The organism is Breoghania corrubedonensis (genome assembly GCF_003053845.1).
GTDB lineage: Bacteria > Pseudomonadota > Alphaproteobacteria > Rhizobiales > Stappiaceae > Breoghania > Breoghania corrubedonensis.
In genome coordinates, this window is record NZ_QAYG01000006.1 from 1 (window position 1) to 112,857 (window position 112,857).

General features: G+C 64.5%; 107 protein-coding genes, 1 tRNA gene, 1 other RNA gene and 1 riboswitch. Of the genes, 59 read left to right on the plus strand and 50 right to left on the minus strand.

The genetic code is table 11. The features are described 5' to 3' along the window. Nucleotides 1–146: 146 nt before the first annotated feature. Complete coding sequence (locus tag C8N35_RS15260; protein ID WP_107990585.1) at nt 147–1,058, minus strand: heme-dependent oxidative N-demethylase family protein; 912 nt, start codon at nt 1,056–1,058, stop codon at nt 147–149. A gap of 203 nt (nt 1,059–1,261) precedes the next feature. Next, nucleotides 1,262–3,088 (minus strand): M3 family oligoendopeptidase, encoded by a 1,827-nt coding sequence (locus C8N35_RS15265; RefSeq protein WP_107990819.1) that lies wholly within the window; start codon nt 3,086–3,088, stop codon nt 1,262–1,264. Nucleotides 3,089–3,353: 265 nt separating this feature from the next. On the opposite strand from C8N35_RS15265, the gene C8N35_RS15270 reads away from it, so the two are divergent. The 7 genes from C8N35_RS15270 to C8N35_RS15300 all read left to right on the plus strand — a co-directional run bounded on the left by C8N35_RS15270 (nt 3,354) and on the right by C8N35_RS15300 (nt 12,272). Next, the gene (locus tag C8N35_RS15270; protein WP_107990586.1) at nt 3,354–4,928 is read left to right on the plus strand and encodes a sigma-54-dependent transcriptional regulator; all 1,575 of its coding nucleotides are present in this window, start codon (nt 3,354–3,356) and stop codon (nt 4,926–4,928) included. 257 nt (nt 4,929–5,185) lie between these two features. Then, nucleotides 5,186–7,051, plus strand: a complete 1,866-nt coding sequence (gene mepK, locus C8N35_RS15275; RefSeq protein ID WP_107990587.1) for a peptidoglycan L,D-endopeptidase MepK — start codon at nt 5,186–5,188, stop codon at nt 7,049–7,051. Nucleotides 7,052–7,202: 151 nt separating this feature from the next. After that, a complete protein-coding gene (locus tag C8N35_RS15280; RefSeq protein ID WP_107990588.1) occupies nt 7,203–8,585 on the plus strand; it encodes an ABC1 kinase family protein in 1,383 nt (460 codons plus the stop codon). A 122-nt stretch (nt 8,586–8,707) separates the two neighbouring features. Next, nucleotides 8,708–8,992 (plus strand): aa3-type cytochrome c oxidase subunit IV, encoded by a 285-nt coding sequence (locus C8N35_RS15285; protein ID WP_107990589.1) that lies wholly within the window; start codon nt 8,708–8,710, stop codon nt 8,990–8,992. Nucleotides 8,993–9,247: 255 nt separating this feature from the next. Beyond that, complete coding sequence (locus C8N35_RS15290) at nt 9,248–10,390, plus strand: Re/Si-specific NAD(P)(+) transhydrogenase subunit alpha (RefSeq protein WP_210203549.1); 1,143 nt, start codon at nt 9,248–9,250, stop codon at nt 10,388–10,390. After that, complete coding sequence (locus C8N35_RS15295; protein ID WP_107990591.1) at nt 10,391–10,864, plus strand: proton-translocating transhydrogenase family protein; 474 nt, start codon at nt 10,391–10,393, stop codon at nt 10,862–10,864. It abuts the gene before it with no gap. A 13-nt stretch (nt 10,865–10,877) separates the two neighbouring features. Then, the gene (locus C8N35_RS15300; protein ID WP_107990592.1) at nt 10,878–12,272 is read left to right on the plus strand and encodes an NAD(P)(+) transhydrogenase (Re/Si-specific) subunit beta; all 1,395 of its coding nucleotides are present in this window, start codon (nt 10,878–10,880) and stop codon (nt 12,270–12,272) included. 101 nt (nt 12,273–12,373) lie between these two features. Here C8N35_RS15300 and C8N35_RS15305 read toward each other — a convergent pair whose 3' ends face one another. Both C8N35_RS15305 and rpsU read right to left on the minus strand, forming a co-directional pair. Further along, a complete protein-coding gene (locus C8N35_RS15305) occupies nt 12,374–12,961 on the minus strand; it encodes an NAD(P)H-dependent oxidoreductase (RefSeq protein WP_107990820.1) in 588 nt (195 codons plus the stop codon). A 200-nt stretch (nt 12,962–13,161) separates the two neighbouring features. Then, nucleotides 13,162–13,392 carry a 30S ribosomal protein S21 gene (gene rpsU / locus C8N35_RS15310; protein WP_107990593.1) on the minus strand — a complete coding sequence of 77 codons (231 nt, stop codon included), beginning with the start codon at nt 13,390–13,392 and terminating at the stop codon, nt 13,162–13,164. Between the two features lie 359 nt (nt 13,393–13,751). On the opposite strand from rpsU, the gene C8N35_RS15315 reads away from it, so the two are divergent. Further along, on the plus strand, nt 13,752–15,140 hold the full coding sequence (locus C8N35_RS15315) for an MATE family efflux transporter (protein WP_107990594.1): 1,389 nt from the start codon (nt 13,752–13,754) through the stop codon (nt 15,138–15,140). A gap of 25 nt (nt 15,141–15,165) precedes the next feature. On the opposite strand, the gene C8N35_RS15320 is transcribed toward C8N35_RS15315, so the two are convergent. From C8N35_RS15320 to purE, 3 genes are all read right to left on the minus strand, one after another. Beyond that, nucleotides 15,166–15,990, minus strand: coding sequence for a phytanoyl-CoA dioxygenase family protein (locus C8N35_RS15320; protein ID WP_107990595.1), 825 nt, complete (start codon nt 15,988–15,990; stop codon nt 15,166–15,168). Nucleotides 15,991–16,205: 215 nt separating this feature from the next. Next, nucleotides 16,206–17,309, minus strand: a complete 1,104-nt coding sequence (locus C8N35_RS15325) for a 5-(carboxyamino)imidazole ribonucleotide synthase (RefSeq protein WP_107990596.1) — start codon at nt 17,307–17,309, stop codon at nt 16,206–16,208. Between the two features lie 3 nt (nt 17,310–17,312). Then, the gene (purE, locus tag C8N35_RS15330) at nt 17,313–17,810 is read right to left on the minus strand and encodes a 5-(carboxyamino)imidazole ribonucleotide mutase (RefSeq protein ID WP_107990597.1); all 498 of its coding nucleotides are present in this window, start codon (nt 17,808–17,810) and stop codon (nt 17,313–17,315) included. A gap of 197 nt (nt 17,811–18,007) precedes the next feature. Here purE and C8N35_RS15335 point away from each other — a divergent pair, with 197 nt between their 5' ends. Further along, complete coding sequence (locus C8N35_RS15335) at nt 18,008–18,658, plus strand: GGDEF domain-containing protein (RefSeq protein ID WP_170122120.1); 651 nt, start codon at nt 18,008–18,010, stop codon at nt 18,656–18,658. A gap of 145 nt (nt 18,659–18,803) precedes the next feature. Here C8N35_RS15335 and C8N35_RS15340 read toward each other — a convergent pair whose 3' ends face one another. Continuing rightward, on the minus strand, nt 18,804–19,010 hold the full coding sequence (locus tag C8N35_RS15340; RefSeq protein ID WP_107990599.1) for a YdcH family protein: 207 nt from the start codon (nt 19,008–19,010) through the stop codon (nt 18,804–18,806). 545 nt (nt 19,011–19,555) lie between these two features. Here C8N35_RS15340 and C8N35_RS15345 point away from each other — a divergent pair. Next, complete coding sequence (locus tag C8N35_RS15345; protein ID WP_107990600.1) at nt 19,556–19,732, plus strand: YdcH family protein; 177 nt, start codon at nt 19,556–19,558, stop codon at nt 19,730–19,732. Between the two features lie 160 nt (nt 19,733–19,892). After that, nucleotides 19,893–20,522 carry a MarC family protein gene (locus C8N35_RS15350; RefSeq protein ID WP_107990601.1) on the plus strand — a complete coding sequence of 210 codons (630 nt, stop codon included), beginning with the start codon at nt 19,893–19,895 and terminating at the stop codon, nt 20,520–20,522. 23 nt (nt 20,523–20,545) lie between these two features. On the opposite strand, the gene C8N35_RS15355 is transcribed toward C8N35_RS15350, so the two are convergent. Both C8N35_RS15355 and C8N35_RS15360 read right to left on the minus strand, forming a co-directional pair. After that, a complete protein-coding gene (locus tag C8N35_RS15355; RefSeq protein WP_107990602.1) occupies nt 20,546–22,171 on the minus strand; it encodes an acyl-CoA synthetase in 1,626 nt (541 codons plus the stop codon). A gap of 236 nt (nt 22,172–22,407) precedes the next feature. Next, nucleotides 22,408–23,166, minus strand: coding sequence for a sulfite exporter TauE/SafE family protein (locus C8N35_RS15360; protein ID WP_107990603.1), 759 nt, complete (start codon nt 23,164–23,166; stop codon nt 22,408–22,410). 278 nt (nt 23,167–23,444) lie between these two features. Between C8N35_RS15360 and C8N35_RS15365 the strand changes: the two genes are divergently transcribed. Continuing rightward, on the plus strand, nt 23,445–25,358 hold the full coding sequence (locus C8N35_RS15365) for a propionyl-CoA synthetase (protein WP_107990604.1): 1,914 nt from the start codon (nt 23,445–23,447) through the stop codon (nt 25,356–25,358). A gap of 138 nt (nt 25,359–25,496) precedes the next feature. Continuing rightward, a complete protein-coding gene (locus C8N35_RS15370; RefSeq protein WP_107990605.1) occupies nt 25,497–26,285 on the plus strand; it encodes an SDR family NAD(P)-dependent oxidoreductase in 789 nt (262 codons plus the stop codon). A gap of 110 nt (nt 26,286–26,395) precedes the next feature. On the opposite strand, the gene C8N35_RS15375 is transcribed toward C8N35_RS15370, so the two are convergent. Next, nucleotides 26,396–28,216 (minus strand): ABC transporter transmembrane domain-containing protein, encoded by a 1,821-nt coding sequence (locus C8N35_RS15375; protein WP_281261779.1) that lies wholly within the window; start codon nt 28,214–28,216, stop codon nt 26,396–26,398. Nucleotides 28,217–28,547: 331 nt separating this feature from the next. Between C8N35_RS15375 and rpmE the strand changes: the two genes are divergently transcribed. After that, the gene (gene rpmE, locus C8N35_RS15380; RefSeq protein ID WP_107990607.1) at nt 28,548–28,772 is read left to right on the plus strand and encodes a 50S ribosomal protein L31; all 225 of its coding nucleotides are present in this window, start codon (nt 28,548–28,550) and stop codon (nt 28,770–28,772) included. Between the two features lie 164 nt (nt 28,773–28,936). Here the strand turns inward: rpmE and rcdA are convergent, their stop codons facing one another. Together rcdA and C8N35_RS15390 are read right to left on the minus strand one after the other, a co-directional pair. Beyond that, nucleotides 28,937–29,458, minus strand: coding sequence for a protease adaptor protein RcdA (gene rcdA, locus C8N35_RS15385; protein WP_107990608.1), 522 nt, complete (start codon nt 29,456–29,458; stop codon nt 28,937–28,939). A 614-nt stretch (nt 29,459–30,072) separates the two neighbouring features. Beyond that, the gene (locus tag C8N35_RS15390) at nt 30,073–30,267 is read right to left on the minus strand and encodes a DUF1192 domain-containing protein (protein ID WP_107990609.1); all 195 of its coding nucleotides are present in this window, start codon (nt 30,265–30,267) and stop codon (nt 30,073–30,075) included. Between the two features lie 136 nt (nt 30,268–30,403). On the opposite strand from C8N35_RS15390, the gene C8N35_RS15395 reads away from it, so the two are divergent. Continuing rightward, a complete protein-coding gene (locus C8N35_RS15395; RefSeq protein ID WP_107990610.1) occupies nt 30,404–31,402 on the plus strand; it encodes an NAD(P)H-quinone oxidoreductase in 999 nt (332 codons plus the stop codon). 149 nt (nt 31,403–31,551) lie between these two features. Beyond that, a complete protein-coding gene (locus tag C8N35_RS15400; protein WP_107990611.1) occupies nt 31,552–32,271 on the plus strand; it encodes a DUF1013 domain-containing protein in 720 nt (239 codons plus the stop codon). A gap of 298 nt (nt 32,272–32,569) precedes the next feature. On the opposite strand, the gene C8N35_RS15405 is transcribed toward C8N35_RS15400, so the two are convergent. From C8N35_RS15405 to tkt, 11 genes are all read right to left on the minus strand, one after another. Continuing rightward, the gene (locus tag C8N35_RS15405; protein WP_107990612.1) at nt 32,570–33,601 is read right to left on the minus strand and encodes a peptidoglycan -binding protein; all 1,032 of its coding nucleotides are present in this window, start codon (nt 33,599–33,601) and stop codon (nt 32,570–32,572) included. 1 nt (nt 33,602) lies between these two features. After that, nucleotides 33,603–34,613: a flagellar motor protein MotA gene (locus C8N35_RS15410; RefSeq protein ID WP_107990613.1), complete on the minus strand. Its 1,011-nt coding sequence runs from the start codon at nt 34,611–34,613 to the stop codon at nt 33,603–33,605. A gap of 157 nt (nt 34,614–34,770) precedes the next feature. Continuing rightward, nucleotides 34,771–35,571 carry an inositol monophosphatase family protein gene (locus C8N35_RS15415; RefSeq protein ID WP_107990614.1) on the minus strand — a complete coding sequence of 267 codons (801 nt, stop codon included), beginning with the start codon at nt 35,569–35,571 and terminating at the stop codon, nt 34,771–34,773. Between the two features lie 106 nt (nt 35,572–35,677). Then, complete coding sequence (efp, locus tag C8N35_RS15420) at nt 35,678–36,241, minus strand: elongation factor P (protein WP_107990615.1); 564 nt, start codon at nt 36,239–36,241, stop codon at nt 35,678–35,680. A gap of 125 nt (nt 36,242–36,366) precedes the next feature. Next, nucleotides 36,367–37,629: a tetratricopeptide repeat protein gene (locus tag C8N35_RS15425; RefSeq protein ID WP_107990616.1), complete on the minus strand. Its 1,263-nt coding sequence runs from the start codon at nt 37,627–37,629 to the stop codon at nt 36,367–36,369. Next, entirely contained in the window at nt 37,626–38,285 is a 660-nt protein-coding gene (locus tag C8N35_RS15430; protein WP_210203550.1) for a thiamine phosphate synthase, read from the minus strand. Before C8N35_RS15430 ends, C8N35_RS15425 begins: the two co-directional genes overlap by 4 nt. A gap of 381 nt (nt 38,286–38,666) precedes the next feature. Beyond that, nucleotides 38,667–39,692: a class I fructose-bisphosphate aldolase gene (locus tag C8N35_RS15435; RefSeq protein WP_107990618.1), complete on the minus strand. Its 1,026-nt coding sequence runs from the start codon at nt 39,690–39,692 to the stop codon at nt 38,667–38,669. Between the two features lie 49 nt (nt 39,693–39,741). After that, entirely contained in the window at nt 39,742–40,938 is a 1,197-nt protein-coding gene (locus tag C8N35_RS15440) for a phosphoglycerate kinase (RefSeq protein WP_107990619.1), read from the minus strand. A 41-nt stretch (nt 40,939–40,979) separates the two neighbouring features. After that, a complete protein-coding gene (locus C8N35_RS15445; RefSeq protein WP_107990620.1) occupies nt 40,980–41,573 on the minus strand; it encodes a GNAT family N-acetyltransferase in 594 nt (197 codons plus the stop codon). Between the two features lie 123 nt (nt 41,574–41,696). Further along, entirely contained in the window at nt 41,697–42,707 is a 1,011-nt protein-coding gene (gene gap, locus C8N35_RS15450) for a type I glyceraldehyde-3-phosphate dehydrogenase (RefSeq protein ID WP_107990821.1), read from the minus strand. A gap of 81 nt (nt 42,708–42,788) precedes the next feature. Next, entirely contained in the window at nt 42,789–44,798 is a 2,010-nt protein-coding gene (tkt, locus tag C8N35_RS15455) for a transketolase (RefSeq protein ID WP_107990621.1), read from the minus strand. Nucleotides 44,799–45,379: 581 nt separating this feature from the next. On the opposite strand from tkt, the gene C8N35_RS15460 reads away from it, so the two are divergent. The 8 genes from C8N35_RS15460 (at nt 45,380) to C8N35_RS15495 (ending at nt 49,925) form a co-directional block, all read left to right on the plus strand. Further along, on the plus strand, nt 45,380–45,661 hold the full coding sequence (locus C8N35_RS15460) for a DUF4164 domain-containing protein (RefSeq protein WP_107990622.1): 282 nt from the start codon (nt 45,380–45,382) through the stop codon (nt 45,659–45,661). Between the two features lie 3 nt (nt 45,662–45,664). After that, a complete protein-coding gene (locus C8N35_RS15465; protein WP_107990623.1) occupies nt 45,665–46,042 on the plus strand; it encodes a cell division protein ZapA in 378 nt (125 codons plus the stop codon). Nucleotides 46,043–46,125: 83 nt separating this feature from the next. Continuing rightward, complete coding sequence (locus C8N35_RS15470; protein WP_107990624.1) at nt 46,126–46,812, plus strand: helix-turn-helix transcriptional regulator; 687 nt, start codon at nt 46,126–46,128, stop codon at nt 46,810–46,812. Between the two features lie 73 nt (nt 46,813–46,885). Further along, complete coding sequence (locus tag C8N35_RS15475) at nt 46,886–47,296, plus strand: VOC family protein (protein ID WP_245926813.1); 411 nt, start codon at nt 46,886–46,888, stop codon at nt 47,294–47,296. Nucleotides 47,297–47,442: 146 nt separating this feature from the next. Further along, nucleotides 47,443–47,599, plus strand: a non-coding RNA gene (ssrS, locus tag C8N35_RS15480) — 6S RNA. Nucleotides 47,600–47,749: 150 nt separating this feature from the next. Beyond that, nucleotides 47,750–48,253, plus strand: a complete 504-nt coding sequence (locus C8N35_RS15485; RefSeq protein WP_107990626.1) for a hypothetical protein — start codon at nt 47,750–47,752, stop codon at nt 48,251–48,253. Between the two features lie 246 nt (nt 48,254–48,499). Then, nucleotides 48,500–49,078: a 5-formyltetrahydrofolate cyclo-ligase gene (locus C8N35_RS15490; RefSeq protein WP_107990627.1), complete on the plus strand. Its 579-nt coding sequence runs from the start codon at nt 48,500–48,502 to the stop codon at nt 49,076–49,078. Between the two features lie 28 nt (nt 49,079–49,106). Next, entirely contained in the window at nt 49,107–49,925 is an 819-nt protein-coding gene (locus C8N35_RS15495; protein ID WP_107990628.1) for a TIGR00282 family metallophosphoesterase, read from the plus strand. Nucleotides 49,926–50,084: 159 nt separating this feature from the next. On the opposite strand, the gene C8N35_RS15500 is transcribed toward C8N35_RS15495, so the two are convergent. After that, nucleotides 50,085–51,554, minus strand: coding sequence for an aldehyde dehydrogenase (locus C8N35_RS15500; protein ID WP_107990629.1), 1,470 nt, complete (start codon nt 51,552–51,554; stop codon nt 50,085–50,087). Nucleotides 51,555–51,816: 262 nt separating this feature from the next. Between C8N35_RS15500 and C8N35_RS15505 the strand changes: the two genes are divergently transcribed. After that, nucleotides 51,817–52,566 carry a YebC/PmpR family DNA-binding transcriptional regulator gene (locus tag C8N35_RS15505; RefSeq protein WP_107990630.1) on the plus strand — a complete coding sequence of 250 codons (750 nt, stop codon included), beginning with the start codon at nt 51,817–51,819 and terminating at the stop codon, nt 52,564–52,566. A gap of 75 nt (nt 52,567–52,641) precedes the next feature. On the opposite strand, the gene C8N35_RS15510 is transcribed toward C8N35_RS15505, so the two are convergent. Together C8N35_RS15510 and C8N35_RS15515 are read right to left on the minus strand one after the other, a co-directional pair. Further along, the gene (locus tag C8N35_RS15510; RefSeq protein WP_107990822.1) at nt 52,642–53,145 is read right to left on the minus strand and encodes a GNAT family N-acetyltransferase; all 504 of its coding nucleotides are present in this window, start codon (nt 53,143–53,145) and stop codon (nt 52,642–52,644) included. Between the two features lie 125 nt (nt 53,146–53,270). Next, entirely contained in the window at nt 53,271–53,750 is a 480-nt protein-coding gene (locus C8N35_RS15515) for an Lrp/AsnC family transcriptional regulator (protein WP_428977116.1), read from the minus strand. Between the two features lie 189 nt (nt 53,751–53,939). On the opposite strand from C8N35_RS15515, the gene C8N35_RS15520 reads away from it, so the two are divergent. Beyond that, nucleotides 53,940–54,851 carry a DMT family transporter gene (locus C8N35_RS15520; RefSeq protein ID WP_170122121.1) on the plus strand — a complete coding sequence of 304 codons (912 nt, stop codon included), beginning with the start codon at nt 53,940–53,942 and terminating at the stop codon, nt 54,849–54,851. Here the strand turns inward: C8N35_RS15520 and C8N35_RS15525 are convergent. Continuing rightward, nucleotides 54,844–55,608 (minus strand): sulfite exporter TauE/SafE family protein, encoded by a 765-nt coding sequence (locus C8N35_RS15525; RefSeq protein WP_210203551.1) that lies wholly within the window; start codon nt 55,606–55,608, stop codon nt 54,844–54,846. The genes C8N35_RS15520 and C8N35_RS15525 overlap by 8 nt on opposite strands. A 182-nt stretch (nt 55,609–55,790) precedes the next feature. On the opposite strand from C8N35_RS15525, the gene ruvC reads away from it, so the two are divergent. From ruvC to C8N35_RS15560, 7 genes are all read left to right on the plus strand, one after another. Continuing rightward, complete coding sequence (gene ruvC, locus C8N35_RS15530; protein WP_107990633.1) at nt 55,791–56,312, plus strand: crossover junction endodeoxyribonuclease RuvC; 522 nt, start codon at nt 55,791–55,793, stop codon at nt 56,310–56,312. 13 nt (nt 56,313–56,325) lie between these two features. Continuing rightward, the gene (gene ruvA / locus C8N35_RS15535) at nt 56,326–56,943 is read left to right on the plus strand and encodes a Holliday junction branch migration protein RuvA (RefSeq protein WP_107990634.1); all 618 of its coding nucleotides are present in this window, start codon (nt 56,326–56,328) and stop codon (nt 56,941–56,943) included. 277 nt (nt 56,944–57,220) lie between these two features. Continuing rightward, nucleotides 57,221–58,258 carry a Holliday junction branch migration DNA helicase RuvB gene (gene ruvB, locus C8N35_RS15540; protein ID WP_107990635.1) on the plus strand — a complete coding sequence of 346 codons (1,038 nt, stop codon included), beginning with the start codon at nt 57,221–57,223 and terminating at the stop codon, nt 58,256–58,258. 113 nt (nt 58,259–58,371) lie between these two features. Next, nucleotides 58,372–58,530, plus strand: a complete 159-nt coding sequence (locus C8N35_RS15545) for a DUF3096 domain-containing protein (protein WP_107990636.1) — start codon at nt 58,372–58,374, stop codon at nt 58,528–58,530. A 146-nt stretch (nt 58,531–58,676) separates the two neighbouring features. Continuing rightward, on the plus strand, nt 58,677–59,288 hold the full coding sequence (locus tag C8N35_RS15550) for a TetR/AcrR family transcriptional regulator (RefSeq protein ID WP_107990637.1): 612 nt from the start codon (nt 58,677–58,679) through the stop codon (nt 59,286–59,288). A gap of 112 nt (nt 59,289–59,400) precedes the next feature. Beyond that, nucleotides 59,401–60,498, plus strand: coding sequence for an alkene reductase (locus tag C8N35_RS15555; RefSeq protein WP_107990638.1), 1,098 nt, complete (start codon nt 59,401–59,403; stop codon nt 60,496–60,498). Between the two features lie 277 nt (nt 60,499–60,775). Then, nucleotides 60,776–62,881, plus strand: a complete 2,106-nt coding sequence (locus C8N35_RS15560; RefSeq protein ID WP_107990639.1) for a methyl-accepting chemotaxis protein — start codon at nt 60,776–60,778, stop codon at nt 62,879–62,881. A 6-nt stretch (nt 62,882–62,887) separates the two neighbouring features. Here the strand turns inward: C8N35_RS15560 and C8N35_RS15565 are convergent, their stop codons facing one another. After that, nucleotides 62,888–64,084 carry an L-lactate dehydrogenase gene (locus C8N35_RS15565; RefSeq protein WP_245926814.1) on the minus strand — a complete coding sequence of 399 codons (1,197 nt, stop codon included), beginning with the start codon at nt 64,082–64,084 and terminating at the stop codon, nt 62,888–62,890. Between the two features lie 117 nt (nt 64,085–64,201). Between C8N35_RS15565 and ybgC the strand changes: the two genes are divergently transcribed. The 11 genes from ybgC (at nt 64,202) to C8N35_RS15620 (ending at nt 77,379) form a co-directional block, all read left to right on the plus strand. Continuing rightward, nucleotides 64,202–64,672, plus strand: a complete 471-nt coding sequence (gene ybgC / locus C8N35_RS15570; RefSeq protein WP_107990640.1) for a tol-pal system-associated acyl-CoA thioesterase — start codon at nt 64,202–64,204, stop codon at nt 64,670–64,672. Between the two features lie 332 nt (nt 64,673–65,004). Beyond that, complete coding sequence (gene tolQ, locus C8N35_RS15575; RefSeq protein WP_107990641.1) at nt 65,005–65,727, plus strand: protein TolQ; 723 nt, start codon at nt 65,005–65,007, stop codon at nt 65,725–65,727. A gap of 6 nt (nt 65,728–65,733) precedes the next feature. Then, nucleotides 65,734–66,186 (plus strand): protein TolR, encoded by a 453-nt coding sequence (tolR, locus tag C8N35_RS15580; protein WP_107990642.1) that lies wholly within the window; start codon nt 65,734–65,736, stop codon nt 66,184–66,186. A 3-nt stretch (nt 66,187–66,189) separates the two neighbouring features. Beyond that, the gene (locus C8N35_RS15585) at nt 66,190–67,185 is read left to right on the plus strand and encodes a cell envelope biogenesis protein TolA (RefSeq protein ID WP_107990643.1); all 996 of its coding nucleotides are present in this window, start codon (nt 66,190–66,192) and stop codon (nt 67,183–67,185) included. Between the two features lie 111 nt (nt 67,186–67,296). After that, entirely contained in the window at nt 67,297–68,589 is a 1,293-nt protein-coding gene (tolB, locus tag C8N35_RS15590; RefSeq protein ID WP_245926815.1) for a Tol-Pal system beta propeller repeat protein TolB, read from the plus strand. A 279-nt stretch (nt 68,590–68,868) separates the two neighbouring features. Continuing rightward, nucleotides 68,869–69,357 (plus strand): peptidoglycan-associated lipoprotein Pal, encoded by a 489-nt coding sequence (gene pal / locus C8N35_RS15595; protein ID WP_210203552.1) that lies wholly within the window; start codon nt 68,869–68,871, stop codon nt 69,355–69,357. Nucleotides 69,358–69,555: 198 nt separating this feature from the next. Continuing rightward, nucleotides 69,556–70,656: a tol-pal system protein YbgF gene (ybgF, locus tag C8N35_RS15600; RefSeq protein WP_107990645.1), complete on the plus strand. Its 1,101-nt coding sequence runs from the start codon at nt 69,556–69,558 to the stop codon at nt 70,654–70,656. Then, nucleotides 70,637–71,926 carry a tRNA lysidine(34) synthetase TilS gene (tilS, locus tag C8N35_RS15605; RefSeq protein WP_107990646.1) on the plus strand — a complete coding sequence of 430 codons (1,290 nt, stop codon included), beginning with the start codon at nt 70,637–70,639 and terminating at the stop codon, nt 71,924–71,926. The genes ybgF and tilS overlap by 20 nt, the downstream gene beginning before the upstream one ends. 286 nt (nt 71,927–72,212) lie before the next feature. Further along, complete coding sequence (gene ftsH / locus C8N35_RS15610) at nt 72,213–74,138, plus strand: ATP-dependent zinc metalloprotease FtsH (RefSeq protein ID WP_107990647.1); 1,926 nt, start codon at nt 72,213–72,215, stop codon at nt 74,136–74,138. A gap of 657 nt (nt 74,139–74,795) precedes the next feature. Continuing rightward, complete coding sequence (gene glmM / locus C8N35_RS15615) at nt 74,796–76,145, plus strand: phosphoglucosamine mutase (protein ID WP_107990648.1); 1,350 nt, start codon at nt 74,796–74,798, stop codon at nt 76,143–76,145. Between the two features lie 502 nt (nt 76,146–76,647). Further along, a complete protein-coding gene (locus C8N35_RS15620) occupies nt 76,648–77,379 on the plus strand; it encodes an outer membrane protein (RefSeq protein WP_107990649.1) in 732 nt (243 codons plus the stop codon). A gap of 90 nt (nt 77,380–77,469) precedes the next feature. Here C8N35_RS15620 and C8N35_RS15625 read toward each other — a convergent pair whose 3' ends face one another. The 5 genes from C8N35_RS15625 to C8N35_RS15645 all read right to left on the minus strand — a co-directional run bounded on the left by C8N35_RS15625 (nt 77,470) and on the right by C8N35_RS15645 (nt 82,824). Then, nucleotides 77,470–78,423, minus strand: coding sequence for an ABC transporter permease (locus C8N35_RS15625; protein ID WP_107990650.1), 954 nt, complete (start codon nt 78,421–78,423; stop codon nt 77,470–77,472). Beyond that, nucleotides 78,413–79,375, minus strand: coding sequence for an ABC transporter ATP-binding protein (locus C8N35_RS15630; protein ID WP_245926816.1), 963 nt, complete (start codon nt 79,373–79,375; stop codon nt 78,413–78,415). The genes C8N35_RS15625 and C8N35_RS15630 overlap by 11 nt, the downstream gene beginning before the upstream one ends. A 23-nt stretch (nt 79,376–79,398) precedes the next feature. After that, nucleotides 79,399–80,613: a COG1470 family protein gene (locus C8N35_RS15635; protein WP_107990652.1), complete on the minus strand. Its 1,215-nt coding sequence runs from the start codon at nt 80,611–80,613 to the stop codon at nt 79,399–79,401. Nucleotides 80,614–80,945: 332 nt separating this feature from the next. After that, nucleotides 80,946–81,539: an acetate uptake transporter gene (locus C8N35_RS15640; RefSeq protein WP_107990653.1), complete on the minus strand. Its 594-nt coding sequence runs from the start codon at nt 81,537–81,539 to the stop codon at nt 80,946–80,948. A gap of 349 nt (nt 81,540–81,888) precedes the next feature. Next, nucleotides 81,889–82,824, minus strand: coding sequence for a LysR family transcriptional regulator (locus C8N35_RS15645; RefSeq protein WP_107990654.1), 936 nt, complete (start codon nt 82,822–82,824; stop codon nt 81,889–81,891). Between the two features lie 137 nt (nt 82,825–82,961). Between C8N35_RS15645 and C8N35_RS15650 the strand changes: the two genes are divergently transcribed. Beyond that, nucleotides 82,962–84,356, plus strand: a complete 1,395-nt coding sequence (locus tag C8N35_RS15650) for an MFS transporter (RefSeq protein WP_107990655.1) — start codon at nt 82,962–82,964, stop codon at nt 84,354–84,356. A gap of 507 nt (nt 84,357–84,863) precedes the next feature. Here C8N35_RS15650 and C8N35_RS15655 read toward each other — a convergent pair. Then, nucleotides 84,864–85,913, minus strand: coding sequence for a ParA family protein (locus tag C8N35_RS15655; protein WP_107990656.1), 1,050 nt, complete (start codon nt 85,911–85,913; stop codon nt 84,864–84,866). A 393-nt stretch (nt 85,914–86,306) separates the two neighbouring features. Here C8N35_RS15655 and C8N35_RS15660 point away from each other — a divergent pair, with 393 nt between their 5' ends. The 4 genes from C8N35_RS15660 to serA all read left to right on the plus strand — a co-directional run bounded on the left by C8N35_RS15660 (nt 86,307) and on the right by serA (nt 90,208). Then, nucleotides 86,307–87,482 carry a phosphoserine transaminase gene (locus C8N35_RS15660; protein ID WP_107990657.1) on the plus strand — a complete coding sequence of 392 codons (1,176 nt, stop codon included), beginning with the start codon at nt 86,307–86,309 and terminating at the stop codon, nt 87,480–87,482. 3 nt (nt 87,483–87,485) lie between these two features. After that, the gene (locus tag C8N35_RS15665) at nt 87,486–87,968 is read left to right on the plus strand and encodes a hypothetical protein (RefSeq protein WP_210203553.1); all 483 of its coding nucleotides are present in this window, start codon (nt 87,486–87,488) and stop codon (nt 87,966–87,968) included. Between the two features lie 179 nt (nt 87,969–88,147). Then, complete coding sequence (locus C8N35_RS15670; RefSeq protein WP_146177414.1) at nt 88,148–88,609, plus strand: hypothetical protein; 462 nt, start codon at nt 88,148–88,150, stop codon at nt 88,607–88,609. A 12-nt stretch (nt 88,610–88,621) separates the two neighbouring features. After that, a complete protein-coding gene (gene serA / locus C8N35_RS15675) occupies nt 88,622–90,208 on the plus strand; it encodes a phosphoglycerate dehydrogenase (protein ID WP_107990659.1) in 1,587 nt (528 codons plus the stop codon). Nucleotides 90,209–90,338: 130 nt separating this feature from the next. On the opposite strand, the gene C8N35_RS15680 is transcribed toward serA, so the two are convergent. The 3 genes from C8N35_RS15680 to C8N35_RS15690 all read right to left on the minus strand — a co-directional run bounded on the left by C8N35_RS15680 (nt 90,339) and on the right by C8N35_RS15690 (nt 94,589). Continuing rightward, nucleotides 90,339–91,295 (minus strand): DMT family transporter, encoded by a 957-nt coding sequence (locus C8N35_RS15680; protein WP_342753509.1) that lies wholly within the window; start codon nt 91,293–91,295, stop codon nt 90,339–90,341. Nucleotides 91,296–91,426: 131 nt separating this feature from the next. Next, entirely contained in the window at nt 91,427–93,253 is a 1,827-nt protein-coding gene (locus C8N35_RS15685) for a hypothetical protein (RefSeq protein ID WP_107990660.1), read from the minus strand. Between the two features lie 43 nt (nt 93,254–93,296). Then, nucleotides 93,297–94,589, minus strand: a complete 1,293-nt coding sequence (locus C8N35_RS15690) for an adenylosuccinate synthase (RefSeq protein WP_107990661.1) — start codon at nt 94,587–94,589, stop codon at nt 93,297–93,299. A gap of 490 nt (nt 94,590–95,079) precedes the next feature. Between C8N35_RS15690 and C8N35_RS15695 the strand changes: the two genes are divergently transcribed. The 3 genes from C8N35_RS15695 to C8N35_RS15710 all read left to right on the plus strand — a co-directional run bounded on the left by C8N35_RS15695 (nt 95,080) and on the right by C8N35_RS15710 (nt 98,363). Next, nucleotides 95,080–95,991: a DMT family transporter gene (locus tag C8N35_RS15695; RefSeq protein ID WP_107990662.1), complete on the plus strand. Its 912-nt coding sequence runs from the start codon at nt 95,080–95,082 to the stop codon at nt 95,989–95,991. A 116-nt stretch (nt 95,992–96,107) separates the two neighbouring features. Then, nucleotides 96,108–96,243: riboswitch (TPP riboswitch) on the plus strand. Between the two features lie 362 nt (nt 96,244–96,605). Beyond that, nucleotides 96,606–97,364, plus strand: coding sequence for an ABC transporter permease (locus C8N35_RS15705; RefSeq protein WP_107990664.1), 759 nt, complete (start codon nt 96,606–96,608; stop codon nt 97,362–97,364). 54 nt (nt 97,365–97,418) lie between these two features. Further along, nucleotides 97,419–98,363, plus strand: coding sequence for an ABC transporter substrate-binding protein (locus C8N35_RS15710; protein ID WP_211200041.1), 945 nt, complete (start codon nt 97,419–97,421; stop codon nt 98,361–98,363). 289 nt (nt 98,364–98,652) lie between these two features. Here C8N35_RS15710 and C8N35_RS15715 read toward each other — a convergent pair whose 3' ends face one another. Beyond that, nucleotides 98,653–100,863: a CHASE2 domain-containing protein gene (locus C8N35_RS15715; protein WP_107990666.1), complete on the minus strand. Its 2,211-nt coding sequence runs from the start codon at nt 100,861–100,863 to the stop codon at nt 98,653–98,655. A gap of 295 nt (nt 100,864–101,158) precedes the next feature. Here C8N35_RS15715 and C8N35_RS15720 point away from each other — a divergent pair, with 295 nt between their 5' ends. Both C8N35_RS15720 and C8N35_RS15725 read left to right on the plus strand, forming a co-directional pair. Continuing rightward, a complete protein-coding gene (locus tag C8N35_RS15720) occupies nt 101,159–101,434 on the plus strand; it encodes a YjhX family toxin (RefSeq protein WP_107990667.1) in 276 nt (91 codons plus the stop codon). 1 nt (nt 101,435) lies between these two features. Continuing rightward, complete coding sequence (locus tag C8N35_RS15725) at nt 101,436–101,969, plus strand: GNAT family N-acetyltransferase (RefSeq protein ID WP_245926817.1); 534 nt, start codon at nt 101,436–101,438, stop codon at nt 101,967–101,969. Between the two features lie 18 nt (nt 101,970–101,987). On the opposite strand, the gene C8N35_RS15730 is transcribed toward C8N35_RS15725, so the two are convergent. The 5 genes from C8N35_RS15730 to C8N35_RS15750 form a co-directional block, all read right to left on the minus strand. Next, on the minus strand, nt 101,988–102,527 hold the full coding sequence (locus C8N35_RS15730; RefSeq protein WP_107990669.1) for an isochorismatase family protein: 540 nt from the start codon (nt 102,525–102,527) through the stop codon (nt 101,988–101,990). Nucleotides 102,528–102,680: 153 nt separating this feature from the next. Next, nucleotides 102,681–102,917: a thioredoxin family protein gene (locus C8N35_RS15735; RefSeq protein WP_107990670.1), complete on the minus strand. Its 237-nt coding sequence runs from the start codon at nt 102,915–102,917 to the stop codon at nt 102,681–102,683. Between the two features lie 14 nt (nt 102,918–102,931). After that, entirely contained in the window at nt 102,932–103,993 is a 1,062-nt protein-coding gene (locus C8N35_RS15740; protein ID WP_107990671.1) for a permease, read from the minus strand. Next, the gene (locus C8N35_RS15745) at nt 103,990–104,280 is read right to left on the minus strand and encodes an ArsR/SmtB family transcription factor (RefSeq protein WP_107990672.1); all 291 of its coding nucleotides are present in this window, start codon (nt 104,278–104,280) and stop codon (nt 103,990–103,992) included. Before C8N35_RS15745 ends, C8N35_RS15740 begins: the two co-directional genes overlap by 4 nt. A 412-nt stretch (nt 104,281–104,692) precedes the next feature. Next, nucleotides 104,693–105,289: a YiiX/YebB-like N1pC/P60 family cysteine hydrolase gene (locus C8N35_RS15750; protein WP_107990673.1), complete on the minus strand. Its 597-nt coding sequence runs from the start codon at nt 105,287–105,289 to the stop codon at nt 104,693–104,695. Nucleotides 105,290–105,382: 93 nt separating this feature from the next. On the opposite strand from C8N35_RS15750, the gene C8N35_RS15755 reads away from it, so the two are divergent. Continuing rightward, nucleotides 105,383–106,021, plus strand: coding sequence for a DUF488 domain-containing protein (locus C8N35_RS15755; protein ID WP_210203554.1), 639 nt, complete (start codon nt 105,383–105,385; stop codon nt 106,019–106,021). A 112-nt stretch (nt 106,022–106,133) separates the two neighbouring features. Here the strand turns inward: C8N35_RS15755 and rpoH are convergent, their stop codons facing one another. Continuing rightward, nucleotides 106,134–107,045, minus strand: coding sequence for an RNA polymerase sigma factor RpoH (gene rpoH, locus C8N35_RS15760; protein WP_107990675.1), 912 nt, complete (start codon nt 107,043–107,045; stop codon nt 106,134–106,136). 127 nt (nt 107,046–107,172) lie between these two features. After that, a complete protein-coding gene (locus tag C8N35_RS15765) occupies nt 107,173–108,198 on the minus strand; it encodes an RluA family pseudouridine synthase (protein ID WP_107990676.1) in 1,026 nt (341 codons plus the stop codon). Between C8N35_RS15765 and C8N35_RS15770 the strand changes: the two genes are divergently transcribed. After that, complete coding sequence (locus C8N35_RS15770; protein ID WP_107990677.1) at nt 108,197–108,556, plus strand: hypothetical protein; 360 nt, start codon at nt 108,197–108,199, stop codon at nt 108,554–108,556. The two genes, C8N35_RS15765 and C8N35_RS15770, sit on opposite strands and share 2 nt — an antisense overlap. Nucleotides 108,557–108,858: 302 nt before the next feature. Continuing rightward, nucleotides 108,859–108,934: transfer RNA gene (locus C8N35_RS15775), tRNA-Glu, on the plus strand. 80 nt (nt 108,935–109,014) lie between these two features. On the opposite strand, the gene C8N35_RS15780 is transcribed toward C8N35_RS15775, so the two are convergent. From C8N35_RS15780 to C8N35_RS15790, 3 genes are read right to left on the minus strand one after another with little or no spacing between them, the layout of a single operon-like run. Next, nucleotides 109,015–110,388: a sensor histidine kinase gene (locus tag C8N35_RS15780; protein WP_107990678.1), complete on the minus strand. Its 1,374-nt coding sequence runs from the start codon at nt 110,386–110,388 to the stop codon at nt 109,015–109,017. Beyond that, nucleotides 110,388–111,062 carry a response regulator transcription factor gene (locus C8N35_RS15785; protein WP_107990679.1) on the minus strand — a complete coding sequence of 225 codons (675 nt, stop codon included), beginning with the start codon at nt 111,060–111,062 and terminating at the stop codon, nt 110,388–110,390. Before C8N35_RS15785 ends, C8N35_RS15780 begins: the two co-directional genes overlap by 1 nt. A gap of 2 nt (nt 111,063–111,064) precedes the next feature. Next, complete coding sequence (locus C8N35_RS15790) at nt 111,065–111,451, minus strand: PepSY domain-containing protein (protein WP_170122122.1); 387 nt, start codon at nt 111,449–111,451, stop codon at nt 111,065–111,067. A 154-nt stretch (nt 111,452–111,605) separates the two neighbouring features. On the opposite strand from C8N35_RS15790, the gene C8N35_RS15795 reads away from it, so the two are divergent. Both C8N35_RS15795 and C8N35_RS15800 read left to right on the plus strand, forming a co-directional pair. After that, nucleotides 111,606–111,905, plus strand: a complete 300-nt coding sequence (locus C8N35_RS15795) for a PepSY domain-containing protein (RefSeq protein WP_107990681.1) — start codon at nt 111,606–111,608, stop codon at nt 111,903–111,905. After that, complete coding sequence (locus tag C8N35_RS15800) at nt 111,905–112,465, plus strand: cytochrome b/b6 domain-containing protein (protein WP_107990682.1); 561 nt, start codon at nt 111,905–111,907, stop codon at nt 112,463–112,465. The genes C8N35_RS15795 and C8N35_RS15800 overlap by 1 nt, the downstream gene beginning before the upstream one ends. 83 nt (nt 112,466–112,548) lie before the next feature. Here C8N35_RS15800 and C8N35_RS15805 read toward each other — a convergent pair whose 3' ends face one another. After that, nucleotides 112,549–112,803 carry a hypothetical protein gene (locus tag C8N35_RS15805; protein WP_107990683.1) on the minus strand — a complete coding sequence of 85 codons (255 nt, stop codon included), beginning with the start codon at nt 112,801–112,803 and terminating at the stop codon, nt 112,549–112,551. Nucleotides 112,804–112,857 lie beyond the last annotated feature (54 nt).

A 112,857-nucleotide genomic window follows, 5' to 3' on the forward strand; every position in this document is an offset into this window, starting at 1 on the left:
CTGTTCAATCGTAGCTACTAGGCGCTAACAAAACCACTTCCAGTGGTTCAAGCGCAGCGTTTCAAACCTCCACCTCGGGTGGAGGTCACTGACTTTGCGCAGGTGCTGAGAACGCGGCTTCCCCAAACGCGAAAAAAGCGATCCGGCTATCCGCCAGTCCCTCCCGCCAGATCAACGAGCGTCGCCGCGATCCGGTCGCGTTCTTTCGTCAGACCCTTGTAGTCGAGTTGCGCCGCATCGAGCGCCAGAAGCTGGCGACACAGGCTTGCCGCGAGCCGGGGCCCTTCGGGATGTTTCGCAAAGGCCGTGAACGGATCGACGTGAATGCGGATGGTGAAGAGCACGTCGCCCGATCGCGGCAACCGGCGCAACGTCTGGCGTTCCACGCGGACGAAGAGATCATGCGCGCCCTGGTCGACCTGCGCCTCCAGCGACTTGGCGAAGGGGTGGTGCAGATCGTCGTCGCCGTAGATCGACCAGTTGAGCCGCCACACGGGTGAACCGGGAGAAATGTTGTCGAAGATGCGCGCGACGATGGCGCCCATGCGGCCGTTGTTGAAGCCGGGTACGTTGTCGTGGATCGCCGGCATGCCCTGGCCGAATTTTTCTCTCAGTGACCAGGACGAAGGAAAGCACAGCGCGCCGGCAACCAGCCGGTAGCCGTCGCGCCCCTTGCGCATGATCACCAGATCCTCCTGCACGAGGAGGGCGGCGAGCTTCAGCGGCGCGTCGGCGAAATCAGCCATCCGGTATGTCTCGCCCGTCGCCGCGATATGGATCGCGCCGTTTTCCACCGTGTAGAGATGGGGGAAGTGGCGGGGCAGATGGTCGAGCAGGAGGGCAAGCACTTCCGCCTGCGCGTCCAGCGTTTGGGGTTCGGCGCCAAAGACGGCGGTCTCGTCGGCTGTGAAGAGGCGGGTCTTCTCGGCCAGATAGGCCGGCAGGCGGTCATCGATCTCGATCCAGTCGTCGAGGTCGAGAGGGGCGAGGCCGACGGAGAACGGCTGCTTTGAGCCGTCGTAGGGCATGTGGGGGAAAAGCGTGCGGGCGTGCGTCATGGCCCATTTTAAGGGGGCATTCGCATCGATACGCAAGGACCAGATGACGCCGGGGATGGAGCCAGGGAGGGAGCGGGCAGGCCAGGGAGGGAGCGGGCAGGAGGGAGGCGCCCATCGGGCACCATCCCTCCACCGTCATCACCCGGCAAAGTCCGGGCAATGACGGTGGAGGGATCAGTGCGGTCGGGTGGAGCTGTTCCCGTCTATTCCATGGCGTCCAGTTCGCCGATCATCCGCTCGATCATCGACAGTCCCTTGTTCCAGAAGGCGGGATCGGCGGCGTTGAGGCCGAAGGGGGCGAGAAGTTCGGAGTGGTGCTTGCTGCCACCGGCCTTCAGCAGGTTGAAATACTTTTCCTGGAAGCCCGTCTCCGCCTCCTCGTAGACCGCATAGAGGGAATTCACCAGACAGTCGCCGAAGGCATACGCGTAGACGTAGAAGGGCGAGTGGATGAAGTGCGGGATGTAGGTCCAGAACGTCTCGTAGCCTTGAGCGAAGGTGAAGACCGGTCCCAGGCTCTCGCGCTGGACGTCGAGCCAGATCTCGCCGAGACGGTCGGACGTCAGCTCGCCCTCGCGGCGCTCCAGATGGACGCGGCGCTCGAAGGTGTAGAAGGCGATCTGGCGCACCACGGTGTTGAGCATGTCCTCCACCTTGGAGGCGAGCATGATCTTGCGGTGGTGATCGTCCTTCGCTTTCGCCAGCAGCGAGCGGAAGGTCAGCATCTCGCCGAAGACGGAGGCGGTCTCGGCCAATGTGAGCGGGGTGGGGGCCATGAGCGCGCCGTTCGGACCGGCCAGCACCTGGTGAACGCCATGGCCAAGCTCATGGGCGAGCGTCATCACGTCCCGCGTCTTGCCCTGGTAGTTGACGAGCACGTAGGGGTGGGCGGAGGGAACCGTCGGATGGGCAAAGGCGCCCGGCGCCTTGCCGGGGCGCACGGGGGCGTCGATCCAGCCGTTGTCGAAGAAGCGCTTGGCGATGCCGGCCATGTCGGGCGAGAAACCGGCATAGGCGTCAAGCACCGTCGCCCTGGCCTCGTCCCAGGGGATCTTGCGGTCGTCCGCCCTGGGCAGCGGGGCGTTGCGGTCGTAGTGCATCAGGGTGTCGAGGCCAAGCCACTTCGCTTTCATCGCGTAGTAGCGGTGCGACAGGCGCGGATAGGCCTCGTGCACGGCGGAGACCAGTGCGTCGACCACCTCGCGTTCCACCCGGTTGGCGAGATGGCGGCTGTCTGCGACGTCTTCGAAGCCGCGCCAGCGGTCGGAGATCTCCTTGTCCTTGGCCAGCGTGTTGGTGATCAGCGTGAAGGTGGAGAGGTTTTCGCCGAAGACCTTCGCCAGAGCCTCACCGGCCTCCTTGCGCTTTTCGCGGTCCGGGTCCTGCATGAGGTTGAGCGTGGCCTCTACGCCGAGCGACTGCCCGCCGACCTCGAATTTCAGTGAAGAGATCGTCTCGTCGAAGAGGCGGTTCCAGGCGGCGCGGCCGGTCGCGGACTTCTCGTGGAAGAGCTGCTCGACACGGTCCTCCAGCTGGAAGGGCCGCTCCTTGCGGATGTCGTCGAACCACGGCTTGTAGTGGGCGAGTTCCGCGTTCGCCATGGCGGCGTCGAGAACCGCGTCCTCGATACGGTTCAGCTCCAGTTCGAAGAACAGGAGGCTCGTGCCGGCGGTCGTCAGCTTGTCCTGCACGTCGCCGTAGAATTTCTGCCGTTTGGGATCCGTGGTCTGGCCGGAATAGACAAGGCCGGCAAAGGAGATCAGGCGGCCGAGCAGTTCCTGCAGCGCTTCGTAGTCCTTCACCGCCCTGGCAAGGCCTGCCGCATCCGCGCGCGCCAGCCCCTCCAGCTTGCCCTTGTGCGCCGTCTCGAAGGCGCGTGCATCGTCGATCGCCTTTGAGAGATCAGCCTTGACGCTCGGGTCGTCGATCGCGGGGTAGAGGTCGGTGAGGTTCCATTCCGGCAGAGAGCCGAGACTTGTGCTGTCGGCGCCGGTGGCGGCCGGGGAGAAGGCGGGATCGGTCAGGGACATGATTGCTCCGAAAAGAACGTTGAGCGGAAGCTTCCGCCGGATTTGTGGGAGGCTTCGGAAGGATTGGTCGGCCATGAACATAATGCCATCCGCGCCACTTCCAACAGGGGGAAGCTCCGAATGCCGTTGCGGGCAAGTCTAATGGCCGGTTTGGATATTTGTTAACCGACGACGATCACTATGGTTCGAAATGATACAGCCGAGGGGCGCCGATTCGTGAAACGGCCGGATCGATGCGGACGCGGCACGGGAGATGTCTGATCGCATGAGTGGACGTATTCTGATCGTCGATGACGACCCGGTCCAGCGCCGGCTTCTGGAAGAGGCTGTCACCCGCTTCGGCTATTCCTCCCGGGTGGTGGAAAACGGGGTCGAGGCGCTTCAGGTGCTGCGCGCGCCGGAAGGCGGCGACATCGATCTGGTCATTCTCGATCTCGTGATGCCCGAACTCGACGGCTACGCCGTTTTGGAAAAGATGCGTGGCGACGGCAATTCCACGCCCGTCATCGTGCAGACGGCGCAGGCCGGCATCGACACGGTCGTGGGTGCCATGCGCGCCGGCGCGCAGGACTTCGTGGTCAAGCCGATCGGGCCGGAGCGGCTGGAAGTCTCCATCCGCAACGTGCTGAAGGTCTCCGCGCTGGAGGACGAGATCGTCCGCTTCCGCAAGTCGGCCGCCGGCACGCTCACTTTCTCCGACATCATCACCCGTTCGCCCTCGATGGAACGCGTCATCCGGCTCGGCGAACGCGCGGCCTCATCGCACATCCCGATCCTGATCGAAGGCGAATCCGGTGTCGGCAAGGAACTGATCGCGCGCGCCATCCAGGGCCAGAGCGACCGCGCCGCCAAGCCCTTCGTCACCGTCAATTGCGGGGCGATCCCCGAAAACCTTGTGGAATCGATCCTGTTCGGTCACGAGAAGGGCGCCTTCACGGGCGCCGTCGACAAGCATGTCGGCAAGTTCCAGGAAGCCCATGGCGGCACGCTGTTTCTCGATGAGGTTGGCGAATTGCCGCTCGACGTGCAGGTCAAGCTGCTGCGCGCCCTGCAGGAAGGCGAGATCGATCCCGTCGGCGCGCGCAGGCCGCAGAAGATCGACTTCCGGCTGATCTCGGCCACCAACCGGCGGCTGATGGATCTGGTCAAGGAAGGGCGCTTCCGCGAGGATCTCTATTACAGGCTCAACGTCTTTCCGATCTGGATCCCGCCGCTGCGCGACCGCCTGGAGGACATTCCGGAACTAACGCGTCATTTCCTGGCGCGCTTTGCCGCGGAAGAGCACAAGTCCAAGGTCTCCACCGTGGCGCCGGAAACGGTGGCGCTGCTGCAGTCCTACGACTGGCCGGGAAATATCCGCCAGCTGGAGAACGCGGTTTTCCGTGCCGTCGTGCTTTGCGACGATACCTGCCTGAGGCCGGATGACTTTCCCCAGGTCCAGGCCAATTGCGCCTCGCGCGGAGCGGGAGGGGGGCAGGGGGGAGAACCCCGCATCGACGCGCCACTGATCGCGGGCGAACCGGCCATCAGACCGGACGACGCCGCGGGCGAACGGAGCGGGGAGCACGCGGGCGCGGCCGCCCTGTGGAAGGCGCAAGGGTCCTTTGCCGGTTTCACGGACGGTTCCGTGCCGTTCGGCTTCCTGCGCGCGCTCGACAGGAACGGTCACGTCCAGACGCTTGAATGCGTCGAACGCGACATGATCGTCACCGCGATCGACCACTATGGCGGACGCATGGCGGAAGTCGCGCGCAGACTCGGGATCGGTCGATCGACCCTTTATCGAAAGTTGAAGGATTACGGTCTGGAAGCCTCCAACGGACAGGACGCTGCGGAATAGGCCAGGTGCGACATTGTTGCCCCTGGGTTTCCTGCCGCAAAATCGCCTGTTTGCCATGTTGATTGGGCGCCTGTTGGCTGGGCATGATCGTTTCTGCGTCGTCGGGACCGTTGGTTCGGTCCATTCATCGCATCGGTTTTCTCCGCCTCATCGAATAAGACTCGGCGGGACGAACGCGACCTGCCCGCCTTTCGGCGACGATTTCGTCCAAGTTCCAAATACGGTAAATACTCGTTAACCGAGTCTGTCGTATTTTAATGATACTCGGGGGTGTTGGGGTGCCGGGTCCGAATGGTTGGCGATATGATTTCGCCACCTCGCGGCAGAATGCGAGAAAGACATTGAGCGTGTATCTGCTCCGCTTCCCGCTGAGTGCTGCGGCGCGCGCCATCTTCGTTGGCGTAGTCGTGACTCTCGTCTCCCTTGCCGGGCTCGTCGCCGAGGCGGCAGCCGAGACACGTTCCCTGAAGCTCTACAACAATCACACCGGCGAACGCGCGACGATCGTGTTCAAGCGGAACGGCCGCTTCATTCAGTCCGGCCTGCGCGAACTCAACCAGTTCCTGCGCGACTGGCGGCGCAACGAAGCGACCAAGATGGATCCCCACCTGTTCGATCTGGTGTGGGAGGTCTATCAGAAGTCCGGTTCGAACGATTACATCCATGTCGTTTCCGGTTACCGCTCGCCGGCCACCAACAACATGCTGCGCGGCCGCTCTCGCGGCGTTGCCAAGAAAAGCCAGCACATGCGCGGCAAGGCGATGGATTTCTTCATTCCCGACGCCAATCTCGCAAAGCTGCGCGCCATCGGCTTGCGCATGCAGATCGGCGGCGTGGGCTACTATCCGACGTCGGGCTCGCCTTTCGTCCATATGGATACTGGCAACGTGCGCCACTGGCCGCGCATGACGCGTCAGCAGCTTGCGCGCGTGTTCCCGAACGGCAAGACGATTCACATCCCAACCGATGGCAAGCCGATGCCCGGCTACAGGCAGGCGCTGGCGGACCTCAAGGCGCGCGGCAGCGGCACCCGTCAGGTGGTTCTGGCCTCCAACGACGACGAGGATGATGATACGCCCGAGCGCAGCGCCGGGAACACGCGCGGCCAGTCGCTGACCAACGTCACGGCCAATCCCTCCATCCGGCCCACCCCGGTTGGCGCGAATGTGGGTGGGGGCAATACCAGCGGCAAGTCGCTGATCGCCTCCCTGTTCGGACGCGGCGGTCCCAGGCCGCCGGCGGAGGTGGGGACGACATCGAGCCCCCGGCCTTCGCGCGTTGGCCGACAGGACGACAACGGAAATACGGGACGAGGCGACAGCACGCCTGTCGCCGTCGCTATCGCCGATGTCACGCCGCCGGCCAAGCCGGCCGAGCCGCAGACGCTGACGGCCGTGGCCGATGCAAGTGCCGATATTGGCGCGGATGACCGTGCGGGCACCGCGCCCGCGGAGCGCGCGGCCGAACCGATCGTGGTGGCGGCACTGCCGCATTCCAAGCCGATGATCCAGCGCGCGGCGCCCGTCGATGCGATCGGCGCAATCGATTCCGTGGTCGATCCCGGCCGGTCGACAGGCACGGACAAGGCACCAAACCCCACTCTTGCCGCCTATGCCAGCGGTTCCGAACCCGTGCCGTTGCTGAGGCCACGTCCATCGGTGACGGCCGGCAACAACCAGCTTTCGGCCGCCCCGCGAGAGCGGCCTGCGGGCGAAGGTCGGGCTGAGGCCCGCGCCAAGCTTGCTCGGGCCGCGCCGGGCGACGGCGAAGCCGTTGCCGCCCGGGTGGAAGCCGCGCTAGTCGCCGCGCGCAACAAGGCGGGAAAACCGGCTCCGCGCGCTCCTGTGCTCTCCGGGCGTATTCCCGCCGACGCTGATCCCTTTGCCCATTTCGCATCGCTGCCAACGTCCAACGACGTGCGCATGATTTCCGGCGATCACAGCACCCGTACCGGCGCGTTCGCGGATCTTCGCCATCCCGACCAGCGTAAGCTCGGCGTGTTGTTCGGCCGTCCGACCCGGCTTTTCAATGCCGGGTTCCAACGCCAGATCTACGGCGCGCTGCGCACTGACCGTTTCGACGGCCCGGCGGTGGTCGCCCTTTCGCTTGTGGCGACGGACTGAACCTCCTCGCGCTTGCGGCCGCGATCCGCTCTTCGTGATCGCGCGTTTCGCGCTATCACGCGCATTTCCATTGGTATCGCCTCACCCGTCCCCTATCTAGCAGGCTACCGGCGATGTTCCGGGGCGTTCAAAGAGGCGGGGTCTTCAAACCATGGCATCTGACAAGCGGCTTCCTCCAGACACCGAGGCCAACCGCCTTTCCGCGCGTGTCGGGCGCTATGCGCGTGTCGGTTCGCAGGTCGGTGGCTTCGCCGCGCGCATGGCCGGGGCACGGCTCGTGGGCGGCGGGCGCGATCGTGACCGCAACGCGGCAGAATTGAAGGCGATGCTCGGCGGGTTGAAGGGGCCACTGATGAAGGTGGCGCAGCTTCTCTCCACCATCCCCGATGCCATCCCCCCGGAATACGCGGCCGAACTTGCCACGCTGCAATCGGCGGCGCCGCCCATGGGGCGGGCCTTTGTCAAACGGCGCATGGCTGCGGAACTTGGGCGCGACTGGCGTTCGAAATTCGCCGCGTTCGACGAGACCCCCGCCGCCGCCGCCTCACTCGGCCAGGTTCATGAGGCGCGCTCTCTCGATGGCCGCCGGCTGGCGGTCAAGCTGCAATACCCGGACATGGCCTCGGCCGTGGAGGCGGATCTCAACCAACTCGGCGTGATCCTGTCGATCCATCGGCGGATGCGCCCGGCGATCGACACCCGCGAAATCGCGGTGGAACTGGGCGAGCGCGTCCGGGAGGAACTGGACTACGCGCGCGAGGCCCGCCACATGGCCGCATATCGGCAGATTTTCGCGGACGAGCCCGCCATCCGCGTGCCCGAGGTGATTGATGAGCTCAGCACCGCACGGCTGCTCGCCATGGGCTGGCTCGAAGGCCGGCCGCTTCTGGACTACCGCGACCATCCACTGGAGGCGCGCAATGCCATCGCCGCAGCGATGTTCCGGGCGTGGTGGTATCCCTTTGCCCATGTGGGACTGATCCACGGCGACCCGCATCTCGGCAACTACACGGTTTTTGAGGACGCGGGGGAGCCTTGCGGGATCAACCTGCTCGATTACGGCTGCATTCGCATCTTTCCCAGCAGCTTCGTCGCCGGCGTGGTCGATCTCTATCGCGGGCTTCTGGCGAATGACGAGGCGCGAATCGTTCACGCCTACGAGAGCTGGGGTTTCGTCGGACTGTCACGCGAGCTCATCGATACCCTCAATATCTGGGCGCGCTTCATCTATGGGCCGCTGCTGGAGGATCGTACCCGCGCGATCGCCGACGGGGTGAGCCCGGCGGAGTATGGGCGGCGGGAAGCCTTCCGGGTCCATCAGGCGCTCAAGGAGCATGGGCCTGTCACCGTGCCGCGCGAATTCGTCTTCATGGATCGTGCGGCTATCGGTCTCGGCGGGGTCTTTCTACACCTGCGCGCGGAGATGAATTTTTATCGGCTCTTCAACGAGCAGATAGAACATTTCGATCGCGCCGATGTAGCCGCACGGCAACGCGGGCTGTTGCTCGGCGTCGGATTGCAGCCGGTTGAGTAGTACCAAAAGAGAATTCATATTGACCCTGCGGATGCCTTGCGTTTCTTATCAACGCAGTGTCTATCCTTTACGTTCGATTGATTGGATGCGGTTGCCTCAAGGCATTCGCACTGGGAGGGGAAATGACTGAGAATAACGCGACGTCAATGGACTATGCCGAGCACGAGAAGACTTATGCCGGATTCCTCGCTTTCACCAAGGTCGGCCTGATCGCCTGCATCAATGTGGTGCTGTGTCTATTGATCTTCGGGCTCGGCAGCGGGTATTCCAATCTCGTCGGCACGGTTGTCTTGCTGGCAACGATCATAGCTGCAGTCATCGGTCTGTTCGCCGGAAAAAAGGGGTGGATCGCTTCTGCGGTGGTCTTTGTGATCTCGGGCTTGCTCGCGATCCTGACAGTCGCCTGACCGGCCGCTGCCATCCAACCGGCTGGCTGCCGGGTAATGATCGCTGCAGGTGAATTGCGTGCCGTCTCGCCGTGATCTGGCAGGGCGCGGCGATAGACTCGAAGGCGGGGCCGCCATGTTCTGGACCCGCCTGGACAACGAGCGGCCCGGGTATCGATCTCGATACGGGCCGCTTTCAATATCTGACCGGGCACGGTCGGCGCGCTGCGGTTGCCGTCGCGCGTGGAATACCGTGCTCCCCAAAGGGGGATGCATATGAAAATCGGGGTGCCGCTCGAACGCGACGCCGTTGAAACCCGGGTCGCCGCGACGCCGGATACGGTGAAGAAATACATTGCGCTCGGGTTCGAGGTGCAGGTGGAAAAAGGGGCCGGCAAGGCCTCACGAATTCCGGATGCGGAGTTCAAGGACGCCGGCGCCAAAATCGTGGCCGACGCTGCCGCTGCCTTCAAGGACGCGGACGTGGTGCTGAAAGTGCGCCGCCCGACGTCCGAGGAACTCGCCGCGATGAAACCCGGCGCCCTTGTCGTCGGCACGATGGATCCTTTCGGAAACGAGAAGGACGTGGAGGCGATGGCCAAGGCCAATGTCGCCGCCATCGCCATGGAATTCATGCCGCGCATCACGCGCGCGCAATCGATGGACGTGCTGTCGAGCCAAGCCAATCTCGCCGGCTATCAGGCGGTGATCGACGCGGCCTACGAATATGACCGGGCGCTGCCGATGATGATGACGGCGGCCGGCACAGTCGCCGCCGCGCGCGTCTTCGTGATGGGTGCGGGTGTCGCGGGTCTTCAGGCGATCGCCACGGCGCGCCGGCTGGGTGCCGCCGTCACCGCCACGGACGTGCGTCCCGCCGCCAAGGAACAGGTCGAATCGCTCGGCGCCAAGTTCATCGCGGTCGAGGACGAGGAATTCAAGCAGGCCGAAACCGCCGGCGGCTATGCCAAGCAGATGTCCGAGGAATACCAGAAGAAGCAGGCGGAACTCGTCGCTGCGCACATCGCCAAGCAGGACATCGTCATCACCACGGCGCTGATCCCCGGCCGGCCCGCTCCGCGACTGGTTTCCAAGGACATGGTGCAGTCGATGAAGCCGGGTTCGGTGATCGTCGACCTCGCGGTGGAGCGCGGCGGCAACGTCGAAGGTGCCAAACCGGGCAAGATCGCCACGGTTTCCGACGTGAAGATCGTCGGTCACCTCAACGTGCCCGGCCGCATCGCGGCTTCGGCCTCCGCACTCTATGCCAAGAACCTGCTGACCTTCGTCACGACACTGGTCGACAAGGAAACCTCCACCTTGAAGGTCGACTGGGAAGACGAACTGGTATCGGCGACGGTGCTGACGCGCGACGGTGCGGTGGTACACCCCGCATTCGCGCCGAAAGGGGACGAATAAATGGCGAGCGAAATGGCTCTGGAAAAAGCGCGCGCGGCGGCGGATGCGGCTGAGGCTGCTGCCGAAGCGGCCCGCGCCGCGGCTGATGCCGCGCAGACTTACGCCGATCAGGCGGCATCGGGGGCGGCGGATGCCGCAGGTGCCATCGCCCACGCGGCATCGGGGGGGGCGATCGATCCGTTCGTCTTCCGTCTGGCCGTCTTCGTGCTGGCGATCTTTGTCGGCTACTACGTTGTGTGGTCGGTCACGCCCGCGCTTCACACGCCGCTCATGTCGGTGACCAACGCGATTTCCTCCGTGATCGTGGTCGGCGCGCTGCTCGCCGTCGGCGTCGACGCGGTGGCGGGCCAGGAGGCGAACACCGCCTGGGCTCACGGCTTCGGTTTCGTCGCCCTCATCCTCGCATCGGTGAACATATTCGGCGGTTTCCTCGTAACCAGCCGCATGCTCGCCATGTACAAGAAAAAATCGTGAAGGGACCGCAGACATGACAGCGAATATCGCGGCCTTTCTCTATCTCGTTTCCGGCGTGCTCTTCATTCTGGCGCTGCGCGGTCTCTCCCATCCCACGACCTCGCGTCAGGGCAACTTCTTCGGCATGATCGGCATGGCGATCGCCATCCTGACCACGCTCGGGCTTGCCGTGCCGTCGGGTTCGGGCTGGGTTCTGATCGTGCTCGGGCTGGCCATCGGCGGCGGCATCGGCGCCTATATCGCCCGCTCCATCCCGATGACGGCCATGCCGCAGCTGGTTGCCGCCTTCCACTCGCTCGTGGGTCTGGCGGCCGTGCTGGTGGCCGCCGGCGCGATCTATGCGCCCGAGGCCTTCGGCATCGGCGAGGTGGGCTCGATCCACGCCCAGGCGCTGATAGAGAGCTCGCTTGGTGTCGCCATCGGTGCGATCACCTTCACCGGGTCCGTCATCGCCTTCCTGAAGCTTGACGGGCGCATGTCTGGCAAGCCGATCCTGCTGCCGGGCCGGCACGTCATCAACATCGCGCTTGCCGCGGCGATCGTCATCCTGATCGTCGCGCTCGCGATGACGGAAAGCCACACGGTCTTCTGGCTGATCGTCATCCTGTCGCTGGTCTTCGGCGGTCTGCTGATCGTGCCGATCGGTGGCGCGGACATGCCGGTCGTGATCTCCATGCTCAACTCCTATTCGGGTTGGGCGGCGGCCGGCATCGGCTTCACGCTCGGCAACATGGCGCTGATCATCACCGGCGCGCTGGTCGGCTCCTCGGGTGCGATCCTCTCCTACATCATGTGCAAGGGCATGAACCGCTCGTTCGTCTCCGTCATTCTCGGCGGCTTCGGCGGCGAGACGGCGGCTGCGGCCGGTGGCGGCGTTGAGGAACGTCCGGTCAAGCAGGGCGCGGCGGAAGACGCAGCGTATCTGATGAAGAACGCGTCCAAGGTCATCATCGTGCCGGGCTACGGCATGGCGGTCGCCCAGGCGCAGCATGCGCTTCGCGAAATGGCCGACAAACTGAAGGCCGAGGGCGTGGAGGTGAAGTACGCCATCCACCCCGTCGCCGGCCGCATGCCAGGCCACATGAACGTGCTGCTGGCGGAAGCCAACGTGCCCTATGACGAGGTGTTCGAGCTCGAAGACATCAACTCCGAGTTCGCGCAGGCCGATGTGGCCTATGTCATCGGCGCCAACGACGTCACCAACCCGGCGGCGCGTGACGATCCGACCTCGCCGATCTTCGGCATGCCGATCCTCGACGTCGACAAGGCCAAGACGGTGCTGTTCGTCAAGCGCGGCATGGGTTCGGGCTATGCCGGCATCCAGAACGAGCTGTTCTTCCTCGACCAGACGATGATGCTGTTCGGCGACGCGAAGAAGATGACGGAGCAAATCGTCAAGGCGATGTAAGCCGGGCGATCGATCCTGCTGAAATGATTGAAGGCCGCGTCCGATGGGCGCGGCCTTTTTCGTGTGGGAACGGGCGCGCACAGTCGCCAGCCGCGCCGAGGCTATTTCCCGGCATGGCCCAACTTCCGCATCATCTCCACCCACTTCGCACGGGTCGCCTCGTTCGCGGACATGCTGGGACCCAACAGCGTCTTCCTGACCGGGCGAATGCCGACGAGGTTCAAGGCGTTTTGCTCGAACCATTTCAGGCCGTGCGCGCCGTACCAGTAGCGATACATGAGCGGGGGCGTACTCATCGTCGTCACGAGGCGGGCGGAGCGGCCGGTGAGCAGTCCCGTCGGAAAGCCGGTCCTGCCGCGTGCATCCTCAAAGGCGATCGTGCGGTGGAAGAGCTGCTCGAAGAAGGCCTTCGTCAGGGCCGGCAGGGTGCCGAGCCAGAGGGGGAAGACGATGACGACATGATCGGCAGACAGGACTGCGTCGAACGCGGGCTGAAGGCTTTCGGGAATGGCGGCGGAGTAGTCCGCCTCGTTGCGCAAAATTGGAAAATTGAGAGACGCGATATCGATCTCTTTCACCCGGTGATCCGCTTCGCGGGCTCCATCCGCATAGGCTTTGCCCAGGGCGTGGCAAAGATGGATGCGGGCCGGGTCCGGGTGACCCTGAACGAGAACAATATTGCGCTTCATGATGCGGACCCTTGTCAGGAACCGCATTCATACTAGCACATGGGTGCTCCCGCCGGGGTGGCGCCGGTCACTCGCCGAAGGCGCGAACCCGGAAAAACAGGCAAACGGAAACGGACCGTGCGGCGAACCGTACAGTCCGTTTGAATTCCGGGGCCTGGAAAACGCGCTGGCCGTGGGCCGCCCTGGAGCGGCCGGATGCCTTAGCGACGCGGCGCGGAACGGCCGGTCAGCAGGCCTTCGCGCTGGGCGCGCTTGCGGGCCAGCTTGCGGGCACGGCGGATGGCTTCCGCCTTTTCCCGGGCGCGCTTCTCGGACGGCTTTTCGAAGTGGCCGCGGAGCTTCATCTCCCGGAAGATGCCTTCACGCTGCATCTTTTTCTTGAGCGCCTTGAGCGCCTGATCAACGTTGTTGTCGCGAACGAGAACTTGCACGCGTTATATCCCGTGTTGCCGAACTGGTCAGGTTGTCGGATGTCTGTCCGAAGCGCCGGTCGCAGGTGACCCGAATGGCCGGTTGCGATCGGGCAAATGCCCCGGTTGCGCCGCACGAGGCGTCGCGAAAGTGGGCCGTTCCTTAGCAGATGCGCGGATGCTTGTCCACTGGGAGGCGGCGAAGAAAGCTCGAATCGTACCGCGCGCGGTCGTGTCCGGGTGGACGGAATGGCGCGGGAAGGCTAGTGTCCGCCCGTTGCGCCGGGTTAAAGCGCTTGTGGCCATCCTAACGGCTGCGCGCCCGCATGTCATTCGCCTTCGACCCCGGACCGCGGCGAATCAGATTTCGGAGCAGCCTCATGGCTTCGCTGGCGAGTGATCGCGCCGCGCAGAACGGCGCCGCTGTCTGGATTCGCGAAATACGCGCAACGCTGGTGCTGGGCCTGCCCATCGCAGGAGCCCAGCTCGCCCAGATGGCGATCAACACGACCGATGTCCTGATGATCGGTCACCTGGGAACGGAGCCGCTGGCGGCCTCCGTGCTGGCCTTCAACCTCTATATCCTGATCTGGCTGTTCGGCTCCGGCCTCATCCAGGCGGTGATGCCGATCGCCGCCAGGGCGCGCGGGGAAAAGCGGATGCGCGACGTGCGCCGGTCGGTGCGCATGGGGCTGTGGGTGGTGATCGCCTATTCCGTACCCGCCATGGTCTTGATGTGGCAGACCGAGGCCATCCTGCTTTGGCTCGGCCAGAAACCGGAGATCGCGCACACCGCCGGCTTGTACATGCACTACCTGCAATGGGCGTTGCCGCCGTCGCTGGCGACAATGGGCATCAGGAACTTCGTTTCTGTGATGGAGATGACCCAGGTTCTGTTGTGGACGACGCTTGCCGGGGCGGCGGTCAACGCGTTCTTCGACTACGTGCTGATTTTCGGCGCTTTCGGCGCGCCGCGGCTGGAACTCGCCGGGGCGGGGATCGCGTCAACGGCGACGGCGACGGCGACATTCGCCCTGATACTCGCCTACACGCTCCGGCATCGCCGGCTGCGCCGTTTCGCGATTCTCGGCCGGTTCTGGCGCAGCGACTGGTCGGTGTTCTTCCAGATCGTGAAGCTCGGATGGCCGATCGGGCTGATGATCCTGGCGGAGGTCGGGCTGTTTGCGGGCTCGGCCGCAATGATGGGCTGGATCGGCACCGTGCCGCTCGCGGCCCACGGCATCGCGCTGCAATGCTCCTCGATCACCTTCATGGTGCCGCTCGGCTTCGGCGTCGCGGGAACGATCCGCATCGGACTGGCCCACGGACGCGGCGACCACGACGGCATCGCCCGGGCCGGCTGGACGACGCTGGCATTGTCGGTCGGCTTCATGCTGTGCGCGGCGATCGTCTTCTGGACGATCCCGGAAGTGCTGATCGGTGCCTTTACCAATGACGACAATCCCGACACGCCCGCGGTGATCGCGGCCGGTGTGAGCTTCCTGGCGGTCGCGGCCGTGTTCCAGATCTTCGACGGGGCGCAGGTGGCGGCCGGCAACATTCTGCGCGGGCTTTCGGATACCCGCGTGCCGATGCTCATCGCGGTGGCGGGTTACTGGGGCTGCGGCATGTCGCTCGCCTATATGCTGGCCTTCTGGGCGGGCTGGGGCGGTGTGGGGCTGTGGTGGGGGCTTGCGAGCGGGCTCGCCTTCGTCTCCGTCGCCGCGATCTGGCGCTTTGCCTGGCGGGAGCGGCTGGGGCTGGTGTAGATCAACAGCCCCAGCCGGATCGGGGTCACTTGTAGGCCGAGACAGATGGCTTCAAAGACTCCAGGCCGAGCTTGGCGCTATGCCTATCGGATTCGTCTTCAGGCGGGATGGAGCAGAACCCCATCACCACCTTTTGCGACGGGTTCAGTTGCGTGTAGATTTCTTCTGGAAGATTGCCGGGGATGTTGAAGCCCTGCTTCAACCACCAGCGTATGAATGTGGCGACGAGGAGCCAGCGCGAGCGTCCGCTATCGTTTGGGGCCGATCCGTGCCAGATCCTGCTGTCCAGCACGATCACGTCGCCGGCGTTCGCCGGGACCGGAATTGCCCGCGCGCGGTCTTCCGGCTTCACGTATTGTCCCGATAGGTGGGATCCGGGCACCACAACGGTGCAGCCGTTCTCCAGGTCCTGCCGTTCCAGGCAGACGAGAACGGAAACGGCCGTGGTGAAGGGGCCGATGCAGGGCATCAATGAGTCGATGTGCAACCGTAATGGAGCATGCCCACCGGACCGTGCCATATATGTATGAAGGATATAGTTGGGACCTTCGGCCGGCAGTTCCTTGTACCATTCGTCGTTTAGAAAGGCCTTGAGAACTTCTTCGATCACCGGCGATCCAAACAGGAAATCGCAGAACAGAATATCCTTGTTCTGCAGATTCCAGACGATCTGATCGTTGCCGAGGTCCAGTTGCGAACTTCCGGTATTCGGATTCAGATCTTCCTGCCTGTAGTAACCAGAAAGGTAATCAAGCGCTGGACTGGTCTTTTCGGGCGCGAAGACACCCGGTATCACGCAGTATCCGTTCTTGTCGATTTCGTCGATGTAAAACGCCGCATCCGTTGCCATTCGATAACCGTAACCTCCCGGCGTTGTGTTTTGATATGCCAACTACTAACGTTGGGGTATCGCGGAATCAATCTCGCAACGTCGGCGGTGGTGCGGCGTGCGAGAGGCGCGGCGTGTAGCGTTCGCAGTCACGCGGGTCCGGGGCGAAAAAGGGACGTGAAAGGCCACACGTGTCGGGCCGTTTCCCTGTCATCTGCAGGCATCGCCGGCGCCCGCTACTTCACCCTATTGACGTGTCCCATCTTGCGGCCCGGACGGATATCGCTCTTGCCATAAAGATGCAGGCGGGCCGAAGGCTCGGCGATGATCTCGGCCCAGCTTTCCGCATCCGCGCCGATCAGGTTTTCCATCACCACATCGCAGCGCCGTTCGGTCGTCCCCAGCGGCCAGCCGGCGACCGCGCGGATGTGCTGCTCGAACTGCGAGACAAGGCAGCCGTCCTGCGTCCAGTGGCCCGAATTGTGGACCCGGGGCGCGATCTCGTTTGCGACGAGCCGTTCGGCGCCATCCTCGCGCACGACGAAAAGCTCCACCGCCAGTACGCCGACATAGTCGAGGGCCTCTGCCACCTTCATCCCGAGCGCGCGGGCCTCGGCCTGGGTTTCGCTCGAAAGCGAGGCCGGGACATGAGTCCACTTCAGGATGTGATTGTGGTGTTCGTTCTCGGCGATGTCGTAGGCCGCCGTCATGCCGTTCGCGCCGCGCGCCGCAAGGACGGAGCATTCAAGCGCGAAACCGACGACGCCCTCCAGAACGGCGGGCGCCTTGCCGATGCGCTCCCACGCGGCTGCCGCGTCATCGAGGCTCTCGATGCGGGTCTGGCCCTTGCCGTCATAGCCCATGCGACGGGTCTTGAGGATCGCCGGCAAGCCGGTGACGGCCGCCGCCTTGGGGATGTCCCCGGGCTCGTTCACGGGCGCGAAGGGCGAGAGTGGGATTCCGATGGAACTCAGGAATTCCTTTTCGGACAGCCGGTCCTGGGCGACGGCGAGAGGGCCGGCGCCGGGGCGCAGCAACGTGCGCTCTTCCAGAAAGCGGGCGGTCGCCTCCGGCACGTTCTCGAATTCGTAGGTGACCACGTCGACGGCGTCGGCGAAGGCGGCCAGCGCGGCCTCGTCGTCGTAAGCCGCGAGGGTGAACGCGTCACTCACCTGGAAGGCGGGGCTTGCTTCGTCGGGGCAATAGATGTGGCACTTGAGGCCCAGCGGGGCTGCTGCGAGCGCCAGCATGCGGCCGAGCTGGCCGCCGCCCAGAATGCCGATCGTGGCGCCGGGCGCGAGGGGAGAAGTGGCGCCGGGCGCGAGGGGAGAAACGGTCATCGTTCAGGCCTCGTCGGCGGGGTGTTCGGCGACAGCCTCGCTCTGGCGGGAGCGCCAGTCGTCGAGCCGTTGCGCGAGGGTGTCATCGCCAAGGGCGAGCACGCTTGCCGCCATCAAGGCGGCGTTGACCGCGCCGGAGCGGCCGATGGCGAGCGTTCCGACCGGAACGCCGGCCGGCATCTGGACAATGGAATAGAGGCTGTCGAGGCCCTTCATGGCTTTTGATTCGATCGGCACGCCGAAGACGGGCAGTGGCGTCATGGAGGCGACCATGCCCGGGAGATGGGCCGCGCCGCCCGCTCCCGCGATCACCACCTTGATGCCGGCATCGCGCGCGCCCTTGGCAAAGGCGACCAGCCGATCGGGCGTGCGGTGGGCGGAAACAATGCGCGCTTCATAGGCAATGCCCAGCGCATCAAGTGTGTCTGCCGCATTCTTCATGGTCGGCCAGTCGGATTGACTGCCCATGATGATCGCGACGAGGTGCGTGCTCTTAACCATCTGTCGTCCCTGGGCTGCCGATATGTGCTGCGGATATCGGCTTCTTTTGCGGGAAAGGCGCGGATTATAGAAGTCATGTCCGGGCAGGCAAGCGGTTAACCATGATTGGTGTTGTCCTTGGACAAGGTCAGGTAAAACCCTCACGCCATACCGCCAAATCGAATAGGCTGTAAGCCGCAATGCAGCGGGGTCCAACCATGAGGCTGGCGGGTGCAGAAACGACGGGCGGTGCCCGGAACCAGGATTTCTCCAAGGCTATGTGTCTGGAAGATCCGGGACTATTGTCGGATGCGACGGAACAGGTCGAAGATCTGCGCGACGAGGTCGCCAGACTGACCGATGTGGTGAATGCCCAGCGCATGGAGATCCGCCGACTGAGGCGGGATGCGGTGCGCGATGTTCTGACCGGGCTGTTGAATCGCCGCGGTTTTGAACGGGTCTTGGAGCGTTCCATAGCTTTCGTCTCACGCTATCAATCCGATGTGGCGTTGATTTACGCGGATCTGGACAATTTCAAGTCGATCAACGACACGCTGGGCCATGCGGCGGGCGACGCGGCGCTGAAGCATGTGGCAGAGGTTTTGTTGCAGGCGCTCCGCCGGTCCGATGTCGTGGGCCGGATCGGCGGCGACGAATTCGTCGCGCTTCTGTGGAAATCCGATGAGTGCGCGGCGCGCGCCGTGGCGCGCGAGGTGTCTGACGCGTTGACCCGCGCGCCCTTCGTTCACAAGGGAAGATCGGTGCTGCTGTCGGCTTCGCTCGGCGTGGCCACGCTCGCCTTCGAAGACAGCGCTGCCGGTGTGCTCGACCGGGCCGACAGGGACATGTATCGGGTCAAATCCCGCTAGAGCATATTCCGATCGGATTCACTCAATCTGATCGACAAGAATATGCTCAAGTTATTGATCTTGAGCGGTTTCTTGTCGCTCAGGCGGTTCCGTCTGAGCGGATCGCCCTCTAGCGGGGCCACCCGGCGTTCGTGTGCCCGTATGATCAGGCGATAATGTCGGGAAGAAGCTTGTCCTCGATCGCGGAGATGCGGTCCTTCAGACAGAGCTTCTTCTTTTTCAGCCGCTGCATCTGAATGGCGTCGGCCTTGCCGGTCTCTGTCATCGCGGCGATGGCCGCGTCGAGGTCCCGGTGTTCCTGACGCAATTGCGCGAGTTCGGCGCGCAGCGCCTGTTCCATGTCTTCTGTCATCAATCGGTTCCGCAAGCGCTGCCGTCTTTGCGGCAGGCGCGTCAAGGCCTTGAGCGCCCCGCGATCAGGCCGGACCGGTCTGATCGACAAGAAGAAGTCCCTAAGCCATACCCCACGGCGCAGCATACTGGAAGATGTGTCGTATTCGAAGGGCACATCGCATCTGCTGGAAGCCGATTTACCGGAAAACCGGATCGAAGGTCCGGGAACCGTGGTTTGCCCTACGGAATAGGTTCACGACCTCGTGAATTCATGCAGTCCGGGTTAGTTCGTGCCTCGCGACCTTGCGTCGCGGAAGGTTTTGCCGCGCGCTGGCGTAAAACTGCCGCGCCCGCGCCCGGAATCTTTTGTTTTCAATTGGTTATCACGTCCTTATGCGAATGCGGTAAGCCATGCACGTCACCGAATTATCGAAAATCGGCCCAGAATTGAACCTTTGAAGGTGGTCAATTCGTTCACTCACCGGTCGCGCGGTATTCGACACCGCTGATGGCCTGTGTCACACTTCTGTCGTCCTAGCCGAATTACACAGGAGGCTTTGCCCAATGTCCTTGCAGTCGCATCTCTTGGAGCTCGAACGGCGTCACGCCGACCTCGAACGCGAGATCGAAAAAGCGATGGTAAGTCCGAGCACGGACAACCTCGCAATCGCCAATCTCAAGCGCCGCAAACTGAACATCAAGGACCAGATAACGCGCCTTCGCAAGGAGACCCTTCACTAGTTTTTCGGTTATGGCCTGCGGGAACCGCGGTTCCCTGTGGAGGTTGTACCGCAGCCGCGGTCCCGAACCGGGATCGCGGCATTTTATTGTCGCATTCGCGCGGTAACGTCTTCCCACATCACTCCTTTTGATCCATCCCGCCCGAAGAGGTCCGTCGCGAATGTTCCTGGACGTCTCCCTTGCCCAGGTCCTCCATCAGTTCGCGACTATCTTCGCCGTGGTCGACCCGGTGGGAACGGTGCCGGTCTTCATCGCGGTGACGGCCTTTATCGCCCATGAGCGTCGGCGCGCGGTGGCCTTGCGCGCCGTGCTCTTCGCCGCGCTGGTGCTGATCGGCTTTCTCGTCGCCGGCCAGCCGGTGCTCAATGCCATCGGCGTCAACCTGACCTCTTTCCAGATCGCCGGCGGCATCGTGCTGTTCCTGTTCGCGCTGACGATGATCTTCGGCCCTTCCAAGCCGGACAAGGAGCTGTCGCAGATCTCCATGAACGATGCGGAATGGGCGGTCTATCCGCTGGCCATCCCCTCCATCGCCTCACCGGGCGCGATGCTGGCCGTGGTGGTGCTCACCGACAACGACGTCTATCCGCTCACCGCCCAGCTTGTGACCGCCGCCATCACGATTGGCGTGCTGGCCATCACGCTTGTCCTCATGTTGATGGCGATGCCGGTTCAGCGCCTTATCGGCAAGGCCGGCGCCTCGATCGTTTCCCGGGTGATGGGACTGATCCTGGCCGCCGTCGCGGTCGACAATGTCATCAACGCCATCATCGTCCGCTTCGGACTGTAAGGGGCGTTCCGTCTTGAACGCCCTCAGACCGCCTTTGCCATCTCGCGCAGCTTGAACTTCTGCATCTTGCCGGTCGACGTCTTCGGGATCTCCTCGAAGAGGATGTGGCGCGGGCACTTGAAGTGGGCGAGATGCTCGCGGCACCAGCCGATCAACTCCTCCGCGGTCGCACTTGCACCGGGCTTCAGCTCCACGAAGGCGCAGGGAGTCTCGCCCCATTTCTCGTCCGGCCGCGCAACCACAGCGACGGCGGCCACCGAGGGGTGCTTGTAAAGCGTGTCCTCGACCTCGATCGACGAGATGTTCTCGCCGCCGGAAATGATGATGTCCTTGGAGCGGTCCTTGAGCTGGATGTAGCCGTCGGGATGAAGGACGCCGAGATCGCCGGAATGGAACCATCCGCCGGCGAACGCCTTGTCCGAAGCCTCGCGGTTCTTGAGATACCCCTTCATGACGACGTTGCCGCGGAACATCACCTCGCCGATGGTCTCGCCGTCGGCGGGAACCGGCTCCATCGTGTCGGGATCCCTGACCGAAAGGGCCTCCAGTGCGGCGTAACGCACACCCTGGCGCGCCTTCTTCTCAGCCTGCTCATCCAGTGGCAGCGCGTCCCATTCCGCCTTCCAGTCGTTGACGACAGCGGGACCGTAGCTCTCGGTCAGGCCGTAGAGATGGGTGACGTTAAAGCCCTCCTCCTTCATCGCGGCGAGCACCGTTTCCGGCGGCGGGGCGGCGGCTGTGAAGAACTCCACCTTCTGGTCGAAGGCGCGCTTGTCCTTGTCCGGAGTCGACAGGATCGTCGACATGACGATGGGCGCGCCGCACAGATGGGTCACGCCATGGTCGGCGAGCGCGTCCCAGACCGGCTTCTGGCGTACCCAGCGCAGACACACATGCGTGCCGGCGATAATCGACAGCGTCCAGGGAAAGCACCAGCCGTTGCAGTGGAACATTGGTAGCGTCCACAGATAGACCGCGTGCTTGGCCATGCCGCCGGTGATGACGTTGCCCTGCGCCAGCAGGGCCGCACCGCGATGATGGTAGACGACACCCTTGGGATTGCCGGTCGTGCCGGATGTATAGTTGAGGCTGATCGCGTCCCATTCGTCGGCGGGCAGGGACCATGCAAATTCCGGATCGCCGCTCTGGAGGAAGGACTCGTAGTCGATCGAGCCGAGGCGTTCGCCGTCCTGCGGGAATTCATGGTCGTCATAATCGATGATGATCGGCTTCACGCTGGCGAGCGACAGGGCCTCCTTCATGACCTTGGAGAATTCCCGGTCGGTGATGACGAGTTTCGTCTCCGCATGGTCGAGCTGGAAGGCGATGATGGCGGCATCGAGCCGGGTGTTCATGGAATGCAGCACGGCGCCGATCATCGGCACGCCGTAGTGCGCCTCCAGCATGGCCGGCGCGTTGGGCAGCATCACCGAAACGGTGTCGCCCTTGCCTATACCGGCCTTTTCCAGAGCCGAGGCGAGGCGGCGCGCACGCGCGTAGAAGTCGCGGTAGGTCGTGCGCAGCGTACCGTGGATGATCGCGACGTGGTCTGGAAAGACCGCGGCGGCTCTTTCCAGAAACGAAAGCGGCGAGAGCGGCTGATAGTTGGCGGGGTTCTTGTCGAGATCGACGGAATAGGGACTGGACACGGTTCCTCCCGAGTGTCTGCAAGCCGAATGTCGTTCGGCGACGTCGGGGCATCAAATCCCAAGCCGCGCTCCACGGCAAGCGGACGTAAGGTGAGGTCAGCGCATGTGTGGAACGTTTGCTCCGCGCCTTGAGCATATTCCGATCAGATTTACTCAGTCTGATCGGAATATGCTCAAGGTATTGATCTGGAGCGGTTTCTTGCCGATCAAACGGGTTCGTTTGATCGGCAAGCGCTCTAGAAAAGTCCGGCCAGCCCGTCCCGGATCAGTTTGAGCGAGACCAGGAAAACGCCGACATAGGTGATCTTGTAGAACAAATCCTGCGAGACGACGCGCACAAGGCGGACGCCGACATAGGTCGCGATAGGGGCGAGGGGGAGCAGGCACGCCGAGGTCAGGAGGTTTGCCCGGTCGAACTGGCCGAGCAGCGCGTAAGGCACGAGCTTCACCGCGTTCATCACCGCGAATGTCAGCACCATCGTTCCCGAGAACAGCACCCGATCCATCTTTTGCGGCAGCAGGTACATCTGTGCGGGCGGGCCGCCGGCGTGGGAGACGAAGCTGGTGAAGCCCGCCACCGTGCCCCAGAAGACGCCCTTGGCGGCATTCGGTCTGGTTGCGGGCCGCGCCGCGCCGCCGGTCCAGTAATCGAGCACGAAAAGAAGCGTCACGAGCCCGACGATGAGGCGGACATAGGCTTCATCCACCCAGGCGGCGGTGGCGTAGCCCAGGACGATGCCGACAAGGGCGCCGGGCAGCAGGATCATCAGGCTCCTTCGATGCGCGGTGCCGCGATACGAGACGACAGCCACCACGTCCATCGCGCACAGGATCGGCAGCATGATGCCGGCGGCATGGACGGGCGAGATCACGAGGCTCATCAAGGGCACGCCGAGCATCGCAAGCCCCGCGCCGAACCCGCCCTTGGCAAGCCCGACGATCAGCACTGCGGGCACGGCGACGGCGTAGAACCAGGGATCGGCGATGAGGGGCAAGGGCGGGAAGCTCGTGCTGGGGCGGGGCGGCGGGAATGGCGCAGCCTACAGGCGTTCGTAGCACGAGGAAACCGCTTGGAGCGGAGGAGGGAGCCGTGGTGAGACGAGGGGTACGTGGTCGGGACGAGGTCATTTGCCGCGCCCGAACTTTCATGCCTGCGACAATCTGCGCCCTTTGATCCAGTCCAAAGTCGAAAACGCTCCCGCTTGCTTTACTCTGCTTCTTTGCGACAAAGTCGCCCGCGAGAAATACGCCTGCGATGTGGGAGGAAAACACCATGGCGAGCCGATATCACGATGTCTATCGTGCCTGGCAGGACGATCCGGAGGATTTCTGGGCCAAGGCCGCAGCCGAGATCGATTGGACGAAGCCGTGGGACAAGGTCTTCGATCCTGACCAGGGCGCCTTCGGGTACTGGTTCGTGGGGGCGGAATGCAACACCTGCTACAATTGTCTCGACCGCCACGTTGAGCGCGACAGGCCCGGTCAGCCGGCGATCATCTATGACAGCCCGGTCACCGGCAAGACGCTCTCCTACACCTACGCCCAAACGCTCGACCGGGTGAATGCGCTGGCCGGCGTGCTTGTCGATCAGGGCGTTTCGAAGGGCGACCGGGTCATCATCTACATGCCGATGATCCCGGAAGCGGTGATGGCGATGCTGGCCTGCGCGCGCATCGGCGCGATCCATTCCGTCGTCTTCGGCGGGTTCGCGGCGCACGAACTCGCCACCCGCATTGATGACGCCACGCCCAAGGCGATCATCGCGGCTTCCTGCGGCATCGAGCCCAACCGCACCATCGCCTACATGCCGCTCATCAGTTCGGCCATCGATCAGGCGACCCACAAGCCGGACGCCTGCCTCGTCTTCCAGCGCGAAGAGCTGGCCGCGGATCTGGTGGAGGGCCGCGACATCGATGCGGGTGCCGCGATGCAGAGCGAGATGGAGAAGGGCCGCGAAGTGGCTTGCGTGCCCGTCGCCGCCACGGATCCGCTCTACATCCTCTATACGTCGGGCACGACCGGTCAGCCCAAGGGAGTGGTGCGCGACAATGGCGGCCACATGGTCGCGCTCAAATGGTCCATGTCGAACCTCTACGGGATCGATCCGGGAGAGGTGTTCTGGGCGGCCTCTGACGTCGGCTGGGTGGTGGGCCATTCCTACATCGTCTATGCGCCGCTGCTGCATGGCTGCACGACCGTGCTCTTCGAGGGCAAGCCCGTGGGAACCCCGGATGCGGGAACTTTCTGGCGGGTGATCGCCGACCACGGCATCTCCGCGCTGTTTACCGCGCCCACGGCCTTTCGCGCCATTCGCAAGGAGGATCCGGAGGCCAGGCTTCTTTCCGAGTACGATCTGGCCGGCTTCCGCACGCTCTTCCTGGCGGGCGAGCGTGCCGATCCGGAAACGATCAAGTGGGCGGAGGAAAAGCTCTCCGTTCCCGTCATCGACCACTGGTGGCAGACGGAGACGGGCTGGTGCATCGCAGGCAATCCGGTCGGGCTCGGCCAGCTTCCCGTGAAGTACGGTTCGCCCACAGTTGCCATGCCGGGCTATGACATCCGCATCCTCGATGACGCGGGCCACGAGGTCGAGGACGGCACGCTCGGCAACATCGTCATCAAGCTGCCGTTGCCGCCGGGATGCCTGCCAACGCTGTGGGGCAACGACAAGCGGTTTCGCGATGCCTACCTGGCGGAATTCCCCGGCTACTACAAGACCGCGGACGCGGGCTACCGGGACGAGGGCGGCTATCTCTTCATCATGTCGAGGACGGACGACATCATCAATGTCGCCGGCCACCGGCTCTCCACCGGTGCCATGGAGGAGGTGCTGGCCGGGCACCCGGACGTCGCCGAATGCGCCGTCGTGGGCATCGCCGATGAGCTCAAGGGCCAGCTTCCCTGTGGCTTCGTGGTGCTGAAGGCGGGGGTGGAGCGCGAGCCCCAGGACGTGGAGCGCGAGTTGATCGCACGGGTGCGCGAGGAGATCGGCCCGGTCGCGGCCTTCAAGATCGCGGTTTCCGTCGACCGTCTGCCGAAGACCCGCTCGGGCAAGATCCTGCGCGCGACGATGCGCCAGATCGCGGATGGCGAGGAGTTCCGCATGCCTGCGACGATCGACGATCCCGGTGTTCTCGACGAGATCGCGGATGCCATCCGCGCCCGCGGGATCACCCGCGGCGGGTGAACGGAGCGCGCGGCGCATCCCGGCGTTGCGGCTTCTCGCGGGGAAAACGCCCCTCGCCGGTTGGCGGGGGGCCTGTTCGTCGCGACACGAAGCGTTATAAAGGCGCATCAGCCGTTCGGCGAACAAAGGAGAATTCCCTTGGCCCTCACCAACAAGGTAACGATCGTCACCGGAGCCGCGCGCGGCATCGGGCTGGCCATTGCCCGGCGTTTCGTGGAGGACGGCGCAAAGGTCGTCATGTCCGATGTGAACGACGAGGCGGGCGAAGCCGCGGAAGCCGACCTGAAGGCGCTCGGCGAGGTGACCTATGTCCATTGCGACGTCAGCGAGCGACTGGACGTGCGCAACCTGATCGCGGCGGCAATCGATACCTACGGCGACGTCGATGTCCTGATCAACAATGCGGGTATCGTCAGTCCCGGCGACATCCTCACCATCGACGAGGCCGAGTTCGACCGCGTCCTGAACATCAACCTGAAGGGCTCGTTCCTGTGCGGCCAGGCGGTGGCCCGGCACATGGTGGACCGGGTGAAGAACGGCGGACCGGCGGGCGCGATCGTCAACATGTCGTCAGTCAACGCGGTCTTCGGCCTGCACACCCAGCTGCCCTACACGGTCTCCAAGGGCGGCGTGAACCAGCTCACCAAGGCGATGGCCGTGGCGCTCGCCCCGCATGGCATCCGCGTCAACGCGATCGGGCCTGGCTCGATCATGACCGATATGCTGGCCTCGGTGAACGACGATCCGGCCGCGCGGGCCCGCATCCTGTCGCGCACGCCCATGGCGCGCATCGGCGAGCCGCGCGAAATCGCCTCCATCGCCGCCTTCCTGGCGGATGAAGGCGCGAGCTACGTCACCGGCCAGACCGTCTATGCCGATGGTGGCCGCCTGCCGCTCAACTACACGGTGGACGTGCCGGAGGAATAGGGCGCGCCCTCAAGGCTACGGAATTGAAAAAGGCGGCTCACGACGAGCCGCCTTTTTCGTTTGGGGGAGGATTGGGTGTGTGCGGCCCTTAGCCGTTGTGAACCGGAACCCTACTTCGCCGCTTCCAGACCTTGTGCGCCGCGCTCGAACTGCAACCGGGCGAGGCGGGCATAAAGACCGCTCTGGCCGATAAGCTCATCGTGCGTGCCCTGTTCCACGATCCGGCCCTTGTCCATCACCAGAATACGGTCGGCCTTCAGCACCGTGGCGAGTCGGTGGGCGATGACCAGCGTCGTGCGGTCGGTCATCAGCCGGTCGAGCGCGGTCTGCACCAGTTTCTCGCTCTCGGCATCGAGCGCCGAGGTCGCCTCATCGAGCAACAGCACGGGAGCATCCTTCAGCAGCGCACGCGCGATCGCCAGGCGTTGGCGCTGACCGCCCGAGAGGGTGACCCCGCGCTCGCCGATCATCGTGTCGTAGCCATGCGCCATGGCCTGGATGAAGGTATCGGCGTGGGCCGCGACCGCCGCGGCGCGGATATCCTCTTCACTGGCGTCCGGGCGGCCGTAGAGCAGGTTCTCCTTCACTGTCGCGCCGAAGATGACGCTGTCCTGCGGCACCAGCGCGATGCGGTGGCGTATCTCCTGCGGATCTGCCTCGCGCAGGTCGACGCCGTCCAGAGAGACGGTCCCTGCTTGCGGGTCGTAGAAGCGCATCAGGAGATGGAAGAGGGTGGATTTTCCCGCACCCGAGGGGCCGACCACGGCCACGGTTTCGCCGGGGGGGATATCGATGTCGATACCATCGGCCACGCGCTCGTCGTTCAAGGAGGGATAGGCGAAGCTCACCTGATCGAAGCGCACGGCGCCCTGGGCTGGCACGGGAAGAGCCCTGGGGTTCGCGGGGGCGCGGATCTCCGGCTCGATCTGGAACATTTCGGCAAGCCGTTCTGCAGCGCCCGATGCCTGCGAAAGCTCGCCCCAGACTTCGGAAAGCTGGCCGAGCGCGCCAGCTGCAAAGACAGAATAGAGCACGAACTGGCCGAGTGCGCCGCCGGAGATCCTGCCAGCCAGCACATCCTTGGACCCCATCCACATGACGGCGACGACCGAGGCGAAGACCACGAACATGCCGAAGGCGGTCAGCATCGCGCGGGCGGTGAAGGACGCCTTTGCGGCGTTGAAGGCGCGTTCCACCTGGGCGGCGAAGCGGCTGGAGGCGAAGTGCTCGTTGGTGAAGGCCTGCAACGTGCGGATGGCGCCGATCGCCTCCACGGCGTAGGCCGAGGCATCGGCGAGCGTGTCCTGCGCCAGACGCGAGCGCCGGCGCACCAGCCGGCCAAAGACGATGAGAGGAACGACCACGAAGGGAATGGCGAGCAGCACGAGGCCCGAAAGGCGGGGACTGGTGATCACCATCATCGTCGCCGCGCCGATGAAGAGCGCGAGATTGCGCAGGGCAACCGAGACGGAGGCACCAACGGCGGCCTTGACCTGGGTGGTATCGGCGGTGAGCCGTGAGACGACCTCGCCCGAGCGCGCGGTATCGAAGAAGGAGGCGCTGAGACGGGTGATATGGGCGAAAACGTCGACGCGCAGGTCGGAGACGATGCGCTCGCCGAGCCAGGTGACGAAGTAGTAGCGCGCGGCCGAGGCGCATGCCAGGGCGGCAACCACCACCACCAGCATGGCGAAATATCTGTCGATGAAGCCCGGATCGCCGCCGCCAAAACCGAAATCGATCATTCGCCGGACCGCGAGCGGAACGGCCAGGGTCGCCAGCGTCGCGGCAATCAGCGCAACGAGAGCGGCGGCCACCTGAAGACGGTAGCGTCCCAGATAGGGTGCCAGCATTCCGAGCGGCTTGAGGGACCGCGATTTTCCGGCTGATTGCGTCGCGGAGCCCGTTTCGTTCTTGTTTCGCCGCGCCAAGGGTCAACTCCATACTGGAAAAGCAAATTCATCGTGCACGCCGTGGCATCTTGCAGATATGGGGACAATCCGCAATCGCCCGGCGCGAGACAGGCGATTTCCCGCCATGCGGGGGAGCGGGAATTGGCGTGCACCTCGTACGTTTCACAATGCCCGGGTCGAAGTGACATCTCAAGGTGGGCGAAAACCTTGAAAGCCGCGCCGGAGTGGGTTATAGCCTCGCCCGACTGTTTCCGGCCGCCGCCTGGAGTGTGCGGCCGATCTTGATTGAGCGAAGCGTTGTATCCTGATGGTCGCATCGGCCCGGACAACGTGGCGAGAGGATCCGGCAATGAAAAGCGATACCCATCCCGACTACCACATGATCAAAGTGGTCATGACCAACGGCACCGAGTTCATGACCCGCTCGACCTATGGCGCGGAAGGCGCGGAGCTGCGTCTCGACATCGACCCGACCACGCATCCGGCATGGACCGGCGGCCAGCAGACGCTGCTCGACCGCGGTGGCCGTCTGTCCCGCTTCAAGAACAAGTACCACGGCATCCTCGGCAACTGAGCCGACCCGCCACGGAACACGAAAAAGCCCCGGCATCGACCGGGGCTTTTTTGTTGGCGGATCGAGAATCCGGAGGCGTGCGCGGCAAAAACCAGAGCGCGCACCGCATCCGGTTCGCGCTCTCCGGTCCGCACCTCTCGGGGAGATGCCGCGCGCCGAAAGTCTCAGGCGCCGAAGGCGGCGGCGAGACGATCGAGCTGCTGGTTGACCGGGTTTGTGTTGGCGGGCCGCGGCATGGGTTCGGCCGACATCGCCTTGTCGAGCTGCTGGACGCGCGTCTGCAGGCGGACCGAGCGCGCGATCAGGTCCTTCAACTCGTTGGGGAGCTCTTCCCAGCCCGGCCCGGTGGTGGCGGAGCTGAGCGCGGCGAGGTTGACCTTGTTCTTTTCCTGCCCGGCCTGGGCTGTGGTCATTTCGCCTTCGTTGACGGCGCGCTGCAGCAAAAGCCAGGAGGCGAGCTGCATGAGGCGGGTTGTCAGGCGCATCGATTCGGTCGCGTAGACAAGCGAGCCTGCACGATTGAGCGTACGCGACGCGTCGCGGCCGGGGCCGTCGAGATAGCTCGCGGTCTCTTCCACCAGCGCCATGCCAGTGCGAAACAGTTCGTTGAAGGACTCCGACCCGATGAGCCTGTTCGCGAACGAAATCGGGGCACCGCCGGTGAAGGTTTCAAATTGGTCCGTCATCGCACTCTGTACTCTCTGCCGTTTCGATCGTACCGGCATTTGCGCCAGGAAGGATCTCGCTCCGCCTCACGGCGGTTTGCGTGACGTTTCGCCTGCATTCATGGTCCGGCCGTTCTGCGTGCCCGACCTTCGAAATGAAACAGACGCATCCTTCGCAGGTTTGTCCCAATACGATCCAGGTTGCGTTTTCCAAACCTGTTCAGCGCAAAGGGCGTGCCAGACATGGTCCCGATGTTCGCCTTTCGGGAAAACTGGCTGCTCGCTCAGCGTCTGCCGACCGCCTAGCGATGTGACAGCATAGCGTAAATGGGAGGCAAAAAAAAAGAGCCGCAAGGGTGCGGCTCTTGAGAAGTTAACAGGGAGGCGTCAAACAGAGTGGACAGGAGCCACTCAAGGTCCAGAAATTCTGGATGTTTTTGTTAATAATCCAGAATGCTTAATGCATGGTAAACAAGGCGCCCCAAAACCGGTCAGCGTTGGGTTGTCTGGGCAAGTGTGGTGAGAATCAGTCGGCTGACGTCGAGGTAGGAAAAGGGCGGCAGGGGAAGGTTCGCCGTCCTCCGACCCGGTGGCGGACGCGGGTGCCAATCCGGGACGGAGTGTCTTGCGGCGCTCTATCGGCTGAACAGGGCGTCTGCTGCGGAGCGGGTCGCGGACTTGTGCTCCAGTTCCGTTTCCAGCCGGGTGATTTCGGCGCGCAGCAATGTGATGCGTTCCTGCAGTTCCTCCACCGAAAGCACGTCCAGATCCTGACCGAGCGTATGCAGGGCCGTTGCGATGCGTGGTGTCTCGTCGTCGGCAAGAGCCATTTGGTTTCTCCCGGAACGGTACGAAGCCGACATCCTAACAGAGCGACGAGACGGTTGTCAGTGTCGCGCGTGCGGGCTACATCCCACAGCAACGAGGGTTCGAAAAACCCTGCGTCAATGCAAGGAACAGGACGCCATGAGCAATCTGCCCGAGACGATGACCGCGATCGCCATTCCCGTGCCGGGAGGCCCGGAGGCGCTTGTACCCGAGACGCGGCCATTGCCCCAAATTTCCGGCAGCGAGATCCTGATCCGGGTGAAGGCGGCGGGTGTGAACCGGCCGGACGTCTTCCAGCGCCAGGGCGCCTATCCGCCGCCTCCCGGCGCTTCCGATCTGCCGGGCCTGGAAGTGGCCGGCGAGGTCGCCGCCGTCGGGCCGGCCGCCACGCGCTTCAAGGTCGGCGATGCCGTAGTGGCGCTGACGGCGGGGGGCGGGTATGCCGAATTCTGCAAGGTGGAGGAGACAAACGCGCTCGCAAAACCGGATGTGCTGAGCTTTGAGGAAGGTGCGGCGGTGCCGGAGACCTTCTTCACCGTCTGGTCGAACGTCTTCGACCGGGGCGGACTGAAAGCGGGCGAGAGCCTTCTCGTTCATGGCGGCACGTCCGGTATCGGCACAACCGCGATCCAGCTTGCCAAGGCCTTTGGCGCCACCGTCTACACAACGGCGGGTGGTGCGGAGAAATGCGCCTTTTGCGCGAAACTCGGCGTGGATCTCGCGATCGACTACCGGGCGCAGGATTTCGTGGACGAGATCCGCAAGGTGACCGACAAGCGCGGCGTCGATCTGATTCTCGACATGGTCGGTGGGGATTACGTGCCGCGCAACTGGAAGGCGGCGGCGGTGGAGGGGCGCATCGTCCAGATCGCGACACTGCACGGAGCGACCGATACGGCGGACTTTCGCGTCTTGATGGCCAAACGCCTGACGCATACGGGGTCGACGCTGCGCCCGCGCGATACCGCCTTCAAGGCGGCGATCGCCGCCGCGCTGGAAGAGAAGGTCTGGCCGCTGATCGCCCAGGGCAAGGTCAAGCCGGTGATGGATTCCACCTTCGCGCTCACGGACGCGTCGAAGGCGCATGCGCGGATGGAGAGTTCCGGCCATATCGGCAAGATCGTGCTCACCGTCTGAATGGCCGGCATTTTCAGTCCGGCTATGTAATTGGAGGTTTGCGTCATGGCGGGGGAACGCATATATTCGGCCTAATTTCCCGTCAATTTGACGATTTGCGGCTTTCCCGGGACGCACCCCGGGGGACCGGACGAGAGGAGCTTATCAAAATGGCGAACACGCCGCTGATGCCCAAGGCGACCGCGGTCTGGCTGGTCGACAACACGTCGCTGTCCTTCGACCAGATCGCCGTCTTCTGCAAGCTGCATCCGCTGGAAGTGAAGGCGATTGCGGATGGCGAAGCCGCCCAGGGCATCAAGGGTCTCGATCCGATCCAGACGGGTCAGCTGACCCGTGATGAGATCGAACGCGTGCAGAAGAGCCCGTCGGCGACCCTGAAGCTTTCCACGCCGAAGACCCGCGTTCCCGAGGCCAAGCGCAAGGGGCCGCGCTATACGCCCGTCTCACGGCGCCAGGATCGGCCGAATGCGATCATGTGGCTGGTGCGCAACCATCCGGAACTGAAGGACGCGCAGATCATGCGGCTCGTCGGCACCACCAAGCCGACGATCGAATCGATCCGCGAGCGCACCCACTGGAACGCTGCCAATCTGACGCCGTCCGATCCGGTAACGCTCGGCCTGTGCTCGCAGATGGAACTCGACATGGAAGTCGAGAAGGCCGCGCGTCTGGCCCCGCCGCCGGTGGAGCAGCCGGAAGAGGCCGTCACTCTCCTGCCCGTCGAGGACACCACGTCCGAGGACGCCATGGCCGCAGCCTTCGCCAGGCCCGCGCCCAAGTTGCCTGCCGAGCAGGAATACGATGCGGCGGCAGTGTTCGCGAAGCTCACTTCGCTGAAGAAGGGCCACGACGGGGACGACGAGGAATAGGATTTCCCGTCAGTTACGGATTGGAAAGGGGCGCCTCGGGCGCCCTTTTTTGTTCCGTGCTCGGGGTGGTGGAGGAAGGAAGCGGAGCGCGCTTTCGCGCGCGCTTGTTGCGCTGGATTCCGGCTCAGCGTTCGGCCTTTGCCTCACTTGTCCGGAATGAGGAAATGCTTGGTTAGCTTGAAGTTTCCCACAGACGCCCTCATTCCGGGCGGTCTGCGCCGCAGGCGCCCCAAACCCACTTGGGCCAGACCCGGAATCCAGCGCAATACGTGCGCGCGAAAGCGCGCTCCGCCTTTACCTATCGCGTCGTGAGCTTCAGCTCTATGCGGCGGTTCTTGGCGTAGGCCTCGTCGGTGGTGCCGTCATCCAGCGGCTGGTTGGAGCCGAAACCGGCGGCGACCAGCCGTTTCGGGTCCACGCCCTTGTCGATCAGATAACGCACGACGGAAATCGCGCGCGCCGCCGACAGTTCCCAGTTGGAGCGGAAACGGCTGGTGGGCGAGACGGGGCGGGCATCGGTGTGGCCGTCGACGCGCAGCACCCAGTTGATTTCGTCGGGGATCTCGCCAGCCAGCTGGTTCACCGCCTCCGCCAGTTTGTCGAGTTCTTCCCGGCCGGCCACGTTGATCTCGTCGGAGCCGGACGAGAACAGAACCTCCGACTGGAAGACGAAACGGTCGCCGACGACGCGGATGTCGGAGCGCTGGGACAGGATCTCGCGCAGGCGGCCGAAGAAGTCGGACCGGTAGCGCGACAGCTCCTGCACGCGCTGGGCGAGCGCCACGTTCAGCCGGCGGCCGAGATCGGAGATCTTGGTCTGGCTCTCGCGGTCCCGGCTCTCGGATGCCTCCAGCGCATCCTCAAGGGCGGCGATCTGGCGGCGTAGCGCCGAAATCTGCTGGTTGAGGAGCTCAACCTGCGAGAGCGCGCGGGCCGACAGGCGCTTTTCGTCGGAAAGCTGGTTTTCCAAAGTGGCGATGCGGCCGCCGGCCTGGGAGGCGGCGCCGGTCTTGTTGTCGACGAGGCCCTGAAGACGGTCCTTGTCGCTCTGCGTGCTCGCCAGATTGGCCTGAAGGGAGGCGATCTGGTCCTGCAGGTCGCGGTTGTTGCCGCGCGACAGGGCGAGAAGCTGGGTCAGTTCGCTGATCTGCGAGTTCAGCCGGTTCAAAACCGTGTCGCGGCCGGAGATTTCCTGGGAGAGGAAGAACTGCGAGAGCATGAAGACGACGAGCAGGAAGATGATGACGAGCAGCAGCGTCGCCATGGCATCGACGAAACCCGGCCAGTAGTTGGTGCTTCGGTCACGACCGCGGCCGCGCGAAATCGCCATCTCAGTCCCTCGGGTTCTTGAGCGCGTCGGAAAGGGTTTCCAGAAGCCTCTCGATGCGGACCTGCTGTTCGGACTGGCTGTCGGCCCATTCGCGCATCATGCGCTGTTCGGAGCGCACGTGCTGGACGAGGCCCTGAATGCCTTCCGCGAGGTTCGCCATGGCTTGCGAAGTGGCCCGGCTGCCGCTGGAAGCGCCGTTTTCCTGAACCGTGCGGCGAAGCTGGTCGATCGCGACACGCAGTTCGGAGTAGTTGTTCGCCTGCTCGACCGGATAGGGCGAGCCCTCGTCGTCGATCTCGATCTCGGTGACGGTGGAGAGCCAGTCTTCCAGTTCGTTGTAGAAACGGGTCTGGGCCTGGGTCGCCTGCAGTTCGAGAAAGCCGAGCAGCAGCGAGCCGGTGAGACCGAAGAGCGAGGAGGAAAACGCCGTGCCCATGCCGCCGAGCGGGGCTTCCAGACCGGTCTTCAGGTCCTCGAAGATCACGTTGGCATCGCCGGAGCCGACATTGAGCGACTGGATGACGTCGCCCACCGCGCTGACCGTCTGCAGCAGGCCCCAGAAGGTGCCGAGAAGGCCGAGGAAGACGAGCAGGCCCGTCAGGTAGCGCCCCAGCTCGCGCGCCTCGTCGAGGCGGGTGCCGATCGAATCCATGATCGAGCGCATGACCTGGGGCGTGATCGCCATCTCGCCGATGCGGTTGCCGAGCAGCACAGACATCGGCGCCAGCAGCACGGGCGGGCGGCGGACCTCCAGCCCCGGATCGCCGAGGCGGAAGCCGTTGACCCAGTTCACCTCCCGAAACAGCCGAACCACCTGGATGAAGGAGAGCACGATGCCGAGCACGCCGACCAGGATGATGACGCCGTTCAGGAAGGGATTGGAGGCAAAGGCGGTGGCGATCGGCCGGTAGAGGATGATCGGGATGAAACTCACCAGCGCGAGGAAGATCAGCATCCGCCAGAGATAGATCTGCGGGCTGGAGAGCTTATAGGGATCGAGATCGCGTGCCATCGGGTCCGCCGGCCAAGCTTGTTAACCTGTTGGCAGTGATAGCGTGAATTCCGCGCCCAATGAAACCGGAAATCGGTAAGACGGCCGTACTGTGCCGTCGGCCGCGCCCGCCAGTGCGGTTCGCGGCCCTTGCGGAAACGGCCGAGGCGGAGCGAAATCAGGCGGGCTTGCGCGCCTTTTTGAGCAGATCGAGCAGGCCGTGATGGATGAACTCGTTGCCCGCCACGACCGACCCCGTTTCGAAGATCTTCTCGCCGCCGGTCGCATCGGAGACGTAGCCGCCGGCCTCGCGAATCATCAAAAGGCCGGCTGCCATGTCCCAGGATTTCAGATCGTGCTCCCAGAAACCGTCGAGGCGGCCGGAGGCGACCCAGGCGAGATCTATGGCGGCGGCGCCTGCGCGGCGGATGCCGGAAACCTCGCCCATGACGTGGCGCAGCTCCATCAGCGCGCGGCCGTGATCGCCGCGGCCCAGATGCGGAATGCCGGTGCCGATCACGCAATCGGTCATGGTGGCACGGCCGGCCACGCGCAGGCGACGGTTGTTCAGGAAGGCGCCGTTGCCCTTTTCCGCCGTGTAGAGCTCGTCCATCACCGGATTGTAGATCACGCCGGCGACGATCTGGCCCTGGCGTTCGAGCGCAATCGAAATGCCGAAGATCGGAATGCCGTGCAGGAAATTCGTCGTGCCGTCGAGCGGATCGACGATGAAACGGTGCTGCGCGTCGGTGCCTTCGATGGTGCCCGATTCCTCCATCAGCAGCGAATAGCCGGGCCGCGCACGCTGAAGTTCCTCGCGCAGGATCTTTTCCGCGCGGTGGTCGGCGGCGGTGACGAAGTCGCCGGGGCCCTTTCGGGAGACCTGGAGGTTTTCCACCTCGCCGAAATCACGGGTGAGGGCGCGGCCGGCCTTGGTGGCGGCGGCGACCATGACGTTGAGAATCGCGGAACGGGCCATCTTGCCCCTCCTTGGGGGCTCAGTCTTTTCCAGCCGGCAGTGGTGCCGGCCGGGAGGATCGAATGTTGTGAATTGCCGAAAGGCGGTCTGGCGCTTCGACGGCGGTCTAGTCGGCGCGCTTCACGTAGGCGACTTCACTGGTGTCGACCACGATGCGCTCGCCTGCCGTGATAAACGGGGGAACGAGAACGCGCACGCCGTTTTCAAGAACGGCCGGCTTGTAGGACGAGGACTGCGTCTGTCCCTTCACCACGGCGTCGGCCTCGGTGATCTGGAGCGTGACGAACTGCGGCAGGTTGATGCCGATGGGCTTGCCGTCGTGCATGTCGAGCGTCACCGTCATGCCGTCCTGCAGGAAGGCGGCACGGTCGCCGACGAATTCGCTCTGCAGCTCGATCTGCTCGTAGGTGTCTGAGTCCATGAACACCAGCATGTCGTCCTGGGCATAGAGGAACTGGAAGTCCTTCTGCTCCAGGCGAACGCGCTCGACCTTGTCTTCCGAGCGGAAGCGCTCGTTGAGCTTGCGGCCGTCGATGAGGTTCTTCATCTCGACCTGCGCGAAGGCACCGCCCTTGCCGGGCTTGACGTGCTGGACCTTGACCACGGCCCACAGGGTATCCTGGTGCTGCAAGACGTTGCTGGGCTTGATTTCGTTGCCGTTGATCTTCATGGATCTCGTTCGCGTCGTTAGGGGAAGGCCGGGCCTGAATGCCGCGGGCGCGGCTCATGCCGTTGCGCGGCAGTCTCCACCACATTTCCGTGTCGTTTTCAAGGTAAAATGGCCTGGCGGTCGGGCTAGTCGCCCGCCGGGCCGCCCGTCCGGCCACCCTTTTTCGGGGTGTCAGGCGGTACGGGCGTCTCATCGGCCGGCACATTCTCGGCACCTGCGGCCGGTACGCGCGGCACGTTCGCCGCCCCCGGCACCTGGCCTTGTGTCCAGTTCGCTGCCTCGCGGCGCGCCTCTTCCAGTGTCTTGGCATCGAGCGAGGCCAGAAAGCCGTCAAGCCAGAGGTCGGAAAGCCCCGCCTTGCGCGCGATCAGGTGCCAGGTCGCCGCCTTGAGCGGATCGACCGCCATGCCGCGCCCGGTGGCATAAAGGCGCGCGAGACGATTCATGGCCACCGGATTGCCAGACTGGGCGGCGCGTTCAAACCACATCGCCGCCTCCGCCTCGTTGGGCTCCACGCCTTCGCCGTTGAAACGCAGGATACCGTAGCGCACTTCGGCCGCCACGGACCCGTTGCGCGCCGCCCGTCCCATCCAGAAGGCGCCGTGGCGCAGGTCGCGGTCCGGCGCTTCAGGATCCAGATAGGCATCGGCGAGCGCGTATTGCGCGTCGGTATCGCCGTTTTCCGCGGCCTTCTGAATGAATTTCAGCCCCTTCTGACGGTCCTGCGGAAGGCCGTCGCCTTGCAGGTAGAGAATGCCGAGATTGTAGGAGGCGCTGTCGATGCCGGCCTTGTCGGCCTGCTCGAAAAGCTCCCCGGCTTTCGCCTTGTCGGCCTTCACGCCGGTGCCCAGCAGATAGAACAGGCCAAGGCGGTATGCGGCCTGCGCGTCGCCGGCCTTGGCGGCGATCTCGTACCAGCTCGCGGATATCTTTACGTCCTGGCTGACGCCGTAGCCGCGCTCGTAGAGCACGCCCAGCAACGTCTGGGCGGCATGGTCGCCGTCCTGCGCGCGGCGCGTGGCGACGGCGACTGCGGTCAGGTAGTAGCCGCGCTGAAAGGCGCCATAGGCATAGTCGCGTTCGGGATCGCGCGGTACGGGGCCGGTCGCGACCTGCGGCGGTTCCTCGATGGCAAGTTTCAGCCGCGGAACCGCCTTGCCGGGCAGTTTCGCGGTGCCGATAAGCGGCGGGGCCGGCAGTCTCGGCCGCATGTCGGGCGAAAGCACGGGCGCGGCCATCATTCCCGATGATGCATTGTCAGGCGCCGCCGGGGGAACGGGCGCCGCCGCATGGGCCGTCGCGGTCATGGCGAGCGATGCAGTGAGCGCCAGCGCAGTACCGCGCCGGGGAAAATATCGACGTGAGCAATGCCGGCGGGCCTGCCTCATCCGGCGGCCTCCTCGGCGGCCGCGATCTCGGCCGCCACGGTATCGAGGATGGCGTTGGCTTCTTCAACCGCGGCCTTTGGGCCCTTGGGATGGTCCCAGACCCCGGCGCGCAGGGCGACGAATTCCGCCTTGGTCTCGGCCACCGGGCGCACGGAGGCGATGTCGCGTCCGGCGAGCGCCACACACGGGATCTCGAACACCTCGGCCCACCAGTCGGCGAAATCGATGGTCTTGCGGTGTGCCTCGTCGTGTTCTTCCAGGTCGAGCATGCCGAAGAAGACATAGTCGGTGTCGAGTTCGGCCAGCTCCATCGCGTGGTGGCGTTCCTTGATATGGCCGACGCCGACGATGCGGTTGGGCTGGAAGGTTTCCTGCGCGAGCTTGAGATCCTCAAGCCCGCTGTCGATCTGGACGCCGTCGGCGCGCGCGCGTCCGGCAACGCGCGTGTCGTTGAGGATCAGCGCCGCGACGCCGGCCTCCTGGGCGATCGGCACGATCTTTTCCGCCAAAAGTTGAGCCGCGTCCTCATCGCCCTCGGGAAGGGTGATCAGCAGGCAGGCCACGTCTCCGCCGGAAAGGGCTTCGCCGAGCGGGGCGGCGAAGGCCTCCGCATCGAAGTCTGTCGGCGTGATGAGAAACAGGCGGGAACGGAACACTGTTGGAACTCCTGAAGGCGTTCGGTGGCGATGTGGCATCCAATAACGGCAAAATCGCGCAATCGGCAAATTACTAGGCGTCTGAGGTCAAGAAAATGTTGCAGCGAGAGGCGCGGAGAGGGTGCCGCGTGCCGCCGGATTGGCAATCGCCTCAGTGTAGGTTCCTGACGTGCCGGCTGGCTGCTCAGGCCGGACCGGCCTTTGCGAACGATCTCTCCAGTGTCATCCCAAATCTGCGGAGCGGCACTTCGCGCCGTACTGCGCCGGGGATGACACCGGCGATATTCGCCAAAAGCGCCCAAAGTTCTCACGCCTGCAAAAAAAGAATCGACGGGCGCGATGGCCCGTCGATCCATGTCGTCACTGTCTGAAACGTGCGCCTTACGCCGTTTCCAGATCCTTCGACCAGGTGCCGGTCGCCGCCATGCCGTTCATCCGCGCGCGGTGCTCGAAGGCGGCCTGGGCGGCAGCCCAGTTCTCGTCCTTGCCCGACCAGGCCTTGAGCGCCGCCTGCTGCAGGGCGCGGCCGTAGGAGAAGGTCAGCGTCCAGGGCAGGTTGCCCATCGCGTTCATCGCCGACAGGTTTTGCGTCGCCTGCACGTCGCTCTGGCCACCCGACAGGAAGGCGATGCCGCCGACAGCCGCCGGCACGGTCGATTTCAGGCAGCGCACGGTCATTTCCGCGACCTCTTCGGCCGATGCCTGGTCCGGGCACTTCTGGCCGGCGATCACCATGTTCGGCTTCAGGATCATCCCCTCAAGCAGGATGCCCGCCTGGTAGAGCTCACCGAAGATCGTGTTGAGCGTCCATTCCGTGACCTCGTAGCAAGTTTCGATATCATGGCTGGAGAAGGCGCCATCCATCAGCACTTCCGGCTCCACGATCGGCACGATACCGGCCTCCTGGCACAGCGCCGCGTAGCGCGCCAGCGCATGGGCGTTGGCGGAGATGCAGTTCGACGATGGCATCGCCTCGCCGATGGTGATGACGCCGCGCCACTTGGCGAAGCGCGCGCCGAGATCATAATACTCGGCCAGGCGTTCACGCAGGCCGTCGAGACCCTCGGTCACCTTCTCGTCCTCGAAGCCGGCGAGCGGCTTGGCGCCCTGGTCGACCTTGATGCCCGGAACGGCGCCGGCCGCCTTGATGAGATCGACGAGCGGCGTGCCGTCCTTGGCCTTCTGGCGGATGGTCTCGTCATACAGGATGACCCCGGAGATGCATTCGTTCATCGCGGTCTCGGCGCGAAACAACATCTCGCGATAATCGCGGCGATTGTCCTCGGTGTTTTCCACGCCGATCTGGTCAAAGCGCTTCTTGATGGTGCCTGTGCTCTCGTCGGCCGCCAGGATACCCTGGCCCGGTGCCATCATGGCCTCAGCAATATCTTCCAGATTCTCGCTCATGTGATGACCTTCCACTCCCGGTTCTGATGATCTTGATTAAGGGGGCGTTCTAGTTTTCGCGCTCAAGCGCCGCGACACCCGGCAGGACCTTGCCTTCCAGCCATTCCAGAAAGGCGCCGCCGGCGGTGGAGACATAGCTGAAATCCTGCGCCACGCCCGCATGATTGAGCGCGGCCACCGTGTCGCCGCCGCCGGCGACCGACAGCAGCGCGCCGGACTTCGTGCGCGCCGCCGCATGGCGGGCGGCCGCGACGGTGGCACGATCGAACGGCTCGATCTCGAAAGCGCCGAGCGGGCCGTTCCACACCAGCGTGGCGGCCGCGTCGATCTTCTCCTTCACGGTCTCGATGGACTTCGCGCCCACGTCTAGGATCATCGCGTCGGCGGGAATCGAATCGAGCGCCATAGTCTCGCTTGCCGCGTTGGCCTTGAATTCACGTGCCACAACCGCATCGACAGGCAGCACGATCTCGCAGCCTTCCGCGCCGGCCTTGTCCATGATGCGGCGCGCGGTGTCGGCCAGATCATGCTCGCACAGCGACTTGCCGACATCCGTGCCTTGAGCGGCCAGGAAGGTGTTGGCCATGCCGCCACCGATCACCAGCATGTCGACCCGGGCGACGAGATTTTCCAGAAGGTCGATCTTGGAGGAAACCTTCGCCCCGCCGACGACCGCCAGCACGGGCCGCTTGGGGGAGCCGAGTGCGGCGCCCAGCGCGTCGAGCTCTGCCTGCATGGTGCGCCCCGCGCAGGCCGGCAGCAGGTGGGCGAGGCCTTCGGTGGAGGCATGCGCGCGGTGGGCGGCGGAAAACGCGTCGTTCACGTAGACATCGCCGTTCTCGGCCAAGGCCTTGGCGAAGTCGGGATCGTTCTTTTCCTCGCCCTTGTGATAGCGGGTGTTTTCCAGCAGCAGGATGCCGCCCGGTACCATCTTCTCAACCGCCGCCCTGGCCTCCGGGCCGACGCAATCCTCAGCGAAATCGACGTGGAGACCGAGCAGTTCGGAAAGCGGCCGCACGACGGGCTTCAGCGACATGGAAGCCACGCGCTCGCCCTTGGGGCGGCCGAAATGGGCCAGCAGGATGACCTTGCCGTTCTTCGCCGCGATATCGCGGATGGTCGGCAACACCCGTTCGATGCGGGTCGTGTCGGTGACCTTGCCGTCCTCCATCGGGACGTTCAGATCGACGCGCACCAGAACGCGCTTGTCCGCGAAATCCATGTCGTCGAGAGAGCGGTAACTCATTACCCTGCGAGCCTCCATCTTTTGTTTTGCGCCAGCCTCTTTCAAGCGCGTCCGATCCGGTCGAGTTCCCTGATCATCAGGATCCAACGCTTTGTGGCCGTTTTCCAGCCTTCGTGCACGGCATCGCGTGCGGCACATTCGCGGTAACCGGCGCGTTCGTAAAGCCTGCGCGCGCCATCGTTGTCGTCCGCGACGATGATCGACATGCGCGAAAGGTCTTTGGCGCGCGCGATCTCCCGGGCGGTTTCCAGAAGGCGGGTGCCGTGGCCCTTGCCGCGATGTCGGGGGCAGGCGGCAAGCACGTTCACATACCAGCTGTCGGGGGCGAGGTTCTCAAGCTCCTGCAGCGGCACGAACAGTGCCCGCATGTCATCCGTGGGGACGGGCTCGGACCCGATCGCATACCCCAAGAGCATGGCGATCGCGCCTGCGCCCTCGTCGAGGACGACAATCTGACCGTCCTGCGCCTTTTCCGCCTGCCGGGCCCGGCCGACCTCCCACGGGTCTTGACCGTCCTGCGCCATTTCCGCCCAAAGGTGGAGCGGCAGGCCATCGCCGGCGAAATTGACAAGATCGGCAAGCCTTGCCGCATCCGAGGCCATGGCGATGCGCAAGGGGGGCAGAAGAGGGATCATCGTTCTGGCGCTCCGCACCCGCGGGTCTCGACAGGAAGCACACGACGTTTCTCCCAAACGGCCGGAGGGAGACGATTGGATAGAAAAAGGGCGCGGCCGTTGTCGTCCGCGCCCTTCGTTCGATCAGATGTGCTTGGCCATCGCCACGGCGGTGTCGGCCATGCGGTTGGAGAAGCCCCACTCGTTGTCGTACCAGGACATGACGCGCACGAAGGTGCCGTCCATCACCTTGGTCTGGTCCATGTGGAACGTCGAGGAGTGCGGGTCATGGTTGAAGTCCATGGACACCAGCTTCTCGTCCGTGAAGCCGAGGATGCCCTTGAGCTTGCCGTCGGCGGCCTTGCGGATCGCGTCGTTGATCTCCTCGACCGTCGTCTCGCGCTTGGCGATGAACTTGAAGTCGATGACGGAGACGTTCGGCGTCGGGACGCGGATGGAGACGCCGTCCAGCTTGCCGTTGAGCTCCGGCAGCACCAGGCCGACGGCCTTGGCGGCACCGGTCGTGGTCGGGATCATCGACATGGCGGCTGCGCGGGCGCGGTAGAGATCCTTGTGCATCGTGTCCAGCGTCGGCTGGTCGCCGGTGTAGGAATGGATCGTCGTCATGAAGCCCGTCTCGATGCCAACCGCTTCGTTGAGGACGTAGGCGACGGGCGCCAGGCAGTTGGTGGTGCACGAGGCGTTGGAGACGACAAGGTCGTCCTTCGTCAGCGCATCGGTGTTGACGCCGAAGACGATGGTCTTGTCGGCGCCCGCAGCCGGGGCGGAGACGAGGACGCGCTTGGCACCAGCCTCAAGATGCATCGACGCCTTCTCCTTGGCGGTGAAGATGCCGGTGCATTCCATGGCGATGTCGATGCCGAGTTCGCCCCAGGGCAGTTCCTTCGGGTCGCGGATCGCCGTCACCTTGATCGGCTTGCCGCCGTCGATGACGATGGTCTCGCCGGAGACCTCGACCTTGGCGGGGAAATGGCCGTGCACGGAATCGTGGCGCAGCAGGTGGGCGTTTGTCTCCACCGGGCCGAGATCGTTGATCGCAACCACCTCGATGTCGGTGCGACCCGATTCCACGATTGCGCGCAGCACGTTACGTCCGATGCGACCGAAACCGTTGATTGCGACCTTCACCGCCATTTCCTCATACTCCTGTCTGCGCGCCATCCGGCGCCGTCCATCCGTTTCAGGATCCCAAAGCCCCGGCGAACACGCCGGAACTCATTCCTCCGTGGTCGTTTCCAGGGCCTCGAGACGGGCCTTGGCCTTCGATACGGCCACCTCGGCGGTAATGCCGAAATGCTCGTAGAGTTCCTTGTAGGGGCCGCTGGCGCCGAAACTGTCCATGCCGACGAAAAGCCCGTCGTCGCCGATGAAGCGCGACCAGCCCATCTCGATGCCGGCCTCAATGGCGATCTTCACCGGCGCGGTGCCGATGATCGAGGCGCGGTAGTCGTCCGACTGCTTCTTGAACAGCTCGAACGACGGCACGGAGACGACGCGGGCCGGGATGCCGTCCTCGGTCAGCTGGGCGTGGGCGGCCATCGCGATCTCGACTTCCGAGCCGGTGGCGAACAGCGTCACCTTCGCCTCATCGTCGCAGGAACAGACCTCGTAGGCGCCGTTGCCGCAAAGGTTCTTTTCCTCAAGCTGGGCGCGGAAGGCGGCGAGATTCTGACGCGTCAGCGCCAGCACGCTCGGCCCGTTCCGGTTCTCCAGCGCGATCTGCCAGCATTCCGCCGTCTCCGTCGCGTCCGCCGGACGCAGCACGAGAAGGTTGGGAATGGCGCGCAGCGCCGCCAGATGCTCCACCGGCTGGTGGGTCGGGCCGTCTTCGCCAAGGCCGATGGAATCGTGCGTCATCACGTAGATCACACGAATGCCCATAAGCGCCGAAAGCCGGATGGCCGGGCGGCAATAGTCGGTGAAGACCATGAAGGTGCCGGAATAGGGGATGACACCGCCGTGCAGCGCCATGCCGTTCATCGCGGCGGCCATGCCGTGTTCGCGGATACCCCAGTGGACGAAGCGGCCGGAGAAATCGTCCGGCGTGATCGCCTTCATGTCCTTGGTGCGGGTGTTGTTGGAGCCGGTCAGGTCGGCCGAGCCGCCGATCGTCTCCGGCACCGCCGCGTTGATCGCCTCGAGAGCCACTTCGGACGCCTTGCGGGTGGCGAGCGAGGGCATGTCGGAGACATGCTTTGCCTTCAACGTGCGAATCGCGTCGGTAAGCGCTGACGGCAGGTCGCCACGCTGGCGGCGTTCGAACTCGGCACGCGTCTCGGCGTCCGCGGCCTCGAAGCGCTTGGCCCACTCGGTATTGGCCTGGGCGGCACGCAGACCGGCGATGCGCCATGCGTCGCGGATATCGGCCGGGATCTCGAAGGGTTCATCCGTCCAGCCGAGCGCCTCGCGGGTGATCTTGATTTCGTCGACGCCGAGCGGCGAGCCGTGAGCGGAATTCTTGCCGGCCTTGTTGGGCGAGCCGTAGCCGATCGTGGTCTTGCAGGCGATCAGCGTCGGCCGGTCGGACTTGCGGGCCGCCTCGATCGCGGTGGCGATTTGGGACGGATTATGGCCGTCGACGTTCACCGTCTCCCAGCCGCAGGCCTTGAAGCGGGCGGGCTGGTCGGTCGAATCGGACAGCGAGATCGCCCCGTCGATGGAGATACCGTTGTCGTCCCACAGCACGATCAGCTTGTTGAGCTTCAGGTGCCCGGCGAGCGAGATCGCCTCCTGGGAGATGCCTTCCATCAGGCAGCCGTCGCCAACCAGTGCGTAGGTGTGGTGGTTGACCAGATCTTCGCCGAACTCGGCCTGGAGCATGCGTTCCGTCATCGCCATGCCGACAGCATTGGCGAGGCCCTGGCCGAGCGGACCGGTGGTCGTCTCGATACCGCCGCCATGGCCGTATTCGGGATGACCGGCGGTCCTGGCGCCGAGCTGACGGAAGTTCTTCAGCTCATCCAGCGTGAAGTCCTCGTAGCCGGTCAGATGCAGCAGCGAATAGAGCAGCATCGAGCCGTGACCGGCCGACAGCACGAAGCGGTCGCGGTCGGCCCACTTGGGCTCGGTGGGATCGAAGCGCAGGAAACGCGTGAAGAGGACGGTGGCGATGTCGGCCGCGCCCATCGGCAGGCCGGGATGGCCGGAATTGGCCTTCTGCACGGCATCGATGGAGAGGAAGCGGACCGCGTTGGCCATCCGGTTGTGTTTGTCGAGATCGGTCATCTGATACCTGTGGCCCGAGCGGCCGGAGCGGTTGCCGCGATCGTCCGAGGTTCTGGTTTAAAAGTGAAGGCGTTGCTCGAAAAGCATATCGCTTGAAAAGCAGACGCCGGCACCCCGGCCCTGCGAGGCGGCACGACAAATAGCAGGAACCTTTGTTGAGTCAATGCAAGCGCTTGGGCAAACCCTTATGCGGATTACGCAGGGAAATCGCGCCGCAAGCGCCGCATATGGCTTGCGTTGGCCGTGGTTTATGTACATGTCATTTCGCAAGATCGTCGTGCAAGCGCCCGCGATTGTTGACGGACTGAGGAATGAACGCCTAATCTGCGCAAGCCGGATCCTGAAGGACCAACCGTCAGTGCAGCCGCCAGGGGCGACGTTTCGACCGCTTTTCGTTCTCTGGAAAACATCGGCGCTTTTGTCAGGTTCGGCGCATCAGATCGGGGAACTGCCGTGTCTTTGACCGCAGTCCGGCAGGCAAGGCCGGTATCGAGGTCCGCGAACGGGGACCGGCACCGGGAACGGGGAACCAGTTTGAGGCCGGAGCGTTCCGTGCCAGGCGGTTTTCGCACGGGAAAAATATGAGCCAGGCCAGCAAACTCGATGCGGCTTTTCAGCGTTTATCGGCGTCGATCGGGCAGCTTGAGGCGGCCGTCAACCGGCGTATCGCCAGCGAGAAGACCGTGGGCGCGCTGCAGGACGAGCTGCAGCGGCTGAACGAGGATCGCGCCCGCCTGGCCGAAACGCTGGACGGCGCGGAGTCGCGTTCGGACCGGCTGGAAAAAGCCAACAAGGAAGTCTCGCGTCGGCTCGTTTCGGCAATGGAATCAATTCGTACGGTATTGGAAAGCCACGGAGGCTGAGGCATGGCGCAGGTCAATGTGACGATCAACGGCCGAGCCTATCGCATGGCCTGCGACGACGGCGAGGAAGAGCGGTTGCTCGGTCTTGGCCGCCGTTTTGACGAGACGATCGGAACCCTTCGTTCCAGCTTCGGCGAGATCGGCGATCAGCGGCTGACAGTCATGGCGGGCGTCATGATGACCGATTTGCTGAGCGAGGCGGAGCGGCGCATCAAGAGCCTCGAATCGGAGCTGTCGGGTTTACGCGAATCGCGCGAGGCGGTGCTCAACCACAATGCGCAAAGCGAAGCTCAGCTCGCGGGCCGCGTGGACGAGGCCGCTGGCCGGATCGAGGCGCTGGCGCAGGAACTCAACAAGTCCGTCCGCGAGGAACAGGGCTGAGGCGGTCACTGCCTGTTTCTGGCAGTATGGTCCGCTAGAGAAGTGCCCCGGCCGAGGGCCTTCGAGCTTGAGACCACACCCGCATGTCGCGTTCCGAACGTCTGCTTGATCTTCTCCAGCTCTTGCGCGGTTACCGCAGGCCCGTGAGCGGCGCGACACTTGCCGCCGCGCTGGATGTGAGCCTGCGCACGCTTTATCGCGACATTGTCAGCCTGCAGGCGCAAGGCGCCGAAATCGAAGGGGAGCCGGGCGTCGGCTATGTGTTGAAGCCGGGCTTCCTGCTGCCGCCGCTGATGTTTTCCGAAGACGAGATCGAGGCCCTGGTGCTCGGCATGCGCTATGCGGGCAGGCGCGGCGATGCGCGTCTCGGCGCGGCCGCCTCCAGCGCGCTTGCGAAGGTCGGCGCCGTGCTGCCGGCGGATCTGCGCGAGACCCTGGACGCCTCCACTCTCTTCGCCGTTCTCAACGAGAGCCAGCCGGACGAACCGATCGATCTGGCCGGTCTGCGCGATGCGATCCGGCGCGAGCGGGAGCTGGAAATCGAGTATCGCACCGGCGAGGGCGTCTCCAGCCGCCGCGTGATATGGCCCTTCATGCTGGGCTTTTTCGATCGCGTGCGCGTCACCGTGGCCTGGTGTGCGTTACGTCAGGACTTCCGCGCCTTTCGTACCGACCGGATCCTGTCCATGGTCGAAACCGGGAGGCGTTATCCGCGTCGCCGTCAGGAGATGTTGGCGCGGTGGCGTGAGAAGGAAGGCATTCCCACCTGAGACGGGTGTGCTGCGGGACTGTGGAAAACAATGCTGACAGAAATTGGCAGTATCGCCGTCTAGGGTCTTTCCCGTGACCAACCAACGGGAGATCCTCACCATGTCCACAGGCGACTACACCCTTCTCTATGTCGATGACATTTCCGCGAGCCGGGACTTCTATGCCGGCATGCTCAAGCGTGAGCCAGTCGAGGACGGCCCCACGTTTGTTCTCTTCATCCTCGATTCCGGCGCGAAGTTCGGCCTGTGGAAGCGCGATGAGGTGCAGCCGCCGGCCGGTCCCAGAGGTGGGCATGCGGGCGAATGCTGTTTCTCCGTCGCGGACGAGGCCACACTCGAGCGGATTTTCGGCGACGTGAACAAGCGCGGCCTGCCGATTGCCCAGGCGCCGTCGCGGATGGATTTCGGCTACACCTTCGTCTTGCTCGATCCAGACGGAAACCGGCTTCGTGTCTTTGCGCCGGCGATGGCGCCGGCCTCCTGAACAGGACGGACCTGAGCCGGGAGAACCCGGGGGGCAGACATGAAATGAATCGTGATGCCGGAGGCGGCGGGCTTTTCACCGTCAATATGACATGCGTAACGTCAGCCTCTGGCGTCCGTGCCCATCGCGTCCTATATGTCGATGCGGCGTTGCTGCGCTGCGCGTTAGCAGACTGAATCCCCGGGGCCTTAATGATCCCAAAGGGAGCTGTACCTGACCGGGCCCGTGGGCCCGGACAAACGGCGCCCACCTACGTTGTAGGTTTCCCGGGATCAAACTCTCGACGGCTGCCGTGGCTTCGCCAGTTCTTTTCTCTCCTCCCTGTGCCGTTTTCCCGTGCTTTCGCGAGGTCGTCTCGCGAAGGCCCCGTGGCATTGCGTCTTTCGGCTTCGTTTTGCCCAATTCATCCGGCGTCTTCTGGCCGGCTTGAAAGTGGCAGCGAAAGGACGCGGCATGCCCGAACCGACATTCTCACCAAACCAGGCGACGACGCACACGGCCGACGCTGATGCAGCGCCCGAGGGCGCGGCGCCTGAATTCTTCGGTGCTGCAGGCCTTGAGGACCGGGGCCAGGCGGGAGATCTCGCAAAGGACCAGCCTGCCGGCGAAAGGCCGATCCTCGCCGACGGCCTGATCACGGGCGATCCGGACGATGCGATTCGCAGGGCGGCGGCGACGGCGGTGTGCGATGCCGCAGCCTATCTCCAGAAATCGCAGAAGGTCGCGGAAGCCGCGCTCGCGCTTGCCATGGCGCGTCTCCACGAGGCGGGGGACGCTGCGGGCGCGCGCGACTATGCGGCCGTGGCCCGCGAGGCGGCGGGAACCGCCGTGGAGAACCTTGCAAGCGTCAGCGGTGCGGCGGAGGCGCTCCTGCGCGGTCTTTCGCGTCCTTCGGGCGAAACGAACTTCCTCGATATCGTGAGCGATGCCGAACTCGACATTCAGGCGGACCGCTGAGCCGGATCACGGCAGAGCGTCCCGCCTGCGATGGGCGCTGGCAATCGGAAATATGCCGGACGGGCGCGTTGCGACACGCAAGCGTGCGGGTGCCGACCTCTCTCCTCGTTAGTCCTTTTGCGCGCTGGCCCCTTTTCTTGTCGGGAAAGGAGGGATACGAACGGCGACAGACGCGTTCGGGCGCCGCAAGCTGGCCGTTTTCGTTCTTGTGCGTGCGGCGCGACAGGCTTTTCGTCAGGATTCCATATGAGCGATTATTTGCCTAATGCGACCAAGGACAGCTTGCGCACCGCGGCTCTCGCCCGCCGCGGTGCGCTGGAGCCGGCCGCTCGCATTGAGGCCTCGCTTTGCGTGGCGGAGCGGGTGGAACAGCTCGGCCTTCCCGTCGGCGCGATGGTTGCCGGTTTCTGGCCGATCCGCGACGAGATCGATCCCCGCCCGCTGATGGCCGGCTTGCGCGAACGCGGGCACGGCTTGTGTCTGCCGGTGGTGGCCGAGCCGCATCTGATCTTTCGCGAGCTCCTGCGCGGGGCGGAACTGGTCGCCGCTGGTTTCGGCACCGTCGCGCCTGGTCCCGGGGCTGCCGAGGTCGTCCCGGACGTTCTGCTGGTGCCGCTCGCCGCCTTCGATCGGACCGGTCATCGCATCGGCTACGGCAAGGGACATTACGATCGCGCGATTGCCGCGATCGGTGCAAATCGTCCATTGCGCTTGATTGGTGTCGCCTTTGCGGTGCAGGAAGTCGAAACGGTTCCTTTCGAGGACCATGACAGGCCGCTGGATGCGATCGTGACCGAGACGGAGCTGATCCGTTGCCGGGCCTGACCTACAACACAAAATACGAGGATGCCGCATGAGGCTCTTGTTCCTGGGTGACCTTGTCGGGCGCAGTGGCCGCAACGTGGTGATTGACCGATTGCCGGGGCTGGTGGAGCGCTGGCAACTCGATTTCGTCACGGTCAACGGCGAGAATGCCGCCGGCGGTTTCGGTATCACCGAGGAGATCTGCCAGGACGTGATCGACGCGGGCGCCGATGTGGTGACGCTCGGCAACCATTCCTGGGACCAGCGCGAGGCACTTGTCTTCATCACGCGTCAGGACCGGCTGCTCAGGCCCGTCAACTATCCCAAGGGTACGCCGGGACGTGGCGCCCATCTCTACACGGCGCGAAACGGCGCCAACGTATTCGTCATGAACGTGATGGGCCGGGTCTACATGGATGCGTTGGACGATCCCTTCGCCGCCGTCGGGCGCGAACTCGATGCCTGCCCGCTCGGTCAGGTCGCTGATGCGGTCATCATCGACATGCACGCCGAAGCCACCAGTGAAAAGCAGGCAATGGGCCATTTCGCCGATGGCCGCGCGAGCCTTGTCGTGGGCACCCACACCCATGTGCCGACCGCCGACCACCAGATTCTCGAGGGCGGAACGGCCTACATGTCGGATGCGGGCATGTGCGGCGACTATGACAGCGTGCTCGGCATGGAAAAGGACGAGCCGGTCAACCGCTTCATGACCAAGATCCCCTCCGCCCGCTTCACCGCCTCGCTGGGCGAGGCGACGTTGTGCGGCGTGGCGGTGGAAACCGACGACGCCACGGGGCTCGCCATCAACGTCGCCCCGGTCCGTATCGGCGGCAAGCTCAGCCAGGCTTTGCCGGATTTCTGGTAACAGGTTGCCGAGGGGTGGCTCAAGACGCCTGTCGTTGACTTTCCTCCATCATCCCGCGGCTTTGTCCGGGGGATGATGGTAGAGAGACGGGGCAGAGCGCAGGCAGTGGAAAGCCGCAGGCGGGCGGCCTGAGTCCGTTCTCAGAAGAACAGTCCGTTCTCAGAAGAACCGCACCATCCGCCTCAGAACCCACAGTGGCGTCTTGTAAGGCGGATAGAGCAGGCTGCCTTCCGGCTTCAGCGCACGACGCACGATGGCGCGCTGATGAGAGAACGCGTCGAAACCCACCTTGCCATGATAGGCGCCCATGCCGCTGTCGCCGATACCGCCGAAGGGCAGGCGGGTGTTGATGACCTGCGATAGCGTGTCGTTGATGGCCGCGCCGCCCGACGGGAGATGGCACAGGATGCGCTCCTGTGTCGCGCGGTCGTTCGAAAAGATGTAAAGCGCCAGCGGCTTCGGCCGGTTCTTCAGGATGATCAGTTCTGTATCAAGGTCCTCATAGGCCATGATCGGAAGGAGGGGGCCGAAGATCTCGCCCGCCATCAGCGGGTGCGACCAGTCGAGGCCGCTGATCAGGGTCGGTGCGATGTAGCGTGCGTCCCGGTCGGTCTCTCCGCCCGCCACGATCTGTGCACCTTCCATCAGGCGCGTCAGCCGGTTGAAATGGCGCTCGTTGACGATGCGGCTGTAATCGGGGCTGTCCTTCGGCACATAGCCGTAGAACTTCGCGATCGTCTCGATCAGCTTTTCCTGCAAGGCGTCCTTGATGGAGGCTTCCGCGAGGATGAAATCGGGCGCGACGCAGGTCTGTCCGGCATTGAGAAACTTGCCCCAGGCGATGCGGCGCGCCGCGATGTCGAGATTGGCGTCGGCGGTCACGATGCAGGGGTTCTTGCCACCCAGTTCCAGGATGACGGGGGTGAGATGGCGGGACGCTGCCTGCATGACGGTGCGCCCGACAACCGTGCCGCCTGTGTAGAAGATCAAGTCGAAACGCTGGTCCAGCAGCGTCTGCGAGACGTCCGCCTCGCCTTCGAAGACGGCGACGTGATGCGGCTTGAAGGTTTCGCGGATGATCCGGGCGATAATGGTGGAGCTCTCGGGTGCGGATTCCGATGGCTTCACCACGGCGCAATTGCCCGCCGCGATCGCCGGGATCAGCGGTCCGAGGGCGAGCTGGAAGGGATAGTTCCACGGCGCGATGATCAGCGTGGTGCCGTAAGGCTCGGCCTGGACGCGGCTTGAGGCGCGCAGCGTGACGAGTGGCGAGCGCACGCGGCGGGGCTTCGACCAGCGGCGCAGCCTTGCGAGCGTCGTGTCGATTTCGCGCAGCAGCATCGCGATCTCGCTGGCGTAGGCCTCGGTTCTGGGTCGCCCGAGATCGGCCTGCATCGCGGCGAGAATGTCCTTTTCGGCTTTCGCGACGGACCTGCGCAGCGCCTTGAGGCTTTGCCGGCGGAACGCGATGTCGCGGGTGAAGCCGGTTCGGAATGCGGCGCGCTGGTACTCGGCGATGGAGGCGATGTCAGTCCGTTCGTCGTCGTGCGTGCGGGCGGGCTTGTCAGGTTCTTCAGGTGCGGCGGCCGCGGATGCGGCCGTTTCGTCCTGTTCCAGTGTGTCTGTCATGCCGCTTGTCCTTGCTCATGCAATCGTGTGAAATGCTCAAACCCTGCCTCATGGTCAGAAAGTGGGGCGGCAGCGGCGTCCACTCAATCCCGCAAGATCGGCGTTGATGCCGCACCCCCGCTGGATTTCCGCGGCGTTGCGAATTATAAGCGCCCCTTGAAGCCATTTCCGCGGAGCGTCGTGTGCGCCGGCGGGCCTTTTGCGCAAGGCCCCGTGCGCCCGCTCCGGATGCGAAATCCCGAAACGAGATGCCAGGTACCTCATGGCCGGACATTCACAGTTCAAGAACATCATGCACCGCAAGGGCCGTCAGGACGCGGTGCGCTCGAAACTCTTTTCCAAGCTGTCGAAGGAAATCACGGTCGCCGCGAAGGTCGGCGGACCGGATATCGACGGCAACCCGCGTCTCCGCCTTGCGGTCCAGAACGCCCGCGCCCAGTCGATGCCCAAGGACAACATCCAGCGGGCGATCAACAAGTCGCAGTCGGGTGATGGCGATAACTACGAAGAGATCCGCTACGAGGGCTATGGCCCCGGCGGCGTCGCGGTGATCGTCGAGTTGCTGACCGACAACCGCAACCGCTCGGCGTCCAACGTGCGCTCCTACTTCACCAAATGCGGTGGCGCCATGGGCGAGACGGGCTCGGTCGCCTTCATGTTCGACCGGGTCGGCGAGATCACCTTCAAGCCGGCGGTCGGCGATGCCGACACGGTGCTGGAAAAGGCCATCGAGGCGGGCGCCGAGGATGTGCAGTCCGACGAGGACGGCCACACGATCTATTGCGCCTTCGAGGATCTGGGCGACGTGTCCAAGTCTCTGGAAGGCGACCTTGGCGAAGCCGAATCCATCAAGGCGATCTGGAAGCCGCAGACCAACACGGAAGTCGACGAGGAAAAGGCAGGCACGCTGATGAAGCTGATCGCCATGTTCGACGACGATGACGACGTGCAGAACGTCTACACGAACTTCGAGGTTTCCGACGAGGTCATGGCGAAGCTGACGGCCGCCTGATTTTCGTCCACACTCAAACGGTTTGAGAAGGCGCGCCGCATCCGTGGCGCGCCTTCTCGTTTCCGCGGCGCTTCGTCAAGGCAGGGGGCGTTCGTAGATGGCGGCGGGAATGCCGCTCTTGTTGCCGGTGACGCCGCAGTCGCTCGTCTCGCCGACCTTTTCAAACCCCTTCGCCTCGTAGAAGCTGACGGCCTTTTCGTTGGCGGGCTCCACCTCGATCCTCAGGGTGCTTGCATCGGGAAAGGCCTCGACGATTTCGGCGAGAAGCATCGCGCCGGTTCCCTGGCCCTGGCAGCCGGGCCGGACGTAGAGCTGGTGCAGCATGACCGTCTTCGCCTTCGCGTCCGCCATGGCGGCGAAGGCCACCCCGCCAATGCGCTCGCCGTCGTCGGCGACGATGAATTCCGAGCCCGGCCGCGCCAACTGCGTCTTCAGCGCCTCCACCGAATGCCAGGCGGCGGTGATGTCGGCGACCTTGTCCGGTCCGTAGATCCGGTCATAGGTGTCGTGCCAGGTCTCGGCGAGGAGCGCCGAGATCTTTTCGAGATCCTGCTTGCCGGCGGTGCGGATGAAGAACAAGGGGATGGCTCCGTTGCTTTGCTTGGCGCGCGCGGCTGCACGCTTGTCCAGATGGCCCAGAGAGCTTTCCGACCAAGCGAAATCGCTCCAGAAGAAACCTTTTGAGCATATCCTTGTCGACCGGATCAAATCGACCGGGTCGAAATATGCTCCAGCGACAGGGCTCCGTCGGTCTTGATGGTCCTGAGGGCGAAGTTCGAGCGGATGTCCTCTACCATGTCCAGCGTCAGCAGCCGTTCGGTGAGCAATCGCTCGTAGTCGGCCAGCGTCGGGACGACGACCTCGGCAAGGAAGTCGGCCGCACCCGATACCATGTGGCAAGCGACCACCTCCGGCATGGCCTCGAGCGACCTCTGCAACCCGGCCGCGTTGTCGTGGGTATGCTTGGAGACGCGGATCTCGACGAAGACGGTCAGGTCGAGCCCGATCTTCTTGCGATCGAGGACGGCGCGATAGCCGCGCACGATGCCGTCCGCCTCCAGCCGCTTGACCCGCCTGAGGCACGGCGAGGGCGACAACGCGATGCGCTCCGACAGCTCCACGTTGGTGAGCCGACCGTCTTCCTGTAACTCGGACAGGATGCGCATGTCTGCTGCGTCTATCATATGATTTGGCATGATCTGGCTCTGTATCTGTATCTGATGGCAGAATATTGCTGAATGATCGCACTGACGTCTCGAAATGGCAAGGACATGCCCAGGCCTCCGGCGCCATGATCGCATCAGATTCCGCAAGGAAGTGATGAGAGAGAAGCCATGTTCATTCCTGCTTCGCAGCATGCCCCGGATCGCAACATGACCATCGCAAAGGGGGTCGCCTGCGCGCTCGTCACCGTGACGATCTGGGCGCAGTGGATCGTCTCCACCCGCTACGCCGCCGCGGTCCACCTTCCGCTGGGCTGGCTCGGGCTGATCCGCTACGGCGTGCCGGCGCTCGTGCTGGCGCCGTTCTGGCTGCGCGGCGGCCTGTTGCCGAAGGGCGTCGACCGCCGGCTCCTGATCGTCATGGTGGCCGGCTGCGGCGCCCCGTTCTTCGCCGTCGTCTCCAACGCGCTGCAGAAGGCGCCGGCAGCTTCCGCGGGCGTGCTGCTGATGGGCGTGCTGCCGCTGGCGACCGCCATCCTGTCGCGGCTGATCCTCAAGGAAACCTTCGGTGCGGTCAGGCTTGCCGGCTTTGGCCTGAGCCTTGTCGCGGTCGCACTGATCGGGCTCGCCATCGATCTTTCGGTGGCCGGCGGCGCGCTCCTGCTGCTGCCGCTCGGCGCGATGCTTTGGGCCGGCTACACGCTCGCCTTCCGCCGTAGCGGTCTCACGCCGGTCCATGCGACCGGGCTCATCAGCGTTTGGTCGGCACTCCTCTTCGTCCCGCTCGTGGTCTTCGACGGTTTCGCGCCGCTGACGGCCATCGATCCCGGTGCGCTCGGCTGGCAGATGGTGGCGCAGGGCGTGCTGTCGGGCCTCGTCGCGCTCGTAACCTACGGCATCGCTGTGCGCCGGCTCGGTTCGTCCAACACAGCGGCCTTCGGCGCGCTGGCACCCGCGCTTGCGGCGCTGATGGCAATCCCGGCGCTGGGGGAAATGCCTGACCTCGCCACGTCGGTCGGCGTCGCACTGGCGGTGATGGGGGTGCTGCTGGCGAGCGGCGTCGTCGGGTTCGGATGGATTGGCCGGAAGGTCGCCTGGGCGATCGGTGGCCGCGCTACCTGAGCACGCCGTCCAGTGCCGGCAGCGAGCCGATGGCCGCGATCGCGATGAGCGCGTAGGCCACCCGGCGGAATGTCTTTTCCGAGGCGAAGGCGAAAGCGCGGGTGCCGAGGAAAAGCGCCACGGCGTTCGCCGGCATGATCACCACCAGCAGCCGTGCCACGTCCATCGTGAAGAAGCCGTTCCACCAGAAGGCGGCGAAGGCGCCGAGGCTCGCTATGGCGAAATAGACGATGAGATTGGCGCGGATGACCTGGGCCTGCGAGGGGCCGGACATCCAGAAGGCGATCACCGGCGGTCCGGCGATCTGCGAGGCGCCGGAGAGGAAGCCCGAGGTCATGCCGACGCCGAAGGAAATCGGCATCGTCGGCCGCCCCTTGTAGCGCCAGCCTGAGATGAGCAGGACGAGCAGACACAGCACCAGCAGCGAAATGCCCCAGCGCAGCAGCTGCGGGTCGGAGTGGGCGAGCACGTAGGCGCCGAGTGGCACTGTCAGCATGGCCGCGACGACGGCGGGCAGGATGGTGCGCCAGTCGCAGATCCTCACCGCCTTGAAGGCCATCGGCAGGGCGACGATGTCGTCCATTACCAGAAAGGCGGCGGCCGCGATGCGCGGATCGATCACGGCGCTTGCGACCGGCATGAAGACCATCGCCCCGCCAAAGCCCGCAAAGCCGCGCACCGCCCCGCCGACTGCGGCCGCAAGGCAGACGAGAAGCACGGATGGCTCCGAGAAGGACGGCATGAGATCGTCGAGCATGGGTGACCGTGTGGGCGAGGGGGAACCATTCGGCGAATCGTGTGCAGGCGGGATGGCCCAGCCTAAGCGGTGTCCCCGTCCTGGCGCAAACGGTACGTTTTCCGGGAAACACTCGCCTTCTCCGCACCTCTTTCGCCGTGCCGTCTGGTGCCCGCCGCCATTCGGCGTTACCTGTTTGTTCTATGAACCCGACGATTCGCATCCTTGGTATCGACCCCGGTCTCAGGAACACCGGCTGGGGGGTGATCGACGTGACCGGCACGAACCTGAAGTTCGTGGCCTCCGGCACCGTCCATTCGACCCAGGCGCTGGCGCTGGCCGAACGGCTGGTGGAGCTGCATGACGGGCTGACGCGGGTGATCGAGGATTACGTTCCGGACGAGGCGGCGGTGGAGCAGACCTTTGTCAACAAGGATGCGGGCGCGACGCTGAAGCTCGGCCAGGCGCGCGGCATCGCGCTTCTGGTGCCGGGCCTCAAGCGGCTGCCGATTGGTGAATATCTGCCCAATCTCATCAAGAAGACGGTGGTTGGCGCCGGTCACGGCGACAAGAAACAGATCCGCATGATGGTGAAGGTGTTGATGCCGAAGGCGACATTCAATTCCGACGACGCGGCCGACGCGCTGGCGATCGCGGTGTGTCATGCCCATCACCGCGGGGCGGCGGCAGCCGCTGCCCGGGTGGCGGCGCGGATCGGGCAATGAGGAGACGGCAGGGGTGATCGGCAAGCTCAAGGGTGTGATCGATTCATACGGCGAGGACTACGTGATCCTCGATGTCCACGGCGTCGGTTACCACGTGCAATGCCCCTCGCGCGTGCTGCAGGGGCTGCCGTCGGCCGGCGAGGCGGCGACGCTTTCCATTGAGACCTATGTGCGCGAGGACCAGATCCGGCTCTTCGGCTTCGCCTCCGATCTCGAGCGCGAATGGTTCCGCATGCTGATGACGGTGCAGGGCGTGGGCGCCAAGGTGGCGCTCGGCGTCCTCGGCATCATGAAGCCGACGGAGATCGCCAATGCCATTGCGCTTGGCGACAAGGCGACGATTTCTCGCGCGCCCGGCGTCGGCAAGCGGGTGGCTGAGCGCATCGTCGCGGAGCTGAAATCCAAGGCGCCGGCCTTTTCCGATGCGGATATCGGTACGATCCAGGCGAACGACGCGATCGAGGCGAAGTCCGCCCCGCGCCCCGTCGCCGATGCCGTGTCCGCGCTGGTCAATCTCGGCTACGGCCAGCCGCAGGCCGCTGCGGCAGTCGCGGCCGCGCAGCGCTCGGCCGGTGAGGATGCCGATACGGGCAAGCTCATCCGGCTGGGGCTGAAGGAGCTTTCGCAGTGAGGTCAGCGTTTGTTGCGGTCCGTGAACGCGCCGTCGAGCCCCTCTCTCCCCCCTTGTGGGGGAGATGTCGGCAAAGCCGACAGAGGGCGGTAAACCATACGGTGCGCGGTCTGCCGCCCACCCCCCTCTGTCACGCGATGCGTGACATCTCCCCCACAAGGGGGGAGAGGGGTGCCTCTCGCAAATGCGCCGACGATCGGCTGACGTTTGCGTGCGGCGCATCCTTCGAAACGGTGCCCGTGCGCCGCTCACTGTCCCACCCCGTCGAGGCCCGCCCATGAGCGATGACCGGATTGTCTCCCCTGCCGAGCGCGGCGACGAGGCGGACACCACCATCCGGCCGCTGGCGCTCGACGAGTTCGTCGGACAGCAGCAGGCGCGCTCCAACCTGTCCGTTTTCATCGAGGCGGCGAAGGCGCGTTCCGAGGCGCTCGATCATGTGCTCTTTGTTGGCCCTCCGGGGCTCGGCAAGACCACGCTCGCCCAGATCATGGCGCGCGAACTCGGGGTCAATTTCCGCGCGACGTCGGGTCCCGTTATCGCCAAGGCTGGCGATCTGGCGGCGCTGCTCACCAATCTGGAAGAGCGCGATGTCCTGTTCATCGACGAGATCCATCGTCTGTCGCCGGCGGTGGAGGAAATCCTCTATCCCGCTATGGAGGACTTCCAGCTCGACCTGATCATCGGCGAGGGACCGGCGGCGCGCTCGGTCAAGATCGATCTGTCGAAATTCACGCTGGTGGCCGCCACCACCCGTCTCGGCCTGCTGACAACGCCGTTGCGCGATCGTTTCGGCATACCGGTCCGGCTGAATTTCTACACGGTGGAAGAGCTGGAGCACATCGTGCGCCGAGGCGCCCGCGTCTTCGGCATCGGCATGACGGATGACGGCGCCAACGAGATCGCCCGGCGCTCCCGGGGGACGCCGCGCATAGCAGGCCGGCTGCTGCGGCGCGTGCGCGATTTCGCGGTCGTTGCCGGCATGGATGCGGTCGATGCCGCGATCGCCGACAAGGCGCTGTCGCAGCTGGAGGTCGACAAGGCCGGGCTCGATGGGCTCGACAGGCGCTATCTCTCGATGATCGCGGAGCATTTCGGCGGCGGGCCGGTGGGCATCGAGACCATCGCCGCGGGACTTTCCGAGCCGCGCGACGCCATCGAGGACATCGTCGAACCCTACCTGATCCAGCAGGGTTTCATCCAGCGCACCCCGCGCGGGCGCCTCTTGATGCCCAAGAGCTTCGCCCATCTGGGCCTCGCCGTACCGCAAGGCGCGGGCGCCGCGCAGATGGGGCTTTTTTCGGAAGGGGAATAGGCCCGGATCACAGGGTCGGGGCAAGTCTCGCTGACAATTGTCACGCATACGTATCGGGAACCCGATACCGTCTTGTACGTTTGCCGTGCACTACAAACACCCGGGAGACCCCAATGCTCATCACCACCGCCCATATCGGACCCGTCATCGCGCTGATCGCAGGCATTCTCATCCTGCTCATGCCGCGTCTGCTCGCCTATATCGTCGCGATCTATCTGATCGTCACCGGCCTGATCGGCCTCGGCGTCATCGCCAACGTGCTTGGGGGGTAGCGTCCTCTCGCCGGCGTGTAAGCCCTCTTCGCCGTCGTCCTCCGGCATCGCCCGGGGGATGCCGCGCACATTTCGCGTATGATGGCGGAGGATGTGTTTGTCCCACCTCCTTGTATTTCGGAACGAGCGGTCCATATTGATGTGCCATGGACACGACCGCCCCCGATACGAGCACCCGTCGCTCGCCCGTTCAGCGCCCGCACGGACCGGGCCGTCCGCGTGAATACGACACGCAGGCGGTGCTGGATGCCGCGCTCAGGCTTTTCTGGGAACGGGGCTACGAGGCGACGTCTGTCGATGCGCTGACGGCGGCGATGGGGCTTTCCAAGTCCAGCTTCTATGCCGCCTTCGGCTCCAAGCAGGGTGTGCTTTTGGCCGCACTGCAATGCTATTCCGACGAGGTGAACGCAGGCTGGGCGGCTCTGGTCGCGCAAGCCGACGCAGACGGCGCCATGGCGCTGGTCAATGCGCTGGCGCGGCCCGAATGCGGCTCGCGCGGCTGTCTCTTCGCCAACATGATCTCCGAACGCGGCCCGCACGATGGCGAGGTTGCCGATCTCGGCCGCCAGCACTTCGCGCGGATTGAAACCCTCCTTGCCCGATGTCTCGACGCACAAAACCCGCAAACGGCCCATGACAAGGCCCGCGCACTGATGGCGCTGGCCTTTGGTGCCATGATTCTGCGCAAGTCCGGGGTGGCGGATGATGATGTCCGTCACGCGATCGCGCAGGGCGAACGCTTGATCACGGAGCGATAAGATGGCCAAATCCAGCTCTATTGAGCATAGGAATGGCTATTATTGGACTGATTGGTCCAGAAAACAGAACTGAACCCCTAATCTTTTCTCTTCACGCTTTCAGGAGCATCTCATGACGACCCCGAAGCTTTTCACACCGACAAAGGTGGGCGACATCGACGTGGCCAACCGTGTTGTAATGGCCCCGCTGACGCGCAATCGGGCGCGTCCGCAAGATGACACGCCGTTCGAGCTGCACGCCGAATACTACGCCCAGCGCGCCAGCGCGGGCCTCATCATCTCCGAAGGCACGCAGATCTCGCCGGAAGGCAAGGGTTACGCCTGGACGCCGGGCATCTATTCGGATGCGCAGGTTGCCGGCTGGAAGAAGGTGACGGATGCGGTGCACGCCAGGGGCGGCAAGATCTTCGCCCAGATCTGGCATGTCGGCCGCGTTTCCCACAACACGCTGCAGCTCGACGGCCAGCCGCCGGTGGCTCCCTCCGCGATCGCTGCCGAAACGCGCACCTTCGACGGCAAGGAATTCCTGCCGACCTCGACCCCGCGCGCGCTTGAGCTTTCTGAAATCCCGCGCATCATCGAGGACTACCGCAAGGCGGCGGCGAACGCGGATGCCGCCGGTTTCGACGGCGTGGAAATCCATGCCGCCAACGGCTATCTTCTTGACCAGTTCATGCGCGATGGCTCCAACAAGCGCGACGACGCCTATGGCGGGTCGATCGAGAACCGGGCCCGCCTCGTGGCGGAGGTGACGCAAGCCGTTGTGGACGTTCTTGGTGCCGGCCGCGTCGGCATCCGCCTCAGCCCGTTCGCCGCCGCCAACGGCATCTCCGACAGCAACCCGCAGGCGCTGTTCGAACATGTGATCGATCGGCTGAACGCATTCGGGCTTGCCTACCTGCACATGGTCGAAGGCCAGACCGGCGGCCCGCGCGAGCTGCCGGAAGGCGCCAGCATCGAGGCGCTGCGCAAGCGCTTCGACGGCACCTACATCGCCAACAACGGCTACACCCGCGAAATGGCGATCGATGCGGTGGAGACGGGCCGGGCGAACATGGTCGCCTTCGGCCGGCTCTTCATCGCCAATCCCGATCTGGTCGCGCGGCTGGAAAAGGATGCGCCGCTCAACGAACCGGACAAGACGACCTTCTACGGCGGCGGCGAGTCCGGCTACACGGACTACCCGGTGCTCGAAGAACAGGTCGCCTGATCAGGGGCATGGATGTCGCTTCCAGGCGTGAGCGCCGGAGGCGGCATCCATTGCCATCCTGTCGCGTGGCCTCATGGGTGCCCTGATGTTCGTGAACGCGACTCGGCGCATTGCCGTAAATGACATCCGGAAAATGGAGTGCGGAACGGCTCTCTGAATGTGTATATGTTAAATATGACATGTCCTTTTTTGTGTTCGATCTGCTCCGTATCTCGCGATTAATCTTTTGTTTTCGCAGCAGCGGCTATTTTCCTTCTGGTTGACGGAAGGGTCGCAAATGCTTCGTAAGAATCTATCGACGAAAGTCTCCGCCATATTTCTGGCCGGGGCCTTTGTCCTGTGTGCCGCATTGGTGGGGACTGCCGCCTTGCTGGGCGGAAGCGTGGCGAACGAAGAGGCGGACAAGGCGTTGATGAGCGCCACCGTTGGCAAGCGCAAGGCGCTTGAAATGACCCTGGAACAGGTCCGCGACAGCATGCGCTTCTTCACGTCGCTGCCGACGGCCAAGGACAGCATCATGAAGATGCGTGCGGGCTGGAAGAACCTCAAGAAGGACCAGAGCGCGCAGCTTCGCCGCATCTATGTCGAAGACAATCCGAACCCGGCCGGCGAGCGTCAGCTTCTCATCGAGGCGCCGCAGAAGAATTACTACACGACCTCCCATGCCGTCATTCAGGCGAGTGCGAAGGAAATCGTCGAGCAGCACCTGTTCAGCGACATGGCGTTGAGCGATCCGGACGGAAACATCGTCTTCACCTACCGCAAGGGTGCCGACTTCGCCCGCGCCTACGACGATCCGGCCATCGCGGGAACGGCGGTGCAGTCCGTCCTCGCCTCCATCATGACAGCGGCCAAGGCCAATACGCTGAAGCCTGAGGACATTTTCTTTTCCGGTTTCGATGTCGCCGATGGTGAGGTCTCCGCCGTCATTGCGATGCCGGTTTTTTATCTCGACACGTTTTTCGGCGCCGTTGCCTTTTCCATCGACATGGACCGGATTGCCGCCATCCTGAATGACGCCACCGGTATCGGCGAGAGCGAACGCGCCATGCTCGTGACGCCGGCGGGCGACGTGGTGCACCTGGGCGGGAACGGCAATACCGCCGTGCGGTTCGACGAGATCCGAAAGTCCGACAGCGTCGTTGAAATCGACGGTTCTCCCTGGCGCTACCGCACGGCGCTGGGCACGTTTCTGGACCGCCGGTTCACGGTTCTGGAGGCGGTCAAGCAAAGCGAGCTCAACGCCGCGGCGAACCGCATCACCTATGGTCTGCTTGTTGCGGGGATCGTCTGTCTCGTGCCCTTCGCGTGCATCATCTGGTGGCTGACACGGCGCATGTTCGCGCCGCTCGCCCGTCTGTCGGCCATTTCGCGCCGCATCGCGGAAGGCGAACTCGACACCGAGATCTCGGGGGTCGGGCGGGGCGACGAGATCGGCGAAATGGCGCGCGCCGTCGATGTCTTCAAGAAAAATTCGCTGGAGCGCGAGCGCCTGACGGCGGAAAGCGCAGCCGCCGCGGTGGCCACGCGGAAGCGGGCCGAAGCGATCGAGGGCCTGATTTCCGGCTTCCGGGCGGATGTTACCGGCATGCTGGCGAGTGTCGAAGGGGTGCTCGACAGCGTCGCGGAAACGGCGGCCGACCTCACTCAATCTTCGTCAGACGCGGCGCGGCAAGGGGGCGAGGCGGCCCAGGAATCCGAGCGCGCCTCGGGCAATGTGGAGGCGGTCGCGGCGGCGACGGAGGAGCTCAACGCTTCCATCAGCGAAATCGAGCGGCAGGTCGCCACCACGGCCGATGTCGTGCGGCAGACGACGCGCTCAACGGCCACATCCAACGAGAAGGTGATGGGGCTTGCCCGTTCGGCCGAACGAATTGGCGACGTGGTGTCGCTTATTTCGGAAATTGCCGAACAGACCAACCTGCTGGCGCTCAACGCCACCATCGAGGCGGCGCGGGCGGGAGAGGCGGGGCGCGGCTTTGCCGTGGTTGCGGCGGAAGTGAAGGAGCTTGCCTCGCAAACCGCGAAGGCGACGGAGGAGATCTCCACCCAGATCGCCGAGATCCAGGCGTCGACCAATTCTGCGGTGACCGAGATAGGCGCCGTTACCCAATCGATCGACGAGGTCAACGGCTATACGGAAGCGATCGCCGACGCGGTGCGCCAGCAGGGCGCCGCGACCGGCGAGATCTCGCACAATGTCACGGAGGCGGCGTCGGGAACGCGCATCGTCAACGAATCTGTATCGGCGCTTTCCGTGCGGATTGGCGAAAGCGCCCGCGCGATGGGCGAAATGCAATCGTCCACTCGGGAGATGAAGGCTCAGGCCGATCGCCTGCGCGCTTCCATCGACCGGTTCCTCGACGAAGTCGCGGCCGCCTGAGGCCGATCACAGCTCCAGCGTGTCGACCTGCGCCTTCAGGATCTCCGCACTCTTGCGAAGCGCTTCGTGTTCTTCTGGCGCGAGTTCGGGCACCAGATCGGTGACCACGCCGTCGCTGCCCAGGGCGCGCGGAATGGAGAGCGCCACGTCGCGTACACCTTCCACGTTCTCGGTGACCATCGACACGGAGAAGACCGCGTGCTGGTTGCGCCCGATCGCCTCCACCAGCCGGGCGAGCCCGGCGCCGATGCCGAAATAGGTCGCGCCCTTGCCGTTGATGATGGTGTAGGCGGCGTTGCGCACGCCGTCGTCGATGCGCGCGCGCACCTCGTCGTTCAGCGGAACATTCACCTGGGCTGCGACCTTGTCGATCGTGAGGGCGCCGGCGCGTGCGCTCGACCAGGCGAGGACCTCGCTGTCGCCGTGCTCGCCCAGCACGTAGGCATGTACGGAGAACGGCGAGACCCCGAGGTAGCGGCCGAGCAGGGTGCGAAAGCGGGCCGTGTCCAGGATCGTGCCGGAACCGATGACGCGGGTTGAGGGAAGTCCGCTTACACGGGTCACGATCTGGGTAACGATATCGACCGGATTGGCGGCCGCGATCAGGATGGCGTCGGGGGCCACACGCTGGATCTCGCTCACGATTCCGCCGATGATGCTGGCGTTGCGCGAGAGGAGCTGAAGGCGCGTCTCGCCGGGTTTCTGGCTCGCACCCGCCGCCAGGATGATGATGCGTGCGCCCTTCAGGTCATCATAGCTTCCCGCACTCACCCGTGTCGCCGAGGCAAAGGGGACGGCGTGGGAAATGTCCTCAGCCTGGGCATTGGCGAGCGCCTGGTTGAGATCGACCAGCACGATCGAGCTTGCATGTCCCATGAGTGCGATGGCGTAGGCCGCCGCGCTTCCGACCATGCCTGCTCCGATGATTCCGACTTTCACGATAAATCCCATCTTGATCTGGAGTGGTGCGCTTATCAGGACAGCGTGCGAAGCAGTGGAGGGCAAGCCGGGCGAGCGATGGCCTGCTTCGCAAAAAATGCAGAGCTCGCGATGCCCGGTGAAACGGTGCGGCGTGCCGGATGGCCGGGTCGTGCGGCAGTCTCCCGTATCGATCAGCTGTTTCCCGGCAACGCCGGAGCCCTTCGCGATCACATATTCGCTTTCGCCATACTCGACGAAAGAAACCTGAGCGTCGAGAGCCACGGGTGTTGTTCGAGCCGAAGCGTTTGTGCGCGGGACGCGGTTCGGGCTGTAAAGTCGCGGCAGTTGCGATGCGTTCGCATCTGTCGGCGGGCGTCAAAAGGGTGTAATCCACCCCTCATGTCCGATACAAAGCAGTCTTGGCCCGACCTTTCCGGCCGCATGGAAGCCGACGCGCATATCCTGGCGGTGCGCGTTTATTACGAAGACACCGATTTTTCAGGCATCGTCTATCACGCCTCCTATCTGCGCTTCATGGAGCGCGGACGCTCCGATCTGCTGAGGCATTGCGGCGTCCATCACAGCGAGCTGGATGAGGGCCGCTCCGGAGAGCGGCTCGCCTTCGTCGTGCGGCACATGGACATCAATTTCCTCAAGCCCGCCCGCATCGACGACGTTCTGGAAGTTCGCACCCGCTGTTCGCAGGTCCACGGCGCGCGTCTCATCATGGAACAGGAGATCGTTCGCGCGGGGCAGGTGCTGATCACGGCGAGCGTGACGGCCGCGGTGATCAACCCGCAGGGACGTCCGCGGCGGATGCCGGCGGAACTGGCCTCGCGGCTGGGCCTTGTTCCCGAAGGCAAAGACTGAACGGGAAAAAACGCGAGTTTGAAGGGGCGGGCAGAAAAAACGTCCTGCCTTCGCACCGCCCGTTCAACCGCCCCGAGCGGTCGCCAAACGGTCCTAACCGCCTCCAGCGACACCCGAAAGCCCATCAAATCCGTGTCATCTTGCCTGTCGTTAAGACGACGGTAACCTTGACAATGTCTTGCTAGCGCGAAGTCTGAATGGCGAAAAGCCCCGGTTTCGCCAAATTCCGCCGCCACAGAGGCAGCCGCCATGCGAGGGGTATCGCGGCTCGCGAAAGGGAGGTGGCGCGCAGCGGCTCCTGCGGCCGCGCGCACACATTGAGGTCCATCTGAATGATTTCGGAAGCGTTCGCGCAGACAACAGAGCTTGCCGCGCCGGCGGGCGACATATCGTTTTTCGCGCTGTTTCTCGGCGCACACATCGTCGTGAAGATCGTGATGCTCGGCCTTATCGCCGCCTCCGTGTGGTGCTGGGCGATCATTGTCGACAAGCAGCTGCTCTTCACGCGGACCCGGCGCCAGATGAACCGGTTTGAGAGCGTGTTCTGGTCCGGTCAGTCGCTGGAGGATCTTTACCAGACGCTGGTCAGCCGGGCGAACACCTCCATGGCCGCGCTCTTCGTCGCCGCCATGCGGGAGTGGAAACGGTCGCACGAGGGCAAGAAGCCGGCCATCGCCAGCCTGCAACAGCGCATCGACCGGGTCATGGACGTCACCATCTCACGCGAGATGGAGCGGCTTGAAAACCGGCTTCTGGTGCTGGCGACCGTCGGCTCCGCGGCGCCCTTCGTCGGTCTGTTCGGCACGGTGTGGGGTATCATGACGTCGTTCCAGGCGATCGCGGCCTCGAAGAACACCAACCTGACGGTGGTGGCGCCCGGCATCGCGGAGGCGCTGTTCGCCACCGCGCTCGGCCTCGTGGCGGCCATCCCGGCGGTGATCGCCTACAACAAGTATTCGGCCGAGGCGACACGGCTGTCGTCGCGCATGGAAGGGTTCGCCGACGAGTTCTCGGCCATCCTTTCGCGCCAGATCGACGAACGCACGCAAGGATAAACCGACATGGGTGTCCATACAGGAGCGGGTGCGAGCGGCGGTCGCCGTCGCGGGCGAGGCCGCCAGCGCCATCAGCCGATGAGCGAGATCAACGTGACGCCGATGGTCGACGTCATGCTGGTGCTGCTCATCATCTTCATGGTGGCCGCGCCGCTGCTCACCGTCGGCGTGCCCATAGATCTGCCGGAAACGCGTGCCAAGGCTCTGCAGGACGACGTCGAACCGATCACGATTTCGGTTTCCAAGGACGGCAAGGTGTTCCTGCAGGATACGGAAGTGGACGCGGACGAGATCGTGCCGAAGCTGACCGCTATCGCCAAGAACGGCTATGACGAGCGTATCTACGTGCGCGGCGATCGCGATGCCGATTACGGCACGGTGATGCGCATCATGGCACGGATCAGCGCCTCCGGCTTCCGCCGTATCGGGCTGGTCACAACCGAGGAACAGAGCCAGTAGAGCATGCGTACAGGGCTCGTCGTTTCCCTTATCGGCCACGCGGTCGTTCTGTTTTGGGGGCTTATCGCCTTTCCGAGCGCGCAACCCTTTTCGGTCGAGCCCGTGGATGCGCTGCCGGTAGATCTTGTGCCGATCGAGGAGGTGACCAAGACCCGCGTCGGCGACAAGACCGCCTCCAAGGACAATCCATCGGCGCCCAAGCCGGCCGACAAGCCGGTCGAGGCACCGAAGAAAGCTTCGGATCCCGGCAAGAAGCCGACCGAAAGCGCCAAAGCGGCGCCAGCGAAGAGCGAGCCGAAGAAGGTGGCCGAGGCACCGCCGCCGGAACCGCCGGCCGAGCCGGACCCCGCGCCCGAGCCCGCCAAGGAGCCGGAACCCGCCCCCGAGCCGCAGACGGAGGCCGAGCCGGCGCCGGCGCAGGAAGAGGCGCCCAAGGAAGCGGAAAAGGCACCCGAGCCGCCAAAGCCGGTTAACGTGGTGCCGCAGTCCAAGCCGACGCCGCCCAGACGCACGCAGACGGCGGCGCTGGATCCGGCGAAGACGCAGAACGCCCGGGAGCAAGAGGAGGAGAAGAAGTTCGATCCGAACGAGATCTCCAACCTGCTCAACAAGGTGAAGCCGGAAGGCGGCGAGCGGACGGTATCGGAAGAGCCGGCGGGGCTCGGCGCAACGCGGGCGACCCAGCAGCAGGGACTTTCGGCCAGCCAGCTCGATCTTCTGGTTTCCAAGATCAAGGAGCGCTGGAACTACGTTCCAGACGCCTTCCCGCCCGATCTGGTGGTGGTGGTGCAGTTCGAGCTGACCCGCGACGGCCATCTGGCGGGCACACCGCGGATCATGAACTCCAACCCCTATCCGCGCTTCCGCCAGATCGCGGAAGCCGCGGTCAGGGCGATCATTGCGGTCGACCGTTCGGAAGGGTTCAGTTTCCTGCCGCGCGATCGCTACGACGGGAACGGCGGATGGAATACGGTGTTGGCCAATCTGAAGCCGCAATGACGGCTCATGTGATGGCTGTGAGATCGAAGACATGATGACAGGCGCACGGTGCGGTGTGCGCGAAGTCAGTCTGAAGGGATAGCGATGCACGTCTTGTTCAAACGATGGGCCATGATGGCCGCCGCAGTGCTCGGCTTCGTCGCCGTCAGCATCCAGCCCTCGAGCGCGCTGGTGGAGATCAATGTCGCCGGCGGCAACATCGAGCCGCTACCGATCGCGCTGCCGAATTTCGGCGGCGACGACGCCAAGCTCTCGGCCGATATCGTCTCCGTCATTACCGCGGACCTGAAGCGCTCGGGACTTTTCCGGCCGCTCGATCCGCAGAGTTTCATCCAGAAGGATATGGACGTGAACACCCAGCCCCGCTTTGGCGACTGGCGGGTGATCACTGCCCAGGTTCTGGCCACCGGCTCCGTCTTCCGCCAGTCCGACGGGCGACTTCGCGCGGAATTCCGGCTGTGGGACGTCTTCGCCGGCGAGCAGATGCTCGGCCAGCAGTACTTCACCACGCCGGAGAACTGGCGCCGGCTTGCCCATATCATCGCCGATGCGATCTACCAGCGGCTGACCGGCGAGAAGGGGTATTTCGACACGCGCGTGGTCTTCGTCTCCGAAAGCGGACCGAAGGACAAGCGCGTCAAGCGGCTGGCGATCATGGATCAGGATGGCGCCAATGTGCGTTTCCTGACCCGCGGTGACGACCTGGTGCTGACCCCGCGCTTCTCGCCGTCGAGCCAGGAAGTCACCTACATGTCCTATGCTTCCGGCAATCCGCAGGTCTATCTGCTCAACATCGAGACAGGTCAGCGCGAGGTGGTCGGCAACTTCCCCGGCATGACGTTTGCGCCGAGGTTCTCGCCCGACGGACAGCAGGTGATCATGAGCCTGCAGGAGTCGGGCAACGCCAACATCTTCTCGATGGATCTGCGCTCGAGGCGTACGACTCGGCTCACATCGTCCGCGGCGATCGATACCTCGCCGTGCTACTCGCCGGACGCGCGGCAGATCGTGTTCGAGTCCGATCGCGGCGGCTCGCAACAGATCTACGTGATGAACGGCGACGGGTCGAACCCGCACCGTATCAGCTTCGGTCCTGGCTCCTATTCGACGCCCGTCTGGTCGCCGCGCGGTGATCTCATCGCGTTCACCAAGCAGCACGAAGGCCGCTTCATGATCGGCGTGATGAAGCCGGACGGCAGCCAGGAGCGCATCCTGACCGAGGGCTTCCACAACGAAGGTCCGACCTGGGCGCCGAACGGCCGCGTCATCATGTTCTTCCGCGACACGCCGGGCGCCAATGGCGGGCCGCAGCTGTGGACGGTGGATCTGACCGGCTACAACGAACGCCGCGTGGAAACGCAAGGATTTGCGTCCGATCCGGCCTGGTCTCCGCTGCTGGAGTAGCGGAAATGTTTTTTTTCGTCCGCGCGATCGCGAGCGGGGAACCAAATGGCGGGTGGCGGGTTACCACCCGTCCGGCGTCTCGGCGTCGGCCCCGGCCGTGCCCTTGATCGCGAAGGGCGGGGAGACTAGGTTCGCACACCTCTTGTGCGCGACCAAAGGCATGGCAATCGGGCAGATTAGGGGATTATTAACCATCTCCGCAAACCACGGCTTAACCAACTCGGGCTAGGTTTAGTTTACCCTATCGGGGCTCGGTGGGGACCAAGGAGTAGCGGGACTATGAAGATGAACGGGACATTCATGCGCGGATTGCGGGTCGCTGCGGTGGCGGCGGTCGCGCTGTTCGTTGCAGCCTGCGCCCAGACGCGGCCGGACAACATCGCCAACAGTACGGTGGCGCCGGGTACGGCCCAGGATTTCGTCGTCAATGTGGGCGACAGGGTGTTCTTTACGGTCGATAGCTCCGACCTCACCGCAGAGGCTCGCGGCACCCTGGACAAGCAGGCACAGTGGTTGCAGCAGTATCCGCGATACACTGTGACGGTCGAAGGACACGCCGACGAACGCGGCACGCGTGAATACAACATCGCGCTGGGCGCCAGGCGCGCGACGGCCGCACGCGATTACCTGATCAGCCGTGGCGTTGGTGCCAACCGGCTGCGGACCATTTCCTATGGCAAGGAACGCCCGGTTGCCGTGTGCAACGACGCGTCTTGCTGGACCCAGAACCGCCGCGCGGTGACTGTGGTCAACAACGCGGGAAGCTGACGGCCGGTCGCGAAACCCGCGCCTCGAGCTTTGGACAGAAGAGACCGGCGATCCTCGAAAGGGGGTCGGCGGTCTTTTCGCTTATTGCGGGCCACACCCTTACGGCAGGTCAAAATTTGGCCGAACTCCGCGCGACCTATGTTAGGAAACGCGTACCCCTTCTTCCGGGGCCTTCAGGCCCGTGACAACGGATGGATCATGAAGACATTTCGTATCCGCGAACGTACGTCCGGTCGCATTGCTCTGGCTCTGACGTTCGGGCTGGCGCTTGCGCTCGCCGCGCCTTTGGTCGCGGCCGGCCCGGCCGCCGCCCAGGGCGGTTTCTTCGGCTCGTCCAACAACCGCGAGGACGGCCAGCTTGCCGTGCGGCTCGGACAGCTTGAGGAACAGGTCCGCAATCTCACCGGACAGATCGAGGAGCTGAACCATCAGCTCCGCCAGACCCAGGACCAACTGCGCCGCGCGCAGGAGGACAACGAATTCCGGTTCCAGGAGCTGGAAGGCGGCAAGCCGGGCACGGGCAAGCGCTCGCAGGCGCCGGCCGCCGGCACACCCGCCGATACCGCGCGCAATTCCGCAGGCGGCAATTCGTATGGGCGTGCGCCAGCACCCGGCACCGCGGATCCCAACGATCCCTACGCCGCCAAGCGTGAGGCAACGGTGCACGACCTGGGTTCCTACTCGGTGCCCGAACAGGGCTCCGGCGATCAGGGGGCGGCGCTTGGCCCCTCCGGTCAGCCGCTCGATCTCTCCGCGCTGGCGCGCGGCAATTCCGGGTCCTATGGCGGCGATTCCTACGGCGGCGGCGCTTATGAGGAGCCGGACAATCCGCCGCTCGGCGGCAACGGCGTTTCCGGTGCGACCGGTGGCACCGACGCGATCGGCCAGCTCGCGTCAGCCTCGCCCGACGGGTCCGCCCGTCAGGAATACGATCAGGCCTATTCGATGGTGCTGAACGGCCAGTACGACCAGGCCGCCCAGCTCTTCAAGCAGTTTCTGGCCGCCAATCCGGACGATCCGCTTGCCGCCAACGCGCAGTACTGGCTGGGCGAGAGCTATTTCGGCAAAGGCAAGTACCGCGAGGCGGCAGACGCCTTTCTCAAGACCTATACCGACTACCCGGCCAACGACAAGGCGCCCGACAGCCTGCTGAAACTCGGCCTGTCGCTTGATGGGCTGGGCCAGAAGGATGCGGCGTGCGCGACCTATTCGGAGCTTCTGACAAAGTATCCCGGGGCCTCTGGAGCGGTTCTCGATCAGGCGCGCAAGGAGCAGAAGAGTGCCGGCTGTCGTGGATGACGGAACGCCGCTTTGCGAAAGCGAGGCGGCCCGGCTGTTTGCGCCTCTGGCGCGTCATCGCCTGATCGCGCTCGCCGTTTCCGGCGGTGGCGATTCCATGGCTTTGCTTCATCTCTACGACCGTTGGCGAAAGGCTTGCCCGCAGGCGCCGCGCGCGGTCGTTTTCACCGTCGATCACGGCCTGCGCGCGGAAGCGGCCGATGAGGCGGCGATGGTCGCGCGGCATTGCGAGACCCTTCGAATTCCCCACAAGACGTTGCGCTGGCAGGGGCCGAGGCCCGCAAGTGGCATCCAGGAGGCGGCGCGCGCGGCCCGCTATTCGCTGATGATCGGCGAAATGGCCGTGCTTGGCGCCGATGCGCTCGTCCTTGCCCATACATGCGATGATCAGGCCGAGACCTTTCTTGACCGGCTGGCGCGCGGCAGCGGCGTCTACGGTCTTGCCGCGATGGCACCGGAAACGCGGCGCGAAGGCATCGTTCTGGCCCGTCCTCTCCTCGATGTCTCGCGCGCGCGGTTACGGACGATGCTCGTGGCGGCGGGGATCGCATGGGTGGACGATCCCTCCAACGAGGATAGCCACTACCGCCGCGTGCGCATGCGCCGGTTGCTGCCGGTGCTGGAGCGCGAAGGTCTTGGCCGTGATCGGCTGGTTGCGACTGCGCGCTCCATGGCACGCGCGGCCGCCGCACTTGACGGATGGGTCGATGGCATCATCGCGGGCGACGTCATGCGACACCCGGCCGGCCCGTGTCGTTTCGCGGCTTCGCTGCTGGAATGTCTGCCGGATGAGGTGGCATTGCGGCTTGTCGCCCGGCTGCTGCGCGATACAGGCGGCGCGTCGCATGTTCCGCGGCTTGCCCGGCTGGAGGCGGCTCTGGCCGATCTCGGTTCAAACGAGGGCCGGCGGACGCTGGCCGGCTGCGTGATGGAGCGGCGGGACGGGGAGATTCTGGTTCATCGCGAAATCGGCCGCGCGGGATTGGACGAACTGGAAATCCGGCCCGGCGAAACCGGCATCTGGGATCGGCGTTTTGCCGTCACATTGAGTGCGGATGCGGCCGGACCCGTGCGGATTACAGCGCTGGGGGCGGGCGGGCTTCGGCGCGCGGGGCTTGCTCCGCCGCAAGGCTGGCCGCGCGCGGCCTTCGCGGGCGCGCCTGCGGCACGAAGGGGCGGCGATGTCCTTGCGCTTCCGGGGTTCGATCTCACGCCGGCTGCGCAATGGCGAGGAAGCGTGGTCGCCCGCCGTATTGGCATTTTGCGGTGAGATGGCCCATGCCTCGAATGGCGGCCTCGTACTTTATGCCAAGGGGGGAGCCGAAAGGCGGGAATTAATTGTGCCATCACGTCGGCGATTTAACAAAATGTCGACATCAATCGGTTGATAATGGGCGCGTGTCTTGTTCCGCGGGGGGGCGAGGCCTATCTTTCGGCAAGAAAGCCACAGACGGCGCCGAGCCCGGCGACGTCCAGTCGAACCCCGGTCGGGGGTATGTGCCCAGGGATGGCGTTCCATCCGGGCCGATGTCACGACCGGCGGCCAAGGGACCGTCATGAACTCAAATTTTCGGAATTTCGCGCTCTGGGTGATCATCGCCCTCTTGCTGATCGCCCTATTCCAGCTGTTCCAGAGTTCGAATACGCGAACGCCGACGAGCGAGATCGCCTTCTCCCAGTTCCTCAATCAGGCGGAACAGGGCGACATTCGTGACGTCACGATCCAGCAGCAACAGATTACGGGCCACTACACCAAGGGTGGCGGAACATTCCAGACCTATGCGCCCGACAACGAGCAGTATGTCGATCTTCTTCGCTCCAAGGGCGTGACCGTCGTCGCCAAGCCGCGTGCGGAGAGCTTCTCCCTGATCAACACGCTGATCGGCGCGCTGCCGATGCTGCTCATCCTCGGTATCTGGATCTTCGTGATGCGCCAGATGCAGGGCTCGGGCGGCAAGGCGATGGGCTTCGGCAAGTCGAAGGCGAAGATGCTGACGGAGGCCCACGGCCGCGTCACCTTCGAGGATGTCGCCGGCGTGGACGAAGCCAAGGAAGATCTGGAAGAAATCGTCGAGTTCCTGCGCGACCCGCAGAAGTTCCAGCGCCTCGGCGGTCGCATTCCGCGAGGCGTGCTGCTCGTCGGCCCTCCGGGTACGGGTAAGACGCTTCTGGCGCGCGCGATTGCGGGCGAAGCCAATGTGCCGTTCTTCACGATTTCCGGTTCCGACTTCGTGGAAATGTTCGTCGGCGTGGGCGCGAGCCGCGTGCGCGACATGTTCGAGCAGGCGAAGAAGAACGCGCCGTGCATCATCTTCATCGACGAAATCGACGCCGTCGGCCGCCATCGTGGTGCCGGCCTTGGCGGCGGCAACGATGAACGCGAGCAGACGCTGAACCAGCTGCTCGTGGAGATGGACGGCTTCGAGGCGAACGAGGGCATCATCCTGATCGCCGCGACCAACCGGCCGGACGTTCTCGACCCCGCGCTGCTGCGCCCGGGCCGTTTCGACCGTCAGATCGTCGTGCCGAACCCGGACTTCACCGGCCGCGAGAAGATCCTCAAGGTGCATATGCGGAAAGTCCCGCTGGCGCCCGATGTCAACGTCAAGACGCTGGCGCGCGGCACGCCGGGCTTTTCCGGCGCGGACCTGATGAACCTCGTCAATGAGGCCGCCCTTCTGGCCGCACGTCGCGGCAAGCGCCTTGTCACGATGGCGGAGTTCGAGGATGCCAAGGACAAGGTGATGATGGGCGCGGAGCGCCGTACCCTGGCGCTGACGGAAGAAGAAAAGAAGCTCACCGCCTATCATGAGGCCGGCCATGCGCTGATCGCGCTGCACATGCCGGCGTCCGATCCGATCCACAAGGCGACCATTATCCCGCGCGGTCGTGCGCTGGGCATGGTGATGCGCCTGCCGGAGAAGGATCAGGTGTCTCTGACGCGTGCCAAGTGCCATGCGGACCTTGCGGTCGCCATGGGCGGGCGCGTGGCGGAAGAGATGATCTTCGGCTACGAGAAGGTCACGTCCGGCGCCTCCGGCGATATCCAGATGGCGACCAAGCTCGCAAAGGCGATGGCGACGCAGTACGGCATGTCCGACAAGCTCGGCCCGCTGATGTACGGCGAGAACGAGGACGAGGTCTTCCTCGGCCATTCTGTCGCCCGCACGCAGAACGTCGCCGACGAGACCCAGCGGCTTGTCGACGCGGAGATCAAGGGCTTCGTCAATACCGGCTACGAGACGGCCAAGCGCATCCTCACCGAAAACGAGGACGAGCTGCACATCATCGCCAAGGGCCTGCTGGAATACGAGACGCTGTCGGGCGACGAGATCAAAGGCCTGCTGAACGGCAAGCCTCCGGTGCGCGACCTCGACGACGAGCCGATCATTCGCGGCTCGGCCGTGCCCAAGACGGGCTCGCACAAGAAGGGCGACGGCGGCGAACCGGCCGGTGGCCTGGAGCCGCAGCCTCAGGGTTGAGTCGTGCTTGCGAAACCGAATTGGAAAAGGGCCCGCCTCGGCGGGCCCTTTTTCGTTGGGTGCTTCAAGCCCCCGACACGATCTTCCCGCGATCCGGCTTCATATCCACCGCACACTCTCTCGTCATTGCCCGGCGACGTCCGGGCAATCCACTGCCGCCTGCGGCATGCGTGACGTGCGCTGGATCACCCGGACTGCGCCGGGCGATGAACGATGGGGGGGCATGAGCGGGAGGTCTGCGCGGCAAGCGCAGCGGTCATTGGCCGGCCCTGGCTGGTGACAGGCCCGGCACTGCGTGTCCATGATGAAGCACTGTTCATTTTTTCGTTTCTGCGCGGTCTGTTGTACCCCACTCGCAGATCGGAACAGGACAGCAGTGGTTGGAGCCGGCAATGACGGTGAGAGGGTCTCGGGAACCCCATCCGTAAAGTCCCGGACACCGCCGGCCTTTGTCACAAACGCAAACAATTTTTGAACGCTTCGGTGACCATAATTCTGTATGTAAACGACAGAATAACGGTGTCTGCGGGCGCGGCCTCGTGAACGGCGCGGGACCCGGCACTCAACTTTCTTGCTCCGAGCGACGGCCATACCCGCACGACAGTTGTACGAGCGGGCAAATGGCGCACCCGGCGCATGCACGGAATTGGAAGATCCATGACACGCAGCTATTTCGGCACGGACGGTATTCGTGGACAGGCAAACCGCTGGCCCATCACGCCCGAGGTCGCCATGAAGGTCGGCATGGCCGTCGGCGTCATCTTCCGCAATGGCGGACACCGGCACCGGGTGGTGCTGGGCAAGGACACGCGGCTGTCCGGCTACATGATCGAGACGGCTCTTGTCGCCGGTTTTACCTCCGCCGGCATGGACGTCTTCCAGCTCGGGCCTATCCCGACGCCCGCCGTCGCCATGCTGACGCGCAGCTTGCGCGCCGATATCGGCGTGATGATCTCCGCCTCGCACAACGCCTTCGTCGATAACGGCATCAAGATCTTCGGCCCCGACGGCTTCAAGCTTTCCGACGAAGTGGAAGGCGAGATCGAGCGGCTGATCGAGAGCGATCTTTCCGGCCGGCTCGCGGCTCCCGCCGATCTCGGCCGGGCCAAGCGCGTGGACGGCGTGCGTGATCGCTATGTCGAGTACGCCAAGCGCACCCTGCCGCGCAACATGAGCCTGGAGGGCCTGCGCATCGTCGTTGACTGCGCCAACGGCGCGGCCTATCGCACGGCGCCGGAAGTGCTGTGGGAGCTGGGCGCGGAGGTCTTTTCCATCGGCGTGGAGCCGGACGGCCTCAACATCAACAAGGATTGCGGCTCCACCTCCATCGGCGCCTTGTGCGAGAAGGTGCGTGAGCTCAGGGCCGATATCGGCATCGCGCTCGATGGCGATGCGGACCGGGTGATCCTGGTGGACGAGAAGGGCGAAGCGGTCGACGGCGACCAGCTGATGGCGGTCGTTGCGGAAAGCTGGAAGGAGAGCGGCCAGCTCGCCCAGCCCGGCATCGTCGCCACCGTCATGTCGAACCTCGGGCTGGAACGGCATCTTTCCGACATCGGCCTGACGCTCGCGCGCACCAAGGTCGGCGACCGGCACGTGGTGGAGCACATGCGCCAGCACGGCTTCAATCTCGGCGGCGAGCAGTCCGGCCACATCATCCTGTCCGATTTTTCCACCACCGGCGACGGCCTCGTGGCGGCGCTTCAGGTGCTGGCCGTGGTGCGCCAGCAGAACAAGCCCGTCTCGGAGGTCTGCCGCCGGTTCGAGCCGGTGCCGCAGGTTCTCAAGAATGTTCGCTTTGCCGGTGGCGCGTCGCCGCTCGACAGCGAAAGCGTCGTCACCTCCATCGAGGCGGCCAAAGGGCGGCTGGGAGCTGGTGGACGGCTGGTCATTCGGCCTTCAGGCACCGAGCCGCTGATCCGGGTCATGGCCGAGGGTGACGACGTCGATCTCGTCAATGCGGTGGTCGACGACATCTGCGCTGCGCTGACCAGGGTCGCCGCCTGACGGAGGCTGACGGGCGGGGCGCCATGCGTTTCCAGAGTCATTCCGGTCCGATCATGCGGCCGTAGCGGAAGGAGAAGGCCTCCTCTTGCCTTTTCTTCGTTAAGAACCGGCTTCCCGGCGGCAGGCCTGGTGGTTGCATTGGTTAACGGACGCGTGGCGCGGCAGACATCCTGCGGCCCCATGCCGCTTCGTCATTCCGGATTGGCCCTCCGGAAATATTCGGACTACCAAGTATTTGTGCTGATCTGCGTGGATATCCGGCAGCAGTAGGCTTCCTGTAGGGTTTCGTGCCATTTGCCCCTTGCAAGTCGTCCGTTAAGTAATACTAACAAATAATTAATAAATAAAGTTAATGTAAATGAATGGATAACTCTTTTTGTTATCCATTCTTGTTAGGGTTAATCCCCCTTTAAACTTTGCTCCTGCATCATTCGGCCCATCGCGTATGAGTTTGAATGCCTTTTCACGATCGTGTCGGGCAACATAAAGGATGGGGTGCGAGATGAGCAGCCTGAGGAAACTTTTCATCGTAGCCAGCTTTGCGCTCGCACTTCCGTCGGTCGCAAGCGCTGCAGATCTGCCTGAGTACATTCCCGAACCCTATGTCGCGCCGCAGGGCGGCTGGTACCTGCGCGGCGATATCGGCTTCAAGATCTATGCCGACCCGTCGGCGCGCACGACCTACAACAATATCGGCGACTTCTCCAATGAGGGCATGGACAACACGGCTCTTGTTGGCGGCGGTATCGGCTATTACTTCAACGACTGGTTCCGGGCCGACGTGACCGCGGATTACGAGTTCAAGTCGGGCTTCGACGGCCATGCGCCGTGCGGTGGCTGTGGTGCGATCGGCTATTCGGTCGAGACCGCCGATATCGACGCCTGGACGTTCATGGTCAACGCCTATGCCGATCTGGGCACATGGCAGGGCTTCACGCCCTATGTCGGCGCGGGTATCGGTACGTCCTACGTGTCGGCATCGGGTGTCCGCGGGCACACGGCTACCGGCGTTCCGGTCTCTTACGACAGCCACGGCCGGTGGAACCTGGCCTGGGCGCTGATGGCCGGTGCCTCCTACGAGATCTCGCCGAACATGATGATCGACGCGGGCTATCAGTTCCGTTCGCTCGGCAAGGCCAAGAGCGGGCGCATCTCCGGCACCCAGAGCCGTATCGAATACGACGACATCTACGCTCACGAGCTGCGCCTGGGTCTGCGCTACAACTTCAACTGATTGCCTCGAACGGGGCTTAGGGTCAGACATGGAACGGGCCGGGAAGGTGACTTCCCGGCCCGTTCTCGTTCGGTACGGACCGGCCTTCGCTCAGGCCCGCACCTCCTGACGCTGGAAGGAGACATAGGCCAGCGTGAAGACCAGCACGATGCCCGCCACAAGGCCGGAAAAGTCCGGCCAGATGATCAGGAGGCTCTGGTCGAGCGGCAGGGGTGCGCCCATGAGCGCGCCCTCCATCTGGCTGCGGAACAAGAGGCCCAGCGCCCGGGTGGAAGGGTGCAGGATGCCCGTCAGCATCTCGCCGTAGAGAGTCGTCGGCGAGATCCGCATCAGGTCGTGCTGAAGGTTGTACTGGGTGAGCGCCGTCATCGGGTCGAGTGGATCAACGGGCGCGAGCGCACCGGCCACCAGCGGCGCCAGCATCTGCCAGAACACCGTGAACAGCAGCCACAGCGCAAGGGCGGCGAGTGCCGCCGTTGCGGTGGAGCGGAACCAGGTGGAAAACAGCAGCGCGATGCCGAGCCAGATCGCCGAATAGGCGACGGAGACGACCAGGAAGGCGATGCCGCGCGCCACTTCCTCACCCGATGGCGGCAGGCCCAGCGACAGGATGCCGACGCCGGTCACCAGCAGCCACAGCGTGATCACGCAGATGGTGAGCACAACGAGGCCGCCCAGGAACTTGCCGGCGAGCAGCGCATCGCGGTAGATCGGCTGCGAGAGCACCCGGCTCATGGTGCGACGCTGGTATTCCCCGTTGATCGCGTCGAACGCCAGGGTGATGGCGACAAGCGGCAGCAGAAAGCCCAGAAAGCCGGCGAACGAGGGTAGCGGTTCGCGCGCCGTGGTGAAGAGGCGCAGGAACAGGAACGGATCGGAGCCGACCGTTTCCTTCAGCTGTCCCGCCGAACCGTAGGCCGCGCCGATGGCGGTCAGGATGACGAGGCCCAGCACGATCTTCATTCTGGCGCTGGTGAGATGGTCGGCCGCCTCCTTGGCGGCCACTGCCCACAAGCCCGTCCAGGGCGATCCTTCACGCTGCATGGCTCGCCCCCTTGAAAGCGCGTTGGCCCTCGACAGTGCGTTGGTCCTCGAAATAGCGCTGGTAGACGTCATCGAGGCTCGGCTGGTGCATTGCGATACGCGTCAGCCGGCCGCCGCGCTCCACGATGTGTCGGGCCACGTCCGCGCGGATGTCGGCGGTCGCGCGGATGCGCACGTGACCGGGTGTGAGATCCGCAAACCCTGCGACACCGGGAATGGCGGCCGTTGCCGTCTTGATGTCGACGTTCTCGGCTTCCACCTCGATCGTGTAGGAGCCGCCCAGCACCCTGGAGCGCAGTTCGTCGACGGATCCGGTTAGTCCGATCCGCCCGTGGTTGATCAGCGCCACCCGGTCGCAGATGGACTGGACCAGCGACAACAGGTGCGAGGACAGCAGCACCGTGCGGCCATCGTCGCGAAGCCGGCGAATGAGATCGAGCAGTTCGGTGGTCGATTGCGGGTCGAGCCCGTTGGTCGGCTCATCCAGAATGGCGATGGGGCAATCCTTCACCAGAACCTCCGCCACGCCGAGCCGCTGGCGCATGCCGTGCGAAAAGCCGGCGACGTTCTTTTCCGCGACATCCGACAGCCGGACCCGTTCGAGCGCATTGTCGATGCGCGCATCGGCCTCAGCGGTGTCGAGCCCTGCAAGCCTTGCCGTGTAGCGCAGGTTCTCGCGCGCCGTCATGGTATCGTAGAAGCCGACACTGTCGGGCAGGTAGCCGACGGCGCGCTTGACCGCCAGCGGCTGGCGCAACGGGTCGAGCCCGGTGACGCGCACCTCGCCCTCGCTCGGCTCGGTGAGGCCCAGCAGGATCAGGATCATCGTGGTCTTGCCGGAGCCGTTCGGACCGAGAAGCCCGAACACCTCGCCCTTGTTGACGGTGAGATCAAGCCCCGCGACGGCCTCCACGCCGCCGTAGCGCTTGACGAGATCCCGAACCTCGATCACGGGATCTCCCTTTGCCGCGCCGCTCATCTGCGGCCATACCGGCGCACGCCGACGGCCATGACCAGAAGGGCGGCGGCGATGACGCCGAGCCCGGTCGCGCCCCACAGCGTGGAGGTGGCGACGGTCACGCGGAAATCGGCCGAATTCGACACGCCGGAGCCCGACGCGCGCACGCTCGTCATGTAGTCGCCGGCGACAGCGTTCTTGGCCGGCGTCAGGTGCAGCGAAATCTCCTGCTTGGCGTCGGGTGCCAGCTCGCCGAGCGTCTTGGGCTCCATCTCCGCCTTCCAGCCCGAGGGCGCGCGGGCGGTCAGGGTCACGTCGCGGGCGGTGTCGGATCCGGTATTGGCCACGGTGAAGGTGAAGTCGCGTTCCTCGCCCGCCGTCGCGGTGCCCGACAGAAGTCCACCTGGACCCATCAGCGCGATCTTCGGCTGGCCGGTGATCTGGAGGTGCAGCGGGGCGGCGGCCGTTATGCTGTCGCTTTGCGCGCCGATGGCGACGTCATAGGTGCCGGCGGCGACATTCTGCGGTGCCTTCACCTTCGCCTTGATGGTCTTGGTCTCGTTGGCCTTGACGGGAAGCGAGGTGATCTCCTGGCTGCCGTAGCCTTCGGTGAAGGCCACCTGGAAGCCGTCGGGCGCCTTGGAGGCGAGGTTCACCACCGTGTCCTTCGGGCTGTCGTTCTTGAGCTTCAGCTCGAAATCGAAGGAGGATTTCGCCGTGCCGCGCAAGGAGGGGAGCTTGGGATCAAGCGTCAGTTTGGCGGGCCTGGCTTCAGCCATGGTGAGCTTGATCGGCAGGTCCAGCTTGCTGGGTGCGCCTGGGGTCGCATTTTCCACCGTGCCGCGTACGTTGAAAGCGAAGGTGCCGGCGCTCTTGGGGCTGTCTTTGGGCGGTGTGAGGATCAGATGGAGCGTCTCGGTGTCGTCCGTGCCGACAATGGCGGCGGAAACCTTCGATCCGCTGCCGTCGATCTCGGATGTCCAGCCTTCGGGAAGACCGTCGAGCGCCAGCTCCACGCGCTCGGGCGGCATGGCCTTGTTCTTGAGCGAAATATCGAGCTTGACGGTATCGCCGAAGTCCACCGTTCGTTCGGGGAAGGGCGTGGTGAGCCACAGCCCGCGCACCGGTTGGGCCTGATCCTGGCCCATCATCATGGTTTCGGCGGAAGCTGGAAGAATGGTGATGAGGGATGCTGCGGCGAATGCCGACAGCCATGCGCGTCCAAGCGACATGGTCTGGTCTCCTGCTTTGTCTATCCGTAGAAAGCGGGCCCCTTCGCGTCGCAATGGCGGCGTTGGGGGCAGGTATTGGACGCGTGAAATTTCGTGACGGAAACTGGGCGAAATCGTGTTGAAAAAATTACAATGCGGTAATGTGCGCTATTGCTTTCCGGCGTTGCGTATTCAGGCGGGCGTGGCCGGGGGGGCTGGTGCGACCTGTCCTGACCGGGCCCATCCTTCGTTATGGCTGCTGCGCGAGATGAAAAAAAGCCTGCGCCCGGGGGCATTACCCCGCGCGCAGGCCGTCGTCTCGTTCATCCGATTTCAGCGCGTGCCGCGGAGCCTCACTCCGCTGGCTGGGGCGCGCCGTGGCCGATGGCGTGCTTCGGCGCGCCGACCGGCAGGACCTCGTGGCCGTGGGTCTCGTTGATGACTTCGGCTGCCGCCAGATAGAAGGCGAGGATGGCGGTCACCAGGCCGACATAGCCGCCGGCATGCCTGATCGCTTCCATACCCGTGAAGTCGCCGGCCGCCAGCAGCGCGAAGGTGATCCACAGCGCCAGGAAGACCATCTGCAGGGCGCGGGGCAGTGCGAGGCTGCCGACCCACATGAAGAACGTGAAGACGCCCCACATCAGCAGCCACCAGGCAACGAATTCCCCGGAAACGCCGGCGGAAAAGAAGTGTACGAACAGCGCGAAGGTCCACCAGAAGGCGCCGTAGGAGCAGAAGGCGACGCATCCGAACGTGTTGCCGCGCGGCATTTCCATCAAACCGGCGGCGAATTGCGCCGTGCCGCCGAAGGCGAAGGCGGAGGCCAGCACCAGCGGCACGCTGGAACCGGTGAAGAAGCCGGCATTCACCAAGCTCAGCATCCAGGTCGTCAAGGCAAAGCCCGTCAGTCCGAGCGGCGCCGGATTGGCTAGTTTTCTTTCCATGACTTAAAATCCACTCTGCGCCGTTCGCTTGTCTGGCGCGTATCTGCTTGCATACCGCGTGGAGTGGATTTCCGAGGAGATCACGCCTCGAATGTCCTCCCCACAGGCTCACGTTACTTGCCGACCGTGACCCAGTAGGATAACTCTGTCGGGGATAGACTTAAGGTGCAAGCTATAGAATGTCGCAGGTCCAGAAATGACCCGATAGACATTGTTTATCGATAGAGAAAACGCTTGGTAATTCGAATGAATTTCGCCGCCAGCGGAAATCGGGAAACTGAAAGAACGAGGTGCGAGGTCGGGTGACTTCGGCGGAACCGTGAGGCTGGACGGCCGTGTCAGCCGCCGTTCACCTGTCCCGTCCGTCTGCCTCCATCTCGTCGCGGGGGCGGCAGCAGGTGCGGATGAGGGTGCGCAGCCAGCGGTGGGCGGGGTCGTTGTCGAGGCGCGGATGCCAGATCTGCGAGATCACGACCGGCTCCGTCGGGAACGGCAACTCGAAGAACTGCAGCGCCGGCGCGCCGGGGTCGGTCACGGTCGGGGCGAGCGAATGGGTCACCAGCGCCACCAGATCGCTCTCGGCTGCGACCGCCAGTGCGGTGGTAAAGCTCGGCACCGTCAGCGTGCAACGCCGCACAAGGCCGAGTGCCGCCAGTGCCGTATCGATGGGCCCGACGAGCCCGTTGCGCCGCGACGAAAGCACATGGTCGGCCGCCGCATAGCGCTGCGGTGTCAGTGGGCCTTCCAGCAGCGGGTGGCCCGAGCGCACCGCGCCGACATAGTGATCGCGGAAAAGCGTCTGGACCTTCAGTTCCGGCACGCTTTCCCCCAGTACGCCGATTTCCAGATCGATTACCGCCTCGCGCAAGGGGCGCGGGTTTTTGTCCGGCTTGGGGGCAAAGCGCAGCAGGATGCCCGGCGCCTCGCGGCGCACCGCCGCGTGCAGCTTCGCCGCGTAGGCGATGACGAAGGCATCGTTGGCGCGGATGGTGAAGGTGCGCTCCAGCCTTGCCAGATCCAGCGAGACATCGGCGCGGCCGAGAAGCGCGTCGGCCTCGCCCGCCACATGGGGCACGCGTTCGCGCAGCGCGGCGGCATGCGGCGTCAGCACCATGGAGCGGCCCGCGCGCACCAGCAGCGGATCGCCCGTCGTCTCGCGCAGGCGGGCGAGCGTGCGGCTCATGGCCGATGCGCTGAGCCCCAGCCGGCGCGCGGCCCCCGCCACGCTTGCCTCCGCCAGCAGCGCGTCCAGCGCCCTCAGCAGGTTGAGATCGGGATTGGTCATCGCCTGGGTTTACGCTCCTGACGCCTCGTCGCCGGTCCATGACATGGCGCTCCGTGCAGCTATTCAATGCAATGCACGCGTCTTCTGCAATGGCGGCGAATGGATATTTTATCCGGCACAGTCCGCACGGAGCCGAAATGTCCTCGATTTCCCAATCCGCAGAAATGCCCGCCGAAACGTCTTCCGCCGCCCCCGAAATGGCCGGCTTGCCCATGCCCCGCCGGCTTTTCGCGACGCTTGCCGTCATGGCGACGCTCGTGCTGGTCGTGCTTGACGGTGCGATCGCCAATGTGGCGCTGCCGACCATCCATACCGATCTGCAGGTGTCCGCCGCTGCCACCGTGTGGGTCGTCACGGCCTATCAGCTTGCGCTGGTGATGGGGTTGCTGCCGGGCGCGGCGCTGGGCGAAAGCCTCGGCTACCGGCGGGTTTTCCTGGCCGGCATCGTGGTCTTTACCGGCGCCTCGGTGCTGTGCGCGCTGGCGCCGTCGCTGATGTGGCTCGTCGTTGCCCGCTTCGTGCAGGGGCTGGGTGCGGCTCCGCTGATGGCGCTGGCGGTCGCGCTGCTGCGCCATGTCTTTCCGCGTGAGATGATGGGGCGGGTGATCGGCTGGAACGCGCTGGTCATCGCGCTGGCCGCCGCCATCGGCCCGACCATCGGTGCGGCGATCCTCTCTGTCGCAAGCTGGCCGTGGATTTTTGCCGTCAACGTGCCGATCGGCATTCTGGTGCTGGTGGCGGCCCGTTTTCTGCCCGCACCTTCGGGCAGCGGGCGCGGGCTTGACGGTCTCAGCGTGGTGCTGAACGCGGCGGGCTTCGGCTGTCTGGTGCTGGGCGCGGATGCGGTGATCGGCCGGCCGGAAACCGGAGTGCCGCTGCTTGCGGTCGCGGCCGCGAGCTTCATTGCGCTTGTGCGGCGCGAAGCCCCGCGTCGGGCCCCGCTCATCCCGCTCGATCTCTTGCGCCGGCGCTCGTTCCGTCTCTCGGTGATCGCGTCGGTGTGCTGTTTCTCCGCCCAGATGTCGAGCTACGTGGCGCTGCCCTTCATCTTCCAGCACGGGCTTGGTCTTTCCGCGCTGCTGACCGGCATCTGCATGACGCCCTGGCCGCTGGTGGTGGCGTTCGCCGGGCCGATCTCCGGCCGGCTGTCGGACCGTATACACGGCGGCATCCTGTGCGCGGTGGGCGGCGCGACGCTTGCCGCCGGCCTCGCGCTCTCGGCGCTGTGGCCTCTCGGTGGCAGCCCGCTTCCGCTGGTGGCGATGACAATGCTCTGCGGCCTGGGCTTCGGCCTCTTTCAGGTTCCAAACAACCGCAACATGCTGGTTTCGGTGGAGCCGGAGCGCGCGGGCGCGGCCGGCGGCATGCAGGGCACGGCACGGCTTGTCGGCCAGACGGCGGGCGGGTTGATCATGACGGTGCTGTTCACGCTGACACCGGCCGAAGTCGCGCCGCACATGGGGTTGGGCGTGGGTGCCGTGCTCGCCGCACTCGCGGGCGGTGTGAGTGCGCTGCGGGTGCGGGCGGAGTAGGGGCGGAAGAAGGGTGGAGAGGGAGCGGCGGCAATGCCGACCAGCCGCTTGCTTTGATCTCTCAAGTGTCATCCCGGGCGCACCGCAGCACGCCAGTGCTGCTGTGCAGACCTGGGACCTCGCGCGGCAGGCTCCGCAAGCGGATCCCGGCTCTGCGAAGCGTCACTACGTGCCGCATCGCTCATCCGATGATGCTGTGGGGATTGAGGGGAAGGGTGAATTGAGGCCAGTTGCGTGCTCTGATCCTGCATCCCGAATGCCCAATCCACACACGATGTCATCCCGGCCTGCGAGCCGGGATCCATTCCGTGATGCTTCGGCGAAGAATGCAGGGCGATTGAGGTGCCAGATCAGCCACTTCCCGCATGGCGATATCACGGAATGGATTGCCGGTCGGAGCCGGCAATGACGAGATCCGACGATTCGATAATACGCGCCGCTTCGGTGGCGATGCGATTGTCCTTGATCTCTAAAACGACTGGATATCGGGTTGAATGAGATTAAAGATCAAGGCTCTATTTTCGAAACAACAGAATCAACCGCCTTTAACCCAACTCTAAGCTGACTTTTGTTAACTTTTACATCTGGATCGTTGTGAACAGGATAATAGTCTTGTCTCATTTTAGATAGAGGGGTTCCATGATGTGCTGCAACTACTCCAGCTGTATTGAAATCTCTCAACTCTCCGACGTAAAAAGCGAGAAATTCATCACGACTATTCGCAGAATTTTCCTTAGAAGTGAATTTTCCGGGATCAGCCTTATACTCACCATATAACTGATCAGCAGTCGCATCTGAAAATGCCGCAAAAGCGGCAGCCGCTCCTTTGAATTGAGTAAATCTATTCCCAATCGCCAGATGGACTTTTGGAAGTTCTAATTTACGTTGTTTAGCTTTCGCAGCAAAAGTATAGCCACCAAAAAAAGAATGAGGAGGATTTGTTCCATATAAAAGTGCAAATAGTGCTTTTACTGCGACTCTCGATGAGTCGTCGGCGTTTACGGGCACTAGAAGTCTAGTTGCTCCGCAAATAGCAAGCTCTGTGTATATTGAAAAAGATGGATTTGTATCGAAGAAAACGGTCCATTTATCCTTATCTAAGCTCTTCACTAAGCGCTGAAATATATTGTGAACCCACTCCCAAGGGTCCGTAAGGCCGGGAAAAGGAGTTCGGCTAGCCTCGTCATTAATGGCGGGGGCCATTAATTCTAAATTTCCATCGCCACTTAGGAGAAAAAGATTTTCTGGCATCATTTTATTAAAGTGATTCGCTTGAATGCTGTAATTTTCTAAGTTTGGTGTATTTCTATTTAAAATAGAATCACTTATATATCCTACAACGCTTTTAGGATTTTCTTGAGAACAGAGCTTTAATACATTTTTTTCTCCGTTTATGCCGCCGCCTAGTAGAAGCATTGAACAATTAGCTTGTGGGCACATATCGATTAACAATATGTTCCTATCAGGGTTCTTTTCAGCAAAACGAGATGCTATGTGAAATGCAATGGTGCTCTTTCCCGTCCCGCCTTTATTGTTCCAGACAGCGTAAGAATGCATTATATCCCCCTGCTAAAGTTGTGTGGATTTCAGCATTGAACATATGGAAAGTAAAATCATTATATGCCCATCTCGATATGTGATCTTATCTCACTAGTTGTCTGTGACAAATGATATTGAAAATTACGCCTCCCATTCTTTATATAGTTGTTTTTTCAATGTGTTATCGGAAAATTAGTCACCACATCTGTGGCAAGCATTAGCTTTATTCGGTGGGAGGAATTGAGGCCTTGAATAATTTCAATGATAAAGCGAAGGCAAGAGCCGAACAGATATTTGGGGGCGCCAATTCCCCGCAACAATCTGTCATTTGCCCTTCTCCGCATTTTCGCATATGCGGGTAAGTGGGACACCCTTCCCCAACGAAGGGCGCCTATCTGAAAGGGTAGCATCATGACAGTGACTGAAAAGCCGGCCATTTCGCCGGCCAATCCCGATTTTTCTTCCGGCCCCTGTGCCAAGCGTCCCGGCTGGACGCTTGATGGCCTCAAGGATGCCCCGCTCGGGCGTTCCCATCGTGCCAAGATCGGCAAGGCGAAGCTCGCCCAGGCCATCGACAAGACCCGCGACCTCCTGCAAGTGCCCGCCGATTATCGCATCGGCATCGTTCCCGCCTCAGATACGGGCGCGGTGGAGATGGCGCTGTGGTCGCTGCTGGGCGCGCGCCCCGTCGACATGCTGGCCTGGGAAAGCTTCGGTTCGGGCTGGGTGACGGACGTCATCAAGCAGCTCAAACTCGACAATGCCCGCAAGCTCGAAGCCGGCTACGGCGCGCTGCCGGATCTCTCGGCCGTCGATTTCTCCCACGACGTGGTCTTCACCTGGAACGGCACGACCTCCGGCGTGCGCGTGCCGAACGCGGACTGGATCCCGGATACCCGCGAGGGCCTGACGATCTGCGACGCGACGTCGGCCGCTTTCGCGCAGAAGCTCGACTTCTCCAAGCTGGATGTCGTCACCTTCTCCTGGCAGAAGGTGCTGGGCGGCGAGGCCGCGCACGGCATGCTGATCCTCAGCCCCCGCGCCGTGGAACGCCTTGAAACCTATACGCCTTCCTGGCCGCTGCCGAAGATCTTCCGCATGACCAAGGCGGGCAAGCTCAACGAGGGCATCTTCAAGGGCGAGACCATCAACACCCCCTCCATGCTCTGCGTCGAGGACTATCTCGATGCGCTCGACTGGGGCCTTTCGCTTGGCGGGCTGGAAACGCTGATGGCGCGCGCCGATGCCAACGCCAAGGTCATCGCCGACTGGGTGGAAAAGACCCCGTGGGTCGATTTCCTGGCGGCCGATCCGGCCATCCGCTCAAACACCTCGGTGTGTCTCAAGATCGTCGATCCGGCGGTGACGGCGCTCGACGAGAAAGACCAGGGCGTGTTCGCGAAGGCGATCGTCGCAAGGCTCGATGCGGAAGGTGTCGCCTATGACATCGGCTCCTACCGCGATGCGCCGGCGGGGCTTCGCATCTGGTGCGGGGCAACGGTGGAGGCGTCCGATCTGGAAGCGCTGACGCCCTGGCTCGACTGGGCTTTCGCGGAAGCCGTCGCCTCTCTTCGACAGGCGGCCTGATCCGTGGCGGGCGAACCGATGAGCCGCAAGCTCGCCGGGTTCGTCCGATCGGTCGGGATCCCGGTGCGTTTCGAAGCGCTGCCGGATCCCACCTTCCTGCCTGGTCTCGATATCCGTTTCGGCACGCTTTTCATCGATGAGGCGCGCCTTCTCTATCCCGGCGACATCCTGCACGAAGCCGGCCATATCGCGGTGAGCGATCCGGCCGAGCGGTTGCTGGAGCGCCTGGATCCGAGCCCGGGCGACGAGATGGCGACGATCGCATGGTCCTATGCGGCCGCTTGCCATCTGGGAATTCCGCTGGAGGTCCTCTTCCACCCTGACGGGTACAAGGGCGATGCCGAGGCTTTGGCCGAGAACTTCTCGACCGGCCATTATATCGGCGTTCCCCTGTTGCAGCTCTACGGCCTGACGGTCGAGCCGCATCGTGCCGCGGAGGAGGGCACCGATCCCTATCCCCACATGCTGGGCTGGCTGCGTTCGTGAGCCGGCCGAACGAGGTGGATCATGGCTCCCAAGGTACTGATTTCAGGAGAATATCTGTTCGCCGTTGCGCAATCCCGCTGGCGTGATGATGCCCGCACGCAACTGAAGGCTCAACTCTTCGCGGGAGCCTGACAGTTATGTCGGTCTTTCACAGGAGCTTCCGGTTTGCCGACATCCGCTTGTCGGTCGAACCGGACTGCGGTGTCTCCAACCATACATTAGAGCGCTGCGATCCGGCATTGCCGGAGGGAATGCGGGTTGACTGGTGTTCCCTCGAAACCGTCGCGATTGATTGCGCGCCAGGAGACCGGATCATCATAGCCCTGTCCCTGCAACCGGCCGGCGCGGATGAATGGGAAGTGAGCCGGGAGGCGGGCGAATACCTTGATGCAATAGAGTTTTCGTCCAGACAAGGGACTGTCGCCTGCGTGGCAATGCGCTCGCCCGAATGGATGGAAGACCAATATGGGCTCCGCGTCGTGGAGGCGAACTCGGAGCGCCTTGACCTTCGCGCGACCTACGAGGCCACGGTCCCTGCAAAACCGGTCGTTCAGATTGCAATAGCCGAAACCGGCGACCCGGCCAGCGAGAGCGAAAATCTCTCGCCGTGGTACGCGGTCGATCTTGCTCTCAAGTTCTAAAGGAAGTTCTCGATGGCTCCCAAGGTACTGATTTCAGACAAGCTTTCGCCCGCTGCGGTGCAGATCTTCAAGGATCGCGGGCTTGATGTCGATTTCCTTCCCGATCTCGGCAAGGACAAGGAAAAACTGGCCGAGGTAATCGGTCAGTATGATGGTCTCGCCATCCGTTCCGCGACCAAGGTCACGGAAAAGATCATTGCGCGCGCCGACCGGCTGAAGGTGATCGGGCGGGCCGGCATCGGCGTGGATAACGTCGACATTCCGGCCGCCACCGCCAAGGGCATCATCGTGATGAACACGCCCTTCGGCAACGCCATCACCACGGCCGAACATGCCATCGCGATGATGTTCTCCGTCGCCCGGCAGATCCCGGCGGCCGATGCCTCGACGCAAGGAGGCAAGTGGGAGAAGTCGAAGTTCATGGGCGTGGAGATCACGGCCAAGACGCTGGGGCTGATCGGCTGCGGCAATATCGGCTCCATCGTCGCAGAACGTGCCATCGGGCTCAGGATGAAGGTGGTCGCCTACGATCCGTTTCTGTCGGCGGAACGTGCCCGCGATCTCGGCATCGAGAAGGTGGAACTCGACGAGCTGCTGCGCCGCGCGGACTTCATCACGCTGCACACGCCGCTCACCGACAAGACCCGTAACATATTGTCGGAAGAGGCGATTTCGCGCGCCAGGAAGGGCGTCTACATCATCAACTGCGCGCGCGGCGGGCTGGTCGACGAGGCGGCACTCAGGGCGGCGCTCGACAGCGGTCACGTCGCGGGCGCCGCGTTCGACGTGTTCGTCGACGAGCCGGCGAAGGAGAACGTGCTGTTCGGTGCGCCGAACCTCGTCTGCACGCCGCATCTGGGGGCCGCGACGCAGGAGGCGCAGGAGAATGTGGCGCTGCAGGTGGCGGAGCAGATTTCCGATTACCTGATGAGCGGCGGTGTCACCAACGCCTTGAATATGCCGTCGATTTCGTCGGAGGAAGCACCGAAGCTGACGCCCTTCGTGCGGCTTGCCGAGCAGCTCGGATCGTTCGCAGGCCAGCTCACCGAGACGGCGATTTCGGGCATCCGGATCGAGTACGAGGGCCACGTTGCGGAGATGAACACCAAGGCGCTGACGGCGGCGGTCCTGACCGGTGTTCTGACGCCGCTGCTGCAGTCGGTCAACATGGTCTCCGCGCCCTCGCTCGCGCGCGAACGCGACATCCACGTGGAGGAGGTCCATCGCTCGCAACAGGGGGCCTACGAGACCTATATCCGCCTGACAATATTGACGGAACGCCAGAGCCGATCGGTCGCCGGCACCATTTTCGCCGACGGCACGCCGCGCATCATCCAGGTGAAGGGCATCGACATGGAGGCCGCGCTCGGGCCCCACATGCTCTATATCACCAACGAGGACAAGCCGGGCTTCATCGGCAAGTTCGGATCGATCCTCGGCGATGCCGGGGTCAATATCGCGACCTTCAGTCTGGGCCGCAACGAGCCGGGCGGCGATGCCATCGCGCTGATCGAGGTCGACGGCGAAGTGCCGGCGGAAACGGTCGAACAGCTCGTCGCGCTGCCGCTGGTCAAGCAGGTCAAGCCGCTGAAGTTCTGACGAAAACGAGAAAAGGGCGGCGAGGATAACCTTGCCGCCCTTTTCTCTTTTGGCGTTCATTCATCGATTCATTGAATTTTGTCGAATTTCGTCGAATTCGTCTCGCATTTCTCGAAAATGCAAAAAACGTTCAAATGCGCCCGCGTGCGGCGGCGCGTCGACGCATGAGCCACCTCGGAATCCGTCCGTCGATGGTGACGAGGGCGGTGGCGATGAGGGCCATGCCGGCCCAGTGTCGGGGCTCCAGCACCTCGCCCAGAATCAGAGCGCCGGCCAGGATCGCGCTGACCGGCACCAGGAACGTGACCAGCATGACATTGGCCGGGCCGGCCTGCGCCAGGATGCGGAAGAACAGGATGTAGGCGAGCGCGGTGGACAGAAGCGCCAGCGCCAGCATTGATGTTATCACCGGGGTCGACGGCCAGTTATCCCCGAGGCCGGCGCCGCCGGTCGCGAGCATCATGACGACGAGGATGAGGCTCGACCCGGTGAGCTGGCCCGTCGCCGTCACCAGCGCGGGCGTGTCGCGGAAGCGGCGGCCGTAGAGGGCGGCGAACCCGTAGGAGACGGTGGCGCCCAGACAGGCGAGTTCCGCCACGACGTGGTCGCCGACGCCGGCGACCGCCTCCACCCCGATCATCACCGCAACGCCCGTGAAGCCGAGAACGACGCCCGCGACCTTCAGCGGCGTGGCCCGGTCGCTCGTGGTGAAGAGGTGCAGGATGATGACGGTGGAGATCGGCGTGAAGGCGTTGAGGATCGCCGCGAGGCCGGAGGCGATTTCGGTCTGGCCCCAGGTCAGCAGGCCGAAGGGCACGACGTTGTTGATGAGCCCCATGACGAGGAACGGCGCAAAGCCGGCAATCGTGAGGGGAAAGGCGATGCCCTTGAGCCGCAGCACCGCATGCAGGGCGAGCGCGCCGAGTGCGACGCGCAGGAAGACGATCGCCATCGGCGAAATCTCGGCGACCGCGACCTTGGTGAAGAAGAACGAGCCGCCCCACAGGATCGAGAGCGCGATCAGCATCGCCCAGTTGGCGAGCGACATCTGCGTGGCGGAGGGGATTTCGGGCGGGCGCGTCATCATCGTGATCCGGTGTGGCGTTGGACCCCAGATCTAACGGGTCGCGCGGCGGGGCGACACACGTTTCTTGCGGCGGGGCGGGCATGGCGGCTTGCACCGCGCCCACCCCTCGCATCCCGGGCGCAATCCCGGCCCTAACTCTTCGCCCAGGCATCCAGCGCGGTCTGGACGACGCGGTCGCCGGGCGAGCCCTTTTCGAGCGTCAGGATGGCGCGCTTACCGGTCTCGTACAGGATCGGAATGTCGATCCAGCCCCGGTCGCGCAACAGCGCGATGTTGCGTTCGCGCTCGTCATCGATGGAGGACAGCGCCACCCAGAAGAACCCGTCCGCAACCCGCACCGAGGCCCCGCGCAACGCATCGCCGCGTGCCTCTTCGGTGGTCTTCATGATCAGGCCCGGCACCGAGGAAATCCCCTTGCCGGAGAAATTCGGCGGCAGATTGAACTTCAGCTCGATGAGGTGGCTGGCCGGGAGCGTCTTGTCCTGGTTCGGCCGGATCGTCAGCTCCACGGACACATCGCGCCCGGGAATGGTGATTTCGGCCTTGATGACCGTATCTGCCTTGGTCCCGCCGGCGGGCGTCTCCTCGGCCGTCGACCACAGCACGCGGCCCTGCTCGGCGGAGCCACCGGTGCTTGCATCCGCGCTTTCCTCGTAAAGGATGGCGCGCTGGGCGACGGGTGTCGCCTGGGATGCGGAAGCGGGTTGCTGGGTGGGACCGGGCACAGGGGCCGGCGTGGGAACCGCGGCCGCATCGCTGCTCGAGGCGTCATCCGCCGGCACACCCGTCTCCGGCTCGCCACCCTGCGGAGCGACGGTCACGCCTTCCTCGCTCGGCGGCACGACGCGCGTCGTCGTCACCGCGCGCGCATCGGGCGCGGCCGGCGATCCGTCGTCGTTGAGAAGCCGCGCGGGGTCCTTGCCGTCATCGGAGGAGGCGGGCCCGCTGGCCGGCTGCGGCCCTTCCGCCACCTGCGGGGCATCCGATCCCTCGAACATCGCCAGAATGGAATCGCGCTGGTTGTAGATGAGGCTCGCCAGCCCGATGAAGAACACCGCGACCAGAACGACAAGGCCGATCATCGGCAATCGCGAGGGCCGCAGATCACGCTCGCCGAAGGGCGGCAACGTGGACGCGGTGGGCGTATCGGCACCACGCGTCAGCGCATCGATATCGGAAACGGCAGTGCGGCCTTGCGGCGCCCCGGCAGGTATCGCCGCGGTGTCGCCCCGCCCGGTGTCGGAGCTGGAAAACCCTTTCGGAGCAGCGGTCCGCTCACGCGCGACAGCATCCTTCCGCACGCCGGAAAGCGGCTCGAAGCGGGCCGGTTCCGGCGCCTCTTCGCTCTTCGCATCCTTGTGGTCGGAACCGAGGCGGACGCCGGCGCCCGAAACGGCGTCGTCGTCCGGATCGTCGAAAATGTCTTCGCTCGCGGGCGGCGTCGGTTCGATGCGCTCGCCCGGACCCGCACTTGTGCCAGAAGCTGCCTTGGCGCCCGCTTTCGAACCGTCATCCGTGGCGGCGGGCTTTTCCTGCGCCGCAACCGGCGCGGCGTGACCCGACGGACGCTGCGGCTCGCCCTGATGCCTTGCATCCTGCGTCTGCGCCGCCCCGGGGCCGGTAGCGGGCGCCGCTTCCGGTTCTGATTCGGGTTGCGCCGCAGGCGGCTGGGCGGCGGGCTGGCGCGGTGTTGGGAACGGTGCCTGGGTGTGCGCGGCGCGCGGTGCAGGTCCGAGCCCCAGAGAGGCCCGCGCCGCATCCGCCTCCACCTTGCGGATCGCTTCCTCGAGGTGGAGTTGTTCGGTCGTTATGGCGGAAGGCGCCAGTGGCGGATCGTAGCTCTTGAGCTGATTGACGATGGCCTGGCGCGCGCGCTGATAGACCGCCCGACGCGCCGCTCCCGTGTTTTCGGGAAGTGCATCGATCGCCCGCTTCAAGACAGCGTGATAGTCCGCCATTGGCAACTCTTATAAGGACTGAACAATTCTTCGACGTTTAGGGTTAATCCTGAAACGGATTTTGGACAAGGATTGTGTCATCCCGTTCAGGTGAGGTCGACAACAACGCCACCGGAGCGCCGATCAGTTCTTCGACGTGACGGACATACTTGACCGCCTGCGCCGGCAGTTCGGCCCAGCTGCGTGCGCCCGCCGTGGTTTCTTCCCATCCGTCGAGCGTCTCGTAGATCGGTTCGACGCGGGCCTGCGCGCCCTGGCTTGCCGGAAGATAGTCGATCTCCTTGCCGTCGAGCTTGTAGCCGACGCAGATCTTGATCTCCTTCAGCCCGTCCAGCACGTCAAGCTTGGTCAGCGCGATGCCGTTGATGCCGCAGGTCCTGACGGTCTGCTTCACCAGCACCGCATCGAACCAGCCGCAACGCCGCTTGCGCCCGGTCACAACGCCGAACTCGCGGCCCTTCTCGCCCAGGAACTGGCCGATCTCGTCGTTGAGTTCCGTCGGGAACGGTCCCTCGCCCACGCGCGTCGTGTAGGCCTTGGTGATGCCCAGCACATAGTCGAGCCCGCCCGGCCCAATGCCCGAACCGGCCGAGGCCGCCCCTGCGACCGTGTTGGAGGAGGTCACAAACGGATAGGTGCCGTGATCGATATCGAGCAGCGCGCCCTGCGCGCCCTCGAACAGGATCCGCTTGCCTTCCTTGCGCTTCTCGTCGAGCAGCCGCCAGACGATGTCCATGAACGGCAGCACCTTGTCGGCGACGCTGGTGAGTTCCTCGTACAGCGCCTCCGGCTTGATCTCGTCCTTGCCGAAGCCGCGCAGCAGCGCGTTGTGGTGGGTCAAGAGGCGGGCGATCTTGTCGCGCAGCGTCTCGGTGTTGGCCAGATCCATCAGCCGGATGGCGCGCCGGCCCACCTTGTCCTCGTAGGCCGGGCCGATGCCGCGCTTGGTGGTGCCGATGCGGGTGCCTTCGTTCGATGATTCGCGCAAGGCGTCGAGTTCGCGATGCAGCGACAGGATCAGCGGAACGTTCTCGGCGATGCGCAGATTGTCGGGGGTGATGGTCACGCCCTGCTCGGCCAGCCGGCCGATCTCGGCGACCAGCGCATGCGGGTCAAGCACCACGCCATTGCCGATGACGCCGAGCTTGCCTTCGCGCACGCAGCCCGACGGCAGCAGCGACAGCTTGTAGCTCACCCCGTCGATGACGAGCGTATGACCGGCATTGTGTCCGCCCTGGAAGCGGACGACGACGTCCGCCTGCTCGGACAGCCAGTCCACGATCTTGCCCTTGCCTTCGTCTCCCCACTGCGATCCGACAACAACGACGTTGGCCATTGGCTTATTGTTCCTTGAGATTGGTTCGCCGGGTGTCGCCCCTGATGTGTCGAGGCGGTCGGCATTGTAATGTGCGCGGGCCCGGCGCGAGGTCCCGGTAGCGCGGGCACGGCCGGAATCGGCGCGCCGTCTCCGGCACGCACGAAGCGGCCGGACTATAGACACATCGTCGGGCCGTGACGAGTCCCGTAAAGGGAGCCGCCCCGCCTTTGCGCTCTGCATCGTCCTCACCCGGCGCGATCCCGGCGATGACGCTGGAAAGATCGAACGGCGAAACAGGACTTCGAACCACACAGCGGCAGCCAAGTCTTGCGCCAAGCTCTGCGGTCAGCCCCTGCATTGTCGTTACGGCACCGCGAACCGTACCGATCCCGCCCGCGCGCGGCTTTACACGACCAGCATGAACCGATACTCGGCAATGAAGTGCCGATTTGAGTGAGGGCGTTTCCCACACGCATGAATCCGGCGCGCGAGGGAGGGTTCCAGTTCCATGACGACATCCGCCGCACGCCTCGGCTCCTGGCTCTATTCCCAGCCCTACATCCTGCTGTCCACCACGGCGACCGCCTGGGGCGGCAACATCGTCATCGGCCGCGTCGCGGCGGGCCACATTCCCCCTCTGGCGCTCGCCCAGACCCGCTGGATCGGCGCTTTCGTCATCCTGGCGCTGATCTTCTGGCCGAAGGTCCGGCAGGATTTGCCGGTCATCCGGCGGCACTTGCCGATTTTGCTGCTGCTCTCCTTCTTCGGCATCACGCTCTACAATTCGCTGGCCTATGTGGGCCTTCAATACACGCAGGCCATCAACGGCGCGCTGATGCAGTCGACCGCCCCGTTCTGGATCGCGTTGTGGTCGCTCCTCCTCTTTGGCGACCGCCTGACCTGGGGCCAGATCGGCGGCATCCTGCTCTCGAGCATCGGCGTTCTCGCCATCATCACCGACGGCGACCCGTCGCGGCTGAGGGAACTGACCGTCAATCCGGGCGATCTGTTCCTGATCGCGGCCATGGCCTGCTACGCGCTCTATGCCTCGGTGCTGCGCAAGCGGCCGCCGATCCACCCGATGTCGTTCCTGGTCATCACCATCGGCCTTGGCGGGCTGATGCTGATGCCGGCGACCGCGATGGAATTCGCTTCCGGCTTCGTCATGCAGGCCGACACGCAGACGATCCTGTCGCTGATCTACGTGATCCTGATCGCGACCATCCTCGCCTATATCTGCTTCAACCGCGGTGTGGAGCTGATCGGCCCCAACCGGGCCGGGCCGTTCTTCCACCTGATCCCGGTCGTCGCCTCGCTGCTGGCGATCGTCTTCCTGGGCGAGGCGTTCCGGGCCTACCACGCCATCGGTTACGCGCTGATTCTCTCCGGGATTGTTCTGGCGCAGCGCTTCAGCCGCTAGAGCGGTAGGGATGGGCCGCTTGCACCGCGCTCATCGCATCGCATCGCCCCAGCGATGATCGCATCTGGCTCGCGACGCCCCCCCTTGCATTGCCGTTCGAACCGCCCCACACTGGCACCACTTCCGAGGGGTGTTCGCGAACGCGAACTGAGATGGCCAGTCCCGGTCCGCCGCATGGGCGACGGGGCAGGGGCCGAACCCTTCGAACCTGATCCGGGTCATGCCGGCGAAGGGACGGAAACCTGAGCCCTATTTTCCCGGGTCTCCATGGTCTTTGGTGTCAAGGACGGGGAGATCCCATGTTTCATCTGCAAGGCCCGCACGAGCGCGGCAACCGATTTTCACGAATACCGCACGCCGGTATTGCCCTTGACGCGAAGATGCCGCCCGGCGGCGGTCGTGCGCAGGGGGGCCGTGGGCGGGGCGGCTGCGGCCGAGTGCGGCGCCCAGTGATGCGCATGGGCGCCTTTCCGATTTCCTGATTAATCGCAGAGCGTCGATCCGCAACGGGCCACCCGTGCGGCGTGCGCACCGGTTTGCCATTGTCCCGGCCCGGTCATTTCCCGCGCGGGGCGCATCCCAACCGCTTGAGGCCCTCCGGCCCAAGGAAGATCATGTCTGAATTCCAACGGCGTATCGTGCGCGGGCTGGTGACCGCTATCCTGCTGCTGGGGGCGTGGGAGCTGGCCGTACGCGGCCTGAAGCTGCCCTCCTACATGCTGCCGCCGCCCTCCAGGGTGGCGCAGGTGCTGGTTGCACGTGCGGACTTCCTGCTCACCCAGGCGGGCATCACGGCGTATGAGACCGTGCTGGGGCTCGTCTTCGGGGTGGTTTCGGGGGTCGTGCTGGCACTGACGCTTTCCGTGCTGCCGCTGGCACGGCGCTACCTGCTGCCGGTCGTGGTGGTCAGCCAGGCGCTGCCGGTCTTCGCCATCGCGCCGCTTTTGGTGCTGTGGTTCGGCTTCGGGCTTTCCTCCAAGATCGTGATGGCGAGCCTGATCATCTTCTTTCCCGTCACTTCCGCCTTTTACGACGGGCTGCGCCGCACCGATCCCGACCTTCTCGACTACGCAAAGCTCGTGCGCGCCACGCCCTGGCAGACCTTGATGCTGATCCGCGTGCCCGCCGCATTGCCGGCACTCGGCTCGGGCTTGCGCGTCGCCGCCGTCTTCGCCCCCATCGGGGCGATCGTGGGGGAGTGGGTCGGCTCATCGCAAGGGTTAGGCTTCGTCATGCTGCAGGCGAACGCGCGCGCGCAGGCCGACGTGGTGTTCGCCGCACTCGTGCTGCTCGCCGCCATGGCGCTTCTGCTTCGCGCAACCGTCGACAAGGCCACCCGCGCGATGACGCCCTGGCAATCCGAACAGGCCTGAGAGGCCCGATACAGAGACACCAAGAGAGAGGAGACTTCCCCCATGCTGCAATCGATGAAAGCGATTTTCGCCGCGCTGGCCTTCGCCGTCGCCATTGGTTTTGCCTCAGGCCCGGCACAGGCCGCCGACAAGCTGACCGTGCTGCTCGACTGGTACGTCAATGCCGACCATGGCCCGCTGGTGGTGGCCAAGGAGGGCGGATATTTCGAGGCCGAGGGGCTGGACGTGGAACTGGTGACGCCGGCCGACCCGTCGGCTCCGCCGCGGCTGGTGGCCGCCGGCCAGGGCGACATCGCCGTTTCCTACCAGCCGACGCTCTACGAGCAGGCGCAGGCGGGGTTGCCGGTCGTGCGCATCGGCACGCTGATCTCCACCCCGCTCAACACGGTGATCGCGCTCAAAAGCGGGTCGATCAAGTCACTCGCGGACCTGAAGGGAAAGAAGGTCGGCTTCTCGATCTCCGGCTTCGAGGACGCCATCCTGTCGACCATGCTCGGCACCGTGGGCCTGTCGGAAAAGGACGTGGAGATGATCAACGTCAACTTCGCGCTGACCCCGGCGCTGCTTTCCGGTCAGGTGGATGCGGTCGTCGGCGCCTATCGCAACATCGAGCTCAATCAGCTGGAGGCGGAAGGCAACCCGGGCTTCGCGATCTACCCGGAAGAGCACGGCGTGCCGGCCTATGACGAGCTGATCTACATCGCCAACAAGGACAAGCTCGACGACGACCGCCTGCCGCGTTTCCTGCGCGCGGTGGAGGCGGCGACGGTGTTCCTGACCAACCACCCGGAAGAGGGGCTGAAGCTCTTCGTGAAGAACCATTCCGACATCGACGACGATCTGACGAAGAAGTCCTGGTACGATTCCGTGCCGCGCTTCGCCAAGCGCCCGGCCGCGCTCGATGCCGGCCGCTATGAACGGTTCGGCGCCTTCATGGAAAAGGCCGGGCTGATCGAAAAGGCCCCGAAGGTCGAGGATATCGCGGTGGAGCTCAGGTAGGGGCCGATTGGCGGCGCGCTTCGAAGGCGTCAGGCCGCCCTCTCTCCACCGTCATTGCCCGGCGTAAGTCCGGGCAATCCAGCGGCCTCGGCGTATGGGGAAAGCGCTGGATCACCCGGACTTCGCCGGGTGATGACGGGTGAGGGATCGGGGCCCGCTTCCGCAATTGCGGAGACAGGCTCGATGAGGGATGAGGGAGCGGGGCCCGCTTCCGCATTCGGGACAACCGGCTTGATGACGGAGGAGCCCCCACAGGTTCCCGCGCTCGCGTTCTGTTCCGGACGCAGCGCTACGTCTTTCCGCCCCGTATCGTTGCCACGCGGTCGGCGAAGCGGTCGTAGAAGGTGGCGAGATGATCCGGGGCGGCCTTTCGGCAGGCGGTCAGCGCCATGTCGGCCTTCCATCCGTCGCCCGCGTGCCAGGCGGCGATCAGTCTCTCGTGCTGCGTCTTCAAAGCCGCGAATTCCGGTGTCGCGGCCAGCGCCTGGTCGCCGGCGAGCGCGAAAAGGGCGACGGGCTGGGACTTGCCCTTGAGCGGGATCTCGCCGGCCTCCAGATACGCGAAACCCGGAGCTGCCCTGACCGTATCTTCGGATACCAGAAGCTCCGAGCCCACGGCCTTGCAGCTCGATTCGATGCGCGCCGCCACGTTCACCGCATCTCCGACGACCGAATAGTTGAAGCGCCTGTCCGATCCCATGTTGCCGACGCAAGCCGGCCCGGTGTTGATGCCGACGCCGATCTGAACCTCCTGAATCGGCTTGTGGCCGGCCTTGAAGCCGAAGGCATCGGCCGCGTTCAGTTCCACCACGATCTCGCGCATCCTCAGGGCGGCGCGGCAGGCGAGCGCGGCGTGATCCGGGGTTTCCAGCGGCGCGTTCCAGAACGCCATGATGCTGTCGCCGATATACTTGTCGATGGTGCCGGCCTGAAGCTGGATGGCGTCGGAGAGCGGCGACAGGAGCGTGTTGAGGAAGTGGACGAGATCCTGCGGCGCGAGCATCTCCGAGATCGGCGTGAAACCGCGCACGTCCATGAACATGATGGAGAGCGCCCTCATCTCGCCGCCGAGCTTCATCGCATCGGGCTGTTCCTCCAGCTTGGACAGCAGTTCCGGCGCCAGGTATTGCGCGAAGGCGCGGCGCACGAAGCGTTTTTCGCGGTCGGAGACGATGTATTGCTGAAGTGCCGCGCCGCCATAGACGACAAGCGCGGAGAGCGACGGGTAGATCGGATCGATCAGCAGCGACGCCTCGCGGAAGGCGAAGACGGCGACCGCCACACCCGATAGAGCCAGCACGGCGCCAATGACGGCAGACGGCACCGGACCCGTCGCCACCAGCGCGGCGATGACGAGCAGCCCGAGCGCAACCGTGATCAGGTTTTCCAGCCCGTCGGCCCAGTCGGGACGGCTGAGATAGGTGCCGGCGATGATCTGTTCGGCCGCCTGGGCATGGACCGAGACGCCGGGAACCAGACCGCCCAGCGGCGTGGCGCGGATATCGTTGAGGCCGACGGCGGAGGTGCCGACGAAGACGATGTTGCCTTCCAGCCGGTCGCGGACCGCCGCTTGCCTTTGTGGATCGAACAGGTCGCGCAGGGAGACGTAGCGCTCGGCCCGCGCGGGCGTGTAGTAGACCCATAATTCCCCGTCGGCGGTGGTGGGAATGGTGAAGGCGCCGACGCGCACGGCCGCGATTGCCGGGCGTCCGGTATCGGCCTCTCCGCTGGCCCCCGTGGAGCGCACCAGGAAGCCGCTCGCCCCCTGCGCGAGCCTCAGCGCCTCGATCGCGAGGCTCGGGTAGAGGGCCTTGCCGCTTGAGAAGAGCAGCGGAATGCGGCGCACCACACCGCCGGTATCGGCATGCGAAAGCGAGATGCCGCCGGCGCCGGATGCTCCCTCCTGCAATTTCGGCAAGCTGGTGAGGGCGGAGGCGAAGGGGGAAAGGATTTGCGTGGGGTCGGTGCCGGCGAAGGCCACGCCGGCTTTTGGCTGAGGGAGGCCGCCGCTCTTGTTGGTCAGTGCGGCGAAGCCGAGGATGACGGGCTTGTCCACCAGCGTTTCGGCGAGGGTGGTGTCGTTGTCAGGCAGGCGCGAGAGAAGCGCGCGTACGCGCGCGGCATCCGGGGTGCCGCCGAGATCGATACTTTCGGCGAAACGGGCGGGCGAGGTGCGGTCGGCCTCCGAAAAGACCATGTCGAAGGCGATGGAAGCCGCGCCCAGCTCGGTGAGCCTGTCCACGAGCTTCGCGATCCGCGTGCGTGGCCAGGGCCACTGCCCGAATTCCTTCAGGGAGGCATCGTCGATATCGACGATGCGCACCGGCAGCGCCTGGTATTCGCGCGGCCACAGGCGCTGGTAATAGTCGAAGGTGAGCTCGCGCACCGCCGCCACAAAGGGCGGATCGGCAAGCCGCAGGCCAACCGTGATGGCGAGCATCACGACGCCGGCGATGACGACGAGGACGGTCTTGTTGCGGTTCGGACGTCGGGCGGCCATGCGAGCGATCCGGATGAACGGCGGGCCGGTGCGCGGGATACGCCGGCGATCCGGTCACGGTAGGCGAGGGGGGAGACGCGGGCAAGTTCGTCGCAGGGGTGGGGGCAGGCGTTGCGCGGGCGGGCGGGGATGCCTATCTTGCTCGCGTGCCCGAAGCGGCACCTTTATGGAGACTGGATGTCAGAGCTTGTGTGATCAGGCTCTCCGCGTGACGGAGAGCCTCGTAAACCGATAGACCCGCTGGTCAGCGTTGCGGCCGGCGCGGGTATGTTTGCGTCCATCACACGAGACTTCCATGAATATCTCCCGTTACGAGCAACGTGCGTTGCACGTGCTGGCCCTGGGCGGCCGTATCCACCACAAGCGAGACATGGGCGAAGGCGGGGGCCGAAAGGTCAACGAGGTCATCTGCGTGACCCGCGAGGGTCAGGTTCTGTCCGATTGCACCTTGCAGGTGTTCCAGTCGCTGCGTCGCAAGCGGTTGATCCGCTCTGAAGGCGGCAAGCCTTACATCATCACCTATCGCGGCCGCCGGGCGGTGCGCGCGCAATTCGACAACAAGGGAGCCTGACATGGGCAGGGGAACTGACATGCAGATCCGCAAGGAAACCGCGCGGGATTGTCCCGCCATATCGCGCCTCATCGCTGAGGCCTTCCTCAGCGCCCAGCATTCCACCGGGCGGGAGGCCGATATCGTCATCGGCATGCGCGCCGCCGGTGCGCTGGCGCTGTCGCTGGTGGCGGAGGAGGAGGGCCGGATCGTCGGCCACATCGCCATTTCCGAGGCCCGCGTGGGGGAGGAGGCCGGGTGGTTCCTGGTCGGCCCGCTCGCGGTCCTGCCCGCGTGGCAGGGCCGGGGCATCGGCTCCGCGCTGATGAAGGCGGCGATCGAAGAGCTGAAAACCGGGGAGGCCGGTGGGCAAAGCCTGGGCTTCGTGCTGGTCGGCTATCCCGACTATTACGGCCGCTTCGGCTTTCGCAGCTTCGCCGGGCTGACGGTTGCCGGCGTGCCGGCGGAAAACGTCATGGGCCTGCCGTTCGGCACACGCGAGCCGATGGGTGAGCTCATCCACCATCCGGCCTTCGGGCTCGATCAGAAGGAGTAGCGCCGGCGGGCTCAGGCCTCAGGCGGCGAGGACGCTGGCGGTATCGACGACCTCGGCGAACTCGCCGTCCAGCTGGGCGATGGTCACATCGAAGATGGTGCGGGCTGAAAGCCCGGCCTTCGGCAGGTCGAAGCCGATAACGGCATCGCGAACGATGCTAGCCCGGAAACCGAGGTCGGCCGCGGCGCGGATCGTGGAGTTGACGCAAAAGCCCGCGACCGCGCCGGTGACGAAGAGGTGCGTGATGCCGTGCGTGCGCAGATACGCCTCGAGATCGGTGGAGGCGAAGCCGGAGGACGTCGTCTTGACGAAGACCGGCTCGCCCGCGTCCGCCTGAGCGCAGGGCATCGCGGGGTAGCCCCGTGCCTCCGGGTGGAGCGGCGAGGCCGGATCGTCGTCGCGGTGCCGGATGTGGACGACCGGTCTTGCGGCCGCGCGGAAGGCGGCGGCAAGTGCCGCGATATTCGCCGGGGCGTGCGAACCGACATGGTCACGCCCGGCGTCGAGACGCGCCTGCATCTCCATCTGCATGTCAATGATGACAAGGGCCGATGTCATGGTCGCGAATGCCTCATTCTTGGGGCCATGTCCCGGCCCGGGAGACGCGCCGCGAAACTGACCCGTCGGCCCCTTCTTACTCGCGGCGGGAGAGGGAGAGCAAGACTGCCCGCTTGGGGCGCCCTGTGTCTTTCCCCGGGTCCTTTCCGCGTCTCAACCCTTGAGCCAGCCCTCGAGCTTGCCCGCATCCGGCAGACCGCCTGCGTGGACGAGCTTGCCGTCGACCGCGATACCCGGCGTCGACATGACACCGGCCATGGCGATCGATTTCGGATCGCTTACCTTTTCCACCTCGATTTCCATGCCGAGCTTTTCGGCCGCATCGCGGACCATCTTCTCGGTGGTTTCGCAGCGCTTGCAGCCGGGGCCGTAGACCTTGACGGTTTTCATGGCAGTTCCTTTCATCAGAAGATCAGGTTGAACAAAAAGCCGACGGCGAGGATGCCGGTGCCCACGACGGCGATGAAGACGCCGATCAGGCGTAGCGTCAGGACCTGGCGGAGGATGATCATTTCCGGCAAGCTCAGCGCGATCACGCTCATCATGAAGGCGAGCACTGTGCCGAGTGCCGCGCCCTTGCCCAGAAGCGCCTCGACGATGGGGATGACGCCGGCGGCGTTGGTGTACATGGGAATGCCGAGGACGACGGCGGCGGGCACCGACCACCAGGCATCCGCGCCCATGATGGAGGCCATCAGATCCTCAGGCACATAGCCGTGGATCAGCGCGCCGACGCCGATGCCGAGGATGATCCAGATCCACACCCGGGCGAAGATCTCGCGCACGGCCTCTAGGCCCAGCCGGTAGCGCTCCACCATGGTCAGGCTCTCGCCCTCCATCTCCTGGGGGGCGGTGGCGCCGGAATGGATGTCGCGCACCCAGTCCTGCAGCCAGCCTTCCAGATGGAGCTTGCCGATGATGAAACCGGCGACGATGGCGATGGCGAGGCCGAAGGCGAGATAGGTCACCGCGACCTTCCAGCCGACGAGGCCGAAGAGCAGCACCAGCGCCACCTCGTTGACCATCGGCGCGGCGATCAGGAAGGAGAAGGTGACGCCGAGAGGGATGCCGGCGGAGACGAAGCCGATGAACAGCGGTACGGCCGAGCACGAGCAGAACGGTGTCAGCACGCCGAGGCAGGCCGCCATCGCGTTGCCCACGCCCTCGGCCCGGCCGGAAAGCAGCGCGCGGGTCTTTTCCGGGCTGAAGAAGGACCTTACCACGCCCATGGCGAAGACGATGAGCGTCAGCAGCATCATGACCTTGGGCACGTCGTAGAAGAAGAAGGCGAAGGCCTCGCCGGTGTGGCTGTGCCGCTCGACCGGCAACAGCGCCGTCAGCCATTCGGCGACGGGTATCAGCTGGCTGTAGACCAGCCACCAGACGACGAGCGCGCCGACGACACCCGCGTGCCAGTACCAGTCCGGACGGGGGCCCCTGACGGGGCTGGTGGTCTCCGTACTCATGCCGCCTTCCTTTCCTGTGCTTGCGCGGCGTCGAACACCGCATCCAGGATCGCCCTGATTTCGGGTTGAAGGTCCGGGTTCAGCCGGTAGCGGACCCATTGCGCATCGCGTCGGTCGCAGACGAGCCCCGCCCGCTTGAGAACCTGCATGTGACGGGACATGCGGCTCTGCGTGGCGTCGAGCTTCTGCATCAGCTCGCACACGCAATGCTCCGTGCCATCCTTGAGAAGACGTATCGCTTCAAGGCGTGTGGGTTCGGCAAGGGCGGACAGAACGGAGAGGACCATGGCTTGTGCTCGCTTGAATCAGCATATGCGTATTAGCGCATGAAAGAGGCTCGCTGTCACTGACAATGATCAATGGGGCCGGCGGCGCGGGCGATAGCGGGCAGAGAGGGAGGGGAGGGGCGGCGGGAGCGGGCAGGTTGCGAGGGAGCTGGCGGGAACCGGGTTCGGGCAGAGGGAGCGGTGGTGCATACGGATCGGGGGCGGAACCTTCCGCTTGCACCAATAACCTCTCCCATGGGGAGAGGTCGCCGCGACGCGGCGGGTGAGGGGTATGGGGTTTTCATGGGTACGCAGAGCCCTACACCCCTCACCCCAGCCCTCTCCCCATGGGAGAGGGGGCCAATTCGCCGGGCGGGTCCTCGCCCGTGCGCAGGCCGGGCCGGCGCTGCCCGCGCGAGCTTGCCCGTGCCCTCTACAGCAGTTCCTGTTCCAGTCCGGGGATGGGGCCGGTGATGTCGTAGATCTCCAGCCGGTCGTCGCGGCTGATGGCCCCGGGGTTCGATCCCGGCGCGCCTTCCGGTACGTCCATTCCGAAACAGGCGTAATACTCGATCCAGGTGGGATGCGGTTTTCCGGTCTCGATATCGCGGAAGCTCATCGGCTCCTCGATGAAAAAGGGCGCGCCGCCATTGGCGTGGCGAAACATGTTGACCACCAGCTCGGAGCAATAGAGCGCGCCGTTGCCGGTCAGGTAGAGCTCGTCATAGGGCATCTCGCACAGCGCCAGGCCATAGTTCAGGGCAGGCTCTATGAGGGCGGTGTGGCTCTCGTCAAGGCGCCCGACCATCAGCCTTTCGCGGCCCGCGTCATCGCGAGAGCGACGCGCGAAGTTCTCGAACGGCGTGAGCTTGACCTCCGGATAGAAGGCCTCCAGCACGAAATCGCCGAACGAGGCGATGGCGACGACACCCATGTGATTGAGCCGGGCGCCGCGATAGCCCACGGTGACGGCCGAGATGGCGTTGTCCTCGTGTCCGATCGCGGAGAAGATCAGGTCGCCTGTACGCATCGATTCGGGGCCTTTCCTCGTACGCGATTGCCTTCAATGGCCGCTATCATGGACGTACGAAGACGTTCAACGGGCAATAGCGCGCAGGGGGCAATGCCCGCACAAGGTGTGGCGCCCGCACCAGGTGAGACGATGGAAAACCGGGACGCGGATATCCTCACGATCGGCCACTCGACGCATACGCTGGAGACGTTCATCGCCCTTTTGCGCGGGGCGGGCGTGACGGCGCTGGCCGACGTGCGCTCCATCCCCTATTCGCGCCACATGGCCCGCTTCAACCGCGAGGCGCTGGCGGAGGCGCTCAGCCCCCACGCCATCGCCTATGTGCATCTGGGCGCCGAGCTCGGCGGACGGCCGTCCGATCCCGCGCTCCACCGGCAGGGGCGGGCCGATTACGAGAAGGTCGCGCGAACCGCGGAGTTCGCCGCCGGGCTCGACCGGGTGATGGCGGGGGCGAAGCGCTATCGCATCGCGTTGATGTGCGCCGAACGCGATCCGCTCGATTGTCATCGCTGCCTGCTGGTTTCGCGCGCGCTGAAGGAACGGGGTGTCAGGATCGGCCATATCCTGGCGGACGGGCGCATCCGCACGCATGAGGAGATCGAGGCGGATCTTCTGGAAATGGCGGGGGACGATCCCGGCCAGAGTGATTTCCTGGCGAGCGGCCCGGAGCGGCTGGCACGGGCCTACCGGCACCGCCTCGCCGGCGGTCGGCACGCCCGCACGCGCTGAGCCGGGGAGGGATATTCAAAACGAAAAGGGACGGCACCATGTGCCGTCCCTTTTCGCGCGGCTCCCGCTCTCACGGGGCCGGATGTCGTCATGTCTTTACGCGCCCCGGCCCTCAGGCCGGGACGGCCTCGGTCGTCACGAGGGATTGCGCGTCCAGCGCGACGAGCTTCTTCATCTCGCTCTGCACTTTCTCGAAGGCGCGAACCTCGATCTGGCGCACGCGCTCGCGCGAGACGCCGAATTCGCCGGAAAGGTCTTCCAGAGTGATCGGGTCTTCCGACAGGCGGCGCGCTTCGAAGATGCGGCGTTCGCGGTCGTTCAGCACATCGAGCGAGCGCTTCAGCATGGAGCGGCGATGGTCGAACTCTTCCTGTTCGGCGAGCACCGTTTCCTGGCTGTCGCTGTTGTCCACCAGCCAGTCCTGCCACTCGCCGCCGCCATCACCGTCATTGCGGATCTGGGCGTTGAGCGAGGTGTCGCCGGACAGCCGGCGGTTCATCGAGATCACCTCGGCCTCGGACACGCCGAGCCGGGTGGCGATGGTGGTGACGTCCTCCGGCTTCAGGTCGCCTTCGTCCAGTGCCTGAATCTGTCCCTTCACCTTGCGCAGGTTGAAGAACAGCCGCTTCTGGTTCGCGGTCGTGCCCATTTTCACGAGCGACCACGAGCGAAGGATATATTCCTGAATGGAGGCCTTGATCCACCACATGGCATAGGTGGCCAGCCGGAAGCCCTTGTCCGGCTCGAAGCGCTTGACGGCCTGCATCAGGCCGACATTGCCCTCCGAAATCACCTCGCCGATGGGCAGGCCATAGCCGCGATAGCCCATTGCGATCTTGGCGACGAGCCTCAGGTGGGATGTGACGAGCCTGTGCGCGGCCTCGGGATCCTCGTAATCCTGATAGCGCTTGGCCAGCATGTATTCTTCCTGCGGTTCCAGCATGGGAAACCGCCGGATTTCGGTAAGGTAACGAGAAAGTCCATTCTCGCCGGCTGAAATCGCCGGTACCGTTGCCTGGGCCATTAAATGCACCCTCCTTCATCGTGACACGGATCTCCCCAATTTCGGGCAAGATCTCTTGTTCGGACGCCCACAAGGGCGCGTCCGCCCTATGTAATATAGGGACTATTGCGACGAAAACACGGCTCAGTCAGCTTAAAGTTTCGTAACTCTCAACGAGTTCCGCCAAATCGGGCGGAAGCGGGCTTTCAAAGCGCATGACCTCACCGGTAACCGGATGTTCGAAGGCCAGAAGTCCCGCATGCAGCGCCTGGCGGCCGAAGCCCGCCACCTGTTCGCGCAATCCTTCCGGCAGCCGGTTCACCTTGGTGCGGAAATGGGCGCCGTAATCGGCATCTCCCACCAGCGGATGGCCGATATGGGCCATGTGGACGCGGATCTGGTGGGTGCGGCCGGTCTCCAGACGGCACTCGATCAGCGAGGCGAGGGAATCCCCGTCCCTGGAGCCGTAGCGCTTCTTCAGCTGCCAGTGCGTGACGGCGTGGCGCGCGCCGTGGGATTCAGGCCGCACGACCGCGATCTTCAGCCGGTTGTTGGTGGAGCGGGCGAGCGGCGCGTCGACGGTGCCCTTCAGGCCTGGAGGCGCGCCCCACACCAGCGCGCTGTAGGCACGCTCCAGCGCGCTGGTGCGGCCATGATCGGCGAACTGTGCGGAAAGCCCCTGGTGGGCCACGTCGGATTTCGCCACCACCAGCAGACCGGAGGTGTCCTTGTCGATGCGGTGGACGATGCCCGGCCGGCGCACGCCGCCGATGCCGGACAGGCTGTCGCCGCAATGAAACAGCAGCGCGTTGACAAGCGTTCCCGTCCAGTTGCCGGCGCCGGGATGCACCACGAGGCCGGCCGGCTTGTCGATGACGATCAGGTCGTCGTCCTCGTAGACGACGGAGAGCGGAATGTCTTCGGGCTGCGGCGTCGCGTCTTCGGGTTCCGGCTCGCTGAGGCGCACGGTTTCGCCTTCGTTGACCCGGTACTTGGGCTCGACTATGGTCCGCCCGCCGACCGTGACCTGGCCCTGCTTGATCAGGTCCTTGTAGCGGTTGCGGGAAAAGGTGCCGGCGCTTTTCGCAAGCCAGGCATCCAGCCGCTCGCCGGCATCGCCTGCTTCGACCGTCAGTTCCATATTCACCCGTTCTTCGCTGGGCCCGTCCGCCATGTCCGATCCTGCCTTTGACGACGAAAAAGAAAAGCCGCTCGACCCGGCCGCCGAACGGCTGCAGGCCAAGTTGAAGCGACTCGTCTTATTCTCCTCCCTTATCATGGTGGCGGGGCTTGTCGCGGTGTTTTCCGCGATCATCTACAAGGTGAACGCGCGCAGCGACAGCGCGAGCGCCGTTTCCGGCGCCCAGATGGCGGCGACGATTTCCGTTGGTCCGGATGCGCGCGTGCTTTCCACCCAGGTCGACGGCGCGCGCCTGTTCATGCTGGTGGAAGAGGGCACCGCCCGCGCCTTGCTGCAATTCGATGCCACGACGGGCAAGCTGCTGGGCCGCACGGATTTCGTTCCGCGCTAGGGTGCATTCTCCGTCTCCACGAGGGGGCGATACCCCTCACCCAGGTCCTCTCCCCATGGGAGAGAGGGACCCGTTCGCGCCGTGTCACGTCAGTGGCGATCTTGTCCGGGACGGAGCGGCGATGGATCCCCCGAACTTCGCCGGGGAATGATGACGGAGAAAGCAGGGTTTCCGGCCCCTTCTTCAACCAGCCTGGGGATAGCGACAAAGAAAGCGATTGAACCGGTTTCCCCCTCTTGCAATGCTGATCCCCACAGGTTATATCCGCCTCCCATCGCGCAAGGAAATCGCGCGACACCGCTGCTCCCATCGTCTAGCGGTCTAGGACGCTGCCCTCTCACGGCAGAAACAGGGGTTCGATTCCCCTTGGGAGTACCACTTCTTCTTCCCCCCGTATGATGGTTGTTGCCCGGTCGACGCCATTGGTGCTTTCGCGGCACTGGTGCGTTCACGCCGCTTCAACCGCGCGCCTGCTCCAGCCGCACCGCCAGTCCGCCCTCGCCGCGCCGGCGCAGCGTGACGGCGATGCCGTTGGCCTCGCAGATCTCCTCCACGATGGCCAGACCGAAGCCGTGGCCCGGGCGGTGCTCGTCGAGCCGCACGCCACGTCGGAAGGCATGGGTCAGGTCCTCCTCGCTCATGCCCGGTCCGTCATCGGCGATCTCCAGAACGTTCAGTCCGTCCGCCTCCGGCATGCTGATCTCAATCCGGTGGGTGGCCCATTTCACCGCGTTGTCGAGAAGATTGCCGAGAAGCTCCAGAAGATCGGCCACGTCGATGGCGAGCGTCGCGCCGGGCTTCACTGCGATCTGCCAGTCGAGCGCTTCGCCGTCCGGCGTCTGCTTCAGCGTGCGCACCAGCCGGTCGATCTGGGGTCTGAGTTCGGTGCGCGCGGCGGAGCGGCCGTGCGCGCGGGTGCGGATGCGGGCGAGGACGAGCTGATGCTCGATCTGGCGGCGCATGTCCGAGGCCACCGTCTCGATATCGCCGGCGGCTGCCTCCGCTCCCTCGCGCCGGAGCCGCGCGGCGAGGGAGGCGAGAACGGTGAGCGGCGTCTTCAGGCCGTGGGCGAGATCGGCGGCGCGGGCGCGGGCGTGGGAAATGGCCTTTTCCTGATCGCCCAAAAGGTCGTTGACGGCATCGATCAGCGGCATCACCTCGTCGGGCTGGTTGCCGGGCAGCGTCTGCGCGCGGCCGTCGCGGATTTTCGCGACGTCGCGTTCCAGCCGGCGTAGCGGGCGCAGGCCGACATAGGTCTGGATCGCGGCCGCCGCGATCAGCGCCAATGCCAGCAGGGCGAGCGAGGGCAGGATGGCGAGCGTGTAGTCGCGCCGCGCCTCGGCGATCTCGCCGGCATCGATGGCGACCGCGACACGCAGCCCGATCGCGCCCGAAGGCGCGGGATGGGTCACCAGCCGTTCGCGCACGATCAGCTTTTCGCGTCCCGGCCCGACGATCTCGTGACGATGCGGGGCACCGGTGGAGAGTTCGTCGCTCGGCAGGGGAAGTGTCGCGTCCCAAAGCGAGCGCGAGCGCAGGACCTGGCCGCTTCCCGTCGCGGTTATGCTCCAGTAAAGGCCTGAAAGCGGTTGGGAAAATCGCGGGTCGGCGAGATCGCGGTCAAGCTCGACGGTGCCTTGCGCATCGATCGACACGGCGGCGACGAGCTGGGTGATGAAGGTGTCGAGCTCGGCGTCGATGCGCGTTTCGTACTGGCGGGTGAAAATGGCGATGAGGCCAAAGGCGGACAGCGCCAGGGCGGCGACGACGATGACGGCGGAAAAGACGAGAAGCCGCGCGCGCAGCGACGAAGGCCCCGGCAGCGCCCGCATCAGTGTGTCTGCCTTGCCGGGGTCTCGGCAATGTAGCCGAAGCCGCGCCGGGTGCGGATGCGGTCGGCGCCGATCTTGCGTCGCAGCCGGCCGATCATCACCGCGATGGTGTTCTCGTCGCAGTCGGCGTCGGGCCCGTAAAGATGCTCGATCAGCTCGGTATGGGTTACGACCCGGTCCTGGTGGTGCATGAAATAGGCAAGCAGGCGGTATTCCTGCGGCGGCAGGTTCAGCGCGCGGCCCTTCAGCGACACCTGCTTGTGCTTGGGGTCAAGCACGAGATCGCCAAGGTACAGGTTTGCGGTGGCGTGCCCGGCGGCACGGCGGATGATGGCGCGCAGCCGGGCCAGCAGCTCCTCCATCTGGAAGGGTTTGGCGAGATAGTCGTCGGCCCCGGCCTCGATGCCTTCCACCCGCTCCATCCAGGCGCCGCGCGCGGTGAGAACAAGGATGGGAAAGCTGCGCCCGTTGGCCCGCCAGCGCTTCAGGATGGTAAGCCCGTCGAGTCCGGGAAGGCCGAGGTCGAGCACCACGCCGGCATACTCCTCCGTATCCCCAAGGAACCAGGCTTCGTTGCCGTCGGCCGCGTGTTCGACCGTGAAGCCTGCTTCCTTGAGGATATCCTCGATATCTGTCGCGATGCGGCGGTCGTCTTCCACCAGCAGGATGCGCATCGTCAGTCTACCTCCAGAATGCGCCCGTTCGACGGGTCGATGTGGTATTCGCGCACGCGGCCTTCCTCGGTCAGCACCTTGAGCTCGTAGACCGGGTGGCCGTCTTCTGTCTCCAGTTCCACACCGATGACCTTGCCGGCGCGTTCCACGCCGGAGAGCCGGATGATGTCGACAAGCGGCAGGATCGCCCCGCTTTCGCGCAGGCGGATGGCCCGGTCCTGCGAGGTGAGCTCGTGCTCCGTGCGATTCTTGTGTCCGCTGCCGTCATGGTCGGTGTCCGCATGGGCGGCGGCGAGCGTCAGCGCGGTTGTAACCGCGAGCGCCGCCGCGACGACCGCAAGTCGGCGCCGGGGTAAGGACAGCAAGAGGGGAATCGCGCGTGTGTACATGGCCTGTTGTCGCTCCTGGCGCATGACAAATACCTGACAATGCCTGTCAGACAGCGGTCAGCCGACAGTCTCTAGGGTCGCTCCTGTCATCGGGCGGGGTGCCGGGGTAGCCGGATCCACCCGCTGATTGTGAAACCGGACAAGGATAAAGACCATGGGTAAGATTTCGACATTCGCATGTGCCGCCCTTCTGGCGGCGGGCGCCGGTGCGCTGGCTGTCGGCGCGGCTCAGGCTTCCGAGGGCGAGGGCGGCTGCGGCAATGCGCCGAAGGCTCAGTGGATGAGCCAGGATGCGGCCAAGGCCAAGGGCGAGACGATGGGTTACGAAGTGCGCCGCGTGAAGGTGGAGAAGGGCTGCTACGAGCTCTACACGAAGGACAAGGCCGGCAAGCGCGCCGAACTCCTGATGAACCCGGTCTCCGGCAAGATCGTCGGTGCCGACGGGGACGACTGATGGATGCCGCCACCGAGGCGACCCGTTCCGGCCGCGATCAGCGGCCGGACGAGGTCCGGGTGTGGGACCCGCTCGTGCGCCTCTTCCACTGGAGCCTCGTCGCCTGTTTCGCCTTCGCCTATCTGACGGGCGACGAATGGAAAAGCGCTCATGAAACGGCGGGTTACGTGATCGTCGGCCTCGTCGCGTTCCGCATCCTGTGGGGGCTCGTGGGGCCCCATCACGCCCGTTTCACCAATTTCGTGCGCGGTCCTGCCACCGTCATCGGCTTCCTGCGCGACAGCGTCCGGATGAAGGCGCCGCGCCATATCGGCCACAATCCGGCCGGTGGAGCGATGGTGATCGCGCTGCTGGTCATGCTGGCCATCATCACCGGCACCGGCATCATGATGACCACCGACCGCTTCTGGGGCATCGAGTGGGTGGAAGAGGCTCATGAACTCGCCGTCAACCTGACCCTCGGCCTCGTCCTCCTCCATGTGGCGGGCGTCGTGCTGGCGAGCTTCGAACACGGCGAGAACCTCGTTCGCGCCATGGTCACCGGCCGCAAGCGCCGGTAGCGGGCTCAGGGGGCGTCGTCAACCTTGCGACGACCGCCCCTGTCCGTTTGCAAAATGTGCTTCCCGCCCATACCCCTCATCCGTCATTGCCCGGCTTCGTCCGGGCAATCCATCGCCGGCTGCGGCAGACGCGGCGCGTGCAGGATCACCCGGACTTCGCCGGGCGATGACGATGGAAGGCGCGCGGCGCGGGGCCGGCTTTCCGCGTTTTCGGCAACCGAGTTGATGACGCTGGAGAGAGCGAGACCAAGGAAACAGGGTTTCAAGCCGGCGCCAGCGCCCTGCCGTTCCGGCAAATGTTCAAGCCTTTCCGGCTTTCCTTCATCGTCGCGCGTCATTGTGCTCCCTAGTTTCCTGTCGGACTGCGGGTCTTGCTGACCGCAGGGGAGGAG

Coding starts and splice junctions, on each gene's coding strand:
- C8N35_RS15805 (WP_107990683.1), bottom strand. CDS start 112,803: ATGACGCGCGACGATGAAGGAAAGCCGGAAAGGCTTGAACATTTGCCG.
- C8N35_RS15410 (WP_107990613.1), bottom strand. CDS start 34,613: ATGGCACGCGATCTCGATCCCTATAAGCTCTCCAGCCCGCAGATCTAT.
- C8N35_RS15265 (WP_107990819.1), bottom strand. CDS start 3,088: ATGTCCCTGACCGATCCCGCCTTCTCCCCGGCCGCCACCGGCGCCGAC.
- C8N35_RS15400 (WP_107990611.1), top strand. CDS start 31,552: ATGGCGAACACGCCGCTGATGCCCAAGGCGACCGCGGTCTGGCTGGTC.
- C8N35_RS15495 (WP_107990628.1), top strand. CDS start 49,107: ATGAGGCTCTTGTTCCTGGGTGACCTTGTCGGGCGCAGTGGCCGCAAC.
- C8N35_RS15705 (WP_107990664.1), top strand. CDS start 96,606: ATGTCTGAATTCCAACGGCGTATCGTGCGCGGGCTGGTGACCGCTATC.
- C8N35_RS15555 (WP_107990638.1), top strand. CDS start 59,401: ATGACGACCCCGAAGCTTTTCACACCGACAAAGGTGGGCGACATCGAC.
- C8N35_RS15790 (WP_170122122.1), bottom strand. CDS start 111,451: ATGTACACACGCGCGATTCCCCTCTTGCTGTCCTTACCCCGGCGCCGA.
- C8N35_RS15730 (WP_107990669.1), bottom strand. CDS start 102,527: ATGACATCGGCCCTTGTCATCATTGACATGCAGATGGAGATGCAGGCG.
- C8N35_RS15715 (WP_107990666.1), bottom strand. CDS start 100,863: ATGGCCGCCCGACGTCCGAACCGCAACAAGACCGTCCTCGTCGTCATC.
- C8N35_RS15485 (WP_107990626.1), top strand. CDS start 47,750: ATGCCCGAACCGACATTCTCACCAAACCAGGCGACGACGCACACGGCC.
- C8N35_RS15685 (WP_107990660.1), bottom strand. CDS start 93,253: ATGGCGGACTATCACGCTGTCTTGAAGCGGGCGATCGATGCACTTCCC.
- C8N35_RS15465 (WP_107990623.1), top strand. CDS start 45,665: ATGGCGCAGGTCAATGTGACGATCAACGGCCGAGCCTATCGCATGGCC.
- C8N35_RS15645 (WP_107990654.1), bottom strand. CDS start 82,824: ATGACCAATCCCGATCTCAACCTGCTGAGGGCGCTGGACGCGCTGCTG.
- C8N35_RS15395 (WP_107990610.1), top strand. CDS start 30,404: ATGAGCAATCTGCCCGAGACGATGACCGCGATCGCCATTCCCGTGCCG.
- ybgC (WP_107990640.1), top strand. CDS start 64,202: ATGTCCGATACAAAGCAGTCTTGGCCCGACCTTTCCGGCCGCATGGAA.
- C8N35_RS15725 (WP_245926817.1), top strand. CDS start 101,436: ATGGGCAGGGGAACTGACATGCAGATCCGCAAGGAAACCGCGCGGGAT.
- C8N35_RS15470 (WP_107990624.1), top strand. CDS start 46,126: ATGTCGCGTTCCGAACGTCTGCTTGATCTTCTCCAGCTCTTGCGCGGT.
- C8N35_RS15270 (WP_107990586.1), top strand. CDS start 3,354: ATGAGTGGACGTATTCTGATCGTCGATGACGACCCGGTCCAGCGCCGG.
- pal (WP_210203552.1), top strand. CDS start 68,869: ATGAAGATGAACGGGACATTCATGCGCGGATTGCGGGTCGCTGCGGTG.
- C8N35_RS15280 (WP_107990588.1), top strand. CDS start 7,203: ATGGCATCTGACAAGCGGCTTCCTCCAGACACCGAGGCCAACCGCCTT.
- tolB (WP_245926815.1), top strand. CDS start 67,297: ATGATGGCCGCCGCAGTGCTCGGCTTCGTCGCCGTCAGCATCCAGCCC.
- C8N35_RS15740 (WP_107990671.1), bottom strand. CDS start 103,993: ATGAGTACGGAGACCACCAGCCCCGTCAGGGGCCCCCGTCCGGACTGG.
- C8N35_RS15785 (WP_107990679.1), bottom strand. CDS start 111,062: ATGCGCATCCTGCTGGTGGAAGACGACCGCCGCATCGCGACAGATATC.
- C8N35_RS15365 (WP_107990604.1), top strand. CDS start 23,445: ATGGCGAGCCGATATCACGATGTCTATCGTGCCTGGCAGGACGATCCG.
- rpoH (WP_107990675.1), bottom strand. CDS start 107,045: ATGGCCCAGGCAACGGTACCGGCGATTTCAGCCGGCGAGAATGGACTT.
- C8N35_RS15285 (WP_107990589.1), top strand. CDS start 8,708: ATGACTGAGAATAACGCGACGTCAATGGACTATGCCGAGCACGAGAAG.
- C8N35_RS15325 (WP_107990596.1), bottom strand. CDS start 17,309: ATGACCGTTTCTCCCCTCGCGCCCGGCGCCACTTCTCCCCTCGCGCCC.
- C8N35_RS15560 (WP_107990639.1), top strand. CDS start 60,776: ATGCTTCGTAAGAATCTATCGACGAAAGTCTCCGCCATATTTCTGGCC.
- ybgF (WP_107990645.1), top strand. CDS start 69,556: ATGAAGACATTTCGTATCCGCGAACGTACGTCCGGTCGCATTGCTCTG.
- C8N35_RS15315 (WP_107990594.1), top strand. CDS start 13,752: ATGGCTTCGCTGGCGAGTGATCGCGCCGCGCAGAACGGCGCCGCTGTC.
- C8N35_RS15795 (WP_107990681.1), top strand. CDS start 111,606: ATGGGTAAGATTTCGACATTCGCATGTGCCGCCCTTCTGGCGGCGGGC.
- C8N35_RS15735 (WP_107990670.1), bottom strand. CDS start 102,917: ATGAAAACCGTCAAGGTCTACGGCCCCGGCTGCAAGCGCTGCGAAACC.
- ftsH (WP_107990647.1), top strand. CDS start 72,213: ATGAACTCAAATTTTCGGAATTTCGCGCTCTGGGTGATCATCGCCCTC.
- C8N35_RS15350 (WP_107990601.1), top strand. CDS start 19,893: ATGTTCCTGGACGTCTCCCTTGCCCAGGTCCTCCATCAGTTCGCGACT.
- C8N35_RS15335 (WP_170122120.1), top strand. CDS start 18,008: ATGAGGCTGGCGGGTGCAGAAACGACGGGCGGTGCCCGGAACCAGGAT.
- C8N35_RS15695 (WP_107990662.1), top strand. CDS start 95,080: ATGACGACATCCGCCGCACGCCTCGGCTCCTGGCTCTATTCCCAGCCC.
- C8N35_RS15755 (WP_210203554.1), top strand. CDS start 105,383: ATGCCCGCACAAGGTGTGGCGCCCGCACCAGGTGAGACGATGGAAAAC.
- rcdA (WP_107990608.1), bottom strand. CDS start 29,458: ATGACGGACCAATTTGAAACCTTCACCGGCGGTGCCCCGATTTCGTTC.
- C8N35_RS15345 (WP_107990600.1), top strand. CDS start 19,556: ATGTCCTTGCAGTCGCATCTCTTGGAGCTCGAACGGCGTCACGCCGAC.
- ruvC (WP_107990633.1), top strand. CDS start 55,791: ATGAACCCGACGATTCGCATCCTTGGTATCGACCCCGGTCTCAGGAAC.
- C8N35_RS15525 (WP_210203551.1), bottom strand. CDS start 55,608: ATGCTCGACGATCTCATGCCGTCCTTCTCGGAGCCATCCGTGCTTCTC.
- C8N35_RS15515 (WP_428977116.1), bottom strand. CDS start 53,750: ATGATAGACGCAGCAGACATGCGCATCCTGTCCGAGTTACAGGAAGAC.
- C8N35_RS15295 (WP_107990591.1), top strand. CDS start 10,391: ATGGCGAGCGAAATGGCTCTGGAAAAAGCGCGCGCGGCGGCGGATGCG.
- efp (WP_107990615.1), bottom strand. CDS start 36,241: ATGAAGATCAACGGCAACGAAATCAAGCCCAGCAACGTCTTGCAGCAC.
- C8N35_RS15625 (WP_107990650.1), bottom strand. CDS start 78,423: ATGCAGCGTGAAGGATCGCCCTGGACGGGCTTGTGGGCAGTGGCCGCC.
- C8N35_RS15460 (WP_107990622.1), top strand. CDS start 45,380: ATGAGCCAGGCCAGCAAACTCGATGCGGCTTTTCAGCGTTTATCGGCG.
- C8N35_RS15660 (WP_107990657.1), top strand. CDS start 86,307: ATGACAGTGACTGAAAAGCCGGCCATTTCGCCGGCCAATCCCGATTTT.
- C8N35_RS15765 (WP_107990676.1), bottom strand. CDS start 108,198: ATGGCGGACGGGCCCAGCGAAGAACGGGTGAATATGGAACTGACGGTC.
- serA (WP_107990659.1), top strand. CDS start 88,622: ATGGCTCCCAAGGTACTGATTTCAGACAAGCTTTCGCCCGCTGCGGTG.
- C8N35_RS15405 (WP_107990612.1), bottom strand. CDS start 33,601: ATGGCGATTTCGCGCGGCCGCGGTCGTGACCGAAGCACCAACTACTGG.
- C8N35_RS15800 (WP_107990682.1), top strand. CDS start 111,905: ATGGATGCCGCCACCGAGGCGACCCGTTCCGGCCGCGATCAGCGGCCG.
- C8N35_RS15710 (WP_211200041.1), top strand. CDS start 97,419: ATGAAAGCGATTTTCGCCGCGCTGGCCTTCGCCGTCGCCATTGGTTTT.
- C8N35_RS15425 (WP_107990616.1), bottom strand. CDS start 37,629: ATGAGGCAGGCCCGCCGGCATTGCTCACGTCGATATTTTCCCCGGCGC.
- C8N35_RS15635 (WP_107990652.1), bottom strand. CDS start 80,613: ATGTCGCTTGGACGCGCATGGCTGTCGGCATTCGCCGCAGCATCCCTC.
- C8N35_RS15770 (WP_107990677.1), top strand. CDS start 108,197: ATGTCCGATCCTGCCTTTGACGACGAAAAAGAAAAGCCGCTCGACCCG.
- C8N35_RS15745 (WP_107990672.1), bottom strand. CDS start 104,280: ATGGTCCTCTCCGTTCTGTCCGCCCTTGCCGAACCCACACGCCTTGAA.
- C8N35_RS15435 (WP_107990618.1), bottom strand. CDS start 39,692: ATGAGCGAGAATCTGGAAGATATTGCTGAGGCCATGATGGCACCGGGC.
- C8N35_RS15505 (WP_107990630.1), top strand. CDS start 51,817: ATGGCCGGACATTCACAGTTCAAGAACATCATGCACCGCAAGGGCCGT.
- tkt (WP_107990621.1), bottom strand. CDS start 44,798: ATGACCGATCTCGACAAACACAACCGGATGGCCAACGCGGTCCGCTTC.
- tolR (WP_107990642.1), top strand. CDS start 65,734: ATGGGTGTCCATACAGGAGCGGGTGCGAGCGGCGGTCGCCGTCGCGGG.
- C8N35_RS15500 (WP_107990629.1), bottom strand. CDS start 51,554: ATGACAGACACACTGGAACAGGACGAAACGGCCGCATCCGCGGCCGCC.
- gap (WP_107990821.1), bottom strand. CDS start 42,707: ATGGCGGTGAAGGTCGCAATCAACGGTTTCGGTCGCATCGGACGTAAC.
- C8N35_RS15655 (WP_107990656.1), bottom strand. CDS start 85,913: ATGCATTCTTACGCTGTCTGGAACAATAAAGGCGGGACGGGAAAGAGC.
- tolQ (WP_107990641.1), top strand. CDS start 65,005: ATGATTTCGGAAGCGTTCGCGCAGACAACAGAGCTTGCCGCGCCGGCG.
- C8N35_RS15390 (WP_107990609.1), bottom strand. CDS start 30,267: ATGGCTCTTGCCGACGACGAGACACCACGCATCGCAACGGCCCTGCAT.
- C8N35_RS15520 (WP_170122121.1), top strand. CDS start 53,940: ATGACCATCGCAAAGGGGGTCGCCTGCGCGCTCGTCACCGTGACGATC.
- mepK (WP_107990587.1), top strand. CDS start 5,186: ATGATACTCGGGGGTGTTGGGGTGCCGGGTCCGAATGGTTGGCGATAT.
- C8N35_RS15300 (WP_107990592.1), top strand. CDS start 10,878: ATGACAGCGAATATCGCGGCCTTTCTCTATCTCGTTTCCGGCGTGCTC.
- C8N35_RS15750 (WP_107990673.1), bottom strand. CDS start 105,289: ATGCGTACAGGCGACCTGATCTTCTCCGCGATCGGACACGAGGACAAC.
- C8N35_RS15640 (WP_107990653.1), bottom strand. CDS start 81,539: ATGGAAAGAAAACTAGCCAATCCGGCGCCGCTCGGACTGACGGGCTTT.
- purE (WP_107990597.1), bottom strand. CDS start 17,810: ATGGTTAAGAGCACGCACCTCGTCGCGATCATCATGGGCAGTCAATCC.
- C8N35_RS15445 (WP_107990620.1), bottom strand. CDS start 41,573: ATGATCCCTCTTCTGCCCCCCTTGCGCATCGCCATGGCCTCGGATGCG.
- C8N35_RS15415 (WP_107990614.1), bottom strand. CDS start 35,571: ATGGCCCGTTCCGCGATTCTCAACGTCATGGTCGCCGCCGCCACCAAG.
- rpmE (WP_107990607.1), top strand. CDS start 28,548: ATGAAAAGCGATACCCATCCCGACTACCACATGATCAAAGTGGTCATG.
- C8N35_RS15320 (WP_107990595.1), bottom strand. CDS start 15,990: ATGGCAACGGATGCGGCGTTTTACATCGACGAAATCGACAAGAACGGA.
- glmM (WP_107990648.1), top strand. CDS start 74,796: ATGACACGCAGCTATTTCGGCACGGACGGTATTCGTGGACAGGCAAAC.
- C8N35_RS15650 (WP_107990655.1), top strand. CDS start 82,962: ATGTCCTCGATTTCCCAATCCGCAGAAATGCCCGCCGAAACGTCTTCC.
- ruvB (WP_107990635.1), top strand. CDS start 57,221: ATGAGCGATGACCGGATTGTCTCCCCTGCCGAGCGCGGCGACGAGGCG.
- C8N35_RS15290 (WP_210203549.1), top strand. CDS start 9,248: ATGAAAATCGGGGTGCCGCTCGAACGCGACGCCGTTGAAACCCGGGTC.
- C8N35_RS15305 (WP_107990820.1), bottom strand. CDS start 12,961: ATGAAGCGCAATATTGTTCTCGTTCAGGGTCACCCGGACCCGGCCCGC.
- C8N35_RS15260 (WP_107990585.1), bottom strand. CDS start 1,058: ATGACGCACGCCCGCACGCTTTTCCCCCACATGCCCTACGACGGCTCA.
- C8N35_RS15780 (WP_107990678.1), bottom strand. CDS start 110,388: ATGCGGGCGCTGCCGGGGCCTTCGTCGCTGCGCGCGCGGCTTCTCGTC.
- C8N35_RS15720 (WP_107990667.1), top strand. CDS start 101,159: ATGAATATCTCCCGTTACGAGCAACGTGCGTTGCACGTGCTGGCCCTG.
- C8N35_RS15550 (WP_107990637.1), top strand. CDS start 58,677: ATGGACACGACCGCCCCCGATACGAGCACCCGTCGCTCGCCCGTTCAG.
- C8N35_RS15440 (WP_107990619.1), bottom strand. CDS start 40,938: ATGAGTTACCGCTCTCTCGACGACATGGATTTCGCGGACAAGCGCGTT.
- C8N35_RS15545 (WP_107990636.1), top strand. CDS start 58,372: ATGCTCATCACCACCGCCCATATCGGACCCGTCATCGCGCTGATCGCA.
- C8N35_RS15680 (WP_342753509.1), bottom strand. CDS start 91,295: ATGATGACGCGCCCGCCCGAAATCCCCTCCGCCACGCAGATGTCGCTC.
- C8N35_RS15340 (WP_107990599.1), bottom strand. CDS start 19,010: ATGACAGAAGACATGGAACAGGCGCTGCGCGCCGAACTCGCGCAATTG.
- C8N35_RS15620 (WP_107990649.1), top strand. CDS start 76,648: ATGAGCAGCCTGAGGAAACTTTTCATCGTAGCCAGCTTTGCGCTCGCA.
- C8N35_RS15690 (WP_107990661.1), bottom strand. CDS start 94,589: ATGGCCAACGTCGTTGTTGTCGGATCGCAGTGGGGAGACGAAGGCAAG.
- C8N35_RS15490 (WP_107990627.1), top strand. CDS start 48,500: ATGAGCGATTATTTGCCTAATGCGACCAAGGACAGCTTGCGCACCGCG.
- C8N35_RS15585 (WP_107990643.1), top strand. CDS start 66,190: ATGCGTACAGGGCTCGTCGTTTCCCTTATCGGCCACGCGGTCGTTCTG.